The organism is Streptomyces sp. NPDC087844 (genome assembly GCF_044742785.1).
GTDB lineage: Bacteria > Actinomycetota > Actinomycetes > Streptomycetales > Streptomycetaceae > Streptomyces.
In genome coordinates this window covers 113,649-228,029 of the sequence record NZ_JBIUVD010000010.1, presented here as the reverse complement: position 1 = coordinate 228,029, position 114,381 = coordinate 113,649, and the positions used below count along the sequence as shown (strand labels likewise).

General features: G+C 71.5%; 99 protein-coding genes and 6 pseudogenes (2 of these 105 running past the window's edge). 60 read left to right on the top strand and 45 right to left on the bottom strand.

Annotated features, from left to right (window positions below; translation table 11 throughout):
• From ACIOKD_RS21465 to ACIOKD_RS21450, 4 genes are all read left to right on the top strand, one after another.
• Positions 1–205: the end of a TlpA family protein disulfide reductase gene (locus ACIOKD_RS21465; RefSeq protein WP_402086213.1), read on the top strand. It extends 218 nt beyond the left edge of the window; only the last 205 of its 423 coding nucleotides appear in the window; the start codon falls outside the window, past its left edge; the stop codon is at positions 203–205.
• Positions 206–436: 231 nt separating this feature from the next.
• Complete coding sequence (locus tag ACIOKD_RS21460; protein ID WP_402086211.1) at positions 437–946, top strand: flavin reductase family protein; 510 nt, start codon at positions 437–439, stop codon at positions 944–946.
• A 224-nt stretch (positions 947–1,170) separates the two neighbouring features.
• Entirely contained in the window at positions 1,171–1,956 is a 786-nt protein-coding gene (locus tag ACIOKD_RS21455) for an electron transfer flavoprotein subunit beta/FixA family protein (RefSeq protein ID WP_402086209.1), read from the top strand.
• Positions 1,957–2,022: 66 nt separating this feature from the next.
• Complete coding sequence (locus ACIOKD_RS21450) at positions 2,023–2,997, top strand: electron transfer flavoprotein subunit alpha/FixB family protein (RefSeq protein ID WP_402086206.1); 975 nt, start codon at positions 2,023–2,025, stop codon at positions 2,995–2,997.
• Positions 2,998–3,071: 74 nt separating this feature from the next.
• Here the strand turns inward: ACIOKD_RS21450 and ACIOKD_RS21445 are convergent, their stop codons facing one another.
• Positions 3,072–3,974 (bottom strand): endonuclease/exonuclease/phosphatase family protein, encoded by a 903-nt coding sequence (locus ACIOKD_RS21445; protein ID WP_402086203.1) that lies wholly within the window; start codon positions 3,972–3,974, stop codon positions 3,072–3,074.
• Positions 3,975–4,252: 278 nt separating this feature from the next.
• Between ACIOKD_RS21445 and ACIOKD_RS21440 the strand changes: the two genes are divergently transcribed.
• Positions 4,253–5,557, top strand: a complete 1,305-nt coding sequence (locus ACIOKD_RS21440; RefSeq protein WP_402086201.1) for a DUF6986 family protein — start codon at positions 4,253–4,255, stop codon at positions 5,555–5,557.
• Between the two features lie 96 nt (positions 5,558–5,653).
• The gene (locus ACIOKD_RS21435) at positions 5,654–7,423 is read left to right on the top strand and encodes a protein kinase (protein WP_402086199.1); all 1,770 of its coding nucleotides are present in this window, start codon (positions 5,654–5,656) and stop codon (positions 7,421–7,423) included.
• A gap of 503 nt (positions 7,424–7,926) precedes the next feature.
• On the opposite strand, the gene ACIOKD_RS21430 is transcribed toward ACIOKD_RS21435, so the two are convergent.
• Positions 7,927–8,964 carry a LacI family DNA-binding transcriptional regulator gene (locus ACIOKD_RS21430; RefSeq protein WP_402086196.1) on the bottom strand — a complete coding sequence of 346 codons (1,038 nt, stop codon included), beginning with the start codon at positions 8,962–8,964 and terminating at the stop codon, positions 7,927–7,929.
• Positions 8,965–9,183: 219 nt separating this feature from the next.
• Here ACIOKD_RS21430 and ACIOKD_RS21425 point away from each other — a divergent pair, with 219 nt between their 5' ends.
• Positions 9,184–10,137 carry an ROK family protein gene (locus ACIOKD_RS21425; protein ID WP_402086193.1) on the top strand — a complete coding sequence of 318 codons (954 nt, stop codon included), beginning with the start codon at positions 9,184–9,186 and terminating at the stop codon, positions 10,135–10,137.
• A gap of 335 nt (positions 10,138–10,472) precedes the next feature.
• Here ACIOKD_RS21425 and ACIOKD_RS21420 read toward each other — a convergent pair whose 3' ends face one another.
• Entirely contained in the window at positions 10,473–12,551 is a 2,079-nt protein-coding gene (locus ACIOKD_RS21420; RefSeq protein ID WP_402086191.1) for an NPCBM/NEW2 domain-containing protein, read from the bottom strand.
• A gap of 335 nt (positions 12,552–12,886) precedes the next feature.
• Here ACIOKD_RS21420 and ACIOKD_RS21415 point away from each other — a divergent pair, with 335 nt between their 5' ends.
• Complete coding sequence (locus ACIOKD_RS21415) at positions 12,887–13,090, top strand: hypothetical protein (protein ID WP_402086188.1); 204 nt, start codon at positions 12,887–12,889, stop codon at positions 13,088–13,090.
• A 167-nt stretch (positions 13,091–13,257) separates the two neighbouring features.
• Positions 13,258–14,298, top strand: a complete 1,041-nt coding sequence (locus tag ACIOKD_RS21410; RefSeq protein ID WP_402086185.1) for an NUDIX domain-containing protein — start codon at positions 13,258–13,260, stop codon at positions 14,296–14,298.
• Between the two features lie 148 nt (positions 14,299–14,446).
• Here ACIOKD_RS21410 and ACIOKD_RS21405 read toward each other — a convergent pair whose 3' ends face one another.
• Positions 14,447–15,802, bottom strand: a complete 1,356-nt coding sequence (locus tag ACIOKD_RS21405) for a dipeptidase (RefSeq protein ID WP_402086183.1) — start codon at positions 15,800–15,802, stop codon at positions 14,447–14,449.
• A 176-nt stretch (positions 15,803–15,978) separates the two neighbouring features.
• On the opposite strand from ACIOKD_RS21405, the gene ACIOKD_RS21400 reads away from it, so the two are divergent.
• From ACIOKD_RS21400 to ACIOKD_RS21390, 3 genes are all read left to right on the top strand, one after another.
• Complete coding sequence (locus ACIOKD_RS21400; RefSeq protein ID WP_402086180.1) at positions 15,979–17,193, top strand: geranylgeranyl reductase family protein; 1,215 nt, start codon at positions 15,979–15,981, stop codon at positions 17,191–17,193.
• 323 nt (positions 17,194–17,516) lie between these two features.
• Positions 17,517–18,797, top strand: coding sequence for a sensor histidine kinase (locus ACIOKD_RS21395; protein WP_402086177.1), 1,281 nt, complete (start codon positions 17,517–17,519; stop codon positions 18,795–18,797).
• Positions 18,794–19,459 carry a response regulator gene (locus tag ACIOKD_RS21390; protein WP_402086174.1) on the top strand — a complete coding sequence of 222 codons (666 nt, stop codon included), beginning with the start codon at positions 18,794–18,796 and terminating at the stop codon, positions 19,457–19,459. The genes ACIOKD_RS21395 and ACIOKD_RS21390 overlap by 4 nt, the downstream gene beginning before the upstream one ends.
• Here ACIOKD_RS21390 and ACIOKD_RS21385 read toward each other — a convergent pair.
• Positions 19,420–19,704, bottom strand: coding sequence for a DUF6332 family protein (locus ACIOKD_RS21385; RefSeq protein ID WP_402086172.1), 285 nt, complete (start codon positions 19,702–19,704; stop codon positions 19,420–19,422). The genes ACIOKD_RS21390 and ACIOKD_RS21385 overlap by 40 nt on opposite strands.
• 72 nt (positions 19,705–19,776) lie before the next feature.
• Positions 19,777–21,288, bottom strand: coding sequence for an MFS transporter (locus tag ACIOKD_RS21380; protein ID WP_402086169.1), 1,512 nt, complete (start codon positions 21,286–21,288; stop codon positions 19,777–19,779).
• An 85-nt stretch (positions 21,289–21,373) separates the two neighbouring features.
• Here ACIOKD_RS21380 and ACIOKD_RS21375 point away from each other — a divergent pair, with 85 nt between their 5' ends.
• Positions 21,374–21,787, top strand: a complete 414-nt coding sequence (locus tag ACIOKD_RS21375) for a MarR family winged helix-turn-helix transcriptional regulator (protein ID WP_402086166.1) — start codon at positions 21,374–21,376, stop codon at positions 21,785–21,787.
• A 73-nt stretch (positions 21,788–21,860) separates the two neighbouring features.
• Here the strand turns inward: ACIOKD_RS21375 and ACIOKD_RS21370 are convergent, their stop codons facing one another.
• The gene (locus ACIOKD_RS21370; protein WP_402086164.1) at positions 21,861–22,763 is read right to left on the bottom strand and encodes an NAD(P)-dependent oxidoreductase; all 903 of its coding nucleotides are present in this window, start codon (positions 22,761–22,763) and stop codon (positions 21,861–21,863) included.
• Positions 22,764–22,982: 219 nt separating this feature from the next.
• Between ACIOKD_RS21370 and ACIOKD_RS21365 the strand changes: the two genes are divergently transcribed.
• On the top strand, positions 22,983–23,729 hold the full coding sequence (locus ACIOKD_RS21365; RefSeq protein ID WP_402086161.1) for a carbonic anhydrase: 747 nt from the start codon (positions 22,983–22,985) through the stop codon (positions 23,727–23,729).
• 105 nt (positions 23,730–23,834) lie between these two features.
• Here ACIOKD_RS21365 and ACIOKD_RS21360 read toward each other — a convergent pair whose 3' ends face one another.
• The 4 genes from ACIOKD_RS21360 to ACIOKD_RS21345 all read right to left on the bottom strand — a co-directional run bounded on the left by ACIOKD_RS21360 (position 23,835) and on the right by ACIOKD_RS21345 (position 27,802).
• Positions 23,835–24,656 carry a PRC and DUF2382 domain-containing protein gene (locus tag ACIOKD_RS21360; RefSeq protein WP_402086158.1) on the bottom strand — a complete coding sequence of 274 codons (822 nt, stop codon included), beginning with the start codon at positions 24,654–24,656 and terminating at the stop codon, positions 23,835–23,837.
• 98 nt (positions 24,657–24,754) lie between these two features.
• Positions 24,755–26,263 (bottom strand): tripartite tricarboxylate transporter permease, encoded by a 1,509-nt coding sequence (locus tag ACIOKD_RS21355; RefSeq protein ID WP_402086155.1) that lies wholly within the window; start codon positions 26,261–26,263, stop codon positions 24,755–24,757.
• Between the two features lies 1 nt (position 26,264).
• Complete coding sequence (locus ACIOKD_RS21350; protein ID WP_402086152.1) at positions 26,265–26,822, bottom strand: tripartite tricarboxylate transporter TctB family protein; 558 nt, start codon at positions 26,820–26,822, stop codon at positions 26,265–26,267.
• Positions 26,819–27,802, bottom strand: coding sequence for a Bug family tripartite tricarboxylate transporter substrate binding protein (locus ACIOKD_RS21345; RefSeq protein ID WP_402086426.1), 984 nt, complete (start codon positions 27,800–27,802; stop codon positions 26,819–26,821). The genes ACIOKD_RS21350 and ACIOKD_RS21345 overlap by 4 nt, the downstream gene beginning before the upstream one ends.
• A gap of 276 nt (positions 27,803–28,078) precedes the next feature.
• On the opposite strand from ACIOKD_RS21345, the gene ACIOKD_RS21340 reads away from it, so the two are divergent.
• Positions 28,079–29,803 carry an ATP-binding protein gene (locus tag ACIOKD_RS21340; protein WP_402086149.1) on the top strand — a complete coding sequence of 575 codons (1,725 nt, stop codon included), beginning with the start codon at positions 28,079–28,081 and terminating at the stop codon, positions 29,801–29,803.
• Complete coding sequence (locus ACIOKD_RS21335) at positions 29,800–30,546, top strand: response regulator (RefSeq protein ID WP_402086147.1); 747 nt, start codon at positions 29,800–29,802, stop codon at positions 30,544–30,546. The genes ACIOKD_RS21340 and ACIOKD_RS21335 overlap by 4 nt, the downstream gene beginning before the upstream one ends.
• 225 nt (positions 30,547–30,771) lie before the next feature.
• Here ACIOKD_RS21335 and ACIOKD_RS21330 read toward each other — a convergent pair whose 3' ends face one another.
• Positions 30,772–30,909 (bottom strand): hypothetical protein, encoded by a 138-nt coding sequence (locus ACIOKD_RS21330; protein WP_402086144.1) that lies wholly within the window; start codon positions 30,907–30,909, stop codon positions 30,772–30,774.
• Positions 30,906–31,685 (bottom strand): DeoR/GlpR family DNA-binding transcription regulator, encoded by a 780-nt coding sequence (locus tag ACIOKD_RS21325; protein WP_402086141.1) that lies wholly within the window; start codon positions 31,683–31,685, stop codon positions 30,906–30,908. The genes ACIOKD_RS21330 and ACIOKD_RS21325 overlap by 4 nt, the downstream gene beginning before the upstream one ends.
• A 186-nt stretch (positions 31,686–31,871) precedes the next feature.
• Here ACIOKD_RS21325 and ACIOKD_RS21320 point away from each other — a divergent pair, with 186 nt between their 5' ends.
• The 3 genes from ACIOKD_RS21320 (at position 31,872) to ACIOKD_RS21310 (ending at position 34,762) form a co-directional block, all read left to right on the top strand.
• Complete coding sequence (locus ACIOKD_RS21320) at positions 31,872–32,756, top strand: SIS domain-containing protein (protein WP_402086139.1); 885 nt, start codon at positions 31,872–31,874, stop codon at positions 32,754–32,756.
• Positions 32,757–32,769: 13 nt separating this feature from the next.
• Complete coding sequence (locus ACIOKD_RS21315) at positions 32,770–33,624, top strand: ketose-bisphosphate aldolase (protein ID WP_402086136.1); 855 nt, start codon at positions 32,770–32,772, stop codon at positions 33,622–33,624.
• A 349-nt stretch (positions 33,625–33,973) separates the two neighbouring features.
• A complete protein-coding gene (locus ACIOKD_RS21310; RefSeq protein WP_402086133.1) occupies positions 33,974–34,762 on the top strand; it encodes a helix-turn-helix domain-containing protein in 789 nt (262 codons plus the stop codon).
• Here the strand turns inward: ACIOKD_RS21310 and ACIOKD_RS21305 are convergent.
• Positions 34,743–35,909, bottom strand: a complete 1,167-nt coding sequence (locus ACIOKD_RS21305) for a methyltransferase (protein WP_402086130.1) — start codon at positions 35,907–35,909, stop codon at positions 34,743–34,745. The genes ACIOKD_RS21310 and ACIOKD_RS21305 overlap by 20 nt on opposite strands.
• Positions 35,910–36,005: 96 nt before the next feature.
• Between ACIOKD_RS21305 and ACIOKD_RS21300 the strand changes: the two genes are divergently transcribed.
• Positions 36,006–36,686 carry an alpha-ketoglutarate-dependent dioxygenase AlkB gene (locus ACIOKD_RS21300; RefSeq protein WP_402086127.1) on the top strand — a complete coding sequence of 227 codons (681 nt, stop codon included), beginning with the start codon at positions 36,006–36,008 and terminating at the stop codon, positions 36,684–36,686.
• A gap of 50 nt (positions 36,687–36,736) precedes the next feature.
• Positions 36,737–37,978 carry an ROK family protein gene (locus ACIOKD_RS21295; RefSeq protein ID WP_402086125.1) on the top strand — a complete coding sequence of 414 codons (1,242 nt, stop codon included), beginning with the start codon at positions 36,737–36,739 and terminating at the stop codon, positions 37,976–37,978.
• A 64-nt stretch (positions 37,979–38,042) separates the two neighbouring features.
• Here the strand turns inward: ACIOKD_RS21295 and ACIOKD_RS21290 are convergent, their stop codons facing one another.
• From ACIOKD_RS21290 to ACIOKD_RS21270, 5 genes are all read right to left on the bottom strand, one after another.
• The gene (locus ACIOKD_RS21290) at positions 38,043–38,921 is read right to left on the bottom strand and encodes a phosphotriesterase (protein WP_402086122.1); all 879 of its coding nucleotides are present in this window, start codon (positions 38,919–38,921) and stop codon (positions 38,043–38,045) included.
• Positions 38,922–38,965: 44 nt separating this feature from the next.
• A complete protein-coding gene (locus tag ACIOKD_RS21285; RefSeq protein WP_402086120.1) occupies positions 38,966–39,550 on the bottom strand; it encodes a DUF4865 family protein in 585 nt (194 codons plus the stop codon).
• Positions 39,551–39,567: 17 nt separating this feature from the next.
• Positions 39,568–40,176, bottom strand: coding sequence for a TetR/AcrR family transcriptional regulator (locus ACIOKD_RS21280; RefSeq protein WP_402086116.1), 609 nt, complete (start codon positions 40,174–40,176; stop codon positions 39,568–39,570).
• Positions 40,177–40,413: 237 nt separating this feature from the next.
• Entirely contained in the window at positions 40,414–40,959 is a 546-nt protein-coding gene (locus ACIOKD_RS21275) for an ATP-binding protein (RefSeq protein ID WP_402086113.1), read from the bottom strand.
• Between the two features lie 217 nt (positions 40,960–41,176).
• Positions 41,177–41,500, bottom strand: coding sequence for a hypothetical protein (locus tag ACIOKD_RS21270; protein WP_398290057.1), 324 nt, complete (start codon positions 41,498–41,500; stop codon positions 41,177–41,179).
• A 375-nt stretch (positions 41,501–41,875) separates the two neighbouring features.
• On the opposite strand from ACIOKD_RS21270, the gene ACIOKD_RS21265 reads away from it, so the two are divergent.
• Positions 41,876–43,009 carry a PLP-dependent cysteine synthase family protein gene (locus tag ACIOKD_RS21265; RefSeq protein ID WP_402086111.1) on the top strand — a complete coding sequence of 378 codons (1,134 nt, stop codon included), beginning with the start codon at positions 41,876–41,878 and terminating at the stop codon, positions 43,007–43,009.
• A 54-nt stretch (positions 43,010–43,063) separates the two neighbouring features.
• On the opposite strand, the gene ACIOKD_RS21260 is transcribed toward ACIOKD_RS21265, so the two are convergent.
• Both ACIOKD_RS21260 and ACIOKD_RS21255 read right to left on the bottom strand, forming a co-directional pair.
• Positions 43,064–43,549, bottom strand: a complete 486-nt coding sequence (locus ACIOKD_RS21260; protein ID WP_402086109.1) for an SRPBCC family protein — start codon at positions 43,547–43,549, stop codon at positions 43,064–43,066.
• 138 nt (positions 43,550–43,687) lie between these two features.
• Positions 43,688–44,530 carry a DeoR/GlpR family DNA-binding transcription regulator gene (locus ACIOKD_RS21255; protein WP_402086106.1) on the bottom strand — a complete coding sequence of 281 codons (843 nt, stop codon included), beginning with the start codon at positions 44,528–44,530 and terminating at the stop codon, positions 43,688–43,690.
• 317 nt (positions 44,531–44,847) lie between these two features.
• On the opposite strand from ACIOKD_RS21255, the gene ACIOKD_RS21250 reads away from it, so the two are divergent.
• Positions 44,848–47,208, top strand: coding sequence for a hypothetical protein (locus ACIOKD_RS21250; protein WP_402086103.1), 2,361 nt, complete (start codon positions 44,848–44,850; stop codon positions 47,206–47,208).
• Positions 47,209–47,267: 59 nt separating this feature from the next.
• On the opposite strand, the gene ACIOKD_RS21245 is transcribed toward ACIOKD_RS21250, so the two are convergent.
• From ACIOKD_RS21245 to ACIOKD_RS21230, 4 genes are all read right to left on the bottom strand, one after another.
• Positions 47,268–49,703 carry a right-handed parallel beta-helix repeat-containing protein gene (locus tag ACIOKD_RS21245; protein WP_402086101.1) on the bottom strand — a complete coding sequence of 812 codons (2,436 nt, stop codon included), beginning with the start codon at positions 49,701–49,703 and terminating at the stop codon, positions 47,268–47,270.
• A 178-nt stretch (positions 49,704–49,881) separates the two neighbouring features.
• Entirely contained in the window at positions 49,882–50,487 is a 606-nt protein-coding gene (locus ACIOKD_RS21240; protein WP_402086098.1) for a hypothetical protein, read from the bottom strand.
• A 159-nt stretch (positions 50,488–50,646) separates the two neighbouring features.
• Positions 50,647–51,471 (bottom strand): MOSC domain-containing protein, encoded by an 825-nt coding sequence (locus ACIOKD_RS21235; RefSeq protein ID WP_402086095.1) that lies wholly within the window; start codon positions 51,469–51,471, stop codon positions 50,647–50,649.
• Positions 51,472–51,517: 46 nt separating this feature from the next.
• On the bottom strand, positions 51,518–51,979 hold the full coding sequence (locus ACIOKD_RS21230) for a DUF6643 family protein (protein ID WP_402086092.1): 462 nt from the start codon (positions 51,977–51,979) through the stop codon (positions 51,518–51,520).
• A gap of 275 nt (positions 51,980–52,254) precedes the next feature.
• Between ACIOKD_RS21230 and ACIOKD_RS21225 the strand changes: the two genes are divergently transcribed.
• On the top strand, positions 52,255–53,574 hold the full coding sequence (locus ACIOKD_RS21225) for a TerD family protein (protein ID WP_402086088.1): 1,320 nt from the start codon (positions 52,255–52,257) through the stop codon (positions 53,572–53,574).
• A 19-nt stretch (positions 53,575–53,593) separates the two neighbouring features.
• Here the strand turns inward: ACIOKD_RS21225 and ACIOKD_RS21220 are convergent, their stop codons facing one another.
• A complete protein-coding gene (locus ACIOKD_RS21220) occupies positions 53,594–54,766 on the bottom strand; it encodes a glycosyltransferase (protein WP_402086085.1) in 1,173 nt (390 codons plus the stop codon).
• 58 nt (positions 54,767–54,824) lie between these two features.
• Here ACIOKD_RS21220 and ACIOKD_RS21215 point away from each other — a divergent pair, with 58 nt between their 5' ends.
• On the top strand, positions 54,825–55,610 hold the full coding sequence (locus ACIOKD_RS21215; protein WP_402086082.1) for a glutamate racemase: 786 nt from the start codon (positions 54,825–54,827) through the stop codon (positions 55,608–55,610).
• A gap of 119 nt (positions 55,611–55,729) precedes the next feature.
• Complete coding sequence (locus tag ACIOKD_RS21210; RefSeq protein ID WP_402086080.1) at positions 55,730–56,287, top strand: hypothetical protein; 558 nt, start codon at positions 55,730–55,732, stop codon at positions 56,285–56,287.
• Between the two features lie 33 nt (positions 56,288–56,320).
• Here ACIOKD_RS21210 and ACIOKD_RS21205 read toward each other — a convergent pair whose 3' ends face one another.
• Positions 56,321–57,355 (bottom strand): O-antigen ligase family protein, encoded by a 1,035-nt coding sequence (locus ACIOKD_RS21205; RefSeq protein ID WP_402086077.1) that lies wholly within the window; start codon positions 57,353–57,355, stop codon positions 56,321–56,323.
• A gap of 264 nt (positions 57,356–57,619) precedes the next feature.
• On the opposite strand from ACIOKD_RS21205, the gene lnt reads away from it, so the two are divergent.
• The 4 genes and pseudogenes from lnt (at position 57,620) to ACIOKD_RS21185 (ending at position 60,553) form a co-directional block, all read left to right on the top strand.
• The gene (gene lnt / locus ACIOKD_RS21200) at positions 57,620–59,233 is read left to right on the top strand and encodes an apolipoprotein N-acyltransferase (protein WP_402086074.1); all 1,614 of its coding nucleotides are present in this window, start codon (positions 57,620–57,622) and stop codon (positions 59,231–59,233) included.
• A gap of 83 nt (positions 59,234–59,316) precedes the next feature.
• Positions 59,317–59,790, top strand: coding sequence for an NUDIX hydrolase (locus ACIOKD_RS21195; protein ID WP_402086072.1), 474 nt, complete (start codon positions 59,317–59,319; stop codon positions 59,788–59,790).
• Between the two features lie 60 nt (positions 59,791–59,850).
• A pseudogene (locus tag ACIOKD_RS21190) lies at positions 59,851–60,119 on the top strand (SDR family NAD(P)-dependent oxidoreductase); the annotation flags it as partial.
• Between the two features lie 176 nt (positions 60,120–60,295).
• Positions 60,296–60,553: a helix-turn-helix domain-containing protein gene (locus ACIOKD_RS21185; protein ID WP_402086069.1), complete on the top strand. Its 258-nt coding sequence runs from the start codon at positions 60,296–60,298 to the stop codon at positions 60,551–60,553.
• 58 nt (positions 60,554–60,611) lie between these two features.
• On the opposite strand, the gene ACIOKD_RS21180 is transcribed toward ACIOKD_RS21185, so the two are convergent.
• From ACIOKD_RS21180 to ACIOKD_RS21165, 4 genes are all read right to left on the bottom strand, one after another.
• Positions 60,612–61,250, bottom strand: coding sequence for a class F sortase (locus ACIOKD_RS21180; protein ID WP_402086066.1), 639 nt, complete (start codon positions 61,248–61,250; stop codon positions 60,612–60,614).
• A gap of 121 nt (positions 61,251–61,371) precedes the next feature.
• Positions 61,372–61,731: a hypothetical protein gene (locus ACIOKD_RS21175; RefSeq protein WP_402086063.1), complete on the bottom strand. Its 360-nt coding sequence runs from the start codon at positions 61,729–61,731 to the stop codon at positions 61,372–61,374.
• A 122-nt stretch (positions 61,732–61,853) separates the two neighbouring features.
• On the bottom strand, positions 61,854–63,932 hold the full coding sequence (locus ACIOKD_RS21170; RefSeq protein WP_402086061.1) for a sensor histidine kinase: 2,079 nt from the start codon (positions 63,930–63,932) through the stop codon (positions 61,854–61,856).
• Positions 63,919–64,671, bottom strand: a complete 753-nt coding sequence (locus ACIOKD_RS21165; RefSeq protein WP_402086423.1) for a response regulator transcription factor — start codon at positions 64,669–64,671, stop codon at positions 63,919–63,921. The genes ACIOKD_RS21170 and ACIOKD_RS21165 overlap by 14 nt, the downstream gene beginning before the upstream one ends.
• Positions 64,672–64,854: 183 nt before the next feature.
• Here ACIOKD_RS21165 and ACIOKD_RS21160 point away from each other — a divergent pair, with 183 nt between their 5' ends.
• Positions 64,855–67,074 carry an NADP-dependent isocitrate dehydrogenase gene (locus ACIOKD_RS21160; RefSeq protein WP_402086059.1) on the top strand — a complete coding sequence of 740 codons (2,220 nt, stop codon included), beginning with the start codon at positions 64,855–64,857 and terminating at the stop codon, positions 67,072–67,074.
• Positions 67,075–67,333: 259 nt separating this feature from the next.
• Here ACIOKD_RS21160 and ACIOKD_RS21155 read toward each other — a convergent pair whose 3' ends face one another.
• Positions 67,334–68,599, bottom strand: coding sequence for an alpha-L-fucosidase (locus ACIOKD_RS21155; RefSeq protein WP_402086055.1), 1,266 nt, complete (start codon positions 68,597–68,599; stop codon positions 67,334–67,336).
• Between the two features lie 207 nt (positions 68,600–68,806).
• Between ACIOKD_RS21155 and ACIOKD_RS21150 the strand changes: the two are divergent.
• The 4 genes and pseudogenes from ACIOKD_RS21150 (at position 68,807) to ACIOKD_RS21135 (ending at position 75,052) form a co-directional block, all read left to right on the top strand.
• A pseudogene (locus ACIOKD_RS21150) lies at positions 68,807–71,782 on the top strand (carbohydrate binding domain-containing protein).
• Positions 71,783–71,828: 46 nt separating this feature from the next.
• Positions 71,829–73,037 (top strand): acyl-CoA dehydrogenase family protein, encoded by a 1,209-nt coding sequence (locus tag ACIOKD_RS21145; protein ID WP_402086051.1) that lies wholly within the window; start codon positions 71,829–71,831, stop codon positions 73,035–73,037.
• Between the two features lie 59 nt (positions 73,038–73,096).
• Positions 73,097–74,346, top strand: a pseudogene (locus ACIOKD_RS21140) (RNA-guided endonuclease InsQ/TnpB family protein).
• 301 nt (positions 74,347–74,647) lie between these two features.
• A complete protein-coding gene (locus ACIOKD_RS21135; RefSeq protein ID WP_402086048.1) occupies positions 74,648–75,052 on the top strand; it encodes an SseB family protein in 405 nt (134 codons plus the stop codon).
• A 235-nt stretch (positions 75,053–75,287) separates the two neighbouring features.
• On the opposite strand, the gene ACIOKD_RS21130 is transcribed toward ACIOKD_RS21135, so the two are convergent.
• The 4 genes from ACIOKD_RS21130 to ACIOKD_RS21115 form a co-directional block, all read right to left on the bottom strand.
• A complete protein-coding gene (locus ACIOKD_RS21130; protein ID WP_402086046.1) occupies positions 75,288–76,274 on the bottom strand; it encodes an AraC family transcriptional regulator in 987 nt (328 codons plus the stop codon).
• Between the two features lie 87 nt (positions 76,275–76,361).
• Positions 76,362–76,820: a MarR family winged helix-turn-helix transcriptional regulator gene (locus ACIOKD_RS21125; RefSeq protein ID WP_402086043.1), complete on the bottom strand. Its 459-nt coding sequence runs from the start codon at positions 76,818–76,820 to the stop codon at positions 76,362–76,364.
• 78 nt (positions 76,821–76,898) lie between these two features.
• The gene (locus tag ACIOKD_RS21120; protein WP_402086041.1) at positions 76,899–77,249 is read right to left on the bottom strand and encodes a VOC family protein; all 351 of its coding nucleotides are present in this window, start codon (positions 77,247–77,249) and stop codon (positions 76,899–76,901) included.
• 153 nt (positions 77,250–77,402) lie between these two features.
• The gene (locus tag ACIOKD_RS21115) at positions 77,403–77,984 is read right to left on the bottom strand and encodes a TMEM165/GDT1 family protein (RefSeq protein WP_402086039.1); all 582 of its coding nucleotides are present in this window, start codon (positions 77,982–77,984) and stop codon (positions 77,403–77,405) included.
• Between the two features lie 370 nt (positions 77,985–78,354).
• Between ACIOKD_RS21115 and ACIOKD_RS21110 the strand changes: the two genes are divergently transcribed.
• On the top strand, positions 78,355–78,762 hold the full coding sequence (locus tag ACIOKD_RS21110) for an SseB family protein (RefSeq protein ID WP_402086037.1): 408 nt from the start codon (positions 78,355–78,357) through the stop codon (positions 78,760–78,762).
• A 9-nt stretch (positions 78,763–78,771) separates the two neighbouring features.
• On the opposite strand, the gene ACIOKD_RS21105 is transcribed toward ACIOKD_RS21110, so the two are convergent.
• The 4 genes from ACIOKD_RS21105 to ACIOKD_RS21090 are packed head-to-tail and all read right to left on the bottom strand — an operon-like array spanning position 78,772 to position 82,977.
• Positions 78,772–79,803 carry a LacI family DNA-binding transcriptional regulator gene (locus tag ACIOKD_RS21105; protein ID WP_402086034.1) on the bottom strand — a complete coding sequence of 344 codons (1,032 nt, stop codon included), beginning with the start codon at positions 79,801–79,803 and terminating at the stop codon, positions 78,772–78,774.
• Positions 79,800–80,741 (bottom strand): carbohydrate ABC transporter permease, encoded by a 942-nt coding sequence (locus ACIOKD_RS21100; RefSeq protein WP_402086031.1) that lies wholly within the window; start codon positions 80,739–80,741, stop codon positions 79,800–79,802. The genes ACIOKD_RS21105 and ACIOKD_RS21100 overlap by 4 nt, the downstream gene beginning before the upstream one ends.
• A complete protein-coding gene (locus ACIOKD_RS21095; RefSeq protein WP_402086029.1) occupies positions 80,738–81,661 on the bottom strand; it encodes a carbohydrate ABC transporter permease in 924 nt (307 codons plus the stop codon). Before ACIOKD_RS21095 ends, ACIOKD_RS21100 begins: the two co-directional genes overlap by 4 nt.
• Positions 81,658–82,977, bottom strand: a complete 1,320-nt coding sequence (locus tag ACIOKD_RS21090) for a sugar ABC transporter substrate-binding protein (protein ID WP_402086026.1) — start codon at positions 82,975–82,977, stop codon at positions 81,658–81,660. The genes ACIOKD_RS21095 and ACIOKD_RS21090 overlap by 4 nt, the downstream gene beginning before the upstream one ends.
• 184 nt (positions 82,978–83,161) lie before the next feature.
• Between ACIOKD_RS21090 and ACIOKD_RS21085 the strand changes: the two genes are divergently transcribed.
• Both ACIOKD_RS21085 and ACIOKD_RS21080 read left to right on the top strand, forming a co-directional pair.
• On the top strand, positions 83,162–85,210 hold the full coding sequence (locus ACIOKD_RS21085) for a beta-galactosidase (protein WP_402086024.1): 2,049 nt from the start codon (positions 83,162–83,164) through the stop codon (positions 85,208–85,210).
• Positions 85,211–85,528: 318 nt separating this feature from the next.
• Positions 85,529–87,097 (top strand): arabinogalactan endo-beta-1,4-galactanase, encoded by a 1,569-nt coding sequence (locus tag ACIOKD_RS21080; protein WP_402086021.1) that lies wholly within the window; start codon positions 85,529–85,531, stop codon positions 87,095–87,097.
• A 109-nt stretch (positions 87,098–87,206) separates the two neighbouring features.
• On the opposite strand, the gene ACIOKD_RS21075 is transcribed toward ACIOKD_RS21080, so the two are convergent.
• Positions 87,207–88,718: an AMP-binding protein gene (locus ACIOKD_RS21075; protein ID WP_402086018.1), complete on the bottom strand. Its 1,512-nt coding sequence runs from the start codon at positions 88,716–88,718 to the stop codon at positions 87,207–87,209.
• 175 nt (positions 88,719–88,893) lie between these two features.
• Between ACIOKD_RS21075 and ACIOKD_RS21070 the strand changes: the two genes are divergently transcribed.
• The 10 genes and pseudogenes from ACIOKD_RS21070 (at position 88,894) to ACIOKD_RS21025 (ending at position 96,626) form a co-directional block, all read left to right on the top strand.
• Positions 88,894–89,292: a nuclear transport factor 2 family protein gene (locus ACIOKD_RS21070; RefSeq protein ID WP_402086016.1), complete on the top strand. Its 399-nt coding sequence runs from the start codon at positions 88,894–88,896 to the stop codon at positions 89,290–89,292.
• A gap of 52 nt (positions 89,293–89,344) precedes the next feature.
• Complete coding sequence (crcB, locus tag ACIOKD_RS21065) at positions 89,345–89,833, top strand: fluoride efflux transporter CrcB (protein ID WP_402086013.1); 489 nt, start codon at positions 89,345–89,347, stop codon at positions 89,831–89,833.
• Positions 89,830–90,204, top strand: a complete 375-nt coding sequence (crcB, locus tag ACIOKD_RS21060; protein WP_402086010.1) for a fluoride efflux transporter CrcB — start codon at positions 89,830–89,832, stop codon at positions 90,202–90,204. Before crcB (ACIOKD_RS21065) ends, crcB (ACIOKD_RS21060) begins: the two co-directional genes overlap by 4 nt.
• A 136-nt stretch (positions 90,205–90,340) precedes the next feature.
• The gene (locus ACIOKD_RS21055; RefSeq protein WP_402086007.1) at positions 90,341–91,084 is read left to right on the top strand and encodes a FadR/GntR family transcriptional regulator; all 744 of its coding nucleotides are present in this window, start codon (positions 90,341–90,343) and stop codon (positions 91,082–91,084) included.
• Positions 91,081–91,257: pseudogene (locus ACIOKD_RS21050) on the top strand (L-asparagine permease); the annotation flags it as partial. The gene ACIOKD_RS21055 and the pseudogene ACIOKD_RS21050, both read left to right, overlap by 4 nt.
• Positions 91,246–91,401: pseudogene (locus ACIOKD_RS21045) on the top strand (L-asparagine permease); the annotation flags it as partial. The pseudogenes ACIOKD_RS21050 and ACIOKD_RS21045, both read left to right, overlap by 12 nt.
• The gene (locus tag ACIOKD_RS21040) at positions 91,398–92,429 is read left to right on the top strand and encodes an asparaginase (protein ID WP_402086004.1); all 1,032 of its coding nucleotides are present in this window, start codon (positions 91,398–91,400) and stop codon (positions 92,427–92,429) included. The pseudogene ACIOKD_RS21045 and the gene ACIOKD_RS21040, both read left to right, overlap by 4 nt.
• Before the next feature lie 269 nt (positions 92,430–92,698).
• Positions 92,699–93,622: a glutaminase gene (locus tag ACIOKD_RS21035; protein ID WP_402086001.1), complete on the top strand. Its 924-nt coding sequence runs from the start codon at positions 92,699–92,701 to the stop codon at positions 93,620–93,622.
• A 122-nt stretch (positions 93,623–93,744) separates the two neighbouring features.
• Positions 93,745–95,151, top strand: a complete 1,407-nt coding sequence (gene mptB / locus ACIOKD_RS21030; protein ID WP_402085999.1) for a polyprenol phosphomannose-dependent alpha 1,6 mannosyltransferase MptB — start codon at positions 93,745–93,747, stop codon at positions 95,149–95,151.
• Entirely contained in the window at positions 95,148–96,626 is a 1,479-nt protein-coding gene (locus tag ACIOKD_RS21025; protein ID WP_402085996.1) for a glycosyltransferase 87 family protein, read from the top strand. Before mptB ends, ACIOKD_RS21025 begins: the two co-directional genes overlap by 4 nt.
• Before the next feature lie 59 nt (positions 96,627–96,685).
• On the opposite strand, the pseudogene ACIOKD_RS21020 reads toward ACIOKD_RS21025, so the two are convergent.
• Both ACIOKD_RS21020 and rho read right to left on the bottom strand, forming a co-directional pair.
• Positions 96,686–97,306, bottom strand: a pseudogene (locus ACIOKD_RS21020) (D-alanyl-D-alanine carboxypeptidase family protein); the annotation flags it as partial.
• 403 nt (positions 97,307–97,709) lie between these two features.
• Positions 97,710–98,855, bottom strand: coding sequence for a transcription termination factor Rho (gene rho, locus ACIOKD_RS21015; RefSeq protein ID WP_402085992.1), 1,146 nt, complete (start codon positions 98,853–98,855; stop codon positions 97,710–97,712).
• 348 nt (positions 98,856–99,203) lie between these two features.
• Between rho and ACIOKD_RS21010 the strand changes: the two genes are divergently transcribed.
• From ACIOKD_RS21010 to ACIOKD_RS20990, 5 genes are all read left to right on the top strand, one after another.
• Positions 99,204–100,391 (top strand): flavin-dependent monooxygenase, encoded by a 1,188-nt coding sequence (locus tag ACIOKD_RS21010; RefSeq protein WP_402085989.1) that lies wholly within the window; start codon positions 99,204–99,206, stop codon positions 100,389–100,391.
• A gap of 72 nt (positions 100,392–100,463) precedes the next feature.
• Positions 100,464–101,720 (top strand): cytochrome P450, encoded by a 1,257-nt coding sequence (locus ACIOKD_RS21005; RefSeq protein ID WP_402085987.1) that lies wholly within the window; start codon positions 100,464–100,466, stop codon positions 101,718–101,720.
• Positions 101,721–101,827: 107 nt separating this feature from the next.
• Positions 101,828–102,169 carry a YciI family protein gene (locus ACIOKD_RS21000; protein WP_402085985.1) on the top strand — a complete coding sequence of 114 codons (342 nt, stop codon included), beginning with the start codon at positions 101,828–101,830 and terminating at the stop codon, positions 102,167–102,169.
• Complete coding sequence (locus ACIOKD_RS20995) at positions 102,166–103,494, top strand: RNA polymerase sigma factor (protein ID WP_402085982.1); 1,329 nt, start codon at positions 102,166–102,168, stop codon at positions 103,492–103,494. The genes ACIOKD_RS21000 and ACIOKD_RS20995 overlap by 4 nt, the downstream gene beginning before the upstream one ends.
• 49 nt (positions 103,495–103,543) lie before the next feature.
• Positions 103,544–103,750 carry a hypothetical protein gene (locus tag ACIOKD_RS20990; RefSeq protein WP_402085980.1) on the top strand — a complete coding sequence of 69 codons (207 nt, stop codon included), beginning with the start codon at positions 103,544–103,546 and terminating at the stop codon, positions 103,748–103,750.
• A 20-nt stretch (positions 103,751–103,770) separates the two neighbouring features.
• Here ACIOKD_RS20990 and ACIOKD_RS20985 read toward each other — a convergent pair whose 3' ends face one another.
• Positions 103,771–105,354 carry an alpha-amylase family glycosyl hydrolase gene (locus ACIOKD_RS20985; protein ID WP_402085977.1) on the bottom strand — a complete coding sequence of 528 codons (1,584 nt, stop codon included), beginning with the start codon at positions 105,352–105,354 and terminating at the stop codon, positions 103,771–103,773.
• A 166-nt stretch (positions 105,355–105,520) separates the two neighbouring features.
• Here ACIOKD_RS20985 and ACIOKD_RS20980 point away from each other — a divergent pair, with 166 nt between their 5' ends.
• The 7 genes from ACIOKD_RS20980 (at position 105,521) to corA (ending at position 112,941) form a co-directional block, all read left to right on the top strand.
• Positions 105,521–106,255 carry a class I SAM-dependent methyltransferase gene (locus ACIOKD_RS20980; RefSeq protein WP_402085974.1) on the top strand — a complete coding sequence of 245 codons (735 nt, stop codon included), beginning with the start codon at positions 105,521–105,523 and terminating at the stop codon, positions 106,253–106,255.
• A 322-nt stretch (positions 106,256–106,577) separates the two neighbouring features.
• Entirely contained in the window at positions 106,578–106,667 is a 90-nt protein-coding gene (gene kdpF / locus ACIOKD_RS20975) for a K(+)-transporting ATPase subunit F (protein ID WP_055544543.1), read from the top strand.
• A gap of 7 nt (positions 106,668–106,674) precedes the next feature.
• Complete coding sequence (gene kdpA / locus ACIOKD_RS20970; RefSeq protein WP_402085972.1) at positions 106,675–108,339, top strand: potassium-transporting ATPase subunit KdpA; 1,665 nt, start codon at positions 106,675–106,677, stop codon at positions 108,337–108,339.
• On the top strand, positions 108,336–110,459 hold the full coding sequence (gene kdpB / locus ACIOKD_RS20965; RefSeq protein ID WP_402085969.1) for a potassium-transporting ATPase subunit KdpB: 2,124 nt from the start codon (positions 108,336–108,338) through the stop codon (positions 110,457–110,459). Before kdpA ends, kdpB begins: the two co-directional genes overlap by 4 nt.
• A 34-nt stretch (positions 110,460–110,493) precedes the next feature.
• Positions 110,494–111,123 (top strand): potassium-transporting ATPase subunit C, encoded by a 630-nt coding sequence (locus ACIOKD_RS20960; RefSeq protein ID WP_402086421.1) that lies wholly within the window; start codon positions 110,494–110,496, stop codon positions 111,121–111,123.
• A gap of 193 nt (positions 111,124–111,316) precedes the next feature.
• Positions 111,317–111,730 carry a VOC family protein gene (locus ACIOKD_RS20955; RefSeq protein ID WP_402085966.1) on the top strand — a complete coding sequence of 138 codons (414 nt, stop codon included), beginning with the start codon at positions 111,317–111,319 and terminating at the stop codon, positions 111,728–111,730.
• Positions 111,731–111,858: 128 nt separating this feature from the next.
• A complete protein-coding gene (gene corA, locus ACIOKD_RS20950) occupies positions 111,859–112,941 on the top strand; it encodes a magnesium/cobalt transporter CorA (RefSeq protein ID WP_402085963.1) in 1,083 nt (360 codons plus the stop codon).
• Between the two features lie 138 nt (positions 112,942–113,079).
• Here corA and ACIOKD_RS20945 read toward each other — a convergent pair whose 3' ends face one another.
• Positions 113,080–114,381, bottom strand: the 3' portion of a protein-coding gene (locus tag ACIOKD_RS20945; RefSeq protein ID WP_402085961.1) for an ATP-binding protein. 771 nt of this gene lie beyond the right edge of the window; only the last 1,302 of its 2,073 coding nucleotides appear in the window; its start codon lies beyond the right edge, outside the window; its stop codon occupies positions 113,080–113,082.

Genomic DNA, 114,381 nt, shown 5'->3' with positions numbered 1-114,381 from the left:
CGAGGTGGCCGAAATGGTCCCGGGCGTGCGGCACGTCGAGATCGACGCGGAGGACCGCCTGGCCCTCGTGCGCGAACTCGACATCCTGAAGACGCCGACCGTGCTCGTCCTCGACGCCGAGGGCCGTGTCGTACGCCGCGCGACCGGACAGCCGCGCAGGGCCGACGTGATCGCCGCGCTCGGCGAGGCGGTCGGAACCCCCTGATCAGAGGTTGGAGGCCGCCGGTGACGCTTCTCCCAGATGCCGGGACGCACTTGACTGCATCAGCCACCTATCGTCAGCCTGACCGTATGTCCATGGAACCGCCCCTCTTCGGGCTCTCCGAGTGTGAACGCACGCGTACTCCGGCCGTCGTCCGCGGTGCGGGCGGGCGCTGTCCGGGCTGCTGAGCAGCCCAGGACCCCCGCCGCCGGCCTCGCGCAGAAGGACGACTCCATGACGGCCACGCCCGATCTCCGCACCTCCCGACTCGCCTCCCCGGACCTGCTCCGCTCCGTCTTCCGCCGGCACGCGGCCGGCGTCGCCGTGATCACCGCACGGGGCGACGACGGTCCCGTGGGCTTCACCGCCACCTCGCTCGCCTCCGTGTCCGCCGAGCCCCCGCTGATCTCGTTCGGCATCGGCACCGGCGCCTCCTGCTGGCCGGTGATGTCCCGCACGGACCACGTCGGCGTCCACGTGCTCGGTGAGCACCAGCAGGGGCTGGCCGCCACCTTCGCGCGCAGCGGCGCCGACCGCTTCGGCGAACCCACCGTCTGGCGGGAGGGGCCCGAGGGCGTTCCCGTGCTCGACGGCGTCCTCGCCTGGCTCGTGTGCCGGGTGGTCACGCGGGTTCCGGCGGGGGACCACCGCATCGTGCTGGCCGAGGTGGTGCTCGGCGATCCCGCCGGTGAGGGCGGCCCCCTCCTCTACCACCAGGGGCGGTTCGGCGGGCTGCGGGAGTGACGCCGCGCTCCTGGTGGTGTCGAGTTCCGATTACGCTGCGTTGCGAAGGTCACAGTTCAAAGCGCTTGCTCAGAGGGAACGGTCTGCGGGAGCGTGGTTCGTGCGTACTGGCGAGTAATATTCGTCCGGAGCGCGGGTAGCCCTCACCGGGAACGGCCGCTTCAGGCGCCTATGCTGCCCGTAGGCAGGCAGCCCAGAAAAGACGATGCAGTAGGAGAGCCGGCGTGAGCTTGAGGATCGTTGTCACTGTGAAGTACGTGCCCGACGCCACTGGCGACCGGCACTTCGCCGAGGACCTGACCGTCGACCGTGACGACGTGGACGGCCTGCTGTCGGAGCTCGACGAGTACGCGGTCGAGCAGGCCCTGCAGATCGCCGACGAAGCGGACGACGCGGAGATCACCGTGCTGACCGTGGGCCCCGAGGACGCGAAGGACGCGCTGCGCAAGGCGCTGTCCATGGGCGCGGACAAGGCCATCCACGTCGAGGACGACGAGCTGCACGGCACCGACGCGATCGGCACCTCGCTGGTGCTGGCCAAGGCGATCGAGAAGGCCGGTTACGACCTGGTCATCTCCGGCATGGCCTCCACCGACGGCACCATGGGCGTACTCCCGGCGCTGGTCGCCGAGCGCCTGGGCGTCCCGCAGGTCACGCTGCTCTCCGAGGTCTCCGTCGCGGACGGCGTCGTGAAGGGCCGCCGTGACGGCGACAGCGCCTCCGAGCAGCTTGAGGCCTCCCTGCCCGCCGTCGTGTCGGTCACCGACCAGTCGGGCGAGGCGCGTTACCCGTCCTTCAAGGGCATCATGGCCGCCAAGAAGAAGCCCGTTCAGTCCTGGGACCTTGAGGACCTGGAGATCGAGGCCGACGAGGTCGGTCTCGAAGGCTCCTGGACCAAGGTCGACTCCGCCACCGAGCGGCCGGCGCGCACCGCGGGCACGATCGTCAAGGACGAGGGCGAGGGCGGCAAGCAGCTCGCCGCCTTCCTCGTGGGCCAGAAGTTCATCTAGGGCTCGGGCCCGACGCGGGCTCCCTGACCGCCCCTCATCTTTCGCAAGCAGGAGAGAAGAAGTCCCATGGCTGAAGTTCTCGTCTACGTCGACCACGTGGACGGCGCCGTCCGCAAGCCCACCCTGGAACTGCTGACGCTGGCCCGCCGCATCGGCGACCCGGTCGCCGTCGCGCTCGGCGCCGGCGCCGCGAACACCGCCGCCACGCTCGCCGAGCACGGCGCCGTGAAGGTGCTCACCGACGAGGCCGCCGAGTACGCCGACTACCTCGTCGTACCGAAGGTGGACGCGCTGCAGGCCGCCGTCGAGGTGGTGTCCGCCGCGGGCTCCCTCGCCGCCGTGCTCGTCCCCTCGTCCGCCGAGGCCAAGGAGATCGCCGCCCGCCTCGCGCTGCGCATCGGCTCGGGTGTCATCACCGACGCCGTCGACGTCGAGGCCGGTGACGAGGGCCCCGTGGCCACCCAGTCGGTGTTCGCCGCGTCCTACTCGACCAGGACCCGGGTCTCCAAGGGCACCCCGGTCATCACCGTCAAGCCCAACTCGGCTCCCGTCGAGGCCGCCCCGGCCGCCGGCACCGTCGAGGCGCTGTCCGTGACCTTCTCCGCAGCTGCGACCGGCACCAAGGTGACCGGCCGCACCCCGCGCGAGTCGTCGGGCCGCCCGGAGCTGACCGAGGCCGCGATCGTGGTCTCCGGCGGCCGTGGCGTCAACGGCAGCGAGAACTTCTCGATCATCGAGGCGCTGGCCGACTCCCTCGGCGCGGCCGTCGGTGCCTCGCGCGCCGCCGTCGACGCCGGCTGGTACCCGCACACCAACCAGGTGGGCCAGACCGGCAAGAGCGTGTCCCCGCAGCTGTACATCGCCAACGGCATCTCCGGTGCGATCCAGCACCGCGCCGGCATGCAGACCTCGAAGACGATCGTGGCGGTCAACAAGGACGCCGAGGCCCCGATCTTCGACCTGGTCGACTACGGCGTGGTCGGCGACCTCTTCGAGGTCGTCCCGCAGCTCACCGAGGAGATCAAGACCCGCAAGGGCTGAGTCCTCTCCCTGATCTTGTGAGGCCCCTTCGACCGACACGGTCGAGGGGGCCTCACGGCGTGCGGGGGCCCTGCTCAGCCCAGGGTCAGGGACGCCTGTACGGGCAGGTGGTCGCTGGGGAACTGGCCGTCCACGGAGAAGGTGTTGATCGACGCCCGGTGCGCGCTCACCCCGGGCGAGGCGAGGATCCAGTCGATGCGGTCGCCGTCCGGGGTCAGCGGCCGGTACCCGTGGAACGTGGCGTACAGCCTGCTCCGCTCGGCCGCCGTCTCCCAGGTGTCGACGAGGCCGGCGCCCAGCATCGTGTCGTAGACCGGGTTCTGGTGGGCGGCGACGTTGAAGTCGCCGGTCACCACCAGCGGCAGGGAACGGTCGAGCCCCGCGATCCGCTCGGCGATCAGGGCCGCGGCACGCGCGCGTGCGTTCTGACTGGCGTTGTCCAGGTGGGTGTTGAGGAAGTAGAACTCCCGCTGTCCGTCCCGCAGATCACGGAAGCGGACCCAGGTGACCATGCGTATGGAGCCGCCGCCCCAGGTGTTCGAGCCGATCACGGCGGGCGTGTCCGAGAGCCAGAAGTGGTCGTACTCGACCGGGGCGAGTCTGCGGGTGTCGTAGAAGACCGTCATGAACTCGTCCCGGCTGCCCCCCGCGCGGCCCGTGCCGATCCAGTCGTAGTGCGCGCCGAGGTCCGTCGCGATGTCGCGCACCTGCTGGTGGAGGCCTTCCTGGGTGCCGATGACGTGCAACCGCTCCTGGCGCAGCAGCGCACGGGTGACGGGACGGCGGACGGCCCAGCTGTCGGGTTCGGCGGTGCTCGCGTACCGCAGGTTGAAGGACATGACCTCCAGGTGGCCACGGCGGTCGGCCGCCGAGGCGGGCGACCTGGAGAGCGCTGTACTGGACAGGGGCAGGGCGACCGCGGCGGCGAGCGCGGTCCTGAGTCCCAGGCGGCGCGTGACTCGGCTGTGACGGGGCACGGGATGCTCCTTCTGTGGCCAATGCCGGTCTGTGGTGCGGACCGTTTCTGCGACGGATGCCGGTCGAGTCGTGCGCCTCGCAGTCTCGAAGTTGGGCGTGAACATGTCGAGATGCCGGGATGGACCCCGGGGGAAGTCCGCGCGTGTTCCGGGAGGGGCCCGGGGGAGAATCGCAGGGCGAGCGGGGTGGAATGAGGGTGTTGACCAGCCGGAAGGTCGCGGATAACTTCGCTCTACGGATTGTTGATTCCGCTCAGCGGAAAACAGGAGGGTGTGGAATGGGTCAGGGTCAGCAGGAGAAGGTGACGACGAGCCTCACCGGCGCCGTCAGCGAGGAGATCAGCGCCTCCCTCGCCCCGGTCGACGCCGAGTTGGAGCGCCGCTACCCCGGAGACCCCGGCACCCGCCAGCCCGTCCACACCGTGTACGTCCCGGGTGACGCCTTCGCCGCGGACACCATCCGCTCCTGGGGCGACCAGGCCCTCGCCGCCCTCGACCGGCACGCGCCCGACGCGGCCTCCTTCGCCGCCGTCCTCGGGCTCTCCGACGATCTCGCGGAGCCCGTGTACGCCCGCGTACGCGCCAAGCTGGAGCGCGAGCCGGTGGAAGACATGCGCGTCGACTTCGAGGACGGCTACGGGCCGCGTCCCGACGCCGAGGAGGACGAGACCGCGGCCCGCGCCGCCCGGCTGATCTCGGAGGCGTGCCAGGGCGGCACGGCCGCCCCCTACATGGGCATCCGGATGAAGTGCATGGAGGCGCCGGTCCGCGACCGGGGCATCCGCACGCTCGACATCTTCCTCACCGGGCTGATGGAGGCCGGGGGACTGCCCGACGGGCTGGTGCTGACCCTGCCGAAGGTCACGTACGCGGAGCAGGTCACCGCGATGGTGCGGCTCCTGGAGGAGTTCGAGAAGGCACACGGGCTTGAGCGGGGCCGGATCGGGTTCGAGATCCAGATCGAGACCAGCCAGTCCATCCTCGCCACCGACGGGACGGCGACCGTCGCCCGGATGATCCGGGCCGCCGAGGGCCGCGCGACCGGCCTGCACTACGGGACCTTCGACTACAGCGCCTGCCTCGGGGTCTCCGCCGCGTACCAGGCGAGCGACCACCCGGCCGCCGACCACGCCAAGGCGATCATGCAGGTCGCGGCCGCCGGTACCGGCGTACGGGTCTCGGACGGCTCCACCAACGTGCTGCCGGTCGGTCCGACGGCGAAGGTCCACGACGCCTGGCGGCTGCACTTCGGCCTCACCCGCCGCGCCCTCGCCCGCGCCTACTACCAGGGCTGGGACATGCACCCCGGGCACCTCCCGACCCGGTATGCCGCCGTGTTCGCCTTCTACCGCGAGGGTTTCGAGCAGGCCGCGGCCCGCCTGGTCGCGTACGCCAACCGTGCCGGCGGCGACGTGATGGACGAGCCCGCCACCGCCAAGGCGCTCAGCGGCCATCTGCTGCGCGGCCTGGACTGCGGGGCCCTCGACGTCGCGGAGGTGGCACGGGCGACCGGGCTCACCCGCACGGACCTGGAGGGCTTCGCGGGACCGAGGCGGGCGGACCTGACCGTCTCGGCCAAGTAGCGGCCCTGTCACAGCCCTTGCCGCCGGCCCTCGCCGTCACCCGGGACCCGTACTGTGGGCGGCACTTCATTGGCGTGTCACAGGAACGGGGCAGCGGTGTCTGCGGGGGAGAACGAGCAGCCGGGAGAGCGGGCCCGGCCCGGGGAGAGCGAACAGCCGGACGGGACCGGGCGGCTCCTGGCCGGCCGCTACCGTGTCGTGGCCCAACTGGGCCGCGGCGGAATGGGCGTGGTCTGGCGGGCCCGCGACGAGGTGCTCGGCCGCGAGGTGGCGGTCAAGGAGCTGCGCACCTATACGGACGCGGACGCACCCGAACTCGCCGGTCTGGGCCTGCGGATGCAGCGCGAGGCCCGCGCGGCTGCCAGGGTGCGGCACCCCGGTGTGATCGCCGTGCACGACGTGGCGGAGATCGACGGCCGCCCGCTCATCGTGATGGAGCTGGTGGACGGGCCGTCCCTGGACGACGTCCTGAGCGAGCGCGGCACGATCGGCGCCCGCGAGGCCGCCGGGATCGGCGCGAAGGTCATGGACGCGCTCGCCGCGGCCCACCGGGCGGGAGTCCTGCACCGCGACGTCAAGCCGGGCAACATCCTGCTCGACCGCTCGGGACAGGTCGTCCTCACGGACTTCGGCATCGCCACGATGGAGGACCCCGGCGACGGCTCCACCACGCACCTCACGCGCAGCGGCGAACTGGTCGGCTCCCTGGACTACCTGGCACCCGAACGGGCCCAGGGGTACGAGCCGGGCCCCGCCTCCGACATCTGGGCCCTCGGCGCCACGCTCTACGCGGCCGTCGAGGGGTCCTCGCCCTTCCGGCGCACCTCCACGTGGTCCACGCTCACGGCGATCGTCGTCGAACCGCTGCCCGAACCGCGGCGGGCCGGACCGCTCGGTCCCGTCCTGCGACAGCTGATGCACAAGCAGCCCGAGTCCCGCCCGGAGGCCGGCCGGGCGAGCGAACTCCTGGAAGCGGTGGCGGCGGCGACCGACCAGGGCTCGACCGCCCAGGACCGGGTGGCCCAGGACTCGGCGACACGCGGGTTGAGGGCGCCCGCGCCGCCGGCACGGGAGGCGACCGAGCGGAGCGTACCGGTGATACCACCGGGCTTCGGGCCGCCGCAACCGATGCCGCAGCCGGCCACCCCGGCGGATCCGGTCACCCCGGCCAGGTCCGACCCGGCCGCGCCCGCGACCTCCCGCCGCCGCGGCAGGGGCCGCGTCCTGCTCGTCGGCGCGGCCGTCGCCGTCGTGCTGGCCTCGACCGGCGTCATCGTCGCCCAGCTGACGGACTCCGACGGGTCCGGGCCGGCCGCCAGGACCGGGACCTCCCAGGACGCCGACGGCACCGCCTCCCCGGGCGCCGCCCGAGGCTCGGTCGACCTGACGGACGACAAGAAGCCCACGGAACAGGACGACAAGAGGAAGTCGTCGTCCCCGAGCGACAAGCAGGAACCCGTCGAGGACGCCGGCCGCACCGAGGACGCCGACCCGACGGACAAGGCACCCGCTCCCTCGTCCGGAGCCACCAAGGGCGGTACCACGGGCGGGAGTTCGGGCGGCGGGCAGACCGCGAGCCCCGCACCGGTCTGCCATGCCATCGGAGGCGGCAAGTACAACTGCCAGGTCTGGAAGACCGCCACGTCCTACACCGCCGCGGGAGCGCGGGCGGGCACGCTCAACTCCGGCACCAACTACTTCTACTGCCAGCAGGACCTGGGGCGCCGCGAGACATCCGGGAAGTGGACGAACACGTGGTGGGCGAAGACCGACGACGACAGCGGCAACACCGGCGTCTATGTCAGCGACGTCTACATCCAGGGCGGCGACAACGACTCACCGGTGCCCGGACTGCCCGTCTGCTGACCGCGTACGCACTTCTCCGGGCCGGCAGCGGTCGTGCGCCCCTCCCGGGTGAAGAGCCGGGTTCCCTCGGCGCGGAGCCGCAGGTCGCCGCGCGCCCGTAACAGGTGCTGAACAGGTCCCGGGTGTGCCCGGGGGGCGCGAAAGGGCGACGCGGACACGTATCCCAGGGCGCTGACGTGCGCCGACACGCCGATCTCCAGCCCGGTGACCCGTGCCTTCACCAGGGGATCGGGGACCAGGGGGATCGGGGACGACAGCACGTACTGGCGCGTCTTGTGGCGTGTGGCGAAGCTGAGCGAAAGAGGCGTTCGAGCCGACCGCGAGGACGGGCGCCCGGCCCGGGAACGTGCGGCGGGTCAGGGGCAGCAGCCGGTCCCCGTCGATAAGCCCCGGCTCCGCGGGCCGGACGCCGGGATGGACCAGGGACCCTCGCGCGGCGCCACGGCCAGGCCGAGGGCTTCGAGCGTGCGGTCGGCACGGTGGTGCCCGGCCTCTCCCGTGTATCAGGCGGAGGGCGGCAGTTCACCCGAGCCGCGGGTGATCAGACGCGTCGGGAGTTCGATGCGCTCAGGCAGCAGGAGGGAGCCGTCGAGCTGGCGGAAGAGGCGGTCTGCGGCGGTACGGCCGAGCTGGGCGGCGTCCTGGGCGACGACGGTGACCCCGGGCTGGAGGAGGTCGGCCAGCTCGATGTCGTCGAAGCCGACCAGGGCGACCGGGCGGGCGCGCTCGGCGATGACGCGTACGACGGTGACCGTCACGCGGTTGTTGCCCGCGAAGACCGCGGTCACGGGGGAGGAGCCCGAGAGCATGGTCTCGGCCGCCAGGCGGACCCGCTCCGGGCCGGTGACGCCCAGGGACATCCAGTCGGGCTCCACCGGAATGCCGGCGTCCTCCATCGCGGCGCGGTAGCCGCGCAGCCGCTCGGCGGCGGTGTGGATGCGGGGCATGTCCCCGATGAACCCGATCCGGCGGTGGCCGTGCGCGATGAGATGGGCGACGCCGTCGCGCGCACCGCCGAAGCTGTCGGAGAGCACGACGTCCGCGTCGATCTGCCCGGCGGGACGGTCCACGAACACGGTGGCGACGCCCGCCTTTATCTCGGGCTCCAGATAGCGGTGGTCGTCACCCGCCGGGATGACGACCAGCCCGTCCACGCGGCGGGCGCAGAGCGCGAGGACCAGTTCCTGCTCGCGGTCCGGGTCCTCGGCGCTGGAGCCGTTGATCAACAGGGCGCCGTGGGCGCGGGCCACCTCCTCCACCGCCCGGCTCAGCGGGCCGTAGAACGGGTCCGCCAGGTCCTCCAGGACCAGGCCGATGCTCGCGGTGCGGCCCTTGCGGAGCACGCGCGCGCTGTCGTTGCGCCGGAAGCCCAGCGCGTCGATGGCCTCCTGCACCCGGCGCTCGGTGTCGGGGGTGACCCCGGGCTCGCCGTTGACTACGCGCGATACCGTCTTCAGGCCGACCCCGGCACGCGCGGCGACGTCCTTCATCGTCGGGCGGTTGCCGTAGCGGCTCTCGGTTCGGCGGGCGGTCTCGGCCACGATGCGCTGTCCTGTCCTGTAGTCCTGTGGGGCCGCGTCGGTCCTGACGGGCTCGGTGGCACCCGGATCGGGATGTGGCGTCGAGCATAGAGCCTGGACAACGTTGTCAGATGCGAGAGAGACTGTCCATCGCTTTCTCCGGCCCGCTCTCCCCACCGCGCGACCGGCCTGCCCTTTCCTCATGGTCCAATCGGGATCCGATCGGGAGAACTGACACTGATGCACACCGACCTCGTGGCCGCGCTCGACATCGGCGGCACCAAGATCGCCGGAGCGCTGGTGGACGGCCACGGCCGGATCCTGCTGCGCGCCCAGCGGCCGACGCCCGCGCAGGAGCACGGCGACATCGTCATACGGGCCGTCGAGGCCGTACTCGGCGAGCTGACCGGCTCACCGCTGTGGAACGGGGTCACGGCGGTCGGCATCGGCAGCGCCGGTCCCGTGGACGCCTCGGCGGGCACGGTGAGTCCGGTGAACGTTCCCGGGTGGCGCGACTACCCCCTCGTCGAGCGGGTGCGTGCCGTGACGGACGGGCTGCCCGTCGAGCTGATCGGTGACGGGGTGGCGATCACGGCGGCCGAGCACTGGCAGGGCGCGGCTCGTGGCCATGACAACGCGCTGTGCATGGTCGTCTCGACCGGTGTCGGCGGGGGCCTGGTCCTGGGCGGGAAGCTGCACCCGGGGCCCACGGGCAACTCCGGTCACATCGGCCATATCAGCGTGGATCTCGACGGTGACCTGTGTCCGTGCGGGTCCCGCGGGTGCGTCGAGCGCATCGCCAGCGGGCCGAACATCGCGCGCCGCGCCATCGAGGGCGGGTGGCGGCCGGGTCCCGAGGGTGACGCCTCCGCGGCCGCCGTGGCCGCCGCCGCTCGCGCGGGCGACCCCGTCGCGACGGCCTCCTTCGAACGGGCCGCGCAGGCGCTGGCGGCGGGCATCGCGGCGACCGCGACCCTCGTGGAGATCGACATCGCGGTGATCGGCGGGGGGGTGGGCAAGGCGGGCGAGGTGCTGTTCGCGCCGCTGCGGGCCGCTCTTCGCGACTACGCGACGCTTTCGTTCGTGCAGCGGCTCACGGTGACGCCCGCGCAGATGGGCACGGACGCGGGTCTCGTGGGCGCGGCGTCGGCTGCGCTGAGCCGCCGCCCGAGCAGCACGGTGGTTGTCGGCTGAGCCGCCCGCTGTCTTGGCAGTGGGGTCCTCCGGCCGCGATGACGTGACGGCCGGCGGGGCTTGTCGCGCAGTTCCCCGCGCCCCTGGGGTGGGGTGCGGGGGCTCTGCTCGGTGGGCGCGGACCTGTGGTGCCGAGCCCACGCGACGAAGCGAGCCGCGGGGGCCCCTGAGGGGCGCGGGACAACCGCGCGGCCGGCCACGGCGAATCGGCACCCGCACGACGAAGGCATCCGTCCGGACCGTGCCTCGGAGTGGCCTCCCCTTGGGACACTCGGCTACGGCGGGGGCGCCCGGAAAGGTCTCCGCGCCCCCGCACCCGCCCCGCACCGATGCGGTCAGCAGGTGAGCCGCGCGGACGCCCAGTCGCCGTGGTCCGATGTGATCCCGTCGCCGCCGTCCGTGACGACCAGCCGGATCATCCGCGCCCCGCTCACATCGGCCGAAAGGCCCTGTGCGGCGTCCGCGTTCGTAAGGACGCCGGTCGAGGCCACCTTCGTGCCGTCCGCCCAGATCTCGAAGGCGACGGACCCGTCGGCACCCTCCTCGTCGTCGACGCCGACCTGTGCGCCGACGGTCTCGCAGGCCTCGCCGGTGTAGTACTCGACGGCGCTCTCCGCATGGACGCCGAGCCCGGTGGCGTACACGGCACCGTTGATGGTGAGCGGACCGCCGTCGCCCGCCGCGCTCTCGCCGTTGCTGGTGTCGCGCTCGACAGGACCCCACCCGTTGGTCGTCGACAGCCAGGGGAGATCGCCGAGATCCGACGTGCCGGGCGGCGGGGCCACCGCGACGGTCGCCGTGAGCGGCAGCACGCTCTCGGCCCGCACCCCGCTCGGAGAGCGGTAGCCCGCCCTCAGCGTCACGTCGTACGCCCCCGGGGGCGTGCCGACCGGCGCGGTCACCGTCCATCCGGTGCGCAACGCCTTGCCGGTGGGCAGCGAGCCTGCCGTGGTCGGCGACGTGGCCCGCACCCGCCAGCCCTCGGGTCCGGTCACGGTGACGGAGACGCGTTTCGCGGGCGTGCGGCCCAGGTCGGTGACCGACGTCGTCAGGGCGGTCGCCCTGCCCGCTTCGGTCAACGTGTCGCCGCTCACGCCGAGTTCCACGGCGGGCGGGTTCACTGCCCACCGGCCGTCGGCCGAGACGCGGACGAGGACCGTGCCGTGGGCGGGGACGGTCGCCGAGATCGTGCCCGCCGTGTTGTAGCTCCTGTGCTGCCACAGATCGCGCAGCGTGTAGGCGTCCGCCTCGGGCAGCCCGACGGCCTTCGCGCTGGTGGCGACGCGCTGCGGGCTGCCGGTCTCGTTGAAGAGGGCGACCGCGCGGCTGCCGTCCTCCATCTCCTTGGCGACCACCCAGCGACCGCCCTCGGAGGAGAGCACCGTGCCCTGCCTGCCGAGCGGGTCCTGGTCGACCGCGATGACCTCCTTGTTGCCGATGATGCCGAAGGTCTCCTCGGACGCCGACCGCAGGTCCGTGCCGATGAGCAGCGGCGCCGCCATGACGGACCACATCGAGAAGTGCGTGCGGTACTCCGTGTCCGTCATCCCGCCGTTGCCGACCTCCAGCATGTCGGGGTCGTTCCACCGCCCGGGGCCGGCGTACCGCGCGAGCGGCAGGTTCTGCTTCATGATCGAGAGCATCGAACCCCAGTTGTCACTGATGTCCCCGGTCGTACGCCACAGGTGACCGACGCCGGCCGCCCACTCCCAGGGCTTGGTCTCGCCCCAATCGCAGATGCTGTGGACGATGGGGCGGCCGGTCGTCCGCGAGGCGGCTTCCAGGGCGTCGCGCATCGTCGTGTAGCGCTGTTCGGCGTCGACGCCCTGGTTGTTGCAGTTGTCGTACTTGAGGTAGTCGACACCCCAGTCCGCGAACTGCTGGGCGTCGCTGTACTCGTGGCCGAGCGCGCCGGGAAATCCCGCGTCGTTGCAGGTCTTCGTGCCCGCGCTGGTGTAGATGCCGAGCTTGAGCCCCTTGGCGTGCACGTAGTCCGCGACCGCCTTGATCCCGTCGGGGAAGCGGGCCGGGTCCGGCACCAGTTTGCCGTCGGCGTCGCGGGCGGGCAGTGCCCAGCAGTCGTCGAGGTTGACGTACTCGTACCCGGCGTCCTTGAGCCCCTTGTCGACGAAGATGTCCGCGATCCCCTTGACCATCGCCTCGTCGAACTCCGCACGGCAGTGCGTGGAGTTCCAGTTGTTGAAGCCCATGGGCGGGGTGAGGGCGAGACCGTCGTCCAGGGCCGGCGCGGCCGACACGGGCGCGCTCGATGCCGATGCGGCCGGTGCCGCGGCGGCGGCGGCCGGGGCCGGCCCGGTCGTCCCCCATGTACCGGGACCCAGAGTGCCGAGCAGCCCCGCGGCGAGTGCCCCGACCGCTCTTCGGCGAGTTGTGCGGGTGGGAAGGTGACGCATCGTTACGTTCCTCCGTACTCGCGAAAAGCTGGATGTTTGCATGTCCGCGTCATCCGTGCGCGTTTACGGTAGGACCTGTTGCACTGTGGTGGAAGGGGCAGTATGCGTCTTGTGAGTGTGCGATCCCCACTGCACGTGCGGCGGTTGAGTCGAATCGCGCCATCGAGAGTTTCCCGGCGTGGTCGACGCTCGACCGGCCCATGGCGCCTGACAACGGGTCAGGACACCTGGCAACGGGTCAGGACATCGGATGTCGGCGGACTCGGTGAAGAGCCGGCCGTAGGTTTCGGAAGACCCGACCGTGACCCATGGGCGGGTCGGCAGTTGAGTGGGGCATGAAGAAGCGCAGCATGCTCGCCATCGCCTCCCTCGCCACCGGCTTCGTGGTGGCAGCCGTCACCCCGTCCCACTCCCTCGACGGTGCGGCCCTCGACAGCCTCAGCACGCTCGACCTCCAGGACACCCTCGGCACGGTCGACGAGACGATCAGCCACGACAGCCTGGCGATGGGCGACGATTCCCCCGGCAAGGAGGGCTGACCGGGCCCTTCCCGCCCGTATCACCCTGTTGCGACCAGAAGCCCGGCCCGCCTGTGGCCGGGCTTCCGTGCGTGTTCGACCCCTCGAACACGCACTCATCAGGACCTGGTTTCCGTGGCAGGGTGGAGCGGGCAAGCCTCAGGGGGCCAACAGCAGAGGGGGGAACCGTGATCGTTTGGATCAACGGTGCGTTCGGTGCGGGGAAGACCACCACCGCGCGGGAACTGATCGACCTGATCCCGAACAGCACACTCTTCGACCCCGAGTTGATCGGCACCGGGCTGGCGCACCTGCTGCCCGCCAAGCGCCTCGCCGAGGTCGGCGACTTCCAGGATCTGCCGATCTGGCGGCGGCTCGTGGTCGACACGGCGGCCGCGATGCTCTCCGAACTCGGGGGCGTGCTCGTGGTCCCCATGACACTGCTCCGCCAGGAGTACCGCGACGAGATCTTCGGCGGACTCGCGTCCCGCAGGATCGCGGTACGCCATGTGCTTCTCGCCCCGGCGGAAACGATCCTGCGCGAACGAATAGCCGGCCGGGAGATCCCGCCGGACCTCCCCGACGGGGAGATACGGGTGCGCCAGTGGTCGTACGACCATATAGAGCCCTACCGTGCCGCCCTGGCCGGCTGGCTCACCGCGGACGCCCACCCCGTCGACAACGGCACACTCACCCCGTACGAGTCGGCCGTGCGCGTCGCCGAGGCCGTGAACAGCGGATCCGTGCCGGTCTGCGACATCGTGCAGACCCCCGAGCCCACCTCGGAGACCGTCGCGGCGGGGGTGCTCCTCTTCGACGAACTGGACCGGGTACTGCTCGTCGACCCGACGTACAAGGCGGGCTGGGAGTTCCCCGGCGGCGTCGTCGAATCCGGCGAGGCACCCGGGCGCGCGGGCATCCGCGAGGTCGCCGAGGAGACCGGCATCCGGCTCACCGAAGTCCCCCGTCTGCTGGTCGTCGACTGGGAACCCCCGGTGCCCCCCGGCTACGGCGGCCTGCGCCTCCTCTACGACGGCGGCCGGCTGGGCGGCGGCGGGGCCCGGCAGATGCTGCTGCCGGGCCCCGAACTGCGCGGCTGGCGCTTCGTCACCGAGGAGGAGGCGGCCACGCTCCTGCCACCCATCCGTTACGAGCGACTGCGCTGGGCACTGCGGGCAAGGGAGCGGGGGGCGGCGCTGTACCTGGAGGCAGGGGTGCCCCAGGGATAGCGAACGCTCATCCTCCAGCCCCGCCCGGCGCGTGCCTTCGAGCCCGTCCGTCCGGCGTTCGAGGACGAGGCTGTTCAGGCCGATGAGGGGGTCTGGGGGCGCAGCCCCCGGAACCCCGGGGCACGCCCGAGCCGGGGCGTGCCCCGGTTCACCCCGCCGCGTAGTTCCGCAGGAACAGCGCCTCCGCGACAGCGAGCCGCTCCAGTTCGTCGGGCGACACGCTCTCGTTGACGGCGTGAATCTGCGCCTCCGGCTCGCTGAGCCCGATCAGCAGGATCTCCGCCCGCGGGTACAGCGACGCGAGCGTGTTGCACAGCGGGATGGACCCGCCCTGCCCCGCGTACTGCATCTCCGCCCCGTCGTACGCGACACTCATCGCCTCGGCCATCGCCGCGTACGCCGGGCTCGTGGTGTCGGCACGGAACGCCTGCCCCTGCCCGATCTGCTCGGTGCTCACCCGCGCTCCCCACGGCGTGTGCGCCTCCAGGTGGGCCTGGAGCAGCTTGGTCGCCTCGACGGCGTCCACGCCCGGCGGCACGCGCAGGCTGACCAGCGCGCGGGCGCCGGCCTGCACGGACGGGGTGGCGCCGACCACCGGCGGGGCGTCTATGCCGAGCACGGTCACGGCGGGCCGCGCCCAGACGCGGTCGGCGACCGTGCCGGAGCCGATCAGTTCCACACCGTCGAGCACCTTGGCGTCCTTGCGGAACTGCGCCTCGTCGTACTGCAGACCCTCCCACCGCGAGGCGCCCGCGAGACCGTCGACCGTCGTCGAGCCGTCCTCGGCGCGCAGTGAGTCGAGTGCGCGGATCAGCGCGCCCAGCGCGTCGGGTGCCGCGCCGCCGAACTGGCCGGAGTGCAGGTTCCCTTCGAGGGTGTCGACCTGGACGCGGACGAGCGTCATGCCGCGCAGCGCGGTGGTGACCGTCGGCACGCCGACCCGGAAGTTCCCGGAGTCGCCGATGACGATCGCGTCGGCCGTCAGCAGCTCCGGGTGTTCCTCGGCGTACCGCTCAAGACCGCCCGTGCCCTGCTCCTCCGAGCCCTCCGCGATGACCTTGACACCGACCGGGACGCCGCCGTTCGCCTTGAGCGCGCGCAGCGCCAGCAGGTGCATCACCAGGCCGCCCTTGCAGTCGGCGGCCCCGCGCCCGTACCAGCGGCCGTCCCGCTCGGTCAGCTCGAAGGGCGGCGTCTGCCAGCCGGCCTCGTCGAGGGGCGGCTGCACGTCGTAGTGCGCGTACAGCAGAACGGTCTTCGAGCCCTCGGGGCCGGGCAGGAAGCCGTACACCGACTGTGTGCCGTCAGGGGTGTCGAGCAGGGCGACGTCCTGGAAGCCCTCGGCGCGCAGCGCGTCGGCCACCCAGTTCGCGGCGCCCTCGCTCTCGCTGCGTGGGAACTGGTCGAAGTCCGCCACCGATTTGAAGGCCACCAGCTCGGTCAGCTCCGCCTTCGCCCTGGGCATCAGGGAGACGACGGTCTCGGCGACCGGATTCGACGGCATGGGCACGCTCCTCGTGGGTGCGACGTTGTACGAGTGGGTACGGCTGCGGATGAGCGCGCGGACGGGTGTGCGCGCTGCATACGCTGCCGATCCTCCCACAGCGGTCTTCGCCGGACGCCGCCGTAGGATGCGTGGAGTAGGTGCGGCAGGCGGCTGGATCGGAGCAGCAGACCATCGTGAGCAGCGAGAACTCTTCGGACGACGGACAGGACGACGGGCAGCGGGTGTGGGACGTCGTCGTGGTCGGGGCGGGACCGGCGGGCGCCTCGGCCGCCTATGCGGCGGCGGTGGCGGGGCGCCGCGTCCTGTTGCTGGAGAAGGCGGAGTTGCCCCGCTACAAGACATGCGGCGGCGGCATCATCGGACCCACCCGTGACGCGTTGCCGCCCGGTTTCGAGCTGCCGTTCCGGGACCGGATCCACGCGGTCACGTTCTCGCTGGATGGCAGGTTCATGCGGACGCGGCGCTCCAAGCAGATGCTCTTCGGGCTCATCAACCGCCCTGAGTTCGACCAGCAGCTCGTCGAGCACGCGCAGAAGGCGGGCGCCGAACTGCGTACGGGGGCGACGGTCTCGCGGGTGGAACAGCACGGCTCGGCGGTTCCCGACCGGCGCTCGGTCGCCGTCGTCCTCCAGGACGGCGAGACGCTGCTGGCGCGCTCGGTCGTCGGCGCGGACGGCAGCGCCAGCCGGATAGGAGCGCACGTCGGGGTGAAGCTCGACCAGGTCGACCTCGGCCTGGAGGCGGAGATCCCGGTGCCGGAGACGGTCGCCGAGGACTGGAAGGGCCGGGTCCTCATCGACTGGGGCCCCCTGCCCGGCAGTTACGGGTGGGTGTTCCCCAAGGGCGACACCCTCACCGTCGGAGTCATCTCGGCGCGGGGCGAAGGCGCCGCCACCAAGCGGTACCTGGAGGACTTCATCGCCCGGCTCGGCCTCGCGGGCTTCGAGCCCAGCATCTCGTCCGGGCACCTGACCCGCTGCCGCGCCGACGACTCGCCGCTGTCGCGGGGCCGGGTGCTGGTGTGCGGGGACGCGGCCGGTCTGCTGGAGCCGTGGACCCGCGAGGGCATCTCCTTCGCGCTGCGTTCCGGGCGGCTCGCGGGGGAGTGGGCGGTGCGGATCGCCGAGGCCCACGACGCCGTGGACACGCGACGGCAGGCGCTGAACTACGCCTTCGCGATCAAGGCGGGGCTGGGCGTGGAGATGAGCATCGGCAGGCGCATGCTCACGGTCTTCGAGCGCCGGCCCGGAGTGTTCCATGCCGCGCTCACCGGTTTCCGGCCCGCGTGGAAGGCGTTCGCGGGGATCACCCGCGGCTCCACCTCGCTGGGCGACATGGTCCGTTCGCATCCGATGGCGGAGCGAGCCCTGAGCCGGATAGACCGCTGACTGTCGGCCGCTGAGCGCTGAGCGCTGAGCGCTGACCGTGGGCGCGGGCCCGAGCCCGAGCGCGTACTCCGCCGGGAGTACGCGTGATCACCACGCTCGGCGGACGCCCCCGGTGGGCCGTGGCGTCTAGTGCCGCGGCAGGCAACGTTTGCCCGTTAAGGAGCGGCGTCCGGTGCGTGCTCTCGGTGTGCCGGCCGGAAGCCCTCGTACTGGACGTACTTGGGCTTTCGGCCGGTGCAGCGAGTGGGGGTCCCCCCGGCCGGAGGCTGGGGGAGCGTGCCGGGCGTCGCGACGGGGCGAATGTTGCCTGTCGCGGCACTAGCGTGGCGGGCATGGCAGAGCAGCGCACCCGCCGGAGCGGTGGACCCCCCTGGGCCAGGAGCGGTCCACCGGACAGCGGGTGGCACGGTCCCCCGTGGTGGAACCACCGCGAGGAGGAAGAGGCCGGCGACCGTCCCCGATGGCCGTGGCGTTCGACGCTGCTCCTCACCGCGTTCGTCATGGCCGGCAGCGCATTCGCCGCCGAGGCGCAGCCCGGACGGGAGCAGCTCGACGCCCTCGCGCGGGCCCTGCTCCTCGGCGGCGCCCTCCTGCTCCTGTGGCGGCAGCGGTACCCGGCGTTGGTGATGTGCGGCACCGCGGCCTCGGCCCTTGTCTACTTCAGCGCGGGATACCCGTACGGACCGGTCTTCCTCACGGTCGCGTTCGCCTGCTTCAGTGCGGTCGTCGCCGGGCACCGCGGGCTCGCCCGTGCCGCGCTCGGCACATGGTGGACGGTCCATCTCCTGGTGGGGCACTGGCTCTACCGATGGCTGCCGCCCGAGGGCGATCCGGCTTCCTCGTGGGGCGAGGAGGTCGCCGTCGCCGCCTGGATCGTGGCGATCCTCGCGGTCTCCGAGCTGGTCCGCGTCCGCCGGGAGCAGGGGGACCGTGACCGGGCGGAACGCCGGCAGGCGGCCAGCCGGCGCGCCGACGAGGAACGGCTGCGCATCGCCCGCGAACTGCACGACGTACTGGCGCACAGCATCTCGGTCATCAACGTCCAGGCAGGAGTCGGCCTCGCGCTGCTCGACTCCGACCCGCAGCAGGCACGTACCGCGCTCACCACCATCAAGGCCGCGAGCAAGGAGGCGCTTGGGGAGGTGCGCCAGGTGCTCGACACGCTCCGCACGCCAGGGGACGCGCCCCGCGCTCCGGCGCCCGGCCTCGACCGGCTCCCCGAACTGGTGGAACAGGCCGCGGGCGCCGGTCTGACCGTCGCCGTCGAGAACAGGGACGGGAGCCGGAACCTCGCGCCGGGCGCCGATCTCGCGGCCTTCCGCATCGTCCAGGAGGCGCTGACCAACGTCGTACGGCATTCCGGGTCACGGCACGCGCGCGTGCGGGTCGACCGGACGGGCGACGCCCTGCGGCTCCGGATCGACGACGACGGCCCGGCGACCGGCGAGGAAGCGGGCGGCAGCGGCAACGGGCTGGCGGGAATGCGGGAGCGCGCGGCGGCCCTGAGTGGCACGATCGAGGCCGGACCACGGGAGGACGGAGGGTTCCGCGTGCTCGCCGTGCTGCCGTTGAAGAAGTCCCGCATGCCCGAGGAGGGCCGGTGATCCGCGTACTGCTCGCCGACGACCAGTCACTGGTCCGCGCGGGATTCAAGGCGCTCCTGGACGCCCAGCCGGACATCGAGGTGGCCGGAGAGGCCGGGGACGGGGCGGAGGCCCTGCGGGGAGTACGCCAACTGAGGCCCGACGTCGTGCTGATGGACATTCGTATGCCGGTGCTCGACGGCCTCGCCGCGACGCGCCGCATCACCGAAGCCCCGGACCTGGTGGACGTCAAGGTCGTCATGCTCACCACGTTCGAACTCGACGAGTACGTCTTCGAGGCGATCCGTGCCGGGGCGTCCGGCTTCCTCGTCAAGGACACCGAACCGGAGGAACTCCTGCGTGCCGTGAGGGCGGTGGTCGAAGGTGACGCGCTTCTCTCGCCGGGCGTGACACGTCGGCTCATCGCCGAGTTCGCGGCCCGCTCGAAGGAGCCGGCCGCGGCGGACGCGCTCGCCCGACTCACCGAGCGGGAGCGGGAGGTGATGGCGCTGGTCGGCATCGGACTGTCGAACGACGAGATCGCGCGGCGTCTGGTCGTGAGCCCTCTGACGGCCAAGACCCACGTCAGCCGCACCATGGTGAAGCTGGGCGCCCGCGACCGGGCCCAACTGGTGGTGCTGGCTTACGAGTCGGGGCTGGTACGGCCGGGCTGGCTGGGCTGAGGCCCCTGCCGGAAGCGCATCAGCACCGAGGTCACCCGGAGGAGGAAGAGGGCGGCCGCGAGCGCCGTTCCGGCGACGAGGAGGACCTTTTCGACCGTCGTCGGCAGGTCGAAGAGCAGTGCGGGGCCGGCCAGGACTCCGAACAGCACGGCCGCGGCGAACACGGCGCTGGCCAGGGCGTATCCGATCTCCACGGTGATCGCGTCCCGCTCGGACTGAGTCCGTTGCCCCCTGGTGTGTGCCATAAGGGGAGTGTCACAGCTGTGCGCCGGGTGGGGCAAGGAAGCCCGCCGGGCGCACGACGCCGAGGCCGGGTATCAGTCGCGTACCGCCACGCGCCCGTCGTCCTGCCGCTCCGGCGTCTTCTGCGCCGTTTCCGGTGCGGGGTCGGACGTGGCGACCAGGATCGTCGTCTGCGGGGGACGCCGTCCGCGCAGCCCGGTGGCCGTGATCAGCAGGCCGGCCAGGGCGACCGCGGTCACCACGACGAGACCGGGCCGGTAGCTGTCCAGGACCGCCTGCGGCGAGGAGCCGCCGGACGAGTTCGCCGCCACGACGGCCGTCACGATCGCGAGGAAGATCGCGCCGCCCACCTGTACCGAGGTGTTGAGCAGACCCGAGACCATGCCCTGCTCGTGGTCGTCGACGCCGTTGGTGGCCTGGATGTTGAGCGAGGGGAAGACCAGCGCGCAGGCCGCGCCGATCAGCAGCATGGACGGCAGGATCACCGCCGCGTACACGGGGTCCAGGTCGACGCGCAGGAACAGCGCGTAGCCGGCCACCATCAGGGCGAAGCCCAGCACGAGGAGCCGTGGCGTGCCGAACCGGTCGACGATCGCGCCCATCTTCGTCGCCGAGAGCGCCACGAGCGCGCCCGCGGGAAGGAAGGCGAGCGCGGTGTGCAGGGCCGACCAGCCGAGCAGCGACTGCATGTACAGGGTGACGAGGAACTGGAAGCCGACGTACGAGCCGAAGAACATCATGGCGCCCAGCTGGGCGCGGACCTGGTCGCCGGAGCGCAGCACACCGAGCCGGATCAGCGGGCTCGCGCTGCGCAGTTCGACGCGGACGAATACGGTGAGCAGGACCGCGACCGCGAGGAACGACAGCAGCGTACGGGCCGTGGTCCAGCCCACCGCGGGTGCCTCGACGACGGTGAAGACGAGCAGCAGCATCGAGGTCGTGCCGATGACGGCGCCGGGGATGTCGTATCCGCGGTGGGTGCGGTCGCGTTCGCTGCGCGGAATGAGCTTCAGTCCTGCGATCAGGGCGAGGACCGCGATGGGTGCGGGCAGCAGCATGGTCAGCCGCCAGCTGGCCTCGGTGAGCAGCCCGGACAGGACGAGGCCCATCGAGAATCCGGTGGCGGCGCAGGTGGTGTAGATCGAGAGGGCGCGGTTGCGCAGCGGGCCCTGCGGGAACGTCGTGGTGATGATCGACAGCCCGGCGGGGGCGGTGAACGCCGCGCTCAGGCCCTTGATGAACCGGCTCGCGATCAGCAGCGGTCCGGAGTCGACGAGCCCGCCGAGCAGTGAGGCGAGGGCGAAGACAGCGAGGGCCACCAGGAACACCTGGCGGCGGCCGAGGAGGTCGGCGGTACGGCCGCCGAGGAGCAGCAGGCCGCCGTAGCCGAGTATGTAGCCGCTGACGATCCACTGCAGGGTCGAGGTGGAGAGGCCCAGTTCGGAACCGATGGACGGCAGGGCGACACCGACCATCGACACGTCGAGCGCGTCCAGGAACATCGCGGCGCAGAGCACCAGGAGGGTGCCCCACAGGCGTGGTGTCCAGTGCCCCTGGGACGCGGGAGGGGTGAGCGGAGAGGTCATGCGCGACACGGTACATGCGCATGCATTGAATGCAACTGCATTTAATTCCGATGCAACAAAGCGGGGTTTTTGCTAGGGTGCGGCCATGGCGGCTGCGGAGAAGGCCGAGCAGGGGCTCGTGGATCAATGGCGCGACATCCTCGCGGTGCACGCGCGCACGCTGTGCGAACTCGACCGCGCGCTGCATCAACACGGCCTGGGCGCCAGCGACTTCGAGGTGCTCGACGTACTGGCCGCGGGCGTGTCGTCGGACGGCGGGAACGCCTACCGGGTCCAGGAGATCGCCGAACGCGTGCATCTGAGCCAGAGCGCGCTGTCCCGCCTGATCGGCCGCCTGGAGAAGGACGGGCTCGTGGAGCGCTGCATGTGCCCCGAGGACCGGCGGGGCGTACGCGTGTCCCTCACGGAGAAGGGGCGCACCCTGCACGATGAGGTGCTGCCCCTGCAACGGGCGGTGCTGGGGCGGATGTTGGCGGGCGGGTCGGGGTCGCGGGACTGACCGGCGCCCGCCGGTCCTGCGGCTCGGCTCGGGCGGCTCACCAACTCGGCGTTCCGCCGCCTCGGTTGTGGCCCTATCGGGTGGTCGACCCGGCGGAGTCCTCGTCGAAGCTCGCGAAGTAGGCGGCGGCCATGTCCTCGTCGGCGTGGCCCTGTGCGGCGGCCCGGGCGAAGCGTTCGGCGCTCGCCGCCGCGACATCCAGGCGGACCCCGTGCTGCTCGCCGGCCTCGACGATGAGACGGGCGTCCTTGCCAGCGGTGGACACGGCGAAGGCGGCGGGCGACAACCGGTCCTCCAGGATGAGGGCACTCTTGGCGTGCAGGTACCCCATGTCGAGCGGGCCGCCGGCGATGGCGTCGAAGAAGCTCTGCGGGTCCACCCCCAGCACCTTGGCCAGGGCGAGGGTCTCGCCGGTCGCGCTGGTGGCGGCGATGACCCAGCTGTTGGCGACGAGCTTGAGCCGGGTGGCGCTGCCCGCCGCCCCGTCCTCGCCGGTCCACACCGTACGGGCGCCGACCGCGTCGAAGACCGGTGCCACGGTGTCCCGGCCGTCGCTCGGACCGGCGGCGAGGACGAGCAACTGCCCTGCCTCGGCGGGCTGTCGGGTGCCGAGCACGGGCGCGTCGTAGAAGACCAGACCCTTCTCACGGGCGAACCCGGCCAGTTGACCGACTCCGTCGATGCCCGCGGTCGTCGACTGGATCCACGACGTGCCCGCGCGCAGGGCGGGTGAGGCCTGCCGCATCACGTCCAGCGCGGCGGGACCGTCGTACAGCATGGTCAGGACGACATCGGCACCCTCGACGGCTTCGGCGGGCGTGCCGGCGATGTGCGCTCCGTCGGCGGCGAGCGGTTCGGCCTTGTCCCGGCTGCGGTTCCACGCCCGGACACCATGTCCGGCACGCGCGAGGTTACGGGCCATCGCGGCACCCATGATCCCGGTGCCCAGGACACTGACAGTGAGCTTGTCGGTCATGACATCAACTTCCTGATCCGTGAGGTGTGGGGGATACCCACTCTGCCGACCATCCTGACCCCTGACGGTCAGCCCTGATCAGAAACTCACCAACAGGAGCCGGCGGACCTGTTGGGAACCGCACAACCGCACCCTGGAATTGCCAAGAGTGGTTCAACAGCTGCTCAGGATCGAACAAGTCGAACTGATGGGCGGCAGGGCGGGCATACGTTCCCCTCCGTGATCTCTGACCCAGCACCCCACACAGCCGTCGACGCGGCGGCCCCCGCCCGGCGCTCCCTCCTCCGTGCCGCTCTCACCGGGACCGCGGTCCTCGGCGCGGGGCTGACCACCGACGCAGGGCCCGCGGTCGCCGCGGCCCCCGCCGCCGCGCGCAAGCGGCCCACCACCGCCGCACAGGCCCTGCGGGAGCTGTCGGCGGGCAATCGCCGCTGGCGCAGCTTCCGTGAGAAGCACCCCGACGAGTCGCCCGCCGTCCGGCAGGCACTGACGACCGGTCAGCACCCCTTCGCCCTCCTGCTCGGCTGCATCGACTCCCGGGTGCCTCCGGAGCTGGTCTTCGACCAGGGCCTCGGCGATCTGATGACCGTCCGCAGTGCGGGCCAGGTCCTCGACGAGGCCGTGCTCGGCAGCCTCGCGTACGGCGTGCTCGAACTGGGCATCCCGCTGCTGATGGTGCTCGGCCACCAGTCGTGCGGAGCCGTCAAGGCCACGGTCCAGGCCGATGAGTCGGGTGAGGAACTGCCCCGCCACATCCAGTACCTCGCCGATCAGATCAGCCCGGCCATCGACCGCGACCAGGAGGGCGACGCCCGCGTCGACGCGACGATCGACGCCAACATACGGCTCATCCGCTCGCGGCTCGCGGCCGAGCCCGATCTCGCCGCCAAGGTGGACTCGGGGGCGCTGCGGATCGTCGGCGCCCGCTACGAACTCGCCACTCAGCTGGTGCACCGCGTCGGCTGAACCTCGTACACACGGTCGCCCCGGCAGAGGGACGCGGTCGCACGTCCGAACCCGTCAAGGGCTCGGACCTGCGACACGTGCGGACATCCGGCGCGGCGTGGCGCGCTACCGGCGGGGGAGGCCCTCGTCGTCGTCCTCGATGCCGTCGGCGGCGATCCGTTCCTTGCGGACCTGACCTGCGACGGTCTCCTCCTCGGTGACCTCCTCGGTGCTCAGCCGCACCCGCTCCACCGGAACCGCCTCGGTCTCCACGACGGGGCGTTCGGCGTGCAGCGTGACCTCGTGTTCGGCCTCGGAGATCTCCGCGCCCGACATGGCGTCGCCCACGTTCGCGTCCGTGATCGGCTCGTGCACGACGCGTACCTCCTCGTGACGCAGGGGCACCGTCTGCTGGACCTCCTCCGTCACCACGTACTTGCGCAGTCGCGCCCGCCCCGTCTCGTACCGTTCGGCGCCGACGTGCATGTGTTCCTCGGACCGGGTCATCGCCTCGTTCCCGGACATGCCCATGTCCGTGCCCGTGGTGCCGGCGGCCGCGGTCGTCCCGGCGGTGCCGGAGTGGGCCCAGCCGCCTTCGCCGGGCTGGTTCGCCTGCTGCCAGGCGTCGTCCCAGGCGATGCCGTAGTGCTCGTACAGCCGGACCTCCTCCGACTCGGACAGGTGGCCGCCGCTGTCGACGTCGACGTTGGGCGCGTCCTTGACCTTGCCCTTGGCGTAGGGCACCTCAAGGTGGTCCTCGACCATGACCGCGTCCCGGATCGGCACGAACGACTCGCTGGTGCCGAAGAGGCCGGTCTTGATGCTGACCCACTCCGGACGGCCGGTCGCGTCGTCGAAGAAGACGTGGTTCGCGTTCCCGATCTTGCTGCCCTCGGTGTCGTACACGGGATGTTCCAGTACTGCCGGTATCTGCTCCTGGGTGATCATCCTTCAGCACCCTCCTTCTGGGTCCGGTGTGCTGTCCGGGTCACCGCGACAGAAAGCGTGAAACATAGTAAAAGCGACAATAGCGATAGAAAGGGCAACTACTTCGCGGCCTGGTCAGGCCTCGCGCGGACGCGGGTCGCGAGTTTCCGCAGCAGAGGCCAGATCAGCAGCAGGGCCGTCACCGCGTACACGGTGACCGCGAAGGGCGTGTCGACCAGCCCCGAGACGCTGCCGTCGCTGATCTGCAGGGCGCGCCTCAACTGCTGCTCGGCGTTGGGGCCGAGGATGACACCGATGACGGCGGGCAGCACCGGCAGACCGTAACGCCGCATGCCGAAGCCGATCAGGCCGATGATCAGCAGGATCACCAGGTCGATGGTCTCGCCGCCGACCGCGTACGCGCCGACCGCCGCGAAGAACAGGATCCCCGCGTACAGGTACGGGCGGGGGATGCGCAGCAGCTTCGCCCAGACCGGGGCCAGGGGGAGGTTGAGGGCGAGCAGCAGCACCATGCCGACGAAGAGGGAGGCGATCAGGCCCCACACCAGGTCGGGCTCGCGCTCGAAGAGGAGGGGGCCCGGCTGGATGCCGTACTGCTGGAACGCCGCCAGCATGACCGCCGCGACCGCCGTCGTCGGCAGGCCGAGCGTCAGCATGGACACCAGCGTGCCCGCCGCGGAGGCCGACGCCGCCGACTCAGGACCCGCCACCCCCTCGATCGCGCCCTTGCCCCAGTCGTCCGGGTGCTTCGACAGCCGCTTCTCCGCGGCGTACGACAGGAACGTGGGGATCTCGGCGCCGCCCGCCGGGATCGCACCGAAGGGGAAGCCGATCAACGGCCCGCGCAGCCATGACTTCCAGGTCCGCCGCACGTCGTCGCGGCCCAGCCAGGGCCGGCCCACCGGGATCGGCTCGCCCGGGCTGCGCCGCAGGTGCGCAGCCACCCACAGGGCCTCGCCGATCGCGAACAGGCCGACCGCCACGATCACCACGTCGATGCCGTCGGCGAGTTGCAGCGAGCCGAAGGTCAGCCGCTGCTGGCCGGTCATCTGGTCCAGGCCGACGAGGCCGAGAGTCAGGCCGATGAGCAGGGACGCGAGACCTCTGATCCGGGACGAGCCGAGCACCGACGTCACCGCGATGAACGCCAGCACCATGATGGCGAAGTAGTCCGGCGCGCCGATGTCCACCGCCAGGTCCGCGACCGTCGGCGCGAGCGCGACCAGCAGGAGCGTACCGATCAGGCCGCCCGCGAAGTGGCCGATGGCGGCGGCCGCGAGCGCCTGCGCGCCCCGTCCCGCCTTGGCCATCGGGTTGCCCTCCATGGCCGCGACCACGGCGGCGCTCTCGCCGGGTGTGTTGAGCAGGATCGAGGTGGTCGAACCGCCGAACATCGCCCCGTAGTAGATCCCCGCGAACATGATGAACGCGCCGATCGGTTCGAGTCCGTACGTCACCGGCAGCAGCAGCGCGACAGCCATCGCGGGTCCGATACCGGGCAGCACGCCGATCGCGGTGCCGAGCAGCACACCGAGGGCCGCCCACAGCAGATTGACCGGCGTGAGGGCCGTACCGAAGCCGTCCATCAGGGAGTTGAGGGAATCCATGTCACAGCACTCCCATCAGTGGGCCGCCCGGCAGCGGTACCCCGAGCAGATTGTTGAAGACGACGTACGTGACGAGGGAGAGGACAGCCGCGATGAGAGGGTCCTTGTCGAGCCGGCGGCTGCCCAGCGCGAAGGCGGCGCCCCAGAAGAGGAGCGCTCCCGCGACGGGGAAGCCGAGCGGTTCGATGAGGACGGCCGAGCCGAGGAACACCCCGGTGAGCAGCAACACCGTGCGCCAGTCGGCCGGTTCGGACAGGTCGACGTCCTCGCCGCCCTCCGCCTCGCCGTGACCGCCGCGCAGGACGTCGACGGCGAGCAGCGCGGCGATCACGAGCAGGCCGACGCCGACCACGACCGGGACGGTCTTCGGTCCGACGGGCCCGCGCTGGGTGATGTCGACGTCCATGGTGAGCGCGTCGGTCAGGACCAGCACGCCGAGCGCCAGCAGCAGGGCACAGACGCCGAGTTCGGAGTGCTCCCGCAGCCAGGTGCGGCGCGTGTCCGCGGACGCCGGGGGCGTGGGCGGCGTCGAAGGGACGTCGGTGGTCCGCGTCGTCACAGTCCCAGCTCCTTCAGCACCGACACCACGCGCCTGTCCTGGGCGTCCAGGAAGTCGCCGAACTTCGCACCGGTCAAAAAGGCGTCGTCCCAGCCGTTCGTCTCCAGGGACTTCCGCCACTCGGGGGAGTCGTGCAGCTCCTCGACGAGGCGTACGAGCTTGTCGCGTTCGGCGTCCGACAGGCCCGGCGGGGCCACGATGCCGCGCCAGTTGGTGAAGTCCACGTCGTAGCCGGACTCCTTCAGGGTGGGCGCGTCCAGCTCGTCGACCCGCTCGGGTCCGGTGACCGCGAGCACCCGCAGCTCACCCGCCTTGATCTGGTCGAGGTACTCACCGACGCCGGACACCCCGAAGGCGACCTTGTTGCCGAGGATCGACGCGAGCAGCTCACCACCGCCGTCGAAGGGGATGTAGTTGACGTCCTTCGGGGAGATACCCGCGGCCTTCGCCATCAGCATCGGCGCGAGATGGTCGGGCCCGCCGGGCGAGGAACCGCCGCCCACGGGCAGCTTGCCGGGATTCGCCTCCCAGGCGTCCACGAGCTGGTCGACCGACTTGTAGGGGGAGTCCTTGGAGACCACGACGACGTCCTGCTCCTCGGTGAGCCGGGCGATCGGGGTGGTGTCGGCGAGGGTCTTGGGCGCGTCGTTGGAGCGCACCGCGCCCACCACGCCGAGACCCATCGACATGGCGAGCTTGCCGTTGCCGTGCTCGCTCACCAACCGGCTCAGCCCGACGGTGCCTCCGGCGCCCGGCAGGTTGAACACCTCGATGTTGTGGGTGAGTTCGGCGTCCTCGGCGTTCTTCGCCGCCGTACGGGCCGTGATGTCGTAGCCGCCGCCGGGCGTGTTGGGGACCATGAAGCGCAGGCCGGGGATCTGTGTGCCGGTCTCGGCACCACTGCCGGTCGTGAGCAGCGGAGGTCCCACGAGCACGAGCACGGCGGCCCCGAACAGGGCGAGGGGAGCGCTCAGGCGCACGAGTTCCACCACCTGTGGATGAGATGCGAGGAGGGGCGTCCCCGTACTGGTGGAGCCGGGGGGATACGGGGACGCCCTGGATGGGGGGGAGGGTGACGTGGGCCACATACTGCCCGCGCGTCGCGCGTCTGTCTCTCTTCCGGAACCAACGGAGGTTGTGGTCTTTGTGTCAGCCCCGGTCTGCTCCCTTTCCCCGGCCGCGGGCGGAGGCCATGATGGTGCGACCCTGCAGCCGAGCCGTTCCACGTCGTGTCAGCGCGAGAGATTGAGTCCGTCGTGGTCGCCGCCTTCCGTCGCCAGACCCTCGCGGGCGAGATGCTGGTGCTGCAGCTCGGCATCGTCGTGGTCGTGCTGCTGGCCGTCGCCGCGGTCTCCCTCAGACAGTCGGAGGCGACCTTCAACCGCGTCGAGGGCCGCCGGGTCATCGCGCTCGCCGAGCAGCTCGCCGCCAACCCACTGACCCGCAGCCAGCTCGTGCGGCCCGCGCCGCAGCAGGCTCTCGCCCCGCTGGTGAACTCCACGCAGACACAGTCCGGGGTCACCTCGGTGACCGTCGCCGACGCCGACGGCCGGATCGTCAGCTCCACCGACCCCACCGCGATCGGAGGCCGACTGCCCCGCGGCGAGGGCGCCGCCGAGGACCGCGGCTGGACCGGCCCGCTGACGCTGGACGGCAGCCGCGAACTCGTGGCCCAGGTGCCGGTGCTCGGCGCGACGCAGGAGAACCTCGGCCGGCCTCTGGGTACGGTGATGATCGGCGAGGCGGACCCGACGGCGTGGCAGCGGCTGAGCGGAGCGTCCTCGTACCTCCTCGCCTATCTGGGCATCGCCAGCGGACTCGGCCTGGTCGGCTCCTGGCTGCTGGCCCGGCGCGTCAAACGGCAGACCCTCGGCCTGGAACCGCGCGAGATCGCGGGCCTCGCCGAGCACCGGGAGGCGATGCTGTACGGGATCGCCGAGGGCGTGATCGCCCTGGACCCACAGCACCGGCTCACCCTGGCCAACGACATGGGACGGCGCCTGCTCGACCTTCCCGCGGACTGCGTGGGCCTCAGCCTCGCCGAACTCGGCATCGAGGGACGGCTGAGGGATGTCCTGGCGGGGGACCGGGAGGGCGCGGCGGGCTCGGGGAACGGGCAGGGCGAAGGCGGTGAACGGGACGAGGTCGTCGTCCTGCACGGCCGGGTGCTGGTGATGAACCGGATGACCGTCACCAAGGACGGCCGCCCGCTCGGCTCGGTCACCACCCTGCGGGACCGTACCGAACTGGCCAGGCTGGAGAGGGAGATCGGGTCCTTCCGCAGCTCCTCCGAGCTGCTGCGCGCGCAGGCCCATGAGTTCGCCAATCAGCTGCACACCATCTCGGGGCTGATCCAGATCGGTGAACAGGACGAAGTCGTGCGCTACATCCGCGCGTTGAACCAGCGCCGCCAGTCGCTGGACGTCACCCTCAGCCGCCGGGTCCGCGACACCGCGGTCGCCGCCCTGCTGATGGCGAAGTCCTCCCTGGCCGCCGAGCGGAAGGTCAGCCTGCGCATCTCGGACGGGACCGCACTCGACCGCCTCACCCCGGAGGACGCCGCCGATGTGGCGACGGTGGTCGGCAACCTCGTCGACAACGCCGTGGACGCCGCGTCCGTCGCGGCGACCGGCCGTGACCCACACGGCCGCGAGGCGCTCGACGGCCGTGCGGCACCCGACGGCCACGAGGCATGGGTCGAGGTCGAACTGCGGCAGGACGCCTCCAGCGTGGAGATCGTGGTCCGCGACTCGGGCCCCGGCGTCGCTCCCGAACTCGCCCGGGAGGTGTTCTCCCACGGCTTCACCACCAAGGCCGCCCAGGAGGGCGAGCGCGGGATCGGCCTGGCGCTCACCCGGCTGGTCTGCGAGCGTCACGGTGGTGAGATCTCGGTGACCAACACCCCCGACGGGGCGATGTTCACCGCACGCATGACCGTCAGCCACCTCACCGACGCGGTGGCGGAAGGAGCGACACGATGAACGGGGCGCCCGGTGGGGCAGACACGATCGACGTACTCGTGGTCGACGACGACTTCATGGTGGCCCGGGTCCACCACGCCTTCGTCGACCGCGTCGAGCCGTTCCGGGTCGTGGGTGTCGCAAGCACCGGCGAACAGGCAGCCCGCGCGGTCGACGAGCTGCATCCCGACCTCGTCCTGCTCGACCTGTATCTGCCGGACGTCTTCGGGCTCGACGTCATCCCCCGGCTGCGTACCGCGGGACACGACTGCGACGTCATGGTCATCAGCGCGGCACGGGAGACCGACACGGTCCGTGGCGCCGTCCGGCACGGCGTCGTCGACTACCTGCTCAAACCGTTCGAGTTCGAGGACCTGCGGGCCCGGCTCGATCGGTACGCGGTGCAGCGCGGCCGGGTGCTCGCCACCGTCGTGCACGGCCAGGCCGATGTCGACCGGGTGCTGGCCGGAGCGGCCGTGCCCGCTTCGGCGCCCGTCACCTTGCCCAAGGGCCTGAGTGTGGAGACGGCCGCGCTGATCGAACGCACCCTGCGCACCGCGCAGGACACCCTGTCCGCCGCCGAGTGCGCGACCCTGGCCGGCATCTCCCGCGTCAGCGCCCGCCGCTATCTGGAGCACTTCCACTCCACCGGCAGCGCCGAGGTGACCCTGCGCTACGGAGCGGCGGGACGGCCCGAGCGCCGCTACCGCTTCCGCGGACACCCCCAGGCGGTCCGGCGGCCGGGCGACGAGGCCCGGGCCTAGGGCGTGTTTCGAAAGTAGCGTCGTCCGCCCGGAGGGCGGGCCCGGCGGCGTCAGGTGCGTGCTCTGGGGGTCCCCCCGGCCGGAGGCTGGGGGAGTGCCGGGCGCAGACCCTCGTACTGGACGTACTTGGGTCCGCGCCCGGTGCGGCGAGTGGGGGTCCCCCCGGCCGGAGGCTGGGGGAGCGTGCATGGCGTCGCCGGGCAGACGGGACTTTCGAAACACGCCCTAGGGGCCCCTGGCCGACTTCTCACACGGGCTTCGTCCGGCCACGTCACCCAGCAGCCCCTCGCCGTCCTCGACCCCCGCGAGCCGGGCGAAGCCGAGGGCGTACGTGTGCGGGTCGCGCCGGACGACGGCTCTCACACCCTGACGACCGCGACGCCCGCCTCTTCGAACCGCTCCACCGTCTCCTGGTCCGCCGCCGCGTCCGTGACCAGCGTGTCGACCGAGCCCGCCGGGCAGATGCGGGCGAAGGCCCGCTGTCCCAGCTTGCTGGAGTCGGCGGCGACGATCACCCGCTCGGCGCGCTCGCACAGCAGACGGTTGATCGCGGCCTCCGCCTCGTCGGTCGCCGCGGCGCCATGGGTGGCATCGAAGGCGACCACGCCGAGCACGGCCACATCGAGGGAGATCTGGCCGAGCACGCCGTCGGCGAGCGGGCCGACCAGCTCGTACGACTGCGGTCGGGCGACGCCACCGGTCAGCACGATCTTGAACTGGGGGCGTACGACCAGTTCGCCGGCGATGTTGAGGGCGTTCGTGACGACGGTGAGGGCCGGGGAGCCGACGGCGAGGTCGCTGTGCACGGCCAGGGCGCGGGCCACTTCCGTGGTGGTCGTGCCACCGGTCAGGCCCACCACCTCGCCGGGGGCCACCAGGTCCGCCACGGCCTTCGCGATGCGCTGCTTCTCCGAGGCGCGGCGGGCGGTCTTGTAGCGCAGGGGCAGCTCGTACGACACCCCGTGGACGACCGCGCCACCCCGGGTGCGTACGAGCATCTGCTGGTCCGCGAGCTGGTCGAAGTCGCGTCGGATGGTCGCGGCCGACACCGCCAGGTCCGCCGCCGCCTCCTCGACATCGAGCCGGCCGCGCTCGACGAGCAGTTCCAGCAGCGCCTGCCAGCGGGCGTCGCGCGACATCCGCACTCTCCGTCCCTCGATCGTCACAGAGATCGTCAGAGAGATCGTTACTGCGATCGTGACAGTGACCGGTCTTTGATCTTTCGGTGACTTTAACGCACGTCGTTCCCTGCGGAATGCTTGATTGTGCTCGAAAACTCGCTATATCTTGCACGAACAAGCATTTCACCATCGGGAGGCCGCGGCGTGAGCCATGTCGAGAACGAACTGATGTCCCAGCCCGAGTGCTGGGTGCGGGCCGCCGGGGAGGCCGCCGAGCACGCGGCCGTGCTGCCCGCGCCGGGCGAGCGCGTCGCGCTGATCGGCTGCGGCACCTCGTGGTTCATGGGGCAGGCCGTCGCGGCCCTGCGCGAGCAGGCGGGGCAGGGGGAGACGGACGCCTTCGCCGCGTCCGAGTTCCCGCACGGCCGCTCGTACGACCGGGTGATCGCTCTGACCCGCTCCGGCACCACCACGGAGGTGCTCGACCTGCTCGGCCGGCTGAAGGGGCGCACCCGCACGGTGGCGATCACCGCGGATCCGCGAACTCCCGTGCTGGAAGCGGCCGATGACGTCGTCGTACTCGACTACGCCGACGAGGAGTCGGTCGTCCAGACGCGGTTCGCGACCACCGCGCTCACCCTGCTGCGCGCCCATCTCGGACTGCACACCGACGCCGTCGTCGCCGACGCCCGCACGGCGCTGGCCGAGCCGCTGCCCGAAGGGCTCGTCATCTGCACGCAGTTCACCTTCCTGGGGCAGGGCTGGAGCGTCGGGCTCGCGAACGAGGCCGGGCTCAAGATGCGCGAGGCATCCCTGGCGTGGACCGAGGCCTACCCGGCGATGGAGTACCGGCACGGCCCGATCAGCGTCACCACCGCAGGAACCGCGACCTGGATGCTGGGCGACGCGCCCGAAGGACTGGCTCAACAGGTCCGCGGCACCGGGGCGTTGTGGGTGGAAGGCGGCCTCGACCCGCTCGCCGAACTCGTCCGTGCCCAGCGCCTCGCCGTGGCCGTCGCCGCCGCACGGGGGCTCGACCCCGACGAGCCCCGCCACCTCACGCGCTCGGTCGTCCTCACCACCCCCTGAAAGGGGACTGTCCATGCCCCTCGTAGCAGCCGGTGAGCTGGTCTCCCGGGCGGCCGCGGCCCGAACCGCCGTCGCCGCGTTCAACGTCATCACGCTGGAACACGTCGAAGCCGTCGTCGCAGGCGCGGAAGCGGCGAACGCCCCCGTCATCCTCCAAGTAAGCGAGAACGCGGTGAAGTTCCGCCGCGGGCGGCTGCTCCCGCTGGCCCGCGCCGCCGCCGCCACGGCCGAACACGCCGCCGTCCCGGTCGCGTTGCACCTCGACCACGTGCAGAGCGACGAACTGCTCCGGCAGGCGGCGGACGCCGGATTCGGTTCCGTCATGTACGACGCCGCCCACCTGTCCTATGCCGAGAACCTTGCCGCCACCCGGGCAGCCGCGGACTGGGCGCACGCCCAAGGCCTGTGGATCGAGGCCGAGCTGGGTGAGGTAGGCGGCAAGGCGGGGCAGCGCCCGTTGGACGCCCACGCGGCGGGGGCCCGTACGGACCCGGCCGAGGCCCGCTCCTTCGTCGCCGACGCGGGTGTGGACGCCCTGGCCGTGGCCGTCGGCAGCACGCACGCCATGACCACCCGCACCGCAGCCCTCGACCACGACCTCCTCAAGCGACTCACCGCCGCCCTCGGCGTACCGCTCGTCCTGCACGGCTCGTCCGGCGTCCCGGACTCCGAGCTGAGGGCGGCCGTCACGGGCGGCATCGCCAAGGTGAACGTGGGCACCGCGCTGAACATCGCGATGACGGACGCGATCAGGGATTTCCTGACCGCGCACCCCGAGGCGGTGGACTCACGCAAGTACCTCGTGGTGGCTCGTGAGGCCATGGCGGAGGCGGTGACCCGGATCATCGGCGTTCTGGACGCCCGCTGACCCGCCGACCCGCTCCCCCGTCCGCCGACCGTCCGCCGGACTGCCCGACGCGTACGGGGGCTCGTCACTGTCCGGGGAACGTCGAGGCTGTGGTGCAGAAACACCACGGCCCCGCCGGGCAGATCAGCCGTGACTGGCCGAGCGGATTCTGTGGTCGATGAGCGGGTCGGGCCCGACGAGGCCGTGCGGCACCCCGCCACCACCGGAACACCGAGCAGTCGTCGCACGAAGGTGCGGGGCAGGCGTCCGCCGCCGTGCTGCCGTACGGCACCTCGGGTACGCCCGGCCGTACGGAACCGGACCCGCCGCGCGCGTTGGTCGCTGCCACCACCACTGGTACTTTTTCACCATGCTGGAGACGAGCATCCACCTCGGCGAGCCGCCCGTCGTGGCCGACGCGGGCGTCGGCGTGCACGGTGTCGCGAACCGCACGGACGTCTTCCGGCTGCCCGAGCTGTGGCAGCTGCACCTGTACCGGTACGAGGCCGAGCTGACCGTGGACGGCACACCGCACCTCGTCCGGCCCGGCCGGGTCAGCCTCGTACCGCCGGGCGCGACGGTCCGCTACCGCTACCAGGGCCGCTCGGAGCATCTGTACGCGCACCTGCGCGTCACCGCCGCCGGGACGCCGCGCACCGTGCCGGTGCTGCAGGACGCCGGAGCCGAACTCCCCATGCTGACAGCCCTGCTGCTGCAGGCGATCGCCTCCGCTCCGGGTGAACCCGAGCGCACCAGGGCCGAGGTCTGGACCGCTCTGTGGCGCGTCGCCCACCTGCCTCCGGCCGCCGACCGGCCCGGCCCGCATCCGGCCGTCACCGCCGCGATGGCGTACGTCGAGGGCAACCTCGCCGCCCCGCTCACCGTGCCCGCGGTGGCCCGCGCCGCGGGTGTCTCGCACAACCACCTGACCCGGCTCTTCCGCGCCACGACCGGCGGCACCGTGGTCGCGTACATCCGCCGCCGCAGGCTCGATCGCGCCCGGCACCTGCTGCGCGCCTCGACCCTGTCCATCCCGGCCGTCGCCGCGTCGGTCGGCATCCCCGACCTTCAGGCCTTCAACAAGGCCTGCCGACGCGAACTCGGCGGATCGCCGCGCGCGCTGCGCGGCGGGACCGGTGTTACTCCTGCCTCTGCTTGACGGCCTTCAGGACCACGAACTTCGCGTCGCTCGCGACCAGTTCGCTGTTGCCGAAGAGACGCCGCAGCTTCACGTGATAGCCCAGATGACGATTGCCGACCACCCACAGCTCCCCGCCCGGCCGCAGCGCACGGCGCGCCCCGACGAACATCCGCCACGCCGTGGCGTCGGTCGTCGCCTGGTGCGAGTGGAAGGGCGGATTGGTCAGGACCAGGTCGACGCTGTCCTCCGGAACACCGTTCAGGCCGTCGTCGACGCGGAACTCCACCTTGCCGTGCACGCCCGTGTCGTCGGTGTTCACCCGGTACGTCGCCTCCGCCGAGGCCACCGCCTGGTACGACTCGTCGACGAACAGCACCTCGCTCTCCGGCTGCGCCAGTGCCGCCGCCGTCCCGACGACACCGTTCCCGCAGCCCAGGTCCACGACACGCCCGGCCCCGCGCCCGTACGGCAGGTGCTGCAGGAAGAACCTGGTGCCGAGGTCCAGGCGCTCGGCGCAGAAGACGCCCGCCTCGTTGACGACCGTGCGGCCGGAGACGGGACCGACGCCGTCGGGCAGCGTGTAGCTGAGCGGCCAGGGGTTCGCCGAGGGCACGATCCCGGGGTTCGGGGTGCAGAAGATCAGCCGGGCCTTCTTCTCGGCCAGCGACGTCCGGGTCGGTCCGAGGATCCGGTCGAACAGCTTGAGCGTCGAGGTGTGGATCTCCTTGACCATGCCGGTGCCGACGACGACCGTCCCCTCGTGCACGGAGGGCGCCAGCCGCAGCAACTGGTCCTCCAGCAGCGCGAGGCTCTTGGGCACGCGCACCAGGAGCACGTCGACGCGCTCGGGCACCGCGTCCTGTGTGGTGAGAAGACGTACGGATTCCTCGTCGGCGCCGTTGCGTACCAGATTGGCGCGGGTCGCCTCCCGGGTGAGGTACGAGTCGGTGATCTGCACCGGCGCGTGCGCCCGGAGGGCGGTGGTGAGGGCACCCCAGCGGTCACCGACCACGACGACCGTGCCGTCGAGCGCCTGGCCGCTGTCCGCGAGATGCTTGAGCAGATACTCGTCGGAGGCGTCCCACGCACGGAGCTGGTCACGGGAGTCCTCGGGGAAGCGCGCCAGCATCAGCTCGGCCGAGGGGGTCGTCATACGGTCGGTCATTGGGTCCAGGCTAACTGAGGCGCAGCTCAGGGACGCCCGGCGGCCACGTGAGGGTGCGGCGGGAGTGTGCGCGGACCCTGCGCGAGGATGGAGGCCATGGACGCCGAACTGTTTCCCAGGAGCCGGACGGAGATCGCGCCGGGCGCCGTGCACCTGCCGGACTGGCTGTCGCCCGGGCGCCAGAAGGAGCTCCTGAAGGCCTGCCGCGACTGGGCCCGGCCGCCCGCGGGACTGCGCACGGTCCGTACCCCGGGCGGCGGCACGATGACCTCCCGGCAGGTCTGCCTCGGATGGCACTGGTATCCGTACGGGTACGCGTCAACGGTCGTCGACGGGGACGGGGCGCCCGTGAAGAAGTTCCCCGCCTGGCTGGGGCAGCTGGGCCGCCGGGCGGTGCGGGACGCCTTCGCGGACGACACGCAGGTACCGCCGCCCCCGTACGACTACGACCACGACCACGACATCGCGCTGATCAACTTCTACGACGCCGACGCCCGCATGGGTATGCACCGCGACAGCGACGAGAGGTCCGACGCCCCCGTGGTGTCGCTGAGTCTCGGTGACACCTGCGTCTTCCGGTTCGGCACCACCGGGTCGAGAGGCCGGCCCTACACGGACGTGGAACTGCGCAGCGGCGACCTGTTCGTGTTCGGCGGCCCGGCCCGGCTCGCCCACCACGGGGTGCCGCGCGTCCACGCGGGTACGGCGCCGCCCGAGTTGGGACTGACCGGCCGCCTGAACATCACCCTGCGGGTGAGCGGCCTCCGGAGCGCGTGACCGGCTACTGACCGGTCACCGGGCCACCGGATCATGGGAGACTCGCCCTCATGAGCGGCAATGCGGCCCCCGGCGCGGTGGGAGAAGGAAGCACCAGGACACGGCTGGACCGGGGGCGGGGTGCGCTCGGACCCGCGCTGGAACTCGTGCACACGGGACGCGCGCCGACCCGGGCCGTGCTCACCGCCGAGCTGGGAGTCACCCGCGCGACGGCGGGCGCGGTCGCCGCGGAGCTGGAGGCGCTCGGTCTGATCCGCGTCGACGCCCGTCCGGGCGCCGCGGCCGGTTCGCAGGGCCGCCCCTCGCACCGGCTGGAACTCGCCGAGGACGGCCCCGTAGCCCTCGCCGCCCAGGTGCACGCCGACGGCTTCCGGGCCGCCCTGGTCGGCCTCGGCGGCCGTCTCGTGGCGACCGCGCCGGGCTGCGAGACCGTGGACGCCGACCCGGCGAAGGTGCTCCGCTCGGTCGTGGAGGCGGGGGCGGAACTGCTCAGGGAGACGGGCCGCCGCTGCGTGGGCGCCGGAGTGGCCGTCCCGTCGGCCGTCGCCGAACCCGAGGGCACCGCGCTCAACCCGCTGCACCTGGCCTGGCCGGCCGGCGCGCCCGTGCGGGAGATCTTCGCGGAGTGCGTCCGCGCGGCCGGCATCCCCGGTCCGGCGTTCGCGGCCAACGACGTCAACCTCGCCGCGCTCGCCGAACACCGGCACGGCGCCGGCCGCGGCGCGCGCGACCTGCTGTGCGTGGCGACCGGACACCGGGGGGTCGGCGGTGCGCTGGTGCTCGACGGGCGGCTGCACACGGGCAGTTCGGGCCTCGCGCTGGAAGTCGGCCACCTCACGGTCAACCCGGAAGGCCGCGCCTGCCACTGCGGCAGCCGGGGCTGCCTGGACGTCGAGGCGGACCCCCTGGCGTTCCTGACGGCGGCCGGTCGCGACCCCGGCCCCGAGGTGTCACTGCTCCAGCAGGCCAACGAGTTGATCCGCGACCACTGTGCCGACCCGGGCGTACGCACCGCCGTCGAGGCACTGATCGACCGGCTGGGCCAGGGTCTCGCGGGCCTGGTCAACATCCTCAACCCGGACCGCATCATCCTCGGTGGTCTGCACCGCACGCTCCTCGACGCCGACCCGGAGAGGCTGCGGGCCGTCGTGGCGGACCGGAGTCTGTGGGGGCGGAGCGGTGGCGTACCCATCCTTGCCTGCACGCTGGACCACAACAGCCTGGTGGGCGCGGCCGAGTTGGCGTGGCAGCCGGTGCTGGACGACCCGATCGCGGCCCTGGCGCACGCCTGAGCCGCGCCGAAGCGCCGACGCGCCGACGCACCGAAGCGCCGTCCGCCGTCCGCCGGCCGTGGGTCTACGTCCACCCGACGGCGTACGCCCGCTGCGGATTCGCCGTCAGGATCTGCTCCACCAGCTCACTCCCGAGGGCGAGTTCGAGCCTGGGGCGCACGCGGCGCAGAAGGTACGGCATGCCGGGTCCGCCGTTCACCGAGCGGGCCCCGGCCGTGGTCGTGTCCCCGCCGAGGAGCAGCCGGTCGCCGAACCCGGCGTCGGCCAGCTCCCGTACGGCTTCGGGCATGCGCCAGTCCGTCGCGTGGTTCGCGAGTGAGGGGCCGTCAAAAGCCAGGTACGCGCCGGACTCGGCGGCCTGCCGGTGCACCACCGGGTCGGGGGAGCGGTTGAGGTGCCCCAGGATCACACCGGCCGGCGCCACCCCCAACTCACCGCACAGCAGATCGAGTACGTCGAGCGCGCCCGTGCCCAGCTCCAGGTGGACGGCGACGGGCGCGCCCGTGGCGTGGTGCGCCTCGGCCGCCGCGGTCATGGTCCAGCGGGCATGCGCGTCGAGCGCGTGGAAACCGCCCGCCACCTTGATGAAACCCGCCCGCACGCCGGACGTGGCCAGCCCCTTTGTCAGCTCGGACACGAAGACGTCGGCGAGCCCGCCCCGCAGCCGGTCGAGCACCTCCGGCGCGTAGTGGACGGCCTGGTGCAGTCCCGTGGCGGCCACGACATGGACCCCGGCGGCGCGGGCGAGCAGCGGCAGATCGGCGGCCCGCCGCCCGAGGCCGTACGGAGTCCACTGAGCGACGCTTCCGCCGCCCGCCGCGCCGAACGCGGTCAGCTCGGCCGTCGCGGCGCCCGCGTCGCGCAACTCCTGCCCCGGAAGGCGGGGGCTGCTGAAGAAGAGGTGGTCGTGCGCGTCGCAGACCCCGAGTTCGGCCGGCGGCACGTCTCCCAGGACCGTACGAACGGTACGAGCCCCGCCGGCCCGGCTCACCACTGCCGTCCGCGACGCAGCCGCTCACGCCCCGGCGCCGACAGACGCAGCACGCGGTACGTCTCGCCGTCGGCCCTGGGCGTGTCGTGGGCCCACAGGGAGAAGTGCACGACCTCCCAGTGACGCGGGTCGACGGCGGCGGCGGCACCCACGACCCCGTCCAGCGCGGCCAGGCGCCGCGTCTCCCGCACGGCCTCCCGCGCCACCTCGGTGAGCGGCACACCCTCGGGGACGCCCACCCGTCTGCGTACCGCGACCTCGGGCGCCGTACCGGCGGCGCCCCCGTCCTCGTACGCCAGGCCCGCCCAGTGCTGCACCACGGGGCGTCCGAAGTCGTTCACGAGCCCCTGGAAGCCGGGCCCCCACAGGAAGGAGTTCATGCCCTCGGGGGTGTCCCACAGGTAGAACGGCGCGTACTGGTTGACCGGCGAGCCGTCCACGCCGCGTTCCCGCAGCAGATAGGCCTTCAGCCCGAGGCCGTCCCAGTCGTCGAGCAGATGCCCGACCCGGGCCACCCGGTCCCGCACGATCCCCATGTCGTACTCCGCGGGCAGGGTGATCTCGTACTGCATGGCGTGCATCGATGCCTCCCGGCGGCTCAGGCCTTCGTGGGGGTCGGGGAGTTGCCGGTGGGGGAGCGGGGTGCGAGGAGGGACAGCAGACCGCGGACCCCCGTGTCGAAGGCGGCGGTCGAACCGGACGCACGGGCCAGCACATAGCCTCCCTGGACCGTGGCCACGATCGTCGCGGCGACCTCCTCGCCGTCCAGCGCCGACGTGAACTCCCCGAGCTCCTGGCCCTCCTCGACGATTCCGGCCAGCCGCTCGCACAACCAGTCCAGCGTCTCGTCGACGGGCGCGCGCAGTTCGTCGCTCGCTACGACGTCCGGGTCCATGGTCAGCCGCCCGACCGGACAGCCGCGCAGGACATCGCGCTCGCGCCGCAGATACGCCTCGACCCGCTCGTACGGGGAACCGGGCCCGCCGAGAACCGCTTCCGCGGTGGCGCGCATCTCCTCGGCGGTGTGCCGGATCGCGGCCAGGGCCAGATCGGGCTTGCCCGTGAAGTGGTGGTACATGCTGCCCTGGCCCGCGCCCGCCCGCTGCAGGATCGCTTTCGGGCTCGTGCCCACGTAGCCGCGCTCCCACAGCAGCTCGCGGGTGGCTTCGATCAGACGCTCCGGAGTGCTCACACGGACACTGTACATACTAGTAGTTACAGAGTCGAGGAGCTGACGAGCCGAAGAGTCGGCTGGAGTCACAAGGAGCAGCTGACGCCGACCGTCGCGCAGTTTTCCGCGCCCCTCCTTCAGCCCGTCCGGCGTCTGAGGACCGGGGGTTCGGGGGCGGAGCCCCTGAGTACGTGACGGGACCGGGTAGGGGCGGCGGGGGCGAGAACCAGGCCACCACCACCCCCCGCCGCGAAGCAACCTGTCACCGCCCGGTCAGCCTGCAACGGCCGACCGGGCGGGAGCGTGTCCACCCCCCGGGGCCGGCGCCGGCGCATCCCCGGCGTGCTCCACCTCCACGAAGCCGAGCCCGGCCGACCCCGCGACCGCGGTGTACGGCGGCCGGGCGGGACGCGCCGCCGCGGGAGAGGGAGCCGTGAGGGTGAACCACACGACCTTCCCCGACTCGCCGTCCGGCCGCACACCCCAGCTCTCACTCACCGCGGCGACCATCGAAAGACCACGTCCGCAGGTGGCGAGGGAGTTGGCGTCCCGCACCTCGGGAAGGCGTGGGTCGCGGTCGCGCACCGAGACGGTGAGCCGGTCGAGCAACAGCTCGATCTCGACGGTGCACAGCTTGTCGGGCCGGGCGTGCAGGTGGACATTGGTCAACAGCTCGGTCACACCGAGCGCGGCCCGGTCTATCAAGGGATCCAGACGCCAGTAGCGCAACTGCGCAGATACGATCCTGCGGACCTGGCCGATCCGCGACGGCAGGGCGTTGAGCTCGACCGTGCAATGTTTGCTTGGCTGGCTGATCACGGCTGCGACTCCCCGAATTGAGGTCCGGAAGAAGACGAGTGCGGATCCAGCGGGCTGCCTGCGCGCGCCGACCGCCTGCTGTCGGTGGCCGGCGGGCTGGTTCGCAGCGTTATCGCCGGTAAACCCAGAGTGACGTGACAACAGAGTGGCTCAAGGGGCGCGCTCCCGCAACTCGCGATGATCTCGGCGGCCGGACGAACGGAGCCCCGCGCGGGGCTCAGCGCACGCGCCCCGCCGCATCGCGTACGGCTTCGATGAACCGACGGGCCGCCGGCGGACCGGGCTCTCCGGGGGCCGGATCGTGGTCGCCGAGGGTGAGCAGGTAGCGGGTGCCGTTGACGTCCGCCAGCGCCCGGTCCGCCTGGGCGAACCACGGCTTCGACGCACGGACCGCCTGCACCGGCGCGCTGTCGATCTCACTGCCGTAGCTGGTGAGCAATTCCAGCCTGCCGTCGCTGATCCGGACCTGCCCGGCCCGGGTGAGCGAACGCAGCCGCTTCCCGATCCGCACGCCTGTGGCTGTGAACTCCGGCTCCGCCATGTGCCCCACCCCCTTGTGCGCTCGGTCGTGCCCCGTCGTGCATGCCGGTCGTGCCCCGTGGTGAGAACGGGGCGCGACCTGTCGTGCGTACCGCGCGGGTCCCGTTCCTTCGTGCGTCCCGCCGGGACCGGCGTCCTGTGCTGCAGTCTGCCCGCGTAGGACGCCGAGCACCAGTGCACATCACGGCATGGCACATGCCCTCCGGCGCACTCGCGTGAATGCGCCCCCCAACCCCTCGGCGACCGGCCGCACCAGGAGTCCCTTTGGGGTTCTCAAAGGAGTGTTTATGCAGGTGAGGAGCGTGCGCAAGGTGCCTATGATCGAGACGTCCGATCGCGCGACCCGACGTCGGCACCCACCCGAAGGAGCCCCGCCGTGACCACCCCGCAGCAGGCCCGCCCCCACGAGCCGACCGCCACACTCGATGTCGACCACAGCGACGCGGAGTACCGGCACTGGCTCAAGGAAGCCGTGCGGAAGGTCCAGGCCGACGCGAACAGATCGGCCGACACCCATCTCCTGCGCTTCCCCCTGCCCGAGCGCTGGGGCATCGACCTGTACCTCAAGGACGAGTCCACCCACCCCACCGGCAGTCTCAAGCACCGGCTGGCCCGCTCGCTCTTCCTGTACGGGCTGTGCAACGGCTGGATCCGGCACGACCGCCCCGTCATCGAGGCGTCGAGCGGTTCCACGGCCGTCTCCGAGGCGTACTTCGCCAAGCTGATCGGGGTGCCGTTCATCGCCGTCATGCCCCGCACCACGAGCCCGGAGAAATGCCGCCTGATCGAGTTCCACGGCGGCCGGTGCCACTTCGTCGACGACCCGCGGACGATGTACGCGGAGTCGGCGGCCCTCGCGGCACAGACCGGCGGGCACTTCATGGACCAGTTTACCTACGCGGAGCGGGCCACGGACTGGCGCGGCAACAACAACATCGCCGAGTCGATCTACCGGCAGCTGGAGTTGGAGCGGTACCCCGAGCCCGCGTGGATCGTGGCCACCGCGGGGACCGGCGGCACCTCGGCGACCATCGCCCGCTATGTGCACTACATGCAGTTCAACACCCGTATCTGTGTGGCCGATCCGGAGAACTCCTGTTTCTTCGAGGGCTGGACCACGGGTGACGCGGAGGTCACCACCGACTGCGGCTCGCGGATCGAGGGCATCGGCCGCCCGCGGATGGAACCCAGCTTCGTACCCGGGGCCGTCGACCGGATGATGAAGGTGCCGGACGCGGCGAGCGTGGCGGCCGTGCGGGCGCTGGAAGGGGCCATCGGGCGCAAGGCGGGCGGCTCGACCGGCACGGGCCTGTGGAGCTCGCTGAAGATCGTGGCGGAGATGGCGGCGGCGGGCCGGACCGGGAGCGTGGTCACGCTGCTGTGCGACCCCGGGGACCGCTATCTCGACAAGTACTACTCGGACGACTGGCTGGCCGGTCAGGGACTGGACATCGCGCCCTACGCGGCCACGATCGACGCACTGCTGGCCACGGGGATCTGGCCCGCCTGAGCGGTCCGTTCCCGGGGGCCTCGGGGTGGTGCGGGCCGGCCGGGAAGGCGGCCGTCAGAGCGCGTGCGGCGAACCGATCCGCCGGTCCAGCTTCCGCACCGCGTCGCGGAACGCCCGGCCAAGCCCCGCCCTGCTCACCCTCGTCATCAGGCGGAACGCCGCCGTGCCGTCGGCGGCCAGGGTCCACTGCACCCGCGTACCGAAGGCGCCGTCCGCGGTGAGCCGCCACTCCTCGACGAGGGCGCGCACGCCGGGGGCGTTCGTCACGTCGACGCGGTACGCGTACACCTCGTGGGGCTCGGCCATGACGATCGTCTCCTCGAAGCGGGTGCCGCCCCTGAGACGGATCCGCCGTCCGGAGCCGCCGTCGGCCGACCGCGCCGACGAGACGGCGGAGAACCACTGCGGCCAGCCTTCGACGTCCTCGGCCAGCGCGCGATAGACCGCCTCGCGGGACGAGGTCACCCCGCTCGCGAAGACCAGACGCACGGGAGCGGTCTCGACGAAGTCGAGCTCTACGGGGCGCAGTCGATGAACCATGCGTACGACTCCCTCGCGGGAACGAGTCGGCAACGAGCCCTGAACGCGGGCCCGGGACACAGCAGTCGGTGAGGCAGGGTCACCATAACCGGCGGCACGTCAGATGTCTGTACCGTCCATGGACGGTAGGGCGGACACTCAGGCGTCCGGCGGGTCCTCGTCCTCGGCCTCGGGTTCGCCCGCCACCACCAGACGCCGCAGGTGCTCGGAGATCTCCGTGCGCGCCTCGGCGGGCAGCCCGTCGTCCGTCACCAGGGTGTCGATCTGTTCCAGCGCGGCGAACGAACTCAGCCCCACCGTGCCCCACTTGGTGTGGTCCGCGACCACGACGACACGCCGCGCGGACTGCACGAGGCGCCGGTTCGTCTCGGCCTCCGCCAGATTCGGCGTGGACAGACCCGCTTCCACCGATATGCCGTGCACCCCGAGGAAGAGCACGTCGAAGTGGAGTGCCTCGATCGCCTGGTCCGCGACGGGGCCCACCAGGGAGTCCGACGGTGTGCGCACCCCGCCCGTCAGCACGACCGTCGCCGCGCCCTGCCGCTGCCCCGACGTGCGCTGCGCCGAGTGGAAGACGTCGGCCACCCGCACCGAGTTGGTCACCACCGTCAGGTCCGGCACGTCGAGAAGCTGATGGGCGAGCGCGTACGTCGTCGTGCCGCCGGACAGCGCGATCGCCGTGCCCGGTGCCACCAGCGACGCGGCCGCCCGCGCGATGTCCTCCTTGGCCGTCAGTTCCAGACCCGACTTGGCCTCGAAGCCCGGCTCGTGCGTACTCGCCTCGACCACCGGGACGGCACCGCCGTGCACCTTCTCCACCACGCCCTGACGGGCGAGCGCGTCCAGGTCGCGACGGACCGTCATGTCGGACACGCCGAGTTTCCTGGTCAGTTCGTTCACGCGGACGCCGCCGCGCCGCCGGACCTCGTCCAGGATCAGAGCGCGCCGCTGCTCCGCGAGGAGGTTCTGATTCTCGCTCACGTCCGCTCCGGTTCCCTTCGCCTCGACCCGCTCGACATTCCCCCGTACCCCCTCCGACAAGGACATTCACCTCGCCTGTGGACCGCGGGACGCCCCATCCTCGCACGGGCCGCCGCAGGTCGCGCCACTGCCTGTGGCGACGCGCACACGTCACGCTGCCACCTTGTGTCCGGCACTGTCACACGGATCGGGGGGATTTTGTGACGAGTGGTGCGCGCAGGGTCAGCAGGGGACATCCTTGTGTCTGGACATGACACATGCCGTACGGGCATCACGGGGGACACACAACAGTGGAGCGTCTACAGGGGCACGCCCCGATGAACGAGGCGACCGGTTCGGGGCCACAGCAGGCGGCCGACACCGCGCTCGAACTCCTGGTCCACGGCGTCGGCGGCACGACGCCCCAGGAAATGCTGAACGATCCGCGCACGGTCCGGATCACCGGCGACGACACGGCCGCGGTCTTCCGCCGCGCCGACGACGTCGAAGCCGAGACGAACGCGACGCGGCGGCCCGCGGAGCACCAGGGCAAACCGATTCCCGAGGCGTACGTGTGGTGCAACCTCACCTCGGGCAACGGCTCCCGGGCACTGTGGCTGCTGCTCCTGCCGTTCATGGTGGTCAACCTCGCCCACTGGATGCGGCCCACGGTGAGCGACAACCGCAAGCCTGCGGTACGGCTCTACGGCCTGCTGGTGCGCCTGACCGGGCTGACCCTCACGGTGCTCCTGGTCGCCGCGGCCTGCGAGGTCGCCCTCGACCTGGCCGCATGGCAGTGCGCGGGTACGCCCGACTGCGCCAGGGAGCACTCCTGGCTCGGCTTCCTGTCCCCGGCGGTCTCCGACGGCGGCTGGTGGAGCCAGCCCGGCCGCCGTCTCGCCCTCGCCTCACTGGTGCCCGCCGCTCTCACGGGTCTTCTCTGGTACCTCTCGCACCGCACCTGGAGCGCGTACGAGTCCCAGCAGCCGAGGCCGCGCGAGGACGAGCCGGAGGAGGACAGCAGGGCAGGGCTCGGCCGCCCCGGTTTCTGGTACGGACGCCGGCTGGTCGCCCGGCTGCGGGTCGCCCACACCGCCGCGGGTCTGCTGACGATCGCCGCGGCGGTCGGTGCCGCCGCGGCCCGTCACGACCGCGAGGCCGGCGGGCCGGCCGCCCTGGACGCGCTCGGGTGGCTCCTGAACGGGGCGTTCGTGCTGGGGGCGGTCTTCGTGCTGTGGGTCGTCTGCAGCCGGGGCCGCAGCGAGCACCGGCTCGACCGGCAGCTCGACGCGGCCCTGGTGCGCCGGCTGCCCCTGGGCTCGCTCGCCCTGCTCGTCCTCACCTTCGTCTACGCGGGCTGGCCGCGTCCCGGATGGCGGTCGGACCACCGGCTGTCCGGCGGTGGTACCGCCTTCGGCACCATCGCGCTGGTCGAGTGCCTGCTCGTGATCGCCCTGGGGGTCGTGGCCCACGTCCTCTACCGCGCCCAGCCGGATCCCCGTACCGCGATGCGGGGCCTGGCGGGGCCCGCCGTCGCGATGCTGGCCTGCGCGCTGGGCGGGGTGATGTCCGGCGGAGTCTCCCAGCGCGTCGCCGACTGGCTGGACGGCACCGGCGGCACGATCGCGGGACCGCCCGTGCTGCTCACCTGGCAGGCATCCGTGATTCCGCCCCTGCTGCTGGTCCTGTTCGTCCTCGTCGGCTGGCTGGCCCGGCGCACGGTGGTGCTGCGCCGCACCGAGACGGCCGCGGTGGAACTCGCCTACGAGGACGAGCCCAAGGACGAGTCCACCACCCGCCGCATCGCGAGCATCCGTGCCATGGCCTCCCTCACCGACCGGGCCCCCAGGATCATCGGCGTCATCTCCGTCGTGACGCTGATCCTGGGCGGCCTGGCACTCGCGGGCGCCCTGGCCACCCAAGACGCCCCGGGCGAGGCGGCCCGCGACACTTATCCCGTCGTACGGGGCGCGGCCGAGACCGCGCAGGCGCTCGGCTCCTGGCTGATCGGTGTCGGCTTCATACTGTTCGTCACCTGGGGCCGCCGCGCCTACAAGGACCGGACCGCCCGCCGCACCATCGGCATCCTGTGGGACGTCGGTACGTTCTGGCCGCGCGCGGCACACCCCTTCGCGCCCCCTTGCTACGCGGAGCGCGCCGTCCCCGACCTGACCTGGCGCATCGCCGGCTGGACCCGCGCCACAGGGGGCCGTCTCGTCCTCTCCGGTCACTCCCAGGGCAGTGTCCTCGCGGCCGCCGCGGCCTGGCAGCTCGAACCGTCGGTACGCAAGCGGGTCGCGCTGCTGACCTACGGCTCACCGCTGGAGCGGCTCTACGGGCGCTGGTTCCCGGCCCACTTCGGGCCCGCGGCGCTCAGTGGCCTGCACCGGGACGTGGACTGCTGGCGCAACCTGTACCGGGCCACCGACCCCATCGGCGGCCCCATGCGGCTGCCCGGCGACCGCGGCCCCCAGGTCGACCGCGAGGCCCTGGAGGACCCGCTCGCGTACTGCCGGTCGGAGAGGCACCCGCTGCCCGCCCCGATCCTCGGACACTCGGACTACCAGGCAGACCCCGTCTTCGCCCAGGAGCGGGAGAAGCTGCTCGCCCGGCTCAGGCCCGACATCCCGGCACCGCGACCGGGCGCCGGGCCCGAGGAACCAGAGGGCGGCCCCGGAGCGGAACCGACGTTGGTCTAGGCACAGGCACAGGCACAGGTCCGGGTCCAGGGACGGGGAGGGGACTGGGCGCCTGAGGCTCAGGAGAGCTCCGGCAGGTCCTCCGCGTACAGCAGGGTGAGGTCGTCCGTGCTCGTCTCGGCGAGCTGGGCGACCCGCCCCGCGTGCCGCTCCACCATTGCCTCGAAGGTCTGCCGCGCGGTACGGCCGTTGCCGAACGCGGGCCCCTTCGGGATCGCCGTGAAGTACTTGAGCAGCGCCTGGTCCGCGCCCGGCGCCAGCCGGTACTCGTGCTCCTCCGCCTGCTGCTCCACGATCCGCAGCAGCTCCTCGGCGCCGTAGTCGTCGAAGGTGATGGTCCGTGAGAAGCGGGACGCCACACCGGGGTTGACCGACAGGAAGCGCTCCATCTCGGCCGTGTAGCCCGCGACGATCACGACCACCGCCTCCCGGTGGTCCTCCATGAGCTTCACCAGGGTGTCGATCGCCTCGCGGCCGAAGTCGCGCCCGGAGTCCTCGGGCGACAGCGCGTACGCCTCGTCGATGAACAGCACGCCGCCGCGCGCCTTGTCGAACGCTTCCTGGGTGCGGATGGCCGTCGAACCGATGTGCTCGCCGACCAGGTCGACGCGGGACACCTCGACGAGGTGCCCCTTCTCCAGGACACCGAGGGAGGCGAGGATCTCGCCGTAGAGACGCGCGACCGTCGTCTTGCCGGTGCCGGGGGAGCCGGTGAAGACGAGGTGGCGCCGGGCGGACGCGGCCTTGAGGCCTGCCTGCTGACGCCGGCGGCCCACCTCGATCATGTCGGTGAGCGCCCGCACCTCGCGCTTGACGCTCTCCAGGCCCACCAGCAGGTCCAGCTCGCCGAGCACGGCCTCCGAGGTGCGCGAGGGCTGCTCCGGCTCCGAGGCGGCGACCAGGGGCTCATGCTCGGTGACGCGCTGGCCCGGGATGACCCCCAGCAGGCCGGAGGACTGACCCGCGGTCTGTACGGCGGGCGCCGGGGCCGGGGTCCGCGCGTGGGCGCTCTCGTCGCTCGTGCACTCCTCGACCAGCGGCCCGGTGCCGGACGCCTGGTCGCCTCCGGCGTCGGCGAACTCGTAACCACCACGCGCGCACCGCTCCGTACGGCACTTCTTCAGCGTGGCACGGCAGCCGTCGATCACATGGAAGCCGTATCCGCCGCTGCCCGTCACCCGGCAGCCGTGGAAGCTGCCGCGACCGCCGGCCGACACGTAGAAACCCGCCTCCGCGGGCGAGGTGACCGTGCACCGCTCGATGGTGGGATCGGCGCCCTTGGTGACGATCACGCCCGTCTGCGTGCCGTCGATCGTGCAGGCGGAGAGCGTCCCGCCGCTGCCGTGGTCGCGGAACCAGGCGCCCGTCGCGGCGTCCCGGATCCGGCAGTCGTCGAGCTGCGCGGTGGCGCCGTCGCTCACCGACACGGCCGTGTTGCGGACCTGTGAGATGTCACTGTCGACGACGTCCGCGCGCGAGCCGCGGTCGAGCACGAACAGGGCGTCCGGCACGTCGTGCACCCGGCAGGATTCGAGAACCACCGTCGCGCCGTCGCTGACCCACACCGCGGGGTAGTCGCCCGTGCTGTCGTGGATCTCGCACTGGTTGGCGTCCACGCGCGTGCCGGGATCCCAGACCGACAGGCCGTTGCGGCCGAACTGGCGCACGGTGGAACGCGTCATGGTGAGGACCGAGCGGGACCGCAGGTCGACCGCGTTCTCCGGGATGTCGTGGATGCGGCAGTCGGCGAGCGTCAGCACGGCGTCCGTGTCCAGCGTGACACCGTCGGAGGTCGTGCGGTGCACATCGCAGTCCGTGAGATGCGCCGTGGCCCGCGCGGAGATCTGTACGCCGCTGCCCCTGACCTCGTAGACCTCGCAGCCCACCGCTTCGAGTGCGGACTGCTCGCCGGTCACCGACAGGCCCGCGCCCGCCGTGTGGTGCACCCGGCAGCGTTCCAGCCGCGGATGGGCCCCGCCGCGCACCGAGACGCCGGACTGCCCGGCGGCCACGACCTCGCACTCCTCGAAGACCCCGCCCCCGCCGTCGAGCACGGAGATGCCGACGCCCGCCGGATTGTCCACCGTGCACCGCCGCACCGTCGGGCGCGCGCCGCCGCGCACCTCGATACCGGCCGCGGACCGGGTGACGATCCGGATGTCCATGAGCTCCGGGGTGCCCTCCTCGACGAGCAGCGCGGGCGCGGCCGAGTCCTGGCCCTCCACGAGCAGGTCCTGGACCACGGCGGAGGCACGTACGGTCAGCGGCACTCCGTCGACGGGCGCGATACGCACGGAACCGGCCGATCCCTCGGGGCCGCGCAGCGTCACCGCCCGCTCTATGACGAGGTTCTCCCGGTAGGTCCCGGCGGCGATGGTGAGCACGTCACCGTCGGCCGCGGCCTCCAGGGCGGCGGCGAGCGATGCGTACTCACCTGTGCGGCGCCGCCACCGCGACGTGCCGGTGTGCGTCACCTGGACCGTGCCCTGTGCCATGGCGCTGCTGTGCCCCCACCTCGTCGTACGCGGGTCCTGCGAAGCCTTGTTCCCAGCGCCTGGCCGTCAACTCGGCTCACGGGGAACGGGAAACAGCCTCTCATGACGGTGCCGAACACCTCGGCCGCTCCACCGTAGCGTGCGCGGGGCCGCGCGGTTGACCGGAGTGCGGAGGCCGTCAACTGCCCGTGCCCGTCCTGCCCCAGTCCGGCCCCGCCCGGGACCAGGCCTGGTCCCAGCGGTCGTACCTGCGCCGCGCCATGCGCCGGACCAGCAGACGCCGGGTGCCCTCCACGAGGCCCGCGAAGGCGGCGGCCGTGCCGAAGCCCGCCAGGACGGCGTGCGTCGCGGCGGTCGCGGTGTCCAGCGGCCGGCCCACTGTTCGGCCCTGCCCGTCCGTCCACACCGTAAATCGGTCGCCGCGCTCGGGGGCCTTGAGGTCCGCCATGGCCGTGCCGCGGCGTGCGGTGCCGTCCGGTGCCGTCCAGCGGGCCACCACCCGGCTGTGGGAGTCACGTCCGGAGGCCGTCTCCGGGTCGGGGTCCAGCGGAGTGCGGTCCGATCTTCTGATCACGGTCGCGACCACCGGGTGGTGGTTCTCCCGCTGCTCCCGCACGGACCGCTGGAGGGCGTCCCCGGCGATCCCGCCGACCACCACACCGACCAGGGGCGCGGCGACGAGGATCAGCAGAAGTGCCCCCAGCGCCAGCCACGCCTCGACGAGATCCGTCGTACGCCGAAGCGGGTTGTGCCGCCAGCGCCGGAGTCCCAGGATTGCCCGCACCGCTCCGCACCCCCTCCGCGTCCGTGATAACCCCCCTCGGAGCCGTTCACGCGCGCGGCCGGGCAGGAGAGAGGGAAATCACTCCTCCCGCGGCCTCTCATGAACTGCTCACACGGACGCCACGGCTGTGCCCGGCGTGCGTGTTCCCCGGGCGAAGGCCTATTCGAGGATCCGCACCGGGTCGCCCACCCGGACCGAACCGGGGGACTCCGGTACGAGATTCTGCCCGAAGACCAGCTTGTCGCCGAAACGGCGGTGGCGGGCGAGGGTGCGCAGCGGCTCCCTGCCGCGCTCGGCCGTCGTCTGGTCGGTGGTGGTCACGACACAGCGCCCGCACATCTTGGCGACGCGCAGGACGACCTCGCCGACGGCGATCCGGGACCAGCCGTCCTCGGCCCAGGCGGCGGTGCCCGCGACCACGAGGTTCGGACGGAAGCGGTTCATGGGGAGCGGGCCCTCTTCGGGCCGGTCGCCCTGTGCGATGAGCGTGTTCAGGGCGTCGAGCGAGGCGAGCGTGGTGACGAGCAGGGGGTAGCCGTCGGCGAAGCTGACGGTCTCGCCCGGCCTCGCGAACCGCGGGTCGACGGGTCTGCGGGTGGCCGGGTCGTCGAGATGCACGAGCCGCACGGCGATACCGAGGTAGTCGCTGAACCAGGCGTCCGCCGTGACTCCGGCGGGAACCCCCTCCACCTTGTCGTTCCAGATCTCCACCGTCATGGTGCCGCCCGGTTCGGGCACGGGGACGGTCAGTGGCTCACGGCCGGGCGCGGACACCAGGATCGCGCCGCCTGCCAGTGCTCCGACGGAGACCAACGCCATCCGCGGTCGCGCGCGTTGCGTGATGATCCTGTTCTTCTCGTCGGTCAGCACCCAACGCCGGTCGCCCGCCGGACCCCATGGCTCCACGACGACCTCGTGCGGGGCGTGCCCCGCGGCCGCCTTCAGCGGGTAGACGTGGATCGAGTGCAGTACCGGCTTCGACATGAGGTCATCCTGCCGGAGGGCTCGGACAACCTCCGCCGGATCGCCCTCAGTAGCCGCGGTACTGCTGGTTGTTGTACGGGTCCTGGTACGGCGCTGGGGCAGGGCGCGGCGCCGTGGGGGCGGGACGCGGTGCTGCCGGACGCATCGCCTCGTAGCCCGTGCCTCCGCCGTTCATCGGGCGCTGCGGCTGGGGCGCCTGGGGGCCCGGGTAGCCGCGCGGCGCGCCGCTCTGCTGGGGGATGTACGGGGCCGCGGCCTGCTGCAGCGGAGCCGGTTGCTGGGCCTGGGGGTAGCCGTACTGGGGAGCCTGGGGAGAAGTCCCGGCGGGCAGAGCGGGCAGCGCCGACGGAAGCGCGGGCAGGTTGCCGCCCGTGTCGTACGCCGCGGGTACCCGGATCGGGGCGATCTGCGGGGTTCCCCGCTCGGCCACGAGGGAGTCGTAGATCGGGGTGTCCGGGAAGGAGGCGGAGTAGTAACCGCCGCCATAGGTGGAGCGGGGGGAGGTCATGGGACATAAGTTAAGCCCACGATGTGCTGGTTGGGGAGACCGATAAGAGGGTTGTTTTCCGTGTCGGCAGTGCCGCGGGACCCTCAATGCGAGCGAACTTGGCGAAAAAGGGCAGCAGAGAGTACACGGATCGTGTAAAGGCCTAGTTCCGGAGGGGTTACCCACGGGTCGGCCGCCGATCTTCCGGGCCCGGTCATGGGCGTTCGCCGCTCAGGGGATTAGGTTGGCGCAGAACGGGCGAACGTACCGAGTCGCGGTCGTCGCGAAGACACCCGATGGGGGCGGACATGTCAATGCCTAAAGGATCGAACGTTCCGGTGCCGACGACGGGGCTCCGCGTCGAGCTGGGCTGGCGGACGGGTCCCGGAGTGCCCGACGCGGACGCCTCGGCGCTGCTGCTGGCGTCCGGGAAGGTCCGCTCCGACCAGGACTTCGTGTTCTACAACCAGCCGGCGCACTCCTCCGGCGCGGTGCGCCACGAGGGCAAGGGCGACGCCGGCGGCCAGGTGAACGACACGCTGTTCGTCGACCTCGCGCGCGTGGAGCCCGGGATCGAGACGGTGGTCCTCGCCGCCTCCTCGGACGGCGGCACCTTCGGACAGGTCCCCGGGCTCTACATCCGGGTCCTCGACGCACAGCAGGGCACGGAGATCGCGCGCTTCGACAGCGAGGGCGCGAGTGTCGAGACCGCTTTCGTGCTCGGCGAGTTCTACCGCAGACAGGGCGCCTGGAAATTCCGTGCCGTCGGACAGGGCTACGACAGCGGACTCATGGGGCTGGCCACGGACTTCGGGATCACCGTCGACGAGCCGCAGCAGCCGGCGCGGTCCGCGCCCGTGGCCCCGCCGGTCACCGCTGCCCCGCCTCCGGCCCCCGTCGCCCCGCCGGTCTCGGCCCCCCGGCCGATGACACCGCCGCCCGCGCCTCCGGCACCCCCGGCCCAGCCCGCGGCCCCCGTACGCCTGACCAAGGTCACGCTCACCAAGGACTCCCCGTCCGTCTCGCTGACCAAGCAGGGCGGCACCTCGGGTGTGATGCGCGTGAACCTCAACTGGACGGTGCGCAAGCAGTTCTCGGGATGGCAGGCCAAGCTGGGCCGGGCGATCGCCATGCACGCGGACCTCGACCTCGACCTGTGCGCCCTCTACGAACTGTCCGACGGAAGCAAGGGCGTCGTCCAGGCCCTGGGCAACGCGTTCGGAGCGCTGCACCAGCCCCCGTTCATCCACCTCGACGGCGACGACCGGACCGGCGCGTCGTCGAGCGGCGAGAACATCAGCGTCAACCTCGACCACATCCGGGACTTCCGCCGCATCCTCATCTTCGTGACCATCTACGAAGGAGCGCGTTCCTTCGCCGACCTGGACGCCACGGTGACCCTCCAGCCGCTGCACGGCGCACCCGTCGACTTCTCCCTCGGTGAGTGCACCGTGCCCTCGACGGTGTGCGCGCTCGCCCTCATCACGAACACCGGCAGCGACCTCGTGGTCCAGCGCGAGGCACGCTTCCTCGTCCCCGACCGGGGCGTGAGCCCGCAGCGCACCGTGGACCACACCTACGGCTGGGGCATGAACTGGACGCCCGGCAGGAAGTGAGCCGACGCGCCGCGCCCGCTCAGGGGCCGGGCGCCGCGTCGGGCCGGGCGTAGGTGCGGCCCTTCCAGGCCGCGCCGCGCCCCCTGTAGTGCTGCACCGCGGAATCCACCGTCATGAAGAGGTACAGCAGGGCCGTGAACGGCAGCAGCGGGGCGAGCAGGAGCGGCTGCCGGTAGTACCGGAGCATCGGCAGATACGTCGCCGTCATCAGCAGCCACGCCACTCCTCCGGTCCCCGCCGCCATCCGGGAGCCCGCTACGAGGCCCACGACGAGCGCCACCGGAGGCACCAGGTACACCACGCCGAGACCTGCCACGGTGCCGGCGAGCACCAGCGGATTGTGCCGCAGCTGGGCGTACGCGCTGCGCGAGACCATCCGCCACAGATCGTGCAGCCGCGGATAGGGACGCACACTGTCCACACGCTCGGCGAGCCCGAGCCAGATGTGCCCTCCGGAGCTCTTCACGGCCCTCGCCAGCGCCACGTCGTCGATGACGGACTGCCGGATGGCGTCCGGGATCCGGGCCCGCTCGGCGGCGGTGGCACGCAGCAGGACACAGCCGCCCGCCGCGGCGGCGGTCCGCGAGCCCCGCCCGGCGATCCACCGGAACGGATACAGCTGCGCGAAGAAGTAGACGAACGCGGGCACCACGAGCCGCTCCCAGACGCTCTCCACGCGCAGCCGGGCCATCTGGGAGACGAGATCGAAGTCCCCGGTCACGGCCGAGGCCACCAACTCCCGCAGACTGTCCGGCGCGTGGGCGATGTCCGCGTCGGTGAGCAGCAGATATTCGGGTGCACGCGCGCGTGCCAGGCCGATGCCGTGCCGTACGGCCCAGAGCTTGCCGGTCCAGCCCGCGGGCGGCTCCCCGGGCGAGCCGACGGTCAGCGGCAGCCCGCCGTGCCGCCGCCCCAGCTCACGGGCCAGCTCCCCCGTGCCGTCGGAACTGCCGTCGTCGACGAGGAAGATCTCGGCCCGCCCCGGATACTCCTGCGCGAGGAGCGACGGCAGGCTCTCGGACAGGACGGCGGCCTCGTCGCGAGCCGGTACGACGACACCCACGGACGGCCAGCTGTCCGGGTCCCGGCGCGACGGCAGCCGCAGGTCCGTACGCCAGAAGAAGCCCTGGCCGAGCAGCAGCCACAGCCAGGCGGCCAGCGATCCGACAGCGGTCCACACAAGGGCGCTCATCCGCCGCAGTCTGCCCCACCACCGCGGCCCGTCGAGCCGGATCGACTATGGTGACCGGGTGAAGATCGCGCTCATGGACTCCGGAATCGGACTGCTCGCGGCGGCAGCCGCGGTACGTCGGCTGCGCCCCGACGCGGAGCTCGTTCTCTCCTCGGACCCCGGCAGCATGCCGTGGGGGCCCCGTACACCCGAGGACGTGACCGCGCGCGCCCTCGCCGTCGCGGAGGCCGCCGCCGCGCACCGGCCCGACGCCCTGATCGTCGCCTGCAACACCGCGTCCGTGCACGCCCTGCCCGCCCTGCGGGCCCGCCTGGAGCCGGGGATTCCCGTCATCGGCACGGTCCCCGCGATCAAGCCGGCCGCGGCGGGCGGCGGACCCTTCGCGATCTGGGCCACGCCCGCCACCACCGGCAGCCCCTACCAGCGGGGGCTCATCCGCGAGTTCGCCGACGGAGTGCGTGTCACCGAGGTGCCCTGCCCCGGTCTCGCGGACGCCGTCGAGCACGCCGACCAGGCGGCCATCGACGCCGCGATCGCCGCGGCCGCGGCGCGCACCCCCGACGATGTGACGACCGTCGTCCTGGGCTGCACCCATTACGAACTGGTCGCCGAGCGTATCCGCGCGGCCGTGCAGCGGCCCGGCACACCGCCGCTCGTCCTGCACGGCTCGGCCGGCGCCGTGGCCGCCCAGGCGCTGCGCCGCACCGGCGAGGTCGCGGCCCCGCAGGCGCCCGACCGGGGCACGCTCACGGTGCTGCTCGGCGGCCGCGAGGGCGCACTGCCCGCCACCGCGCTGACGTACGACGAGGGTCTCCTGCTCCAGGCGGTCAGTCCCGCCCGCTGACCGCAGCACTGCCCCGGGCGCCCGGCGGCGCCCGTCCGGCGGAGGCCTCGCCTCCACGCGCAACAGTCACGGTCCGCGACCAGGTGCCCTCGCTGCGGAACGTGAGTACGCTCATTGGCATGACGGACCACCCCCATGGCGAACAGGGCGCTGCCGACGCCCCGCACACCGAGGTCTGGCACGGCCGCGCGTCCAACCGTATGCAGTGGCTGCTCGCGAGCATCGGTGCCGCCTGCCTGGCACTGGGCATCCAGCTGGCCGTCGATTCGACATGGACGTCGGGCATCGCCGCCCTCGCCATGTCCGTGGTCGGTTGCATCGCGGCGGGGCTTCTCGTCCTCTTCGGGACGCTGGCGTTCGTGCATGTGGCCGTGAAGGTCGACAAGGAGTGCCTCGAAGTGCGCTGCGGCCACATGGGTGTCCCGCGCCGCCGCATCCCCCTGTCGCACATCACGGGAGCCGACTTCGCGCCCCGGGTCACTCCGCGGCAGTGGGGCGGCTGGGGTTACCGCTGGCGGCCCGACCAGGGAACCGCCGTGGTCGTCCGACGCGGCGAGGGCCTGGTGCTCCTCCTGGGCGACGGCCACACGTTCACCATCACGGTGGACAACGCGGAGGCGGCCGTGCGGGTGATCCGCGACCGGCTGAGGGTCGCCGCCACGGGCCGGACCCGCTGACGCCGTAGGCACTGTTCCGCTCGGGTCCGCCGGCTATCCCGTGGAGAGGGTCGGCACGGTCGGCGTGGGACGCGCCGTGGCCAGGCCGGCGAGCAGGCCCGCGCCCGCCGTGACCGTCGTGAAGCTCAGGGCGTTGCCGACCGCGGCGATCGCGGCCAGCGCCGTCAGGGCGGCGCCCGCGGTGAGCACGACCGGGGTGGGGCGTGGTGACTTCCACAGGGCGTACAGGACCCAGCCGAACACCGCGGCGAGCAGGAGCATGCCCGGGGCCCCCTGTTCGGCGGCCTGCTGGAACGGTGCCGAGTGGGGTTTGCCGTCGGACGGCAGTGTCTGCGTGACGGTCGGGCTCAGCTCCGCGAAGCGTCCGGGGCCGATGCCCAGCCCCGGTTCCCGGGCCGCCATGTCGAGCGCGTCGTGCCACAGCAGCACGCGGTGCTGGGTGAGCTGCCCCTCCAGGGACGAGGTCAGACCGTCCGGCAGCGCGTTCTCGGCCGTCGCCCAGGTCGCGCCGGTCACCAGGGCCACGGCGAGCGCGAGGCCGCCGAGCCCCACGGCACGGCGGCGCATACGGTCGGCGGCGAGCGAGCAGAGGAGCACTCCCAGACAGGCCACGAAGCCCGACGTCGATCCCAGGACGGCCGCGGTGACGGCGATACCGGCGGCCAGCAGCCGCAGCGCGAGCCGCGGTCCCGGCGGGCGGGCCGCCCAGGCCGCGCAGCACGCGGCTCCCGCGGAGAGGGTGAGCAGCGCGGCGGTCGCGCCGGTCTGGCCGAGCGGTGAGGTCACCTGGGTGCCCGGATTGATGTGCGGGGCGGCCACGGCGAGACCGAGCCCGGCGAACGCGCCCGCGCCGGGAAGGGCGACCGGCAGCAGTTCGCCGCAGATCCGCCCCACCGCGTAGCCGGCGGCCACGGCGAGCACCGCGAGCAGGACCCCCTCGGGCCGTCCTCCGTGCGCCGCGGCGGTGATCAGGGACCAGGCGGCGCACGCTCCGAGCACCACGACACCCGTCGCGTCCGACGCGCTGCGTCTGCCGTGTGCCGACGCTGGACCGGTCGCCGAAGTCATCCCCGTGGACCCCACCCCGACGCCCCCCGACCTGTGACGGGCCCCGACCGCCCGGCCGGAAACGGCCCGTACGTCGAAGGCTCCGGCACACCGTAACGGGTGATGCGCCGGTTTGTGGACGAGTTGCGCAGAAACGATGCGGCAAGTGCGGGGCGAACACCCGGTCAGTACCTGGTCAGTACCTGGTCAGCACCCGGCCGCCGCCCGGTCGGGCGCCGGGGGCCGCGCTGTCGGCGCCGCGGTCACGCGCCGTAGACTCCCCGGGTGACCGCCACAGCGACCCCCGTAGACGAGCCGGAACAGCTCGAACCGCAGGACCGGCCCGTTTCGCGCATGGTTCGCCTGGCGCGACGGCTGCTTCCGGCCGCCGCCGCCGCGCTCTCCGGGGTGCTGCTGTACGTCAGTTTCCCGCCACGCACCCTGTGGTGGCTGGCCCTGCCGGCCTTCGCGATCCTCGCCTGGTGCCTGCACGGCCGCACCTGGAAGGCGGCCCTCGGCCTCGGCTACCTCTTCGGCCTCGGCTTCCTGCTGCCGCTGCTCGTCTGGACCGGCGTCGAGGTCGGTCCAGGACCATGGCTGGCGCTCGTCGTCATCGAGGCGGTGTACGTCGCGCTCGTCGGCGCCGGCATCGCGGCCGTCTCGAAGCTGCCCGGCCGGCCGCTGTGGGCGGCCGCCCTGTGGATCGCCGGTGAGGCGGCACGCGCGCGCGTGCCGTTCGGCGGCTTCCCCTGGGGCAAGATCGCCTTCGGCCAGGCCGACGGGATCTTCCTGCCGCTCGCGGCGGTGGGCGGCACCCCCGTGCTCGGTTTCGCGGTCGTCCTGTGCGGCTTCGGCCTGTACGAGACCGTCCGCCTGGGCCTCGAAACGCGGCGCACCCGTGTCGTACGCCGCGGGGCCGCCGCGGTGGCCCTGCTCGCTCTCCTCCTCCCCGTGGCGGGCGCCCTCGCCGCACGCACCCTGGTCAGTGACAGTGCCGAGGACGGCACCGCGACCGTCGCCGTCATCCAGGGCAACGTCCCGCGCGCGGGACTCGACTTCAACTCCCAGCGCCGAGCCGTCCTCGACCACCACGCACGGGAGACCGAGCGCCTTGCCGCGCGGGTCAAGGCGGGCAAGGTCGCCCAGCCCGACTTCGTACTGTGGCCGGAGAACTCCTCCGACATCGACCCGTTCCGCAACCCCGACGCCTACGCCGTGATCGACAAGGCGGCCAGGGCGATCGGCGCGCCCATCTCGGTCGGCGGCGTCGTGGAGAAGAACGGCAAGCTGTACAACGAGCAGATCCTGTGGGACCCGGTGAAGGGCCCCGGTGCCACCTACGACAAGCGACAGGTCCAGCCGTTCGGCGAGTACCTCCCGATGCGCTCGCTCCTCGGCGCCATCAACGAGAACTGGACGTCGATGGTCCGCCAGGACTTCAGCCGGGGTGACAAGCCGGGCGTGTTCACCATGGCGGGCACCGAGGTCGGCCTCGCGACCTGCTACGAGGCCGCCTTCGACTGGGCCGTGCGCGACACCGTCACCCACGGCGCCCAGATCATCTCCGTACCGAGCAACAACGCCACCTTCGACCGCAGCGAGATGACGTACCAGCAGCTCGCCATGTCCCGCGTCCGGGCCGTCGAGCACAGCCGGACCGTCACCGTCCCGGTGACCAGCGGCGTCAGCGCCATGATCATGCCGGACGGGGAGATCACCCAGCGCACCGGCATGTTCGTGGCCGACTCGCTCGTCCAGAAGGTGCCGCTGCGTTCCTCCGAGACCCCCGCCACACGCCTCGGGATCGCGCCGGAGATGGTGCTGGTCCTGATCGCGGCGGCCGGGCTCGGCTGGGCGGTGACGTCGTCGGCACGCGGACGACGCGCCGACGACCTGTAGCCCCACACCGGCCGTATCCGTACGACGGGTGGGTGCGGTCGGAACGCGGCGGGGTGACGGGACCGGCCCGTTAGGGTCGGTCCATGGCTACTCCTGACTTCATCCGTACGATCCGGGCCGGCGCCGGCCAGCAGCTTCTCTGGCTTCCCGGAGTCACCGCCGTGGTCTTCGACGACGAGGGCAGAGTCCTGCTCGGGCGCCGGGTCGACACCGGCAAGTGGGCCGTCATCGCCGGCATGTCGGACCCGGGGGAACAGCCCGCGGCCTGCGCGATGCGGGAGGTGTACGAGGAGACGGGCGTCCGGTGTGTCGCCGAGCGCGTCGTGCTCGTACAGGCCCTGAAGCCGATCACGTATCCCAACGGCGACGTCTGCCAGTTCATGGACATCACCATCCGGTGCCGGGCCGTCGGCGGGGAGGCCCGTGTCAACGACGACGAGTCGCTGGAGGTGGGCTGGTTCGACGTGGACGCCCTGCCGGAGCTGAACGAGCACGGGCTGTTCCGGATCAAGCAGGCACTGTCCGACGAGCCCACGTGGTTCGACCCCACGACCTGACGACGAAGTGTGGGTCGTGACCACATGGGGCGAGCCGGAGGGGCTTCCCAGGGTCGGAGCATGACCGCGCGCAGCGTCCCCACAGGCACTCACGCCCCCTCCGCCGACCTCGGCGGCCGTACCGCCCTTGTCACCGGCGCCGCAGGCGGTATCGGCCGCGCGTGCGCGCTGCGGCTCGCCGCGGCCGGTGCGAGGGTGCGAGCGGCCGACCGGCAGGCCGGGGGACTGGAGACACTCGCCGAACAGGCCCGGGTCTCGTGGGAGCCGTCGAGCCGCACCTCCTCGACCTCACCGACCTGGACGCGGCGGAATCGGCCGCGGCGGGCACCGGCCGCCACCCGGCACGGACTCGCAGCGGCCCGTGACGGAGGCACCGTTTTGCTGCTCCCCCTCGGCCCTGGCGACACGGCGACGGAGCCGGCCCACCGCACGGCGAGAGACCTCGGCACGGCCGTGCACGAGGTGGTCACCGTCGGGGCCTCCCACGCCCGTCCGGGATCTCGCCGTGCGCCAGGTCGTCGCGTGCGACGAGAAGCGCGGCACCGATCTGCTGCGTACCCTCGACGCGTACTTCGCTCGCGGGATGAGCCTGGCGCGTACCAAGGACGAGACGCACGTCCATGTCGACACGGTCGCGCAGTCCCTGGAGCGGGTGGGCCGGCTGCTCGGACCCGAAGGGCGGAGCCCGGTTCGCGCGCTGGAGATCCAACTCGCCCCGCGGCTGCGTCGGTTGTCGTCCGCGGCGCCCGTGGGACAGCGCTGAGACCCCGGTCCGGCCGGGCCGCCGGGCCGCCGGGGCCCTGGCCCGGCCGTGCACGGCGTCAGGCCAGTGTCGCGTAGACGATCAGGTTGTTCACCGGGTGCCCCTGGGCGTCGAAATCGCCGTCGCAGGTGACCAGGCGCAGTGCGCGTTCGTCGGTGGGGCCGTAGACCTTCTCGGTCGGGAAGGAGCTCTTGCCGACGCTCTCGGTGCCCGTGATGGTGAAGCGCGCCGATGCTCCCCGGCTGTCGGTGACGGTGATGTCCGCACCTTTGGCGATCTTCCCGAGGTCGTGGAAGACGGCCTTGCCGAAGCGGGTGTCGTTGTGGCCGATGATGACGGCGGGACCGACCTCCCCGGGCACGGAGCCGCCGACGTACCAGCCGGCGGTCATGCCCTTCTCCGCCGGGGGGACCTCGACGGTCCGGTCCGCGTTGAGGCCGAGCTTCATCAGCGAACTGGTGACCCCGATCGAGGGGATGGCGACCTCGGTGGGGACAGCCGGCCGCTTGGCGCCGGCAGCACCTGGCGACGGGGAGCCGACGGCGGCGGCGGGGGAGTCCGCGGCGGCCGGAGCGGCCTTGCCGGGGGCGGACGAGCAGCCGGTGAGCACGGTGAGGGCCGCGGTGACGACAAGGGCGAGGCGGGCGAGGACCGGCAGGCCGGCCGGACGCCGTACCGGATGGTGTGCAGAGGACACAGCGGACTCCAGAGCAGAACCGCGGTACCGGGTGGATACGCGGAGGCGGGTGAACACACGAGGCGGCGCCGCCCGGTGAGGGGCGACGCCACCGTTGTGCCGAGTCGGACGCCGTGCTGGATCAGCCGTTGTGCCGTGCGGCGGAGCGGCGACGCAGTACGTAGGTGCCGGCGCCCGCGAGCAGCAGAGCGCCGGCGGCCGAACCGGCGAGGGTGGTGACACCGGTGTCATCGGCCGGGGCCTCGCCCGCCGCGACACCACCCCTCGGGAGATCCTTGCCGGCCGCGGCCTTCCTGGCTTCGAGCTCCTTCGCCTTCTTGTCGGCCGCGATCTTCTCCTTGGCCGTGGGCCCGTCGTCCGACGCGGACGCGGTCTGCGAGGGGGTGGGATCGTCGGCGACGGCCGCGGACGTCGGGACGAGCAGCGCGCCGGCCGCGACGGCGGTCAGTACGGCGAGACGCAGGGTGTGCTGGCGGGACATGAACACTCCAGTTCCGGCCCGGACTTGGTGGTACCTGGGGGCCGAGCCGCACCAGGTTCCGGGCATGGCCCAAGACTGGCGGCCACTTGTGAGGAACCTGTCAGAACGCCATGGTCATCGCATCATGGTCCGGCGACGGCCTCCCCGGGCTCCTCCCGCCCGGCACCCCGGTCCGGCGCGGCCGGCAGCCGCAGGGTGAAGACCGACCCCTGTCCCTCCGTACTCACCACGCTCGCCGTGCCCCCGTGGGCCTCGGCGAGTTTGAGGACGATCGCCAGGCCGAGGCCGCTGCCGCCGGTGCTCCGGTTACGGGACTTCTCCGCCCGCCAGAAGCGGTCGAAGACATGCGGGACATCACACTCCGGGATGCCGCTGCCGGTGTCGGCGACTTCCACGGCCACCTCGTCCCCGGACTCGGTGACGTACGAGCGCAGGGTCACCCGGCCACCGGGTGGTGTGTGGCGTACCGCGTTGGACAGCAGATTGCTGACCGCCTGGCGCAGCCGTACGGGATCGGCGTCGAGCGGCGGCGGCGGAAGAGGGGTGCCGGGCGCCGCCGCGGAGACCGTCAGCGTGACGCCCGCGGTCTCCGCCAGCCCCTGATGGGCCGCGGCGACCTGGCCGAGCAGGGCGTCGACGCGTACCGGCTCCAGGTGCAGACGCAGCGCGCCCGCGTCCGCGGCCCCCAGATCCTGGAGATCGTCGATGATGTGCTGCAGCTGCACCGCCTCCTCGTGGAGCGAGGACACGAACGCCGGGTCCGGCTCCGCCAGACCGTCCTGCGCCGCCTCCAGCCAGCCGCGGATGTTGCTCAGCGGGGTACGCAGCTCATGGGCGACGTCGCTGACCATCGCCTTGCGCTGCTCCTCAAGCCTGGCCCGGTGCGCGGCCATGTCGTTGAAGGCCGCCGCCAGCCGTCCGATCTCGTTGTCCGAGCCGACCGGTACGGGCGCCGAGCCCAGTCCGTCCCGCATCCGCTGGGCGGCGCCGGTGAGCGCGTGCAGCGGGCGTACGAGCCTGGCTCCGGCGATCACGGAGGCGCCGACGGTGAGGGCGAGGACCAGGGCCGCGGCTCCTGCGATGCGTGTGGTGTTGGCCGGTGAGAGATCGAAGCCGGGCACGCTGACGGCGTCGGGGCTGTCGATGAACAGCAGCGCGGGGGCGGCGACATAGGACGTGAGCTGTTCGCGGCGGGCGCTGTCGACGCAGGAGGCTGTCGCCCGGTCGTGCTTGCTGCTGCGCTCCGTGGACGGGCCGTCGACGATCCCGTCGCCGCCGCTCGCCTTCTCCTTGGCCGCCCGGTCCTGTGCCATCTTCTCCTGGACGGCCCGCTGCTCGGCGGCCCACTTCTCGTCGGTGATGCCGCCCTCGGGCACGGGAACCGCGGACAGGCCGTCGCTGCCCGTGTCGGCCGACCCGTACCCCCGGTCCCAGGACAGGTCCAGGTTCAGTTTCACGCCGGTGAGGCCCTGCCGTTCCAGGCAGGCGTCGGCCAGTCGGTCGAGTGCGCGCAGGGCCTTCTTCTCGGTCGCGGTGGGACCGGCCGAGGAGGACGTCAGACACCTCAGTTCCAGGGAGCGGTCGGTTTCGCTGCTCACGTACTGGACATGGGGTCGTCCGCTCGGGCTCTCGACGACGTCCGCGGCGACGCCCGCCGCACTGAGGCATTGCACGCTCGCGGTGGTGGCCTTGCGCAGGACCTTGCGTTCCCTGGCCGGCAGCAGGAACGGCCCGACCGCGCGTGGATCGACGCGGTCCGTGCCCGCGGAGGCGGCATCGGGCGCCAGGACGGTGTCGACGGACAGCGGGTCGACGACCGCCGAGGCCTGCGGTGGCAGCGGGGCGGGGGACGCGGTGCCCGAGGCGTCCTTCGCGCCGTCGGTGGAGTCGGAGAGCGGGCGCCGGTCCTGGGTGGTCAGTACGATCCGGCGCTCGGACCTGCGGGCCAGCCGGCGCACGGTGTCGTCGACGTCCTCCCAGTCGGGGTGGGTGGCCGCGTAACCCCGGAGGGTGTTGTAGATCTCCGCGTCGGCGATGAGGTTCTGCCCCTGCTCCTGGCGGATCGCGCCGGAGGTCGTCTGCACGGCGAGCCAGGCGGTGGCGGCGACCGAACACGACGCCACCAGCGCCGACACGGTCAGCAGCCGGCCGAGCAGGCTCTTGCGCAGAGGCAGCCGCGTCCGCTCGTCACGACGTCGCACGGTGTGCCTTCTTCGCCGGGTCCGTCAGTTTGTAGCCGACACCGAAGACGGTGAGCAGCCGGGTCGGGCGCCGCGGGGCGTGCTCGATCTTCTTGCGCAGATTCATGACGTGCACGTCGACGGTGCGGCCGCTGATGTACTTGTCGAAGCCGTGCAGCTCCTCCAGGAGCCGCTGTCTGGTGAAGACCCGGTCGGGTTCGGCCGCCATCGCGGTGAGGATGCGGAACTCGCCGGGCGTGCACTCGACCGGCATCTCCCCGACCAGCACCTCGTGCCGGGCCGTATCGATGCGCAGGGTGCCCACCGACAGCGTCCCGTCCTCGACGACGGCATCGGCGGCACCGGGCGTGGGGCCGGGCGCGGGCAGGGGCCCGGGGCCGGTGGAGCCCCGGTTGCGGCGCAGCAGCGTACGGACCCGGGCCATCAGCTCACGCGGGCTGAACGGCTTGGTCATGTAGTCGTCGGCACCGAGATCCAGGCCGAGCAGCAGATCGTCCTCGGTACTGCGGGCCGTGAGCATCAGCACCGGCACCTCCCGGCACTCGGCACGCAGAATCCTGACCACGTCCAGGCCGTCGGCCCTGGGCATCATCACATCGAGAACGAGCAGATCGGGCTCCCGGTGGCGAACCTTGTCGAGCGCCGTACGGCCGTCCCCGACGACCGTGACCGAGTGCCCCTCGTGCTCCAGGTACCGGCGCACCAACTCCGCCTGCTTCGCGTCGTCTTCAGCGACCATGATGTATGCGCACACGCCGCAGATGGTAGCGAGCGCGGAGTTCGGGGCGGGGGCCGATCCCCGACCGATCCCCGGCCGGGCCGTGGCCGGGTTGCGCGGCCTCCTGTCCGGCGGAGCCCCGGCAGGAGATATCTTGATGTCGAGCAATGTTGCAGACTTTGCAGACGTGGAGCGGAGCACCCGGTGACTGACTCGACCATCATCTATACGCACACTGACGAGGCCCCGGCCCTGGCGACCTATTCGTTCTTGCCGGTGGTCCAGGCGTACGCGTCGCAGGCCGGTGTCACTGTGGAAACCCGTGACATCTCGCTGGCCGGACGGATCATCGCCCTCTTCCCCGAGTTCCTGGAGGAGGGGCAGCGCATCCCCGACGCCCTCGCCGAGCTGGGTGAGCTGGCCAGGACGCCCGGGGCGAACATCATCAAGCTGCCGAACATCTCGGCCTCGATCCCGCAGCTGAAGGTCGCGGTCGCCGAGCTGCAGTCGCAGGGCTACGCGCTGCCGAACTACCCGGACGACCCGAAGACCGACGAGGAGCGCGACATCCGCGCCCGCTACGACAAGGTCAAGGGCAGCGCCGTGAACCCGGTGCTGCGCGAGGGCAACTCCGACCGCCGCGCCCCCGCGTCGGTCAAGAACTACGCCAAGGCCCACCCGCACCGCATGGGCGCCTGGAGCGCCGACTCCAAGACCAACGTCGCGACCATGGGCGTCGACGACTTCCGGTCCACCGAGAAGTCCGTGGTGATCTCCGAGGCCGGCTCCCTGCGCATCGAGCTGACCGGCGACGACGGCTCCACCACCGTCCTGCGTGAGTCCGTACCCGTCCTCGCGGGCGAGGTCGTCGACGCCTCCGTCCTGCACGTCGCCGCCCTGCGCGAGTTCCTCACGGCGCAGATCGCCCGGGCCAAGGCCGAAGGCGTGCTGTTCTCCGTGCACCTCAAGGCCACCATGATGAAGGTCTCCGACCCGATCATCTTCGGCCACGTGGTGCGCGCCTTCTTCCCGAAGACGTTCGCCCGGTACGGCAAGGCGCTCGCCACCGCCGGTCTGACCCCGAACGACGGTCTCGGCGGCATCTACAAGGGCCTTGAGTCCCTGCCCGAGGGCGCCGAGATCAAGGCGTCCTTCGACGCCGAGCTCGCCGAGGGCCCCGAGCTGGCCATGGTCGACTCCGACAAGGGCATCAGCAACCTGCACGTCCCCTCCGACGTCATCGTCGACGCCTCCATGCCGGCGATGATCCGCACCTCCGGCCACATGTGGGGCCCGGATGGCTCGGAGGCCGACACCCTCGCCGTCCTCCCGGACTCCAGCTACGCCGGTGTCTACCAGGTCGTCCTCGACGACTGCCGCGCCAACGGCGCCTTCGACCCGTCGACGATGGGCACCGTCCCGAACGTCGGCCTGATGGCGCAGAAGGCCGAGGAGTACGGCAGCCACGACAAGACCTTCGAGATCGCGACCACCGGCACGGTCCGCCTCGTCGACCAGGCCGGGAACGTCGTCCTCCAGCAGGCCGTCTCCGCCGGCGACATCTTCCGCGCCTGCCAGACCAAGGACGACCCGATCAGGGACTGGGTCAAGCTGGCCGTCACCCGCGCCCGCGCCACCGGCGAACCGACCGTGTTCTGGCTGGACGGGAGCCGCGCCCACGACGCGAAGCTCATCGAGAAGGTCAACGCGTACCTGCCGGAGCACGACACCGAGGGCCTGGACATCCGTGTCCTGTCGCCCGTCGAGGCGACCAAGCTGTCCGTGGAGCGCATCCGCCGCGGCGAGAACACGATCTCGGTCACCGGCAACGTCCTGCGCGACTACCTGACCGACCTGTTCCCGATCCTGGAGCTGGGCACCAGCGCCAAGATGCTCTCGATCGTCCCGCTGATGAACGGCGGCGGCCTCTTCGAGACGGGTGCCGGCGGCTCCGCGCCCAAGCACGTGCAGCAGCTGGTCAAGGAGAACTACCTGCGCTGGGACAGCCTGGGTGAGTTCCTCGCGCTGGCGTCCAGCTTCGAGCACCTCGCGCAGACCACGGACAACGCCCGCGCCCAGGTCCTCGCCGACACGCTCGACCGCGCGACGGCCACGTTCCTGGAGAACGACAAGTCGCCCAGCCGTCGCCTCGGTGGCATCGACAACCGCGGCAGCCACTTCTTCCTCGCGCTCTACTGGGCGCAGGAGCTGGCCAGGCAGACCGACGACGCCGAGCTCGCCAAGGTGATCGCTCCGCTCGCCGAGACGCTCACCTCGCAGCAGGAGACGATCGTCGCCGAGCTGAACGCGGTACAGGGCTCGCCTGCCGAGATCGGCGGGTACTACCAGCCCGATCCGGCCAAGGCCGCGGCCGTCATGCGGCCGTCCGCCACGCTGAACGCGGCGCTGGCCACGCTGGCCTAGTCCGAGCGCTCCGCTACGCGCCCGGTCGTTCATCCGCGGGCGCGTCGCGGCTGGACGCACAGTTCCCCGCGCCCCTTTCGGGGCGCGGGTTCGCTGTATCCGGACTCTAAACTGCGGACTCCGGACTCCGGACGGAGGGCAGGTCGGTGATCGCGTCGCGGGTCGAGGCGCACGGGCTCGATGTGACCACCGTGGCCGAAGTACTCACCACGGAGCGATGCGTCCCGGCACCGGCCCACACACCGCAGCCGCACGGCGGTCAGAGGCGGCCCGCCCCCGTGTAGAGGTCCAGTTCCCCCTCCAGTTCCACGGCCAGGACGGTCGCGTGCTCGTCCAGGTCGGCCGCCGCGGGTGCGTCGATCCAGGTCACCCCCGGTACGGCGGCGAGGCCGCCCGTGACGTGGTGGCCCAGTTCCGCGCCTGTGCCGAGGACCGTGACACGCCGGACCCGGTTCCGCAGCCCCCGTACCGACACGCAGTCGCGCGGGGCGTCGAAGCACACCAGATAGAGCGTGCGCCGGTCCGCGGACAGGGTGCTGGGACCGTAGTGGTGCCCGGCGGGCAGCCCGGCGACGGTGTCGTACACGGCGTCCGAGTGCCGCCCGATCCAGGCGCCCAGGCCCTCCATGCGGGCGATCTGTTCCTCGGGGATCGTGCCGTCCTCGCGCGGACCGGCTGCCAGCAGCAGGTTGCCGCCCATACCGATGGTCTCGGTGAAGTACCGCACCAGTTGGCGCACCGACTTGAAGGCGCGGTCCTGCGGCCGGTGGCTCCATGAGTCGTTGATGGTGAGGCACAGCTCCCACGGGCCGTCGGGGGCCTGGAGCGGGGCGCCCTGTTCCGGCGTGGCGTAGTCGCCGTGGCCGAGCATCCGGCCGTTGAGGACGGTGTCCGGGTTGCCCGCGAGGATCAGCTCGGCGAGCTCGTCCATCCGCCACTGCTCCTCCGTGCGCTCCCACTCGCCGTCGAACCAGAGGATGTCGGGCCGGAAGCGTTCGACGAGTTCGCGGACCTGCCCGTCGCGGTACGCGAGGTAGCGCGCCCAGGCCGCCGGGTCCTCCCTGCCCGGCTCGGCCTGTGAGTACTCGTTGAGCGGCACGATGTACGGCCCGGGGTGCCGCTCGGTCGCGTAGTCCGGGTGGTTCCAGTCGGAGTGCGAGTAGTAGAGGCCGACCTTGAGATCCCGGGCGCGCAGCGCCTCGACGAACCCGGTGACGAGGTCGCGGCCCGCCGGGGTGTCCCGGACCACGTCCAGATTGCGGTGGCCGGTGTCCCAGAGGGCGACGCCGTCGTGGTGCCGGGTGGTGAGGACCGCGTACCGGGCACCGACGCGGGCGAACAGCCCGGCCCAGGCGTCGGGGTCGTATCGCGAGGCGCTGAAACCTTCGAGCTGTCCCATGTACTGCTCGTGCGTCATCTCGCCCGTGCAGAAGGACCAGGACTCGGCGGCGCCGCCGACGGCGTAGACACCGTAGTGGATGAAGATGCCCAGCTTGGCACCGGGAAACCAGGGTTGCATCGGCATGCTTCCAGGCTAGGCGCGCGCCTAGGCCGGGCGCGTGGGCGCCGGTCACCTCTGCTGGTCCGTTTTCACCCTGCGGCTCGCACGCCGCGCGATCCCTTTACGTGACTGTCATGTACCTGTAGCTTCCGCGCTGCAAGGGATTTCAGGAAATTGCCGGTTCTCCTTGCAGAGCAACTCCCCACTCCCCGCCCCGCTTTGGAGACGCTCATGGGACGTACACCCCTTTGTCGATCGCGGCGCCCGTTCCTGGCGGCGGTGGTGGCGACCGGACTGCTCGGCGCGCTCGCGGGGCCACCGGAGACGGGCCCCGCCTCGATGGGGACGGCCGCCGCCGAGGCGAACACGGCGATCGTCTTCTACTACACGAAGACCAAGAACTGGTCGTCCACCTATCTGCACCACGCGCCGGACGGCGGCACGTGGACCACCGCGCCGGGCGCGAAGATGGAGACGGCCTGCACGGACTGGGTGAAGCAGACCGTCGATCTCGGCTCGGCGGCAGGGCTCGCGGCCACCTTCACCGACGGCGGCGGCACCTGAGACAACAACGGTGGTGCCGACTACGCGCTCGGTACCGGGAACATCACCGTCAAGGACGGGGTGATCGCCCACAGCGACCCGTGCGCCGGCGCCGAGCCGGCCGAAGGCGACAAGGCCACGGTCTACTACTCGACGGCCACCACCGGCTGGACGACGGCCAACGTCCACTACGCGCCGACCGGCGGTACGTGGACGACCGCGCCCGGCGTCGGCATGGAACCGGCCTGCACGGGCTGGTGGAAGGCGACCCTCGACATCGGCACGGCGACCTCGCTGAAGGCAGCCTTCAACAACGGCAACGGCGTCTGGGACAACAACAACAGCGCCGACTACGCCCTCGCCACCGGCACCTCGACCGTCAAGGACCGCACGGTCGCCAAGGACGCGGCGGACCCGTGCGCCGCGGTCGAGCCGGACACCGAGGCGCCGACCGCGCCCACCGAGGTCACCGCGAACGCCACGAACACCTCCGTCGTCCTGAGCTGGGACGCGTCGACGGACAACATCGCGGTGACCAAGTACCAGGTGACCCGGACGGGTGGCACCAAGGGCTCGGTCGTCACCGACATCGGCTCAACGGTGTTTTCCGACACGGAACTTGAGGAGAGAACGAGCTACACCTACACCGTGAAGGCCGTCGACGCGGCGGGCAACACCTCGCCCGCCTCCGCCGGGGCCACCGCCACGACCGGCGAGAAGGCCCCGGAGCCCGCCTCCGGCACCCCGCTGGGCACCGACCCCCGCAAGGACCCCATCTACTTCGTCCTCACCGCCCGCTTCCACGACGGCGACAGCTCCAACAACCGCGGCGGCGGCCAGCACACCAAGTCCGGCAACGCCGCGAACAACGACCCCATGTTCCGCGGCGACTTCAAGGGACTGGTCGAAAAGCTCGACTACATCAAGGCGCTCGGCTTCTCGGCGGTCTGGGTCACGCCGGTGGTCCTCAACCGGTCGGACTACGACTACCACGGCTATCACGGTTACGACTTCTACAAGGTTGACCCGCGCCTGGAGTCGGCCGGCGCCTCCTACCAGGACCTGATCAACGCGGCGCACGCCAAGGGCATGAAGATCTACCAGGACGTCGTGTACAACCACAGCTCCCGCTGGGGCGCCAAGGGCCTGTTCACCCCGACCGTGTACGGCGTCCGCGACTCCCAGTGGAGCTGGTACTACGACGAGCGGAACGAGGGCTTCGAGTACGACGGCCTCACCGTCGAGCCCAAGTCGGGCAAGGCGCACTACAACGGCGACCTGTGGTCGACCGCCGAGCCGTCCGGCAACACCTGCCTCAACTGGGGAAAGCCCACCGGCGGCAAGAGCGCAGAGGGCTACACGCTGTACAACTGCCAGTGGCCGAGCCCCACTTCGGGCATGTTCCCCAAGGCGCTCTACCACCAGTGCTGGATCGGCAACTGGGAGGGCGAGGACGCCCGCTCCTGCTGGCTGCACGAGGACCTGGCGGACTTCAACACCGAGAACACAGCCGTCCAGCACCACTTGATCGGCGCGTACGACAAGTACATCGACATGGGTGTCGACGGCTTCCGCGTGGACACGGCCGTGCACATACCCCGGGTCACCTGGAACCGCCGCTTCCTGCCCGCCATCCAGGAACGCGTGACCCAGAAGTTCGGCGCCGAGGCCGCGAAGAACTTCTTCGTCTTCGGCGAGGTCGCGGCCTTCGTGAACGACAAGTGGAACCGCGGCTCGGTCAACCACTCCGCGCAGTTCTACACCTGGAAGGAGCGCAAGGAGTACAGCGCGGACGACGAGGCGGCGGCCCTGGAACAGTTCACCTACGAGAACAGCCAGGGCACCGGGAACCAGCCCACCTCCACCAACGCCTTCCTGAACGGGAACAGCTACCACACCCCCGACCGCGGTCTGTTCTCCGGCATGAACATCATCGACATGCGCATGCACATGAACTTCGGTGACGCGCAGAACGCCTACGGCAACGGCAAGGACTCCGACGACAGCGTCAACGACGCCACGTACAACGTCGTGTACGTCGACAGTCATGACTACGGGCCGAACAAGAGCAGTGAGCGCTACGCCGGCGGCACCGACGCGTGGGCCGAGAACATGGCGCTGATGTGGACCTTCCGCGGTATCCCGACCCTGTATTACGGCTCCGAGATCGAGTTCCAGAAGGGCAAGAAGATCGACTGCGGTCCCACCTGCCCGCTGGCCACGACCGGTCGCGCGTACTACGGCGACCATCTCGCCGGCAGTGTGACGGCCTCCGACTTCGGCACGGTCGGCTCCGCGAGCGGCGAGGTCGCCGACACCCTCGCGCAACCGCTGGTCAAGCACCTCCAGCGGCTCAACCAGATCCGCCGGGCCGTCCCCGCCCTTCAGACGGGCCAGTACTCCACCGAGGGGATCAGCGGCTCGATGGCCTTCAAGCGCCGGTACACCAGCGGCTCTACGGACAGCTTCGCCCTGGTCACGGTCACGGGCGACGCCACGTACACGGGTATCCCGAACGGCACCTACAAGGACGCCGTCACCGGGGACGTGAAAACCGTCTCCAACGGCACGCTGAGCGTCGGCGCGCCCGGCAAGGGCAACCTGCGCGTGTACGTGCTGAACGGCCCGGGGAAGATCGGCGCCGACGGCCCGTACCTGAAGTAGGCGCGGGGGCGTCACATACGGACCGCCCCACCCGTCAGGAGGCACCGTGATCGCCCCTCCCGAACCCGGACTGACCGAACGCGAACTCATCGACCGGGCCACCGCCCTGCGGCCCGCGCTGCTCGAACGCCAGGCGCGGACCGAGGAGTTGACGCGCTACCCGCAGGAGACGCATGACGACTTCCTGCGGGCCGGCTTCTACCGGACCCTGCAGCCGCGCCGCTACGGCGGATACGAGTTCGGGCTGCCGGCCTTCCTCCGCGTGGTCACCGAGATCAGCCGCGGCTGTCCCTCCACCGGCTGGGCCCTGTCCCTGACCGCCGCCCATGTCCTGCAGTTCGCCGCCCAGTTCGACGAGCGGGCACAGGACGAGGTCTTCGGCGCCGACGGCGAGTTCCGCGCCGCGTCCACCGTCGCACCCGTCGGAGTCGCCCAGCCGGACGGCGACGGCGGGATCGTCCTGGACGGCACCTGGCCGTACTCCTCCGGCTCCCCGTACTCCACCCACTACCTCGGCCAGACCCTGCGCGCCCCCGAGAAGCCCGGCGACCCGCCCGGAGCGATGGTGCTGTTCGTCGCCCCGCGCGCGGTGTGGACACTCGTCGACGACTGGCACGGCGTCCTCGGCCTGCGCGGCAGCGGCTCCAACAGCGTCCGCATGGAGCAGGCCCGTATCCCCGAACACCTCACCCGGGAAGTGAGCCTGCTCGACCTGCCCGTGGAGGGCGGCACTCCCGGCTCGAAGCTGCACGGCAACGCCCTGTACGCGGGACGCGCGCCCAGCGTCTACCACGGGGAGCCGGCGGCCAACATGACCGGCATCGCGTACGCCGCCGCCGACGAATACGCCCGCATCCTCGCCGACCGGCCGCTGACCCTGGAGCCGGACCGTACCCGGTCGGAACCGCACGACTACCAGCGTCACCTCGGCGAGGCCCTCGGCATGACCCACACCGCGCAGGCCGCCCTGCAGCGCAACGCCGAGGACCACATGGAGGCCTGCCGCCGCAACGTCTCGGGCGAGGCGCCCTTCACCGTCGCCGACGACAACCGGCTCGCGATCGTTTTCCTCAACGCGGGACGCACGGCCTGGGACGCCCTGCAGAACATCCTCTTCCGCACGGCCGGCTCCCGCTACCGGATTCATTCGCAGTGCATCGGGCTTCAGCCCGGTGGTGAAGCGAATCTGATGGTCGCGACGCGGAGCGTCGTGGTGTCCTTCCCGCGGAGCCGGACTTTGCTGCGGGAGCGGTGAGGGTTCGTACGAATGTTCCGTCATGACGGTGTGCGTTCGACCTGTCTAGTGTGATCGGCATGCAGCTCAGGTACGCCTTCCGGTTGTACCCGGACACCGGCCAGCGCGCCGCGTTGGCGCGGGCGTTCGGGTGCGCCCGCGTGGTGTTCAACGACGCGGTGCGTGCCCGCGAGGACGCCCGCAAGGCGGGGAAGCCGTTCCCGACGGCCGCCGAACTGTCCACCCGTCTGATCACCCAGGCGAAGCAGACCACCGCACGCTCCTGGCTGGGCGAGGTCTCCGCGGTCGTCCTGCAGCAGTCCCTGCGCGACGCCGAGACCGCGTACCGCAACTACTTCGCTTCCCTCAAGGGCACCCGCAAGGGGCCCAGGACCGGTGCGCCCCGCTTCAAGTCCCGCAAGGATGCCCGGCAGTCGATCCGGTTCACCGCGAACGCCCGCTGGAAGATCACCGGCAACGGGCGGCTGAACCTGCCGAAGATCGGGGCGGTGAAGGTGAAGTGGTCCCGCGCCCTGCCCACCACCCCCACCTCGGTCACCGTCATCAACGATGCGGCCGGCAGGTTCTTCGCCTCCTTCGTCATCGACACCGACCCCGCCGCCGACGCGGCCCGGATGCCCGACACCGACCGCACCATCGGGATCGACCTGGGCCTGACCCTCCCCCAGACTTCGTCCGGGGGGACCCCCATCGCGGTCCTGTCCGACGGCACGAAGATCGACTCCCCCAAATTCCTGCGCCGCGCGGAAAAGAAACTGAAGAAGGCCCAGCGAGAACTGTCCCGCAAACAGAAGGGGTGCAGGAACCGCGAAAAAGCCCGGCTTAAGGTCGCCCGCGCCCACGCCCAGGTTGCCGATGCCCGCCACGAGTTCCACCACCAGCTCTCCACGAAGCTGATCTCCGAGAATCAAGGGATCGCCGTGGAAGACCTGTCCGTGGTGGGGCTGGCGCGCACCAGGCTGGCCAAGTCCGTGCACGACGCCGGATGGTCGTCGTTCGTGAACATGCTCCAGTACAAGGCGGAGCGGTACGGTCGGACTCTGGTGAGGATCGGCCGGTTCGAGCCGACCAGTCAGACCTGCTCCACCTGCGGGTCAAGGACGGCCCCAAGCCCCTGAACATCCGGGAGTGGACGTGTGCCGCCTGCGGCACCGTCCACGACCGGGACCACAATGCCGCGAAAAATGTGAAGACGGCCGCCGGACTGGCGGTTTCGGCCTGCGGAGCGCCGGTAAGACCGGGAGTAATCCCGGCTCAGCGTGAAGAAACAGGAAGTCACGGATTCCCGGCCGAAGCCCGTGCCGCGTAGCGGTACAGCAACAAGTCGAGAAGGCCAGAATCCTCGCGCTTCAGCACGAGGTACAAGCCAATTCCGGGACGCCGCCACGTACTGGTCGCACATCGGGGCGAGCATGGCCGAGCCGCTGGCCCGGCGCGTCGGCCGCGACCGGCTGGGACTGCCCTCGCGCGACATTCCGCTCATTCCGTGACCGTTGGGTGACGGCTGTGTGGAGTGGGCATGGCATCCCGCAGGACGGGTACGCAATCAGCCGCGCCCGAGTCGGAAACGACACGGGCGGCCTGTTTTCGCCACTACGTCTGGATGTGCCATGGAGATTTCCTCGAACGACAGCGCCACGGTGGAGGCCCAGCACGCGCTGAGCGTCCTGGCCGAGAACGCCGGGGACGCCGCGGCGCTCGACACACTGGCCGGTAGTGACGTGCTGGTCCCGGTGCCCGACGACGCCCAGGACGAGACGGCGGCCGACCCCACGGTCGTGGCCCTGCCCGTCCTCGAACAGCCGGGCTCCGACCCGCTGGTCCCGGTGTTCACCTCGGAAGTGACGATGGCCGAGCTGCTGCCGTCCGTGTCGCGCTACCGCCTCGTGCCCCTCGGGACGCTCGCCGCGCAGTGGCCCGCCGACGACCTCTCGCTGAGCATCGACGCCAGTACGCCGCACGGCCTGACCCTGGACTCCCAGGGTGTACGCACCCTGCTGGCGCCCCGCGCCTGAGACGGGCGGTGCGGACGGGGGATCGGGCCCGGCCACATGTCGGAGGGGAGCGGCCGGGCCCTGGGGCGCGGGCGTGCTCCCGCTCCCGCGCCCCTGGTCCGAAACCGTGAGGGATGAACGGCGCCGACACCGCTCATCCCTGACGCACGGGCGCCGTGATCAACGGTAGGCCGACACCCGTCCCGGAATCGCTCCGCAAAGCGCGGTCCTTGTCCGGTATGCGCGGTGGCGTCCGTCATCCGGACCGCAGCGTCTGCGCGGGGGAGGTCCCGAACCGCATCCGGTAACGCTGCGCGAAGCGCCCGAGATGCGCGAACCCCCACCTGTACGCCACCTCCGTAACCGTGATCGTCGCCGGATCGGCCGCGAGCAACTGCTCGTGCGCCCGCCGCAGCCGGACCTCGGTGACGTAGGCGGTGGGGGACATCCCCACATGTTTGCGGAAGGCCTCCTGGAGGGCGCGCACCCCGATCTGGGACAGGGAGGCCAGCCGCGCCGCGTCGTAGTGCTCGTCCGGCCGCTCCTCGACGGCCTCCATGACCCGCCTGACCGTCGCGGGCCGCGCCGCCGGCACGGGCGCCTCCAGAGCGCCGCGATAGGAGTGGCCGCACGCGAGCAGCAACCCCTCCAGCAGGGTCTGTTCCATCCGTGACCGGATCAGGGGCCGGCCCAGCAGTCCGTCCGGGGTGTGCTTCTCCCGCAGGCACCACAGCGCGAGGTCCGCCCAGCTGCGCCCGGCCCCCCGGGTGACGTCGATGTACGTCTCGAAGGACGGCGGACGCCGTACGGGCCCGCCGAGCAGGGCCTCCAGCCGCTCGTGCAGGGCCGCCATGTCGATCTTCACGGTGAGGGCACGGCAGTCGGCCGACCAGTCGTCCACCCGGATCCCGCGTTCCGGCTTGAGGAACACCGCCCGCTCGGGAGCGGTGTACGCCGGCGCCCCGTACCCCTGCCTGCAGCGGAAGCGGCCCGTGAGCGGCACGGTCACGTGGTAGACGCGCGGCTGTGCGAAGTCGATCGTCACCTCGGTACCGAAACTGACGTCGCCGACGGTCAGCGCGCCGAGTTCGGCCACGCTGAGCCGGGTGAGGAAGTCCTCGGCCCGGCCCGGCACTTCGAGGCGAAGGTCGTAGTAGTGCTCCGCGATGACGTCCTGGGACTCGTCCACGCACCGTGTCTCGTAGCTGCTGACCCCGGCCTGCCGCTCCACGTCTTTGACCACTGTGATCCCCCCGACACAGCCCGCGCCGTCCTGCGCACGGCGACATATGTGACGGTACGGGATACGCCGCGCCCGGCGGAAGGATCTTCAGGCGTCGGTCAGCATGCGCGCCAGGGCGGCGCGCTGGAGGGGGCGGACCTGAGCGTGCAGGTCACGGCCCTTCCGGGTGAGGGCCACCCAGACACCGCGCCGGTCCTCCTGGCAGATGCTGCGCTCCACCAGACCCTCCTTCTCCAGGCGTCCGATCAGCCGGGAGAGGGCGCTCTGGCTCAGGTGGACGCGGTCGGCGATGTTCTGCACCCGGCACTGCTCGGCGGGGGACGGGCCCGTGTCCACCCCCGTGTCCACCCCCGTGTCCACCCCCGTGTCCACCCCCGAGTCCGGGTCCGAGGTGCTCGACACGAGGACGTCGAGCACCTCGAAGTCACTGGCGCCCAGTCCGTGCGGATGGAGTTCGCGATCGATCTCGCACATGGTGCGCGCGTGCACCGACAGGATGTCCCGCCACTGGTCCTCCAGCCGGGAAGCGGCCTTCTCTGCTGCCATGCCCGCACGGTAACAGAGAAAAGGCCGCTTGTTGAGCATGCAACTAGTGCAGTTGCATACAGTTGACCGGCTTCAGGGTCAGGACGCCTCCTGGACCAGACCGATGGCATTGCCGTCCGCGTCCTTCACGGAGGCGATCAGCATGCCGCCTCCGACGTCCTGGACGTCCTGGACCACCTCGGCGCCGGCGCCGACGAGACCGGCGAGGCCCGCCTTGATGTCGTCGACGTACCAGTAGGGGACGGGCCCGGTCAGACCCTTGGCGTGCCCGTGCGGGTCGAGCCCGACCTCGGGCCGGCCCGGCACCCGGAAGCCCACGTAGTACGCCTCGTCCACGTACGGCTCCACTCCGAGGAGAGCGCGGAACAGGGCCTTGGCGCGGGCGAGGTCCTTGACGGGGTAGTTGATGGTCTTGAGGCCTTCGGGCATGGCGGGCTCCTGTGTGGTCGTGATGGCACCGGCGGTCGCTCGTCCACCGACTTCCAGCGGTTTCTCGCCGGTGCCATCACGCTACGACCGGGTGGTCCCGGGCCGCTTCTCCGATCCTGACCGACCGGTCACGGGCGGGGCGGCCGGAGCCCGTCAGCCCGCGAAGATCTCCACCACCGACCAGACGGCGAGGCCGAGCATGCAGATCCCGCCGACGCGCTGCACGGTCTTCAGGGGTACGCGCTTGGCGATGAAGCGTCCGGCCAGCAGCGCCAGCGCGGAGACCGACATGAGGGCCGCCGCCGAACCGACGGCCACGGACGCGACGCCGTTCGTGGCGGCGAGGTTGGCGGTCGTGATCTGCGTCAGATCGCCCCACTCGCTGATGAAGACGGCCATGAAGGCGGTCGTGCAGACGGGCCAGAAACCGGTGACGGTACGGCCGCCGGCATCCTCGTCGTCGTCCCCGCCGCCGCGCAGCAGCATGAAGGCGCCGAACGCGAAGAGGGCGGCCGAGACGGACTTGACGGTCCAGTCGGGCAGTAGCCCGATGAGGCTTCCGGCGCCCACCGCGATGGCGACATGGACGATGAACGCGGTGGACGTACCGAACCACACGTAGAGCGGCCGCATACGTGTGCCCATGGCCAGCGACGCGAACATCGTCTTGTCCGGCAGCTCGGCGAGGAAGATCAGCCCGAAGGCGGTGAGGATCGCCAGAGGGTCGAGATGCATTCCGGTGGCTTTCTGTAGGGACCGGGCCCCCGGATCTTCGCGAAGCGCCCTCGATCGGGGCGACGGGAGAACCGATCGGCCCGGCATTTGGGGTGCGCCGCGGGATCACGGGCACGACAATGCCTGGCCGAAGGTCTCGTCCGCCCGTGTGTTCACACGGGCCCGGCCACCGGGAACCCGAGGGCTCCAGTGTGTCGACGACCGGTTCGCAGGACTACTCCCCTTCGCAGTCACTCAGTGTACAGGGCATCTGTATGGGTGGCGCGTGGGGAGGGAATGAGCGGGTATAAGAGGGGGCATACCGTGTGGAAGCGTCACTCAGGGCAATCGGGTCCCCGGGGGCCGCGCGGGGAGGACGGAACGCGGCACCATGACCATGACCACGACCGACGTGACCGACGGGGCCGGCGAAGCCACCGCTGAGGCGATCCTCCGGGCTCTGAGCGTGCTGGCTCACGACGGAGGGGACAGGCGCGCGCGGGCGACGCTCGCGGACAGTGACGTACTGATCCCGTCCTACGGCTCAGACGACGACGGCGGGGATCCGGTGAAGCTGATCCTGCCGGTCACGGAGCGGACCGTGCTGGTCTTCACCACGGAAGCGCGCATGGTCCACTCCCTGCCGCACGTCCGCCACTACTGTCTCGTCCCGCTCGGCACGCTCCCGGCGTTCTGGCCCGAGAGGAACCCCTCCCTGATCATCGACGCCGGCTCACCGGACAGCGTGATGCTGACCGCCGAGGGAGTACGGACACTGCTGTCCGCCGGCGACCGGTGACCCCTCGCCTCAGGTCGACTGGCGTTTCATTAGCTCCGTCGGGAGGATCACCGCCGCCGGGTCCTCTCCGCCGATCTGTGCGAGCAGCACCCGGACCATCTCGGAACTGATGCGGTCGTAGGGCTGGCGGATCGTGGTGAGTTCAGGGCTCGCCGCGACCGCCGCGGAGGAGTCGTCGAAGCCGCCCACCGCGACGTCACCGGGGACGCTCCGGCCCGCCCGGTGCAGCACGCTCAGCACGCCCTGCGCCATCAGGTCGGAGGCCACGAACACCGCGTCCATGTCCGGGACCCGGTCGAGGAGGAGCCCGGCGCCCGACTCACCGCTGGCCCGGCTGTAGTCGCCGGACACGACGAGGCGCTCGTCCAGCTCGATGCCGGCCTCGGTGAGCACCTCCCGGTAGCCGGCCAGCCGCTCGACACCGCCCGGGGTGTCGAGCGGGCCGGTCACCATGCCCACCCGGCGCCGGCCGAGCGACACCAGGTGGCGCACCATGTCCCGGGCACCGTCCCGGTCGTCCGCGGCCACGTAACTGATCTTGGAGCCGACGCCGATGGGCTTGCCGCACATGACGAGCGGCACACCGGCGTCGCGCAGCTGCTCGGCCACCGGGTCGCCGGAGTGGCTGGACACCAGCAGCACCCCGTCGACATGGCCGGCCGTGATGTACCGCGTGATGCGGCGCCGCTCGTCCTCGGTGCCCGCCAGCATCAGCAGCAGCGGGATGTCGTGCGCCGCCAGTGCCTGCGTACAACCGCGCAGCAGGACGTTGAAGTTGGGGTCCTCGAAGAACCTCTCCTGCGGTTCGGTGAGCAGGAAACCGATCGAGTCCGAGCGTCCGGTGATCAGCGAACGGGCGTGCCGGTTCACGACGTAACCCGTCCTGCGGATGGCGGCGTTGACCGCTTCCTGGGCGGCGGGGCTCACATAGTGCCCGCCGTTGAGGACGCGCGACACGGTCCCTCGGGACACTCCCGCCTCGCGTGCGACGTCGTGGATCGTCGGCGGTCGGCGCCGGCCCCCCGATTGGCTCATGGTCACGACTTTACGGCTCCCGACAGCAGATCGAGACTCCAGAACCGCTGGATGACCAGGAAGAGCGCGACGAGCGGGATGACCGCGAGGAGCGCGCCGGTGATCACCAGCGTGTAGAGGGCCGGAGTGTTGGAGCCCTGTTCGAGGAGCGTGAAGAGACCGAGTGTGATCGGGAACTTCTCGTCGTCGCTGAGCATGATGTACGGCAGCAGGAAGTTGTTCCACACCGCCACGAACTGGAAGAGGAAGACCGTCACCAGTCCGGGAACCATCATGGGCAGCGCGATCCGCGTGAAGATCCGCAGTTCGCTCGCGCCGTCCATCCGCCCCGCCTCGACGACGTCGGTGGGCACGGCAGCGGCGGAGTAGATCCGCGCGAGGTACACGCCGTACGGGGACAGGACCAGCGGCAGCAGCACGGACGCGTACGAATCCGTGAGGTCCGCCTTGGCCATGAGCAGGTACTGCGGGATCGCGAGGATCACCGGCGGCATCAGCACGCCCGCCAGCAGGATGTTGAAGACGGTCTCGCGCCCGCGGAAGCGGTAGACGGCGAGGGCGTAACCGCTGAACGCCGAGACGGCCGTCGACAGGAGGGCGCCGAGGCCCGCGTAGAGGGCGGAGTTGCCCATCCACTTCCAGTACACGCCGTCGCGGTAGGCGTTGAGGTCCCTGACGTTCTCGGTGAAGCCCGTGCCCGGCAGGAACGTGAACGTCGAGAACAGCTCGCTGCCCGACTTGGTCGCCGCGATCACCACCCATGCCACCGGCAGCAGGCAGTAGAGCGCGCCGATCAGCAGGGTCGCCGTCGGGACGAAGGCGATCCGGCGGCGCAGCGGCGGCCCCTGGGCGGTGCCGGGCGTGGTGCCGTCCCCCACTCTCGACTTCGCTCGACCGGGGGGACCCCCATCCGGGGCCGCCTTGTGGACGGCAAGAGAACTCATCGTGCTGCCTCCTGCTTGTTACGGGAGTTCGCGGCCCGCAGGAAGCCGAAGGACAGGACCAGCGTGACGAGGGCGATGATCACCGCGGTCGCCGCGGCGGAGTAGATGTCGCCCTTGCCGAAGGCGTCCTGGTACACCTTCATCAGCGGACTCCAGGTCGTGGAGACGGAGTTGGTGAGCGGCTTGAGCGTGGTCGGCTCGCTGAACACCTGGAGCGTCGCGATGATCGAGAAGAAGAAGGTGAGCACCAGCGAGGGCACCACCATCGGGATCTTGATCCTGAGCGCGGTCTGCAGCGGCGTGGCGCCGTCCAGCTTGGCCGCCTCGTACACCTCGGCCGGAATGGCCTGCAGCGAGGTGTAGATGACGATCATGTTGAAGCCGGTGCCGCCCCACACCGCGATGTTGGACAGCGCGACGAACAGCGGCCCGCCGTCCAGCAGATCGGGCTGCGGCCAGCCCAGCCTGTCGAGGACGAAGTAGAAGGGGCTGACGTCCGGCAGATAGAGGAAGCCCCAGAGCATGGCGGCGACGACACCGGGGATGGCGTACGGCAGGAAGATCGCGAGCCGGGTGACCGGCGCGAGACGGACCCGGTCCGTGTCGAGCATCAGCGCGAAGAGCAGCGCGAGCCCCAGCATGACCGGGACCACGATGGCGCCGTACCCGAGCACGCGCAGCGCTCCGGCGAGCAGCTCGGAGTCGGTGAGGGAGTCGGTGTAGTTCTCCAGGCCCGCCCAGACCTCTTTCCGGGCTCCCGAACCGAGGCCCAGGCCCTTGACCTGGACCTTGTGCAGGCTGAGCCACACCGCGTAGCCGATGGGCAGCGCGAAGAACAGGGCGAACAGGATCGTCGCGGGAAGGAGGAAGACATACGGGGCCCTCTTGACCCCGTACGACTTCCGGCGTGCGGTCGTCACTCCGCGACCTCGAAGCCCTGCTTCTTGAGGTCGGCGACCGTCTCGTCCTGCATCTTCGTCAGGGCCGCGCCGAAGTCCGACTTGTTCTTCGCGGCCGAGCCGAAGGCGTCATTGAACGTGGTGTACGCGACGTTCACGTTCGGGCCCCACGCGGAGGGCGCGGTGTTCTGCGCGATGGAGGCGGCCTGGGTGTAGAAGTCCGGCTGGTTCGAGAAGTACGCCGGCGGCTCGGCGAAGGCGTCACTGGTCTGCGCGGTGGTGGCGGCCGGGTAGATGCCACCCTCCTTCGCGAGCGCGGTCAGCGCCTTCGGGTCCGTGTTCAGCCAGGCGGCGAACTTCGCGGCGGCCGACCTGTGCTGTGAGTCCGTGGTGACGGCCGTGGACGAACCGCCCCAGCTGCCCGTGACGTTCTCGGAGGCGGACCACTGCGGCAGCGGGGCCATCGCCCACTTGCCCTTGGTGTCGGGCGCGGCGGTGGTAAGGGTGCCCGGTGCCCAGACCGCACTGACCCAGGCGATCTGCTTGCCGGTGTTCAGCGCCTTGTTCCAGGAGGGCGTGTACATCGGCTGGTTGTCGATCGCGCCCTCCTCGACGAGGCCGCCCCAGAAGTCGGCGACCTTCTGCGACGCCGCGTCGTCGATGCCGACCTTCCAGGTATCGCCCTCGGTGGTCCACCACTTGGCGCCGGCCTGCTGGGCGAGACCGGCGAAGAGCCCGGAGTCGTTGGCGGAGAACGTGGTCAGGTCCTTCTCCGGCGCCTTCTTCTTCAGCGCGCGGGCGGTCTCGGCGAACTGCGCCCACGTCTGCGGGACTTCGAGGCCGTACTTCTTGAACAGGTCCTCGCGGTAGTAGAACATCATCGGCCCGGAGTCCTGCGGGATCGCGTACACCGCGTCCGAGCCCAGCGTGGTCTGCTGCCAGACGCCCTCGGCGAACTTGTCCTTCACCCCGTCCACGTCACCGGCTATGTCGGCGAGCGCGTCATTGCTGACCAGCGTCGGCAGGGCCTGGTACTCGGCCTGGACCAGGTCCGGTGCCTTCTTCGCCTTGTGCGCCGTGAGGATCTTGGTGACCAGCGTGTCGCCGGACGCCTGCTTCTTGACCACGACCTTGATCTGGTCCTTCTTGCCCTGCCCCTTGTTCCACAGCTCGACGACCTTGTCCATGCCGGGCGTCCAGGTCCAGTACGTCAGCGAGACGGGCCCTGAGTCGGCCTCGTTCTCGTCGTCGGAGGACCCGCAGGAGGCGAGTGCGGTGGCGGCGAGCGTGACGGCGACCGAGATGGTCACGAGGCGGCGCAGCTTCGTGTGTGGCATGGATGTATCTCCCTGACCGTGGTCTCCGCCTGCTGCGGAGGCCTGCCATGCTTCTGTGAGCGTTCACAGTAGAGAAACATCCCGGACACTTGTCAATGGTTGTTGCTGTGCGGTTATGTTGGGCCCACGCCGCTGAAACGGTGTGTGCACGTTCCCAAATGATCGATTTACCGGGAGACAATCCATGCCGGAGACCACCCCCAAGGGCCTTGACCGGCTCGCCTTCGGTGGGGACTACAACCCCGAGCAGTGGCCGGAGTCCGTCTGGCCCGAGGACGTCCGGCTGATGCGCGAGGCCGGCGTCACGATGGTCAGCGTCGGCATCTTCTCCTGGGCGCTGCTCGAACCCTCGCCGGGCACCTACGACTTCGGCTGGCTCGACCGGGTACTGGACCTGCTGCACGAGAACGGGATACGCGCCGACCTCGGTACGCCGACCGTCGCGCCGCCCGCCTGGTTCTACCGGGAACACCCCGAGGCGCTGCCGGTGGCCGCCGACGGCACCCGCTACGAGTTCGGCTCGCGCGGCGCCATCTGCCACAGCAACCCGCACTACCGCGCGGCCGCCGCGAACATCACCGAGCGGCTGGCGGAGCGGTACGCCGCACACCCCGCACTCGCCCTGTGGCACGTCCACAACGAGTACGGGGTCCCGGTCTCGGCCTGCTACTGCGAGAACTGCGCGGCGCACTTCCGCCGCTGGCTCACCGCGGCGTACGGCACGATCGACCCGGACGGTACGGTCGACGCGATCGACGCGGTCAACGAGGCCTGGGGCACGGCCTTCTGGGGTCAGCGGTACGCGGACCTCGACCAGATCAACCCGCCCCGGCTGGCCCCGACGGTCGGCAACCCGGGCCAGGCGCTCGACTACAAGCGGTTCGCCGATGCCACCATGCGCGAGAACTTCGTGGCCGAGCGGGACATTCTGCACCGCCTGGCGCCCGGCATCCCGGTCACCACGAACTTCATGACCGCCCTCAGTCAGTGCGACTCCGTCGACTACTGGGCCTGGGGCCGCGAGGTCGACCTCGTCAGCAACGACCACTACCTGATCACCGACGGCCGCCGTACGCACGTGAACCTCGCGATGGCCGCCGACCTGACCCGTTCCGTGGCGGGCGGTGCCCCCTGGCTGCTGCTCGAACACTCCACGTCGGGCGTCAACTGGCAGACCCGCAACCCCGCGAAGGCGCCCGGCCAGATGGCCCGCAACTCGCTCGCCCATGTGGCCCGCGGCTCCGAGGGCGCGATGTTCTTCCAGTGGCGGCAGTCACGGCGCGGCGCGGAGAAGTTCCACTCGTCGATGCTGCCGCACGCGGGCACCGACTCGCGCGTCTGGCGCGAGGTGGTCGAACTCGGCTCGGCCGTCGACTCGTTGAGCGTGGTCCGCGGCACCCGCACGGTGGCCGACGCGGCCGTCCTGTGGGACTGGCAGTCCTGGTGGGCGCAGAACCTACAGTGGCGCCCGAGCGAGGACCACGACCCGCGCGAGCGCGCCGACGCCTTCTACGAGGCCCTCTACGACCGGCACCTCACCGTCGACTTCGCCCACCCGGAGGCCGACCTGTCGGGCTATCCGCTGGTCGTGGTCCCGGCGCTCTACCTGATGACCGAGGCCGCCGGGCTCAACCTGAAGGAGTACGTCGAGAACGGCGGCACGCTCGTCGTCTCGTACTTCTCCGGCATCGTCGACGAGCACGACGCCGTGCACGACGGCGCGTACCCCGGCCCGCTGCGCGACGTGCTCGGCCTGACCGTCGAGGAGTTCTCACCGCTCCTCGCGGGCGACCGGGTGCGCCTCACGGGTCCCGACGGCTCCGAACTCGCCGGTGACGTGTGGAGCGAGTTCGTCGTGCCGCGCGGCGCCGAGACCGTGTGGACGTACGCGGACGGGCTCGCCGCCGGTCATCCGGCGGTCACCCGGCACCGGCTCGGCGAGGGGTCCGCGTGGTACGTGTCCACGCGGCTCGGGGCCGCCGGGCTGGACGCGCTGATCGGGTGGGCCGGCGATGACGCGCGGATCGCGCCGCGGGCCGATCTGCCCCGTGATGTCGAAGTGGTGCGGCGGGTGGGGGAGTCGGGGGCGTTCCTCTTCGCGATCAACCACTCCGGTGCGGAGGTCAAGGTGCCGCTCGACGCGCACGGTACGGAGTTGCTCACCGGTGAGCGGGCCGCGGGGCGGCTCGCGGTGCCCGCGGGTGCCGTCCGGGTCGTGCGACTCGACGACTGATCCGCCCCACTGTTTTCGCCCCCGCCGCCCCTACCCTTCCCGTCACCGCATGGGGGCTTCGCCCCCTCGCCCCCCCTTTGTCCTCAAACGCCGGACGGGCTGAAAGATTCGCGGACGGGCTGAAAGATTCGCGGACGGGCTGAAAGATATCCGCCGGTCCGGCGACATCTCAGCTCGTCCGGCGTTTGAGGACCGGGGGTTCGGGGGCTAAGCCCCCGAGTACGTGACGGGAACGGGAAGGGGCGGCGGGGGCGAGTAGGACCCCCCGTCACCGCACGGGGCTCACATCCACATCACGTCGAAGGGACAACGACGACGATGTTCCACCCCAGACGCACACTCAAGGCCCTGCTCCTGCCTCTGGCAGCCGGCCTGGCCCTGACCCTGCTGCCCGCGCAGAGCGCAAGCGCGGCCACCACCCTCACCAACCCCGGCTTCGAATCGAACGCCGCGGGCACCGCCACCCCGACCGGCTGGACGGCCTACTCGGCCGCAGGCCAGAGCGCTGCCTCCTTCGTGGAGTCCGGCGGCCACAGCGGGAGCTACCGGCTCACGCACTACGCGGCCTCCGCATACAAGGTGGAGACCTACCAGCACCTCTCCGGCCTCACCAACGGCACCTACAAGCTCACCGCCTGGGTGCGCTCGGGCGGCGGCCAGAACTCCGCATATCTCGCGCTCAAGAACTGCGGGAGCGCCGAGCAGCGCACCGACATCCCGGTGTCGTCCAGCGGGTGGCTCCGGATCGTCACCTCCATAGCGGTGACGAACAACCAGTGCACGATCAGCGTCAACTCCGACGCCAAGGCCGGCAACTGGGTCAACGTGGACGACCTGACCTTCACGTCCGGCACATCGGCTCTGGCCATCAAGGGCTCTGACGTATCGTCACTCGCCAAGAGCGAGGCCAAGGGCGGCGTCTACAAGAACAGTTCCGGCACGACCGGTGACGCCCTCGCCATCCTCAAGTCCGCCGGGCAGAACTACGCCCGTCTCAAGGTGTGGGTGAACCCCGCCGACGGCTACAACGACAAGGCGCACGTCCTCGCCGTCGCCAAGCGCGCCAAGGCGCAGGGCATGAAGCTCCTCGTCGACTTCCACTACTCGGACACCTGGGCCGACCCGGGCGTCCAGTCCAAGCCCGCCGCCTGGTCCGGACACACCTACAGCCAGCTGAAGACGGACGTCTACAACCACACGTACGACGTCCTGAACGCCCTGAAGGCCCAGGGCACCACGGCCGACATGGTGCAGGTCGGCAACGAGATCAACGGCGGCATGCTCTGGAACGAGGGCTCCACCTCGAACTGGTCGCAGCTCGCCGGGCTGCTCAACTCGGGCTACGACGCGGTCAAGGCGGTCAACTCCGGTACGACCGTGGCCATCCACCTCGCCAAGGGCGGCGACCTGGCCGGCACCCGCTGGTGGTTCGACAGCGCCGTGTCCAACGGCGTGAAGTTCGACGTCATCGGCCTGTCCTACTACGGCTACTGGCACGGCACGCTCGCCGACTTCCAGACGACCCTGGACGACGCGGCGTCCCGTTACGGCAAGCCGGTGTACCTCGCCGAGACGGCCTATCCCTTCCGGCTGGACAGCGAGGACCCGACCGAGAACATCATCGACCTCGCGAGCGAACTCGTTCCCGGCTACGCCGCCTCGACGGCGGGCCAGACCCAGTGGATGAAGGATGTCGCGAGCATCGTGGAGGCCGTCCCCAACGGCCGCGGCCTCGGCATCTTCTACTGGGAGTCCACCTGGACCGCGGTGACCGGCAACGGCTGGGACCCGACCGACCCCTCGTCCGGCAACGGCTGGGAGAACCAGGCCCTGTTCGGCTACGACGACAAGGCGCTGCCGGCGATGGCGTGGTTCAGCCACCGGTGACGCCCCGCACGTAACCGGGCGTAACGCGAGGGTGGGGTGGAAACGGGTGTCCGTTTCCACCCCACCCTCCGCCCGCCCTCGACCCGCCCTCCTCCCCGGAGGGCTTACGTCACTCCCGCCAGAACGGCTCCCGCAGCCTGAACTTCTGCAGTTTCCCGGTCGCCGTGCGCGGCAGCGACTCCACGAAGTCGACCCGTTTGGGAGTCTTGAAACCGGCGAGCCGCGTACGGCAGTGGGCGATCAACTCCTTCGCGGTGACACCGGATCCGTCCGTCACCACGAGCGCGGTCACCAGCTCGCCCCACTTGGCGTCCGGAATGCCGATCACCGCCACCTCGCGCACCGCCGGATGCGAGGTGATGACGTCCTCCACCTCGATCGACGAGACGTTCTCACCGCCGGAGATGATGACGTCCTTCTTGCGGTCGGAGATCACCAAGTACCCCTCGTCGTCCAGGTACCCGCCGTCCCCGGTGTGGAACCAGCCGCCCTCCTGGGCCTTCGCCGTCTCCTCGGGCTGCTCCCAGTAGCCGTCGAGGTTGTGGTTGGACGCGGTCAGCACCTCCCCGTCCACGTCGACGTCCACGCGTACGCCGAGAGCGGGCACCCCTGCCCGCCCGAGCCTGCGGGCCCGCTCGGCGGGTTCCAGGTCGTCCCACTCCGCCCGGCCCCGGTTGACCGTGACGAGCGGCGAGGTCTCGGTGAGCCCGTAGATCTGGATGAACTCCCAGCCCAGCTCCACCGTCACGCGCTCGATCGTGCGGGTCGGCGGCGGCGCGCCCGCGCAGACGATACGGACCCGGTCGCGGCCGGGGATCTCGCCCTCCCAGTCGGCGGCGGCGTCGAGCACGGCGTTCAGGACGGCGGGCGCCGCGCACATCAGGGTGACGCCGTGCCGCTCGACGCGGCGCAGGATCTCGGCCCCGTCGACCTGGCGGAGCACGATGTGCCGGCCGCCGACCCCCGTGACGCCGTACGGCATGCCCCAGCCGTTGGCGTGGAACATCGGGAGCGTGTGCAGATAGACGTCACGGTCGCTGATCGTGGTGTGCAGTCCGAACACGGTCGCGTTCAGCCACAGATTGCGGTGGGTGAGTTGAACTCCCTTGGGGCGGGCGGTCGTTCCGGACGTGTAGTTGACGCTGGCCGTCGCCCCCTCGTCGGGCTGCGCCCAGGTGCGCGGTTCGACATCGGGAAGGAAGAGATCGTCGTCGTCGCCGAGGACGAACTTGTGTTTGACGTCGAGCGTGTCGAGCACCTCCGCACAGGAGGGGTCCGCGTGGACGACCGAGGCGCCGGAGTGCCGGACGATGTAGTCGATCTCCGACCGGGTGAGCCGGAAGTTCACCGGTACGAGGACGCGCCCCCAGCCGGAGACGCCGAAGAACGAGGTCAGCAGGCGCGCCGAGTTCTGTGAGATCACCGCGACCCGGCCGCCCACCGGCACGTCCAGCTGGTCGAGCCTGGCCGCTTGCGCGCGGGCGAGCCTCGCCAGCTCCCGGTAGGTGAGCTCGCCGAGGCTCGGCCCCGGCTGTTCCGGTTCGTCGACGACGGCGACGCGGTCCGGGTAGACATGGGCCGCGCGGTCGAGGAAGTCACGGACGGTCAGCGGGTAGTACACGACAGCACCTCCGGTTCGGTGGTTCCTTCCTACCTCGCCCGGCCGCCTGCGTACCCCTTCGACCCGTTGCGGATCCGCGGCGACCCGTTGCGGGCTGACGCGCGCGAAGAGTACTGTCCGGCACACCTAATCAACATGTTGTGTATGAGTGAGCGAGAGAAAGTGAGAGGCGGAGATGACGCATCCCTTCCGCAAGGCGGTCGAGGCCGGCGACCACGCCGCCGTCGTCGACCTGCTCGCCGAGGACGTCGTGTTCACCAGCCCGGTGGTCTTCAAGCCGTACGCCGGGAAGGCGATCACCTCCGCGATCCTGGGCGCCGTCATCGAGGTGTTCGAGGACTTCCACTACGTCCGGGAGATCGCCGATCCCGACGGCCGGAACCTCGTCCTGGTCTTCGAGGCACGGGTGGGCGACCGCGCCCTCCAGGGCTGCGACCTCCTGCACTTCGGTGAGGACGGCCGCATCGACGACCTCACCGTCATGGTCCGGCCCCTGTCGGCGGCCCAGGCACTCCAGGCGGCGATGGCGGCCCGCTTCGACGCCATCGCCGAGGAGGCGTCGGGCGCCTTGTGACCGGCACCGGCGGTTAGCCTGATCTCCGGCCCGAGATCAGGAGACACCGCGCATGACCAGCCCCCACCCCGAGACGGTGGACGAACCGGCGGAACCCGGCGTGCCCGCCCGGCGCCCGCCGGTGTGGCGGGGGCAGGGACCGGCCGTGGCGGTGGTCGCGGTGGGCGGCGCGGCCGGCGCGTCGGCGCGCTACGGGGCCGCACTGCTCTGGCCCGCGCGGACGGGCGGCTTCCCGTGGACCACGTTCTGGGTCAACGTCGTCGGGTGCTTCGTGATCGGCGTCTTCATGGTTCTGGTCACCGAGGTGTGGGCGCCCCACCGGCTGCTGCGCCCCTTCTTCGGCACCGGGGTGCTGGGCGGCTTCACCACCTTCTCGACCTACGCGGTGGACATCCAGAGGCTGATGGACGAGGGGCATCCCCGGACCGCCCTCGCCTACCTCGCGGCCACTCTCCTCGCAGCCCTCGCGGCGGTGTGGACGGCCGTGGCGCTGACGCGCCGTCTGCCGGCCCGGTGGAGCGCGGGGCGGGACCCCTCGTGAACTGGGCGCTGGTGATCGTCGGCGGCATGGTCGGCGCGCCGCTGCGCTACCTCACCGACCGCGCGGTGCAGTCCCGGTACGGCTCGGTCTTCCCCTGGGGCACTCTCACCGTGAACGTCGTCGGCTGCCTCGTCCTGGGCACCCTTACCGGCGCGGCCATGGCGGGAGCGGCCTCCTCCGCTCTGCAACTGCTGCTCGGTACGGGCCTGTGCGGGGCGCTCAGCACGTACTCGACGTTCTCGTACGAAACGCTGCGGCTGGCCGAGGGCGGCGCCCCCTTCCGCGCCACCGTCAACGCGATCGCGAGCGTGGCCGCGGGGCTCGGGGCGGCTTTCGCGGGGGTCGCGGCGGCCCAGGGCATCTGGGCCTAGGCCCCCGAGGCCGTACCGGGGCAAGCCGTCCGGACACGGGTACCGGGCCCGCAGCGGGGTGCAGGTCGACCGGTCGGAGGCGGGCTCGATCCGTCGACCTTGACAGTCGCCTCCCGTGCCCTGCAGGATCACCCTCGTGAACCTGTCAGACAGCCAGACAGCCGGCTCCGTGCCGAGGCGCATCAGTGCCATGGAAGCCGTGCTCGGGCACCTTCGCGGTGCCATCGAGGGCGGTGTGTACGCCGTGGGGGACAAGCTGCCCTCCGAGGCGGAGCTGTGCCGACGGCTGGAGGTCAGCAGGCCCGTGCTGAGGGAGGCCCTGCGCGCCCTGCAGACCATGGGTCTGACCGTGTCTCGGACCGGCAAGGGCACGTTCGTCACGTCCACAGGCCCCGTCGAGGACCCCACCTTCGGCGACTACACGGCCAGTGACCTGATGGAGGTCCGCCGGCATGTCGAGATCCCGGTGGCCGGATACGCGGCGGTACGCCGGACCCCCGAGGACCTCGACCACCTGGCCCACCTGCTCGACCGGATGGAGCGCGAGCGGGACACCACCGCGTGGGTCGCCATGGACACGCTCTTCCACCTCGCCGTGGCACAGGCCGCCCAGAACCCGGTCTTCCGCCGCGTGATCGAGGAGATCCGGGACGCGCTGGCCCGGCAGTCGGCGTTCCTCAACGAGCTCGGCGGCCGTCGCGAGCAGTCCAACCGTGAACACCGCGCCCTCGTCGAGGCCCTCGTCGACGGCAACGCGGCCGACGCGGCCGACGCCATGGCGCACCACCTCGACCGTGTCGAGACGACCCTCACCGCGATCGTGCGCCCCGAGCGCGCCGACCCCGCGGGCACCCCCACAGAAGGCGAAACACAGGCGTGAGCGAGCAGTCCCTCGAAGAACAGACGCAACAGATACCGAAGGAGGAGCGGAAGAGGCGGGCGAGCGGTCACGTCGACGCCGGTGACGCGGGGTACAGCAAGTCCCTGAACTCCCGGCACGTCAACATGATCGCCATCAGCGGGGCCATCGGCACCGGCCTCTTCCTCGCCTCCGTCCTGCTCCTCATGTACGCGGACGGGGGAGCGGGCCGCACGACGGTCCTGTGCCTCCCGCTGATCGCGGCGGCGCTGGTCGCGGGCCGGTACGGCGTACGGGGCCGGGTCACCGCCCTGCGCAACGGCAAGGTGGACGCATGAGTCTCAACGCCCTGGCCGGATGCGGGAGTTCGCTCGGTGCGGCACCCTCCATCAGGGAGCCGCTGCACGCGCCCGTCGCCCATCTCGTACGCGGTGGTGTCATCGAGGGCATCCACTACGGCTCGGTGGTCGTGCTGGCCGCCGACGGGAGCGTGGACCTGCAGATCGGCGACATCGAGGCCGCTTTCTACCCGCGCTCGGCGCTCAAGCCCGTACAGGCGGTGGCGATGGTACGGGCCGGGCTGCCGCTCGAAGGCGACCTGCTCTCGCTGGCCGCGGCCAGCCACTCCGGCGAGGAGCGTCATCTCGCGGGTACGCGGCGGATCCTGGAGCTCGCGGGTCTGACGGAGGACGATCTGCGCAACGTCCCGGACCTGCCGTTCGACCCGGTCGTCCGGGAGGACTGGGTCCGTGCCGGGCGGCTTCCGTCACGGCTCGCGCAGAACTGCTCGGGCAAGCACGCCGCGATGCTCTACACGGCACGGCTCAACGGCTGGTCGCTCGACGACTACCTGAACCCCGCGCATCCCCTCCAGCAGGCGATCGCGGAGATCGTCGAGGACCTGACCGGGCAGTCCGTCGCGCAGGTCACGGTCGACGGCTGCGGCGCCCCGCTGTTCGCCGTCTCGCTGCACGGCCTCGCACGCGCCGCCGCCCGGATCACGACGGCCCCGCCCGGCACGCCGGAGGCGCGGGTGGCCGACGCGATGCGCGTGCACGCCGAGATGGCGTCCGGCTCCGGCCGGGACGTCGCCGCGCTGATGCGTGCCGTACCCGGGCTGCTCGCCAAGGACGGTTTCGAAGGCGTGCAGGCCGCTGCGCTGCCGGACGGCCGTGCCGTCGCCGTGAAGATCGCCGACGGCGCCGACCGGGCACGCGTACCCGTCACCGCGGCGGCCCTCGCCCGCGCCGGCGTCGACCCCGCCGCGCTCACCGAGTTCGCCGGGGCGGCGCTCCTCGGGGGCGGCGCGGTGGTGGGCCACATCCGGCCGACCCGCGCGCTCGACCCGCTGAACCGGCCTGTCTGACCCTCACGGAGCGGGTCACCCCGTAGGGGTGGGTGCGGGTGGCTCGGGCCCGCTGTGAACCGGCGGCCGGTGGGGGTTGCCCGCGCAGTTTCCCGCGCCCCTGGGCGGGTCGGGGGCCGACCCGCCCAGGGGCGCCGGCCAACTAAGGGGCGCGGGGAACGGCGCAGTCTTCTGCATATCAGGGGCGCGGGGAACTGCGCGGCCAGCCACATGCCCCCCGCACCGGCCCACGAGCCGCACCCCCACCCCGCCGGCGGCAGACTGTGATCATGAGCTCGCCCCTGACCTTCCTGCCCGTCCTGGACCGTATCGCCGCCGAGATCGAGAAGACGCCGGGCCGCGGCCGCCCCGCCGACTACATCCCGGCACTCGCGGCCTGCGACCCCCAGCGGTTCGGCATGGCCGTCGCCGAGCTGGACGGCACGGTGTACGGCGTCGGCGACTGGCGTCAGCCCTTCTCGACCCAGTCCATCACCAAGGTCTTCACCCTCGCCCTGGACCTGGCCCACGAGGCCGACGAACTCTGGGAACACGTCGGCCGCGAGCCCTCCGGCAACCCCTTCAACTCGCTCGTCCAGCTGGAGTACGAGAACGGCATCCCCCGCAACCCCTTCATCAACGCCGGCGCCCTCGTCGTCACCGACCGGCTCCACACCCAGACCGGCGACGCGGCGGGCACCCTCCTCGACTTCCTGCGCGCGGAGAGCGGCAACGAACACCTCGCCATCAACGAGGACGTCGCCGCCTCCGAGTCCGCCCACGGCGACCGCAACGCCGCGCTGGGCCACTTCATGGCGGCCTACGGGAACATCGGCAACCCGGTCCCGGTGCTGCTCGACGAGTACTTCCGGCAGTGCTCCATCGAGGCATCCTGCGCGGACCTCGCCCTGGCCACCGGCTTCCTCGCCCGCCACGGCATCCGCGCCGACGGCACCCGCCTGCTGACGATGAGCCAGGCCAAGGAGGTCAACGCGGTCATGCTCACCTGCGGCACGTACGACGCGGCGGGCGAGTTCGCGTACCGCGTGGGCCTGCCCGGCAAGAGCGGTGTCGGCGGCGGGGTCATCGCCGTCGTCCCCGGCCGCTGCACGCTCTGCGTCTGGAGCCCCGGCCTGGACGGACACGGCAACTCGGTCGCGGGAGTCGCGGCCCTCGACCGCTTCACCACCATCACGGGCCTGTCGGTGTTCTGAGCAGCCGCCCGGTCAGCCGCCCGGTCAGCCGCCCGGGTCGGTAAGGCGGCGGTCATGCTGCGGCTGCCGCTCCGAGACGGACGCGTCGCTTTCCGGCCACCCCGCATTGACACGCTGACCAAGTGTTGGCCAAGGGTTTCACCGTCGATCTGCGTCGCTGTCAGCTGCTCGGGCTCGCGGGTTCGGTCGTCCTCGCGGCGGGAGGCGGGACGGCCGGCGCCCTGCCCGTCCGGGAGCTGCCGTCGCTCGCGTCCGGACGCGCGGCACTCGGCCTGGTCGGCGTGTACTTCGGTGTCGTTCTGCTCATCGCCGCCTGGGCGCTGCTGGGGCGGGTGGTCCGCGGGCCCGAACCGCCGACTCCGCGTGCGCTGCTGGTCGTCCTCGCCGTGTGGGCGATCCCCCTGCTGCTCGCTCCGCCCCTGTTCAGCCGGGACGTCTACAGCTATCTGGCCCAGGGCGCGATGGTCGACGCGCACATCGACGTGTACACGCACGGACCCGCGATGCTCGGCGGGCCTCTCGCCGACGAGGTGGCGCCGGTGTGGCGGCGGACCGCGACCCCGTACGGGCCCGTCTTCCTCGCTGTCGCCTCCGCGCTGTCGGGCCTGACGCGGGGCGAGGTGCCGGCCGGACTGTTCGCCATGCGGGTCGTGGCGCTGCTCGGCGTGGCGCTGATGGCCGCCGCGCTGCCGAAGCTCGCCCGGCACAGCGGCGCCGACCCCGCCGCCGCGCTGTGGCTGGGCGCGCTCAACCCGCTCGTGCTGCTGCACCTGGTGGCCGGAGCGCACAACGACGCCGTCATGCTCGGCCTGCTCGGCGCCGGACTGGTGGCGGCCCTCGGCCGCCGGCCCGTCCTGGGCGCCGTCCTCGTCACCCTGGCCGCACTGGTCAAGGCCCCGGCCGTCCTGGGCCTGGCGGCTCTCATCGCACTCCAGCCACGCGCCGGACGGGGCATGGCGCGGTCCATCGTCACGACCACGGCCGCCGCACTCGCCACCACCGTCGCCGCGACCGCCGCGGCCGGTACGGGGTACGGCTGGATCGCCGCACTGAAGACACCCGTGTCCCCGCACAACTGGTCGCCCACCAGCCTCCTCGGCCGCGCCACCGGCGACATCCTCCAAAGCCTCGGCAGCGATCTCGCCCCGTACGCGCTGCCCGCCTGGCACGCCCTCGGCCTCGTACTCACCGGTGTCGTCATCGTCGGCATCTGGCTGCGCCGCCCTCGCGCGTGCCCCGTCTACGCGCTGGGCCTCAGCCTGGCGACGGTGGCCGTGCTAGGCCCGGCCGTTCGGCCCTGGTACGCGCTGTGGGGCCTGTTCCTCATCGCCGCGGCGGCGCCCAGCGGGTCCGTACGCCACCGGGTGGCCGCCGTGACCGGAGCGCTCGCCCTCGCCGTCCTGCCCAGCGGGGGGCCGCCCGACACCGAGCAGCTGGCCCTCGCGGTGTCGGGCGGGACGCTCGCGCTGGTCGTCCTCTGGCAGGCGCACCAGACATCGAGCGCTCCCGTCCTGGGGCGGACGGCATGAGGCTGCCCCGCACCGACCGGGGGCGTCTGCTGTTCGTCCTCGCCCTGGCCACCGCCGTGACCGTCTTCACCGCGACCGTGCCGCTCCTGCGGGACTGGTTCGACCTGCGCGTCTACCACGGAGCCGTCGACACCTGGATCCACCACGGCGGCCACCTCTACGACTACCGGGTGCCGGGGACGACGTACGGCTTCACGTATCCGCCGTTCGCGGCGGTCGGCATGCTGCCGATGGCCCTGCTCGGACTGCACGCCGCGATCGCCGTCGGCCTGTTGCTCAACCTCGCCGCGACCGCCTTCGTCCTGCACACCCTGTACGTGCTGACCGGACGCCGGCTGCGCCGGTACGGCCTGTTCGGGCTCGCGGTGGGCGTCTGTCTGCTCGCCCTGCTCGAACCGGTGCGCGACACCTTCAGCTTCGGCCAGGTCAACCTCCTGCTGCTGGCCCTCGTCCTCGCCGACGCCCGGCTGATCGCGAACGGACGGAGCCGCTGGGCGGGCATCGGGATCGGTCTCGCCGCGGCGGTCAAACTCACGCCCGCGATCTTCATCGTCCTGCTGCTGCTCGCCCGGCGCCCGCGCGCGGCGGCCACCGCCACGGGGGTCGCGGCGGCCGCCACCGCGTTCGCGGCCCTGGTCGCGCCGGACGCCTCCCGCTTCTACTGGACCGACGCGGTCTGGGACACGTCCCGTATCGGCCGTCTCGCCTACGTCTCCAACCAGTCGCTGCAAGGAGTGCTGGCCCGTCTCGCCGACCCCGCCGAGCCGAGCCGCGCCGTCTGGGCACTGCTGGCGCTCGCCGTCCTCGGGGTATGGGTGTGGCGGGCGCGCCGGGCCCTCGCCACGGGGGACGTCCTCGGCGCCTTCGCCCTCACCGGACTCGCCGCCTGCCTCGTCAGCCCCGTCACCTGGGTGCACCACCTCGTCTGGCTGCTGCCCTCGCTGGTGATCCTCGCCGAGGAGGGCCTGCGCCAGCGGCGCGGACGGCTGCTGTGGCTCGCGTCGGGCCTGTACGGCCTGCTGTGCAGCAGCGTCGTGTGGCTGTGGTTCGACGACGCGTCGGGCATCGGCGGCTTCGTCGGCGGCAACGCGTACGTGTGGATCACCTTGGGGCTGCTGCTCGGGCTGCCCGTCGGTCAGCGCGGGGCGGCGGAGCGCCGGCCGTGGAGGCGCAGGGCCAGTGCCACGGCACCCGCGCCGAGAACGGCGGCGCCCGCGAGCGTCCCCGCCGTCATCAGCCGGCCACCGGGACCGCCGGAGTCGTCGGCGGCCGTGCCGGCGGGCGCCGAAGGGCCGGCCGGCGGGGCGGCGGCCGGACCGGGTCCTGACCGCGCCCCGGCCGTCGGACCCGCGGTGTCCCGCGACACGGGACGAGGCAGGAGCGATCCGACCGGCTCGACCCGGCCGGTGGCCCCGAAACCCCAGTCGAGCAGGGAGCGCGCCTCCTCGTACACGGCGAACCGGCCGCCCTCCTGAGGGTCCATCACGGTGACGACGAGGGTGTGCCCGCCCCGGCGCGCGGCGGTGACGAGCGTGCTGCCCGCCTGGGAGGTGGACCCGTTCTTGATGCCGATGAGCCCCGGATAGGGCGCGACCCCGTCGGCACCCGAGAGCAGCCGGTTGGTGTTCTCGATCTCGTACGCCCAGCCGTCGCCGGGAAACTTCGCGCGGACGGTGGCGCAGTAGCGGACGAAGTCCGTGTTGCGCAGGCCCGCGCGTCCGAAGACGGCCAGGTCGTACGCGGACGACACCTGCCCGGGCATGTCGTAGCCGTCGGGCGAGACGACCCGGGTGTCACGGGCGCCCAGGGACTCCGCCTTGGCCTGCATCTGGGCGGCCGTGGCGCGCCAGCCGCCGTTCATCTCGGCGAGTACGTGGACGGCGTCGTTGCCGGAGTTGAGAAATACGCCCCGCCACAGGTCGGACGCCCGGTAGGTACGTCCCGCGCGGACTCCGACCAGGCTGCTGCCGGGGCCGATGCCGGCCAGGTCCGCCTCGGTGACGGTGTGCCGGACCGCGGAGGGCAGCGCCGGGAGCACGGTCACCGCGAAGAGCGTCTTCAACGTGCTGGCGGGCGGCAGTCGGAGGTGTGCGTTGTGTGCCGCGAGTACGTCGCCGGTGTCGGCGTCGGCCACCAGCCATGACCGGGCGGACATCTCCTGCGGCACGGCGGGCGCTCCTGCCCGGAGCCGGACCTGTGTCCCGGGACGGTCCAACGACGAGGGCGGCAAGGACCTCGGGGGAGGCGCGGGCGGGGGATTGGCGGTGCTCGGCGTGGGCCCGGTGTGTGCGCCGCCCGTCCCGACGCGGGGCCCGGTGACGTCCGTGTGCGCCCCGCCGAGGGCCGCGACCGGTCCCGGCACGAGGGCGAGCGCCCCGACGACGCAGAGGGCGGAGCAGGAGACGGCCGTGCGGGCAGGGAGTCCGATGGTCATACCGCAAACGTAGGAACGCGCAGGTCGCCAGGCGAACCGCCTCGGCCGAACGGAGCTGCCGAACACCCGGATGCCGCAGCGGACGCCGACGCGCGGCTCGTGTGCCCGGCTGCCTAGGGCAGCCCTAGTGGCTGCCCGGCACCGTCTGCTGGACCTGCCGGAGAAAGGTCGCGTTGTTCGGGGTCTGCCGCATCCGCTCCAGCAGGGTCTCCAGGCCGGCCTGGCCGTCACCGCGCGAGTGCAGGGCGCGCCGCAGGCCTCGTACGGCTGTCAACTCGGCGGCCGGGATGAGGAGTTCCTCGCGGCGGGTACCGGAAGGGGTGATGTCGACGGCGGGGAAGACACGGCGGGACGCGAGGGTGCGGTCCAGTCGGAGCTCCATGTTGCCGGTGCTCTTGAGCTCCTCGAAGTAGTAGTCGTCGGCGCGGGAGCCGGTGTCCACGAGAGCCGTGGCGATGATCGTGAGCGAGCCGCCCTCCTCGGTGAGCCGCGCGGCGCCGAAGAGCCGCTTGGGCCCCTGGAGCGACGCCGCGTCGACACCGCCGCTGAGGGTACGGCCACCCACGGCGGCCGCGTTGTTGTGCGCCCGGCACAGCCGGGTGAGCGAGTCGAGCAGGATCACGACGTCCTGGCCCGCCTCGACGAGCCGCTTGGCCCGCTCGACGGCCAGCTCGGCCAGTGCGATGTGCTGCTTGGGGCTCTGGTCGAAGGTGGAGGCGAACACCTCGCCGCGTACGGACCTGCGCATGTCGGTCACCTCCTCGGGACGCTCGTCGAGGAGCACCACCATCAGATGGGCCTCCGGGTGGTTGCCGGCCACGGCGGCGGCCAGCTGCTGGAGCAGCACGGTCTTGCCGGTCCTGGGCGGGGCGACGATCAGGCCGCGCTGGCCCTTGCCGATCGGCGCGACCAGGTCGACGAGGCGGGTGGTCAGACCGCCCGCGGGATGTTCGAGACGCAGCCGCTCACGCGGGTGCAGCGGGGTCAGATCACGGAAGTGCGGACGGCCGCGTGCCTCGTCGGCGGGGCGGCCGTTGATCCGCTCGATCTCGGTGAGAGCGCGCTGCCGGCCTCGTAGGCCTTCGACGCGGTCGCCCTTGCGCAGGCCGTATCGGCGGATCAGAGCGGTGGAGACCTGAAGGTCGGCTGCTTGGGGGAGCAGGTTCTCGGCGCGCAGGTGGCCCTGCCCGTTCGAGGTGATGTCGAGTACGCCGGTGGCCTGCTCCTGGTCTGTGACAGGGGTGGGCGGGCGTTCGAGTGTGGTGGTCATGAGGGGTGTCCTTTCGCGGACGGAGTCAAGTTTCTGGATGGGGCATGCGATGGGGGAGAGGCCGGAGCAGGGGCGGTGACTGCACGCCCTGCACGGCGGAACGCGTCACTTCTCTCCACCGCGTACCGCTGACGAACGCGGTACGGAGAGAGGTGCTGCGAAGAAGATGCTGCGCGCCGGTCGGGAATCGACGGACGGACCAGCGGGAGGAGAGGAGATCGGCACCGGCGCCTGAAGCAGGCGTACACAAGTGCTGATGGCACTGTAGCACCATCTCGTTCGGCGGCGCCGGAGTGGCCGGATCCCGGGGCGTTGACACAGGGGGTGCCGCGCGCCACGGTGGTCGGCATGGTCGATGCCGGGATCGTCGAACGGATACGGGAACTACGACCGCTGATCAGGGAGAACGCGCTGCGGGCCGAGCGCGACCGGCGAGTGCCGGACGAGGTCGTCGCCGCGCTGAGCGGCACCGGAGTGCACCGGATGAACGTCCCCGCGCGGTACGGCGGTTACCAGACCCCGCTGCACACCCAGGTCGACGCCTTCGCCGAGATCGCCCTCGAATGCGCTTCCACGGCATGGGTGACACTCAGTCACGCGGGAGTCTCGTACATCGCGGCACTCTTCCCCGACGAGGCACAGGACGACTTCTTCACCGGACCGGCAGGCCCTGATGTCAGGATCGGCGGCACGCTCGTCCCCGGCGCCACGGCGGTGCCGTACGACGGGGGCTATCGGGTGGACGGCGCCTCGGGCTTCGCCACCGGCTGTCATCACGCGGACTGGCATCTGCTGACGGCCGCGGTCGTCCCGGCCGACGGACGGCCCCGGGAGGGACCGCCGGAGATGCTGTGGGTCGCGGTGCCGATGTCCGAGCTGGAGATCCTGGACGACTGGGACACCACAGGTCTCGCCGGTACCGGCAGCAACACGGTCGTGGCCCGGAACATTCCCGTCCCCGCACACCGGGTGCTCCCGGTCGGGTCGATGCTCGCCGGGCGGACCCCGTCGAAGACCAACGCGGACGCCCCCTTCTACCGCATGCCCGTGCTGCTGCTGTTCTGCGCCTGGACGGCGTCGGCGGCGCTGGGTCTGGGGCGGGCGGCGCTGACGGAGTTCGACGGGCGCGTCCACCGGCGCGGCATCACGTACACCTTCCACGAGCGGCAGAACGAGGCCACCGTCACCCATCTCCAGTTCGGCGAGGCCCGGATGAGGATCTCCGCCGCCGAGCTGGTGGCTGCCCGGCTGATCGCCGAGATCGAGACCAAGGCCCATGACGGCGATGCGTACACCCCGCGGGAGAGGGCCAGGATGCGCGCCGAGTGCGGCTATCTCGCCCGTCTCTGCAAGGAGGCCGTCGATCTGCTCGCCTCGGCCGCCGGCGCCTCCTCCCTCCAGCGGTCCGTGCCACTGCAGCGCATCGCCCGCGACATCAACGCCCTGTGTCTGCACTCCTTCGTCAACCCCGCCACCAACCTGGAGATCTACGGCCGCGTACTCTCGGGCGTCGACCCGGGCACCCCTTTCCTGTGACGGCCTCCGACTGCCGTCGACCGCAGTCAGGAGATCGCGTTGGACAGCACGGCAGCCGAACCGTCGAACCGAGTGTCAGGACCATCCGATACGTCCCGTCCGTCCGGCCCGCCGCACCGGCTCGACCCCGCCGGCGGCTGCCCGCACGCCGACAACGCGCGCCTTCTGGCACGTGGAGCCGTGGCGTCGGTCGTCCTGCCCGGCGGGGTGGACGGCATGGCGGTCCTGGGGCACGAGGCGCTGAAGGAGTTCCTCGCCCACCCTCAAGTCGCAAAGAACGCAGGGCACTTCACCGCGCTGCGGGAGGGCCGCATCGCCCCCGGCTGGCCCCTCGCCACCTTCGCGACGGTACGGGGCATGACGACCGCGGACGGCGACGACCACCGGCGGCTGCGCTCACTGGTCAGCAAGGCGTTCACCGTCCGACGGGTCGAAGAACTGCGCCCGCGCATCGAGCAGTTGACCGCGGGACTGCTCGACGACCTGGAGCGCGCGGCCCGGGACGGCGGGGGAGTCGCCGATCTGCGCGCGCACTTCGCGATGCCCCTGCCGATGGGCGTCATCGGTGAACTGCTGGGCGTGGACGCCGAGTTCCGCGACCGGCTCCACCACCTCTCGAACCAGGTGGTCGCCACCGGCATCGGCCCCGAGCGTGCGCTGGCCGCCAACCGGGAACTGCTGGCCGTCCTCGGCGCGGTCGTCGAGGCCAGGACCGAGCGGCCGGGCGACGACCTCACCAGCGCGCTCATCGCCGCCCGCGACGAGGGCGGCGACCGGCTCGCCCACGAGGAACTCCTCGGCACCCTGGTCCTGATGATCATCGCCGGGCACGAGACCACACTGAACCTCATCACCAACGCCGTACGCGCCCTGTGCGGCCACCGTGACCAGCTGGCACGGGTCGTGCGGGGCGAGGCGAGCTGGGCCGACGCGGTCGAGGAGACCCTGCGCTGGGACGCGCCGGTCAGCTACTTCCCCTTCCGCTACCCGGTCGGCGACCTGACCGTGGACGGGACCGTCATACCCGGGGGCACACCCGTCCTCGCCGGTTACTCGGCCGCGGGCCGTGACCGGGCCGCGCACGGCCCCGACGCCGACCTCTTCGACGTCACCAGGCCCGCCCGGCCCGGCGCCGCCCGGCATCTGTCCCTCGGCCACGGCGCCCATTACTGCCTGGGCGCCCCGCTGGCCCGGACGGAGTCCGCCATCGCCCTGGAGCGCCTGTTCACGCGCTTCCCCCGCCTCGACCTCGCGGTGCCCGAGGCGGGCCTCTCCCACGGCGCCAGTTTCGTGGGCAACAGCGTCCGGACACTCCCCGTACGGGTGTGATGTCGGCCCGCCGCAGTCATCACGGGCGATGTGTCGATCCGGCTCGGACCCGTTCGTCGGTGGGGTGCAAGGACAGCTGCATACCAAGATCAGTACCGGGAGGAAACGTGAAGTACGTGATGTTCGTCTGCACGCCCGTCGACGGTGAGGAGCTGAGCCCCGAGGAGATCGCCGACGACCCCCGTTTCACCGCGTACATCGACCACGTGCGCGCCGGCGGCATGGTGAAGGGCGGCGCGCGGCTGCGGCCGGCCGCCGACGCCACCACCGTCCGCGTCCAGGGCGACGAGGTACTGCTCAGCGACGGCCCGTTCGCGGAGTCCAAGGAGTACATCGCGGGCTTCGACATCATCGAGGTCGCCGACCTCGACGAGGCCGTCGCGCTCGCCTCCCGCCATCCGGCCGCGCTGGGCGGGGGATCGGTGGAAGTGCGGCCGATCTGGGAATGAACGACGGCGAAGAGGTGGAGGCCGGCAAGGGAGCGGAAGACGGCAAGGGGGCGGGAGACGGCGGAGGGGCGGGCGGCGTCGAGGAGGCCGTCGCCGCCGCCTTCCGCGAGGAATGGGGCCAGGTCGTCGCCACCCTGATCCGGGTGACCGGCGACTGGGACCTCGCCGAGGAGTGCGCGCAGGACGCCTTCGCCCAGGCCCTCGACCGGTGGCGGCGCGACGGAGTGCCGCGCCGCCCCGGCGCCTGGCTGACCACGACCGCGCGCAACCGCGCCATGGACGTGACACGCCGGAGAGCGGTGGGGGCGGCGAAACTGCGGGAGGTCGCGATGCTGGCACGGGACGGGGGACCCGGTGGCCCGCGGGACCCGGACTCCGACGACGACAGCGGAGTGACGGACGACCGGCTGCGGCTGCTCTTCACCTGCTGCCATCCCGCGCTGCCCGTCGAGGCCAGGGTCGCCCTGACCCTGCGCACCCTCGCGGGGCTCACCACACCCGAGATCGCCCACGCCTTCCTCGTCCCCGAGGCGACGATGGCGCAACGCCTCGTCCGGGCCAAGCGGAAGATCCGCAACGCCGGCATCCCGTACCGGGTGCCGCCCGCGCATCTGCTCCCCGAACGCACGACGGGGGTGCTGGGCGTGGTGTACCTGCTGTTCAACGAGGGGTACGCGGCGTCGTCCGGCGCGGACCTGATGCGTACGGACCTCTGTGCGGAGGCCGTCCGGCTGGCCCGGGTGCTGGCCCGCCTCATGCCCGACGAGCCCGAGGTGCTGGGCCTGCTCGCGCTCCTGCTGCTGCACCACGCCCGGCGCGGCACCCGCGTGGACGCGGCCGGAGAGCTGGTCACGCTGGAGGAGCAGGACCGTACGGCGTGGGACCGGGCGGAGATCGACGAGGGCGCCGCCCTGCTGGGGACCGCGTTGCGCCGGGGGCGGCCGGGCCCGTACCAGATCCAGGCGGCCGTCGCGGCCTGCCACACCACCGCGGCCACGGCACAGGACACGGACTGGGCGGACATCGCCGGACTGTACGGCGAGCTGGAACGCCGGGTGCCGTCCGCCGTGGTGCGCCTCAACCGCGCGGTGGCCGTCGGCATGGCCGAGAGCCCCGAGGCCGGACTGGTCCTCGTCGCGGACCTGGAGGAGGCCGGGGAGCTGGCGGGCTACCACCTGCTGCCCGCCACCCGGGCGGACCTTCTGCGGCGTACGGGCCGTCTGGAGGAGGCAGCCGAGGCGTACGGACACGCGCTGGAACTGGTGGAGAACGACGCCGAGCGCCGCTTTCTGCAGAAGCGGCTCGCGGAGTGTCGATCGGGCTAGGGGCGGTTCGTCGGTGGGTCGGAAGCACCCCACCGACCTGGAGGATCCGATGACCACCACCCCCGCCCGGCGTACCGGCAGGCTGCTCGCTCTGCTGTCACCTCGCCGTACACGGGCCGCGCGACCCGCGCGACCCGAACGACTCGCGCGAACCGAACGACTCGCGCCGAAGCCGGCCGCCGGCCTCGGCAAGGGCGACCCCGGCGAGGGCAGCTGCCCGGACATCTGGCTCGCGGCCCTTCGGCTCCTGGGCTGAGAAGCCGCTGGGCCGCTGGGCTACCGGGCCAGCTCGAAGATCCCGTACCCGAACGCCTCCGCGGTGACCGTGCCGCCGTCGGTGACGACACCGCACGCTTCGAGGGCCCGGCCTGGCCGGAGGTCACCGAGCGGGCAACTCGTCGGCTCCTGACGGGGGTTGACGACGACGAGATACCGTCCGCCGCGTACGTGCACGAAGGGGTAGCCCGCGTGCACGACCTCCACCGAGCCCTCCGGGCCGAGTTCGGGGGTGGCGGTGCGCAGGGCGATGAGACGGCGTACGAGGTGGAGGAGGGACGTGTCGTCGGCGCGCTGGGCGGCGACGGTGGGGCGGCCGGGATCGGGGTCGACCGGGAGATAGGGGTGCTCGGACGTCGAGAAGCCGGCGTTCGGGCCGTCGTCCCACTGCATCGGCGTCCGGGAACCGGCGCGGTTGTATGCGGGCCCGAGCACACTGCCCTCCGTGTCGGGGAGTTCCGGGATGTACCGCATGCCGATCTCGTCGCCGTAGTAGATGGCGGGCAGGGTGGGCCAGGTGAGCTGGAAGACGAAGGCGACCGGCAGCTGTTCGGCCGAGCGCGGCCCGCAGTTGAGGCGCGAGAAGTCGTGGTTGGCGGTCGGCAGCGAGATGAAGCCGCTGTCGCCGAGGGCCGTCGACGCCTGCTGCCAGGCCTCGACGAAGGGCCGCGGCGAACCCTTGCCGCTCGGGTCGAAGAAGCAGTCGAGTGGATCCCAGCCGAGGTTGACGGTCCCGGAACCGTTGCTCCACAGCGAGCGCAGTGCGAGGCCGTCCGTGGGACCTCCGAACTGGAGGAAGAAGTCCGTGTGGAACCCCGCCGGGACGGACACCTCCGGCTCGCCCCACTCCGAGAGGATCACCGCGTCCGGGTGCGTACGGTCCAGCCAGTGGCGCAACTCCGTCCAGATCCCGCTCGTCTCCGCCTTGTCCGGGTCGTCCTTGACGAGCGAGGCGGCCATGTCGACGCGGAAGCCCGACAGACCGAGGCCCAGCCAGTGGTCCATGATCGTGCGCAGCGCCTCCCGGTTGGCGCGCGGGCCCTCCGCGTCCACCGGCTGACGCCACGGCTCGGCCGGACTCATGCGTGCGTAACCGAAGTTGAGGGCGGGCTGGAAGGCGAAGAAGTTCGGCAGATACGAACCAGGACGGCTGCCGGGCGAGGGCACGAAACCGTCCGGGCGGCCCTCCGTCGCCCAGATGTAGCGATGGTCGTCGGGATCGTTCGCCGACGCGGTGAACCACGGGTGCCGGTCGGAGGTGTGTCCCGCGACCAGATCGAGGAGCACGCGGATTCCGCGACCGCGAGCCCGGTCGACGAGCTTGGCGAGGTCGTCGTTCGAGCCGTAGCGCGGGGCCACGTTCAGGTAGTCGCAGACGTCGTACCCGGCGTCCCCGAAGGGCGAGGCGAAGCACGGGTTCAGCCAGACGGTGTTCACCCCGAGCCAGGCCAGATGGTCCAGCCGCTCGCAGATGCCGTCGAAGTCGCCGATCCCGTCGCCGTTCGAGTCCGCGAAGGACTGCGGGTAGATCTGGTAGAAGACCGCGTCGGCCAGCCAGGCGGGTGCGGGGCGAAAGGAGCTCATGGGGCAGGTACAGCCTTTCCCTGGGCGGAACGTCCTCGATGTCGAGGGTGACAGTGCCGGGGACCGTCCGAAAGGCCGCGCCTTGGCCATGGCCCGGACGGGAAACCCCCGGGAAGCCCTCGGGAAGCCTTCGGGAAACCCGCGGGAAGCCCTAAGCTGATCGACGATGTTCACCCCTCAGGGCCCCACGTTCCGCGAACTCGCCGTGCAGGCGTTGTCGTCCGTCGAGCACGGCTACGACCTCCTCGCACCGAAGTTCGACCACACCCCGTTCCGTACGCCGGACTCGTTCCTGCGATCCGTCGCGCGGGCCCTGACGGACATGGGCCCGTTCGGAAGCGGGCTCGACCTGTGCTGTGGCACCGGCGCGGGCATGGACGTGCTCGGCACGGTGTGCCGGGAGAGCGTCACCGGCGTCGACATCAGCGCGGGCATGCTCGCCGAGGCGCGACGGCGTGACCGGCCCGGCGGGCCGCCCGCCACCTGGGTGCGCGGCGACGCCCTCGCCCTGCCGTTCGGCCCGGTCTTCGACCTGGTGGTGAGCTTCGGGGCGTTCGGACACTTCCTGCCCCGCGAACTGCCGGGGCTGTTCGCGCAGGTCCACTCGGTGCTCAGGCCCGGCGGCCGGTTCGCCTTCCCGATCACGGCGCCGGCCCGCCCCGGCTCGATGGGCTACTGGGCCATGCTCGGTTTCGACGCGGCGATGAAGGTGCGCAACGCGGTGTGGCGTCCTCCGTTCGTCATGTACTACCGCGAGTTCCGCCTCGGCGACGTGCGGCGGGAACTGGCCCGCGCGGGCTTCACCGTCGAGCTGCACGCCCTGCCCGAGTTCGGCCGCAGGGACGACGGCAGCCCGCGCTGCCGGATGGTGGTGGCCACGAGGCCCGGACCAGTGGTTTAGCCACTCCGGGTGCACTCCGGGGCGCTCCGGGTCCGTTCCGGGCCCCCCGATTCACAGCGGTGCGTCGCATCGGCGTATGAGATCCGTCAAGAGCGCGCGGAACGGCGTCAGGGAGCCGTCAACGTGCGCCGCGAGCGGCTCCGCCGGATGTTTGCTCTGAAGGTCAAGGCGGTCGGCCGGGGCACTGGTGCGGTCCGCCAGGGCACCGGCACCGCGTCCGGAACCTCATCCAGGAGCTCACGATGGCCGATGTGGCCTTCGTCGTCACCACGATCGCGGTCTTCGCGCTGGTGGCCCTCGTCGCCAAGGGGGTGACGAAGCTGTGACCGCCGAGAACATTGTCGGCCTGATCGTGGCCGTCGCCCTGCTGGGCTATCTCGTCCTCGCCCTTGTGTTCCCCGAGAGGTTCTGAGCACAACATGAGCCCCGTACTCGCCGGCATTCTGCAACTGCTGGCACTCATAGCGGCGCTGGCACTCGTCCACCGCCCCCTCGGCGACCACATGGCCCGGGTCTACTCCTCGGACCGGCATCTGCGCGTCGAGAAGTGGATCTACAAGGGCATCTGCGCCGACCCGGACACCGGGATGCGCTGGCCCGCGTATCTGCGCGGAGTCCTCGCCTTCTCCGCCGCCGGTGTGCTCTTCCTGTACCTGCTGCAGCGCCTGCAGGGCGTCCTGCCCGGTTCGCTCGGCTTCTCCTCGATCGATCCGGACCAGGCGTTCAACACCGCCGTCTCCTTCGTCACGAACACCAACTGGCAGTCGTACTACGGCGAACAGGCCATGGGCCACGTAGTGCAGACCGCCGGTCTGGCCGTGCAGAACTTCGTCTCCGCGGCCGTCGGCATCGCGGTCGCCGTCGCCCTCGTACGAGGCTTCGCGCGCTCCCGCGACGGCGACCTCGGCAACTTCTGGGCGGACCTCGTCCGCGGGGTCGTCCGCATCCTGATACCGCTGTCCGTGGTCGCCGCGATCGTCCTGGTCGCCTGCGGAGTGATCCAGAACTTCTCCGGCATCCACGAGGTCGGTCAGTTCTCTGGCGGCTCGCAGCAGTGGAACGGCGGCGCGGTCGCCTCCCAGGAGGCCATCAAGGAACTCGGCACCAACGGCGGCGGCTACTTCAACGCCAACAGCGCCCACCCCTTCGAGAACCCCACGCCCTTCTCGAACCTCTTCGAGATCTTCCTGCTCCTGGTCGTTCCGTTCTCGCTGACCCGCACCTTCGGCCGGATGGTCGGCAGCCTGAAGCAGGGCTACGCGATCCTCGCCACCATGGCCACCATCTGGGTCGGCTTCGTCGCCCTGATGATGTGGACCGAGTTCGCCCACCACGGCCCCGCGTTCGACCTCGCGGGCGGCGCACTGGAGGGCAAGGAGACCCGCTTCGGGGTAGGTGCCTCGTCGATCTTCGCGGTGTCCACGACCCTGACCTCGACCGGCGCGGTGAACTCCTTCCACTCCTCGTTCACGGGCCTCGGCGGCGGCATCACGATGCTGGGCATGCAGCTCGGCGAGATCGCGCCCGGCGGCACCGGCTCCGGCCTCTACGGCATGCTGATCATGGCGATCATCGCGGTGTTCATCGCCGGCCTGATGGTCGGCCGTACGCCCGAGTACCTGGGCAAGAAGATCGGCATCCGCGAGATCAAGTTCGCGGCCCTGTACATCCTCATCACCCCGGCCCTGGTGCTCGTCCTCACCGCCGCGGCCATGGCCCTGCCGACCCCCGGCAACTCGATGACCAACACCGGGGCGCACGGCTTCTCCGAGATCCTGTACGCCTACACGTCCGCCGCCAACAACAACGGCTCGGCCTTCGCGGGTCTGAACGCGGACACCCAGTGGTTCAACACCACCCTGGGTCTGGCGATGCTGCTCGGCCGGTTCCTGCCCATGGTGTTCGTCCTCGCGCTGGCCGGTTCGCTCGCCGGACAGAAGCCCGTACCGGCGACCGCGGGAACCCTGCGCACGGACAAACCGCTGTTCACCGGACTGCTGCTGGGCGCGATCCTCATCATCACCGGTCTCACGTATTTCCCCGCGCTCGCGCTGGGTCCGCTGGCGGAGGGGCTGGCATCATGACGACACACATACACACCGATACCGACACCGACAGCGACCCCGGTGCCGACACCGGCGCACGGGCCGGGCGCAGAGTCGGTGAAGGCCGGGTCGGCGTGGGTCTCTTCGACCCGAAGCAGCTGGTCAAATCGCTGCCGGACGCCTTCCGCAAGCTCGACCCGCGGGTGATGGTCAGGTCCCCCGTGATGTTCGTGGTGCTGGTCGGCTCGGTCCTGACGACGGTCTTCTCGTTCAAGGACCCGGGCGACTGGTTCGGCTGGACGATCAGCGCCTGGCTCTGGCTGACGGTCGTCTTCGCCAACCTGGCGGAGGCGGTGGCGGAGGGCCGCGGCAAGGCGCAGGCGGACACCCTGCGCAAGGCCAAGGCCGACACGGTCGCACGCCGGCTGTCCAAGGACGGCGCCTGCGAGGAACAGGTGGCCGGCACCGGGCTGCGCATCGGCGACCGGGTCGTCTGCGAGGCCGGCGACATCATCCCCGGTGACGGTGACGTCGTCGAGGGCGTGGCGTCCGTGGACGAGTCGGCGATCACGGGCGAGTCGGCCCCGGTCATCCGGGAGTCCGGCGGCGACCGCTCGGCCGTCACCGGCGGTACGAGGGTGCTGTCCGACCGCATCGTCGTCAAGATCACCACGAAGCCCGGCGAGACCTTCGTCGACCGCATGATCAACCTGGTCGAGGGCGCCGCCCGGCAGAAGACGCCCAACGAGATCGCGCTGAACATCCTGCTGGCCTCGCTGACGATCGTCTTCCTGCTCGCGGTGGCCACGCTGCCGCCGTTCGCGGACTACGCGGGCACGCACCTCACGATGGTCGTGCTGGTGGCCCTGCTCGTCTGCCTGATCCCGACCACGATCGGCGCACTGCTGTCCGCGATCGGCATCGCGGGCATGGACCGACTGGTGCAGCGCAACGTCCTGGCCATGTCCGGCCGGGCGGTCGAGGCCGCCGGTGACGTGTCCACGCTGCTCCTCGACAAGACGGGCACCATCACGCTCGGCAACCGGCAGGCCGCCGAGTTCGTGCCCGTCGCCGGGGCCACCGAGGCCCAACTGGCCGACGCCGCCCAGCTCTCCTCGCTGGCCGACGAGACCCCCGAGGGCCGTTCCGTCGTCATCCTGGCGAAGGAGCGGTACGGGCTGCGCGAGCGCCACCAGGGCGAACTGGCGCACGCCGAGTGGATCACCTTCACCGCCCGGACCCGGATGTCCGGGGTCGACGTCGACGGACGCATGGTCCGCAAGGGAGCGGCCGGCTCGGTCGTCACCTGGGTGAAGGAGCGGGGAGGCACGGTCACCGAGGACGTGGCGAGCCGGGCCGACCGGATCTCCGAGGCGGGCGGCACCCCGCTGCTCGTGGCCGTCGACGACGCCGAGGGCGCCCGTGTGCTGGGTGTCATCCACCTCAAGGACGTCGTCAAGGACGGGATGCGCGAGCGGTTCGACGAACTGCGCCGCATGGGCATCAGGACCGTCATGATCACCGGCGACAACCCGCTCACGGCCAGGGCCATCGCCGAGGAGGCGGGCGTCGACGACTTCCTCGCGGAGGCCACTCCCGAGGACAAGATGGCGCTCATCAGGCGTGAGCAGGCCGGCGGCAAGCTCGTCGCGATGACGGGCGACGGTACGAACGACGCGCCGGCGCTGGCCCAGGCGGACGTGGGGGTGGCCATGAACACGGGCACCTCGGCCGCCAAGGAGGCCGGGAACATGGTCGACCTCGACTCCGACCCGACCAAGCTCATCGAGATCGTCGAGATCGGCAAGCAACTCCTCATCACGCGGGGCGCGCTGACGACGTTCTCCATCGCCAACGACGTCGCCAAGTACTTCGCGATCATCCCGGCGCTGTTCGCGGCGGTCTACCCGGGGCTGGACAAGCTGAACATCATGCGGCTGTCCTCGCCGGACTCCGCGATCCTCTCCGCGGTGATCTTCAACGCGCTGGTCATCATCGCCCTGGTGCCGCTCGCCCTGCGCGGAGTGCGGTACCGGCCGGTGAGCGCCGACAAGCTGCTGCGGCGCAACCTCGGCGTCTACGGCCTGGGCGGACTGGTCGCGCCCTTCATCGGCATCAAGATCATCGATCTGCTCCTCTCCCTCGTCCCCGGGCTGTAGCTCCCCGACCCTTCCCGAAAGCGTGCTGATCGTCATGAACAACTCGGTCACGAACACCGCCCGGCTGCTGGGCGCGGGTCTGCGTGCCCTGCTGGTCCTCACCGTGGTCTGCGGGGTGCTCTACCCCCTCGCCGTGACGGGCGTCGCCCAGGCGCTCTTCCCCACGAAGGCGAACGGGTCGGAGATCACCTCGGGCGGCAGGGTCGTCGGCTCCTCGCTGATCGGCCAGCAGGGCTACGGCCTCGACTACTTCCAGCCCCGGCCCGCAGGCGGCCTGGGCGAGAACTCGGTCAACACCCAGTACAAGCTGATCCTCTCGGGTGCCACCAACCGCTCCGGCGACAACGCCGATCTGATCACATGGGTGAAGGAGGCCAAGGCCGAGGTCGTCAAGGACAACTCGACGGCCGGTTACCAGGTCAGGCCGTCCCAGGTCCCCGCCGACGCGGTGACGTCCTCCGGATCCGGCCTCGACCCGGACATCTCCCCGGCGTACGCAGACCTCCAGGTGCACCGGGTCGCCGAGCGGAACGGCCTGTCCGTGGCCCGGGTGCGGGCACTCGTGGACCGGCACACCGACGGCCGCACGCTCGGCTTCATGGGCGAGCCCCGGGTGAACGTCCTCGAACTCAACACCGCGCTCAAGGACCTGACCAAGGACTGACGCCGGGGTGACCGGGGCCGGGGACGGCAGAGTCCGGTGACGAAGGGGGCCGGTGACGACGGAGGCCAGGGGCGTCCTGGGCCGGGGGAGTCCGCGGCGGCCGGGAGGGGCCGATCGCCTGGTCGGGCCGTTGTCAGTGGCCCGAGCTAGTCTGCGGACACCTGCTCGTTCGGTCCGATCCGGGAGGTTTTCCATGGCTTCACGTCTCAACCCCTACATCAGCTTCGACGGCGACGCCCGGCCGGCGATGGAGTTCTACAAGGAGGTCTTCGGCGGCACGCTGGTGCTGAACACCTTCGGGGAGGCCGGTTCGCCGGGCATCCCGGAGTCCGACCAGATCATGCACGGCATGCTGGAGACCCCGAGCGGCTTCACCCTGATGGGAGCCGACACCCCGCCGGGCATGGAGTACACGCCGGGCGGCAACTTCTCGGTGAGCCTGAGCGGCGACGACGAGAGCGAGCTGCGCGGCTACTGGGAGAAGCTGTCCGCCGGGGGCACGGTCTCCGTCCCGCTGGAGAAACAGATGTGGGGCGACGTCTTCGGGATGTGTACGGACCGGTTCGGCATTCCCTGGATGGTCAACATCGGCCAGGCACAGGAATAGCGGCAAGTCCTGGGAGGAGGCGGCCCCGCGGGGCCGCCCACCCCCCATCGCGCCGGGCACCTGTGGGCGAAGCGGCCGCGGACCGGTGGCACACTGACCCGGTCACCGAAGGAGCCCAGTCAGTGCCCATGATCCACAACGTCAGCAGAGTGGTCCGCCGCGCCTATCGCCGCACGGTGGACCTCAGCCATCCCGCCCGTTCCCCACTCGGCAGCGCGGTGGAGAACTGCGTGGTCTACCACGAGGGCGGACGGCAGCCCGGCGACTGGGCGCCGGGCGAGGCGATCCGCCGGACCCGTGAGGGCCGGGACGGCTTCGTCTGGATCGGACTCCACGAACCCACCGAGGAGGAGTTCGCCGACCTCGCCAGGCTGTTCGGCCTGCATCCGCTGGCCGTCGAGGACGCGATCCACGCGCATCAGCGGCCGAAGGTCGAGCGGTACGACGACACGCTCTTCGCCGTCTTCAAGACCGTCCGGTACGTCGAGCACGAGCAGCTCACCGCGACCAGCGAGGTCGTGGACACCGGCGAGGTGATGGTCTTCGTCGGCCGGGACTTCGTGATCACCATCCGGCACGGCAGCCACGGCTCTCTCGGTCCGCTCCGGGAAGCCCTGGAAAGCCTGCCCGACCAGCTCCAGAAAGGGCCCTCGGCGGTCCTGCACGCCATCGCGGACCAGGTGGTCGACGACTACCTCGACGTCACGGACGCCGTACAGAACGACATAGAGGCCGTCGAGACCGCGGTCTTCGCCGAGCGCACCGCCCGTGGCGACGCCGGCCAGATCTACCAGCTCAAGCGCGAGCTCCTCGAACTCAAGCGCGCGGTGGTGCCGCTGCACCGGCCCCTGCAGATCCTCGCCCACGAACCGCCGGCCGCCGTGTCCGCGGAGATACAGCCGTACTTCCGTGACGTGGCCGACCACCTGGCCCGTGCCACCGAGCAGATCAACGCCTTCGACGGGCTGCTCGACTCGATCCTCCAGGCGCATGTGGCCCAGGTGACGGTCGCCCAGAACGAGGACATGCGCAAGATCACGGCCTGGGCCGCCATCGTCGCCGTACCGACCATGATCTGCGGCGTCTACGGCATGAACTTCGACCACATGCCGGAACTGCACTCGACGTACGGTTATCCGCTGGCCCTCGGTGTCATCGCCACCCTCTGCCTCGGCATCCACCGGGGGTTCCGGCGCAACGGCTGGCTCTGAGAGCGGCCACCGGGGGGCGGGAGGCACTACGGGATGCCCGCCGGTGCGGCGGACATCCCGACGTCGACAGCCCGACTCGGCTGCCCGGCAGCGCAGTTCGCGCAACCGCGGGGAGCTGGACCTGGTCCGAGTCGGACGTCAGAGATCCACCTCATCCGCCACGCCGTTCAGCGCGAGCCGTATCGCCGCCTCCGGGCCCAGCCCACGGCCCTCACGCACGGCTTCGGCGAATTTGCTGTCGCCGAGGGCGGCCCGGAGGTGGCGGGCGTATTCCCGGCGGAAGACGGTCGTCTCGATGTCACCGAGCTGGGGGAGTCCGGCCGTGTACCAGAGCCGGGTGCCCACGCCCAGGAGCCGGGCCGCGCGCTCGGGCTCGCCGGCGGCGGCCTCCGCCGCGATCAGGAGGTCGGCGACCGCCGCCGCGCCGAACCGGTCATGGACGCGCCACTTGGCCGCCAGCGCCTCGCGCGCGGAACGCAGCGCCGCCTCCGGCCGCCCGAGCCCGATCCCGGCGAGGGCGACGAAGAAGTCGCCCCAGGCCCGCATCCACAGCTCCCCCCGCTTCGCGCAGTCGACACGCAGCCGCTCGCCGACCACCGCGCACCGCTCGAACGCGCCCTGCCCGGCCAGCAGATACGCCTGCACGGCCAGCGTCAGCAGCTGGAAGAACTCCGCGCCGCCCCCGCCCCCGGGCCCCTGCGTGTTGCTGCCGTACAGCAGGGCGGACCGCGCCGACTCGCCGCGCACCGCGAGGCTCGCCCCCGTCAACGGCAGTGCGGAGACGGGCAGATGACGCTCCTGCGCCAGCCACACGTACGCCGCGCTCACCGACTCGGCCGCCTCCAGGTCCTCCGGTACGACGGTGACCAGCCGGTGGGCCCAGATCGCCAGGGTGTGTCCGGGGACGCCCTCGGGAGCCCGGCGCAGCGCCCGCTCCAGATAGCCGCGCCCCTCGTCGGCGAAGCCGCACGCGAACCAGAAGTACCAGAGTGTGCCGGTGAGTTCGAGCGCCGGCTCGGGCTCCGGCGCCGCCAGGCTCTCCTCCAGCGCGACCCGCAGATTGGCGTGCTCCACACTCAGCCGTTCGGCCCACATACGCTGGCCGGGGCCCAGCCACTCGGCCTCCCCCTGCCGGGCGATCCAGCGGAAGTAGTCGAGATGACGGGCGCGTACGGCGTGCTGTTCGTCGAGGCCTTCCAGCCAGTCGGCGCCGAAGGTGCGAATGGTGTCGAGCATGCGGTAGCGCCCGGCCACGCCGTCGTTCTCACGAGCGACGATCGACTTCTCGGTGAGTGACGCGAGCAGGGTCAGGATCTCCTCCGCGTCCAACGGGCCGCCGTGGCACACGAATTCGGCTGCCTCCACGTCCCATCCGCCCGCGAAGACGGACAGCCGGGCCCACAGCAGCCGCTCCAGCGGGGTGCACAGCTCATGGCTCCA

Coding starts and splice junctions, on each gene's coding strand:
- ACIOKD_RS21460 (WP_402086211.1), top strand. CDS start 437: ATGACGGCCACGCCCGATCTCCGCACCTCCCGACTCGCCTCCCCGGAC.
- ACIOKD_RS21450 (WP_402086206.1), top strand. CDS start 2,023: ATGGCTGAAGTTCTCGTCTACGTCGACCACGTGGACGGCGCCGTCCGC.
- ACIOKD_RS21440 (WP_402086201.1), top strand. CDS start 4,253: ATGGGTCAGGGTCAGCAGGAGAAGGTGACGACGAGCCTCACCGGCGCC.
- ACIOKD_RS21425 (WP_402086193.1), top strand. CDS start 9,184: ATGCACACCGACCTCGTGGCCGCGCTCGACATCGGCGGCACCAAGATC.
- ACIOKD_RS21420 (WP_402086191.1), bottom strand. CDS start 12,551: ATGCGTCACCTTCCCACCCGCACAACTCGCCGAAGAGCGGTCGGGGCA.
- ACIOKD_RS21415 (WP_402086188.1), top strand. CDS start 12,887: ATGAAGAAGCGCAGCATGCTCGCCATCGCCTCCCTCGCCACCGGCTTC.
- ACIOKD_RS21405 (WP_402086183.1), bottom strand. CDS start 15,802: ATGCCGTCGAATCCGGTCGCCGAGACCGTCGTCTCCCTGATGCCCAGG.
- ACIOKD_RS21385 (WP_402086172.1), bottom strand. CDS start 19,704: ATGGCACACACCAGGGGGCAACGGACTCAGTCCGAGCGGGACGCGATC.
- ACIOKD_RS21380 (WP_402086169.1), bottom strand. CDS start 21,288: ATGACCTCTCCGCTCACCCCTCCCGCGTCCCAGGGGCACTGGACACCA.
- ACIOKD_RS21375 (WP_402086166.1), top strand. CDS start 21,374: ATGGCGGCTGCGGAGAAGGCCGAGCAGGGGCTCGTGGATCAATGGCGC.
- ACIOKD_RS21370 (WP_402086164.1), bottom strand. CDS start 22,763: ATGACCGACAAGCTCACTGTCAGTGTCCTGGGCACCGGGATCATGGGT.
- ACIOKD_RS21360 (WP_402086158.1), bottom strand. CDS start 24,656: ATGATCACCCAGGAGCAGATACCGGCAGTACTGGAACATCCCGTGTAC.
- ACIOKD_RS21355 (WP_402086155.1), bottom strand. CDS start 26,263: ATGGATTCCCTCAACTCCCTGATGGACGGCTTCGGTACGGCCCTCACG.
- ACIOKD_RS21335 (WP_402086147.1), top strand. CDS start 29,800: ATGAACGGGGCGCCCGGTGGGGCAGACACGATCGACGTACTCGTGGTC.
- ACIOKD_RS21325 (WP_402086141.1), bottom strand. CDS start 31,685: ATGTCGCGCGACGCCCGCTGGCAGGCGCTGCTGGAACTGCTCGTCGAG.
- ACIOKD_RS21315 (WP_402086136.1), top strand. CDS start 32,770: ATGCCCCTCGTAGCAGCCGGTGAGCTGGTCTCCCGGGCGGCCGCGGCC.
- ACIOKD_RS21310 (WP_402086133.1), top strand. CDS start 33,974: ATGCTGGAGACGAGCATCCACCTCGGCGAGCCGCCCGTCGTGGCCGAC.
- ACIOKD_RS21305 (WP_402086130.1), bottom strand. CDS start 35,909: ATGACCGACCGTATGACGACCCCCTCGGCCGAGCTGATGCTGGCGCGC.
- ACIOKD_RS21300 (WP_402086127.1), top strand. CDS start 36,006: ATGGACGCCGAACTGTTTCCCAGGAGCCGGACGGAGATCGCGCCGGGC.
- ACIOKD_RS21295 (WP_402086125.1), top strand. CDS start 36,737: ATGAGCGGCAATGCGGCCCCCGGCGCGGTGGGAGAAGGAAGCACCAGG.
- ACIOKD_RS21285 (WP_402086120.1), bottom strand. CDS start 39,550: ATGCACGCCATGCAGTACGAGATCACCCTGCCCGCGGAGTACGACATG.
- ACIOKD_RS21280 (WP_402086116.1), bottom strand. CDS start 40,176: ATGTACAGTGTCCGTGTGAGCACTCCGGAGCGTCTGATCGAAGCCACC.
- ACIOKD_RS21270 (WP_398290057.1), bottom strand. CDS start 41,500: ATGGCGGAGCCGGAGTTCACAGCCACAGGCGTGCGGATCGGGAAGCGG.
- ACIOKD_RS21260 (WP_402086109.1), bottom strand. CDS start 43,549: ATGGTTCATCGACTGCGCCCCGTAGAGCTCGACTTCGTCGAGACCGCT.
- ACIOKD_RS21250 (WP_402086103.1), top strand. CDS start 44,848: ATGAACGAGGCGACCGGTTCGGGGCCACAGCAGGCGGCCGACACCGCG.
- ACIOKD_RS21245 (WP_402086101.1), bottom strand. CDS start 49,703: ATGGCACAGGGCACGGTCCAGGTGACGCACACCGGCACGTCGCGGTGG.
- ACIOKD_RS21235 (WP_402086095.1), bottom strand. CDS start 51,471: ATGTCGAAGCCGGTACTGCACTCGATCCACGTCTACCCGCTGAAGGCG.
- ACIOKD_RS21230 (WP_402086092.1), bottom strand. CDS start 51,979: ATGACCTCCCCCCGCTCCACCTATGGCGGCGGTTACTACTCCGCCTCC.
- ACIOKD_RS21225 (WP_402086088.1), top strand. CDS start 52,255: ATGGGGGCGGACATGTCAATGCCTAAAGGATCGAACGTTCCGGTGCCG.
- ACIOKD_RS21220 (WP_402086085.1), bottom strand. CDS start 54,766: ATGAGCGCCCTTGTGTGGACCGCTGTCGGATCGCTGGCCGCCTGGCTG.
- ACIOKD_RS21210 (WP_402086080.1), top strand. CDS start 55,730: ATGACGGACCACCCCCATGGCGAACAGGGCGCTGCCGACGCCCCGCAC.
- ACIOKD_RS21205 (WP_402086077.1), bottom strand. CDS start 57,355: ATGACTTCGGCGACCGGTCCAGCGTCGGCACACGGCAGACGCAGCGCG.
- ACIOKD_RS21195 (WP_402086072.1), top strand. CDS start 59,317: ATGGCTACTCCTGACTTCATCCGTACGATCCGGGCCGGCGCCGGCCAG.
- ACIOKD_RS21175 (WP_402086063.1), bottom strand. CDS start 61,731: ATGTCCCGCCAGCACACCCTGCGTCTCGCCGTACTGACCGCCGTCGCG.
- ACIOKD_RS21165 (WP_402086423.1), bottom strand. CDS start 64,671: ATGGTCGCTGAAGACGACGCGAAGCAGGCGGAGTTGGTGCGCCGGTAC.
- ACIOKD_RS21155 (WP_402086055.1), bottom strand. CDS start 68,599: ATGCCGATGCAACCCTGGTTTCCCGGTGCCAAGCTGGGCATCTTCATC.
- ACIOKD_RS21135 (WP_402086048.1), top strand. CDS start 74,648: ATGGAGATTTCCTCGAACGACAGCGCCACGGTGGAGGCCCAGCACGCG.
- ACIOKD_RS21125 (WP_402086043.1), bottom strand. CDS start 76,820: ATGGCAGCAGAGAAGGCCGCTTCCCGGCTGGAGGACCAGTGGCGGGAC.
- ACIOKD_RS21120 (WP_402086041.1), bottom strand. CDS start 77,249: ATGCCCGAAGGCCTCAAGACCATCAACTACCCCGTCAAGGACCTCGCC.
- ACIOKD_RS21115 (WP_402086039.1), bottom strand. CDS start 77,984: ATGCATCTCGACCCTCTGGCGATCCTCACCGCCTTCGGGCTGATCTTC.
- ACIOKD_RS21110 (WP_402086037.1), top strand. CDS start 78,355: ATGACCATGACCACGACCGACGTGACCGACGGGGCCGGCGAAGCCACC.
- ACIOKD_RS21100 (WP_402086031.1), bottom strand. CDS start 80,741: ATGAGTTCTCTTGCCGTCCACAAGGCGGCCCCGGATGGGGGTCCCCCC.
- ACIOKD_RS21090 (WP_402086026.1), bottom strand. CDS start 82,977: ATGCCACACACGAAGCTGCGCCGCCTCGTGACCATCTCGGTCGCCGTC.
- ACIOKD_RS21085 (WP_402086024.1), top strand. CDS start 83,162: ATGCCGGAGACCACCCCCAAGGGCCTTGACCGGCTCGCCTTCGGTGGG.
- ACIOKD_RS21080 (WP_402086021.1), top strand. CDS start 85,529: ATGTTCCACCCCAGACGCACACTCAAGGCCCTGCTCCTGCCTCTGGCA.
- ACIOKD_RS21070 (WP_402086016.1), top strand. CDS start 88,894: ATGACGCATCCCTTCCGCAAGGCGGTCGAGGCCGGCGACCACGCCGCC.
- crcB (WP_402086013.1), top strand. CDS start 89,345: ATGACCAGCCCCCACCCCGAGACGGTGGACGAACCGGCGGAACCCGGC.
- ACIOKD_RS21040 (WP_402086004.1), top strand. CDS start 91,398: ATGAGTCTCAACGCCCTGGCCGGATGCGGGAGTTCGCTCGGTGCGGCA.
- ACIOKD_RS21035 (WP_402086001.1), top strand. CDS start 92,699: ATGAGCTCGCCCCTGACCTTCCTGCCCGTCCTGGACCGTATCGCCGCC.
- ACIOKD_RS21025 (WP_402085996.1), top strand. CDS start 95,148: ATGAGGCTGCCCCGCACCGACCGGGGGCGTCTGCTGTTCGTCCTCGCC.
- rho (WP_402085992.1), bottom strand. CDS start 98,855: ATGACCACCACACTCGAACGCCCGCCCACCCCTGTCACAGACCAGGAG.
- ACIOKD_RS21010 (WP_402085989.1), top strand. CDS start 99,204: ATGGTCGATGCCGGGATCGTCGAACGGATACGGGAACTACGACCGCTG.
- ACIOKD_RS20995 (WP_402085982.1), top strand. CDS start 102,166: ATGAACGACGGCGAAGAGGTGGAGGCCGGCAAGGGAGCGGAAGACGGC.
- ACIOKD_RS20990 (WP_402085980.1), top strand. CDS start 103,544: ATGACCACCACCCCCGCCCGGCGTACCGGCAGGCTGCTCGCTCTGCTG.
- ACIOKD_RS20985 (WP_402085977.1), bottom strand. CDS start 105,354: ATGAGCTCCTTTCGCCCCGCACCCGCCTGGCTGGCCGACGCGGTCTTC.
- ACIOKD_RS20980 (WP_402085974.1), top strand. CDS start 105,521: ATGTTCACCCCTCAGGGCCCCACGTTCCGCGAACTCGCCGTGCAGGCG.
- kdpA (WP_402085972.1), top strand. CDS start 106,675: ATGAGCCCCGTACTCGCCGGCATTCTGCAACTGCTGGCACTCATAGCG.
- kdpB (WP_402085969.1), top strand. CDS start 108,336: ATGACGACACACATACACACCGATACCGACACCGACAGCGACCCCGGT.
- ACIOKD_RS20960 (WP_402086421.1), top strand. CDS start 110,494: ATGAACAACTCGGTCACGAACACCGCCCGGCTGCTGGGCGCGGGTCTG.
- ACIOKD_RS20955 (WP_402085966.1), top strand. CDS start 111,317: ATGGCTTCACGTCTCAACCCCTACATCAGCTTCGACGGCGACGCCCGG.
- corA (WP_402085963.1), top strand. CDS start 111,859: ATGATCCACAACGTCAGCAGAGTGGTCCGCCGCGCCTATCGCCGCACG.